The following is a 108741-nucleotide window of genomic DNA, read 5'->3' on the forward strand; positions in this document are numbered from 1 at the left end:
TCCTGCAGGGCACGGCGGATGCGGATGTGCCGGTGGACTGGGCGCTGCGCCTGATCGATCACGCCGAAGGGCCCGATCTGCACCTGACCCTGGTCAAGGATGCAGACCACCGATTTTCCAGCCCCGACTGTCTGGAACTTATCGGCGCCGCCGTAGATCAGGTTCTGGCCCGGATGTGACCGGGCCAGAGGGGTTTCAGCCTAGATCGCGATCTTGCCGTCGTCCTCGGCCGGGTTGATGCGGCCCTGATCCACGGGTTTGGGATAGGTGCGGCGGCGACGACCAGTGGTGCCGGGGCGCAGTTGTTCGTCGATGAAGTCCAGCACCAGCGGCCGGATGTTCAGCCGCCAGCTGCGACCGGCAAAGATGCCGTAATGGCCCGCACCCGGTTCCAGATGCTGGGTCTTGCGATGTGCCGGCACGCCGGTGCACAGCCGCAGCGCCGCTACGCATTGGCCGGGCGCGGAAATATCGTCGTTCGCGCCCTCGACGGTCATGATGGCAACATCGGATATCTTGCCCAGATCTACCGGCTTGCCATTCACGCTGAAGCGGTTCTGGGCGATTTCCAGCCCCTTGAAGATGCGTTCGACGGTCGAAAGGTAGAATTCGGCCGTCATGTCCATGACCGCCAGGTATTCGTCGTAGAACACGTTGTGCTTGTCCCCCTCGGAGCCCTCGCCGCGCGCCTCGGCAAAGATCTTGTCGAGGAATGCCTTGGCATGGGTTTCGGCGTTCATGGCGATGAAGGAGGTCAGCTGCGCCAGCCCGGGGTAAACCATGCGGCCGGCGCCGCGATACTTGAAGCCGACCTGCTGGATCATCAGGTAATCCAGCTCGCCCATGGTGATGCGGTTGCCGAAATCGGTGACTTCGGTGGGCGCCGCATCGGGGTCGATCGGGCCGCCGATCAGGATCAGCGACTTGGGCTGCGACTTTGGATCCTCTTCGGCCAGGATGGCGGTCGCGGCCAGTGAAAGCGGTGCGGGCTGGCAGACGGCGATCACGTTCACATCCGGACCCAGGTGGCGGATGAAATCGACCAGATACTGGGTGTAATCCTCGATGTCGAACTTGCCGCAGCTGACGGGGATGTCGCGGGCGTTGTGCCAGTCGGTGACATAAACCTCGCAATCGGGCAAAAGCGAGGTGACGGTGGTGCGCAGCAGCGTGGCGTAATGGCCCGACATCGGCGCGACCAGCAACACCTTGCGTTCCATGGGTGCGCGTCGCGCCACGCGGAAATGCACCAGATCGCCGAAGGGGCGTTCGATCACCGGCTCGATATAGACAACATGATCCTGGCCATCCTCGGACACGATCGGGGGGATTTCCCAGTCGGGCTTGATGACCATGCGGGCAAAGCTGCGTTCGGTGACGCGGCCCCAGGCCGACATCAGCTTGAACATCGGATTGGGAATCAGCGCGAAGGCCGGATACGAGGCCAGCGCCCGCGCACTGGCGCCCATCCATTCATTGGTATTCCGGATCGTCTCCATCGCGTCGTAGGAGATGATGCCCTTCAAGCCCTTGTAAGTCGCCATGGTAACCTGTCTTGCTTTTCGGCTGGCCGGGGAAGGACACGGCTTTACCTGCGGTGGATACTGGACATAATGATTTTACGGTTAGGGAGGATTGTCAATTATGGCGGCCAAGGACGACAAACCGGAATCGGCGGGGGATGGGGAAGTATCGGCCGACAAGGCCGCCACGCCGCCCAAGACCAGACAAGGGACTGCCCGAAAGCGTGCATCTGAGCCAGAGACGGCGGCAACCGGCGCTGCTGACGCAGCCGAAGCAGGAAGCGGCAGGGAATCGGGCAAGACCGCAAGGGCTGCATCTTCGGCGGCGATTCCGGCGGGGGCCAAGAAAGCCTCGGGTAGGGCCGGGGCTACCCGCGCACGTGCTGCCGCGCGCAGCGATACCCGCACCACGACCCGGCGCAAGCCGGCCAAACCCAAGCCGGCGACGCGAATAGAAGATGTGGATGACGTCCTGCGTCCGGCCGGGGCGGTGGGGCCAGCGGAATCGGGTCATGCTGGCGCAGCCTCTGGCGCCGAGGCGGCGCAGCAGCCTGCCCCGGCCTTGCAAGCGGAAGCGGCGAGCGCGCTGGGCGGAACCGCCGCCTTTGTCGAGGCGGCCTTTGGCACCAACAGCCGTCTGCCCGAGCAGCTTGCCCAGAACATCGAGCGGATCGAATCGCTGACCCAGCGCCTGATCGCCGCCCTTGCGCAGCGCAAGTTGCACGCTCCGGGCGTGGAAATGCCGGGCCCCGACCTGTTCGCGACCGCCACCACCGCGTGGATGCGCACCTTGGCGGCGCAACCCGAACGCATCCTGGGACAGCAGGTCAGCTATTGGGGCGAGACGCTGCGCCATTTCGCCGAGGCGCAGGCTGCGCTTGCCCGCGGCAGCCTTACGGCACCCGCCGCCGAGGAGGGGCGCGACCGGCGCTTTTCAAACCCGTTGTGGGACAGCCATCCGTTCTTCAGCTTCATCAAGCGGCAGTATCAGATCAACGCCCGCGCCATTTCCGAGGCTGCAAGCGCGCTTGACCTGCCCGATATGACCGACAGACGCCGAATCGAATGGTTCACGCGCCAGATGATCGACATGATGGCGCCCACCAATTTCCTGGCCACGAACCCCGATGCGCTGGAAAAGGCCCTGGCGACCGAAGGTGAAAGCCTGGTGAAGGGGCTGGAAAACCTGGTGCGCGATGTCGAACAGCACGGGGGCGAGCTGATCGTGTCGCTGGCGGATCGCGATGCCTTCCGTGTGGGCGAGAACATCGGCACCACCGAAGGCACGGTGGTCGCACGCACCCGTCTTTACGAACTGATCCAGTACAAGCCGACGACGCCTTCGGTCCATGAAATTCCACTGGTGATCTTTCCGCCGTGGATCAACAAGTTCTACATTCTGGACCTGAAGCCGCAGAACAGCCTGATCAAGTGGATCGTGGATCAGGGGCATACCCTGTTCGTGGTCGCCTGGAAAAACCCTGATGCCAGCTATGCCGATACCGGCATGGAGGATTACGTCGGCGCCTATCTCGAGGTGATGGACCGTGTTCTTGACCTGACAGAGCAGGAAAAGCTGAATGTCGTGGGCTATTGCATCGCCGGCACGACGCTGGCGCTGACCTTGTCGCTGCTGAAGCAGCGTGGGGACAGGCGCGTGAATTCAGCCACCTTCTTCACAACCCTGACCGATTTTTCGGATCAGGGCGAATTCACGGCCTATCTTCAGGATGATTTCGTCGGCGGTATCGAGGACGAGATTGCCCGCAGCGGCGTGTTGAGTTCCCAGCTGATGACGCGCACCTTCAGCTTCCTGCGCGCCAATGACCTTGTCTGGGGGCCGGCGATTCGCAGCTATATGCTGGGTGAGACCCCGCCCGCCTTCGATCTGCTGTTCTGGAATGGCGACGGCACCAATCTGCCCGGGCGCATGGCCAGCGAATATCTGCGCGGCCTTTGCCAGCAGAACCGTTTCGTCGGCGATGGGTATCCGCTGATGGGGCACCGGCTGCATGTCAGCGAAGTGGACGTGCCGCTGTGCGCAGTGGCCTGCGAAACCGATCACATCGCGCCCTGGAAGGACAGCTGGAAAGGGGTTGCGCAGATGGGAGCGCGCGACAAGACCTTCATCCTTTCGGAATCGGGCCATATCGCAGGCATCGTGAATCCCCCCAGCAAGAAGAAATACGGCCACTACGTATCGGATGCCGGCTTCGGCGACGGCCACCAGACCTGGCGTGACAAGGCAAGCTATCATCCCGGCAGCTGGTGGCCGCGCTGGGGGGAATGGCTGGCGCGCTTTTCCGGGCGTCAGACAGAAGCCCGCGATCCCGGCGAGGGCTTCGGTCCGGCGCCGGGGCAGTATGTGCACGAACGCTCCTAAAAATTTCTGCGCCGCAGCAGAAAAGGGTTGAAATGCTGCGGCGCAGAAAGTATATGGGGGTCATACGGATCACACGGCGCTGCGCCTTGCGCCGACCAAGGAGAAAGCACATGGCCAAGACCCCCGACTTCACCAAGACCATGCAGGAAATCATGGCGAAATTCCCGGTCGACACCTCGTCGTTCCAGGACGCCTTCAAATCGCAGACCGCCCTGGGCGAAAAGCTGGCCAAGATCACCCTGGCCGCTGCCGAACGTTCGACCGAAATTTCCTCGCAGTGGGCGAAAGACACCATCGCTCGCCTGGGCGAACTGACCGCCTCGAAGGAAGAGCCGGCCGAATACGCCAAGGCGATGAGCGACTTCGCTTCGGCTGCTGCCGAAATGGCCGCCGAGCACATGGCTGCCTTTGCCGAAGTGGCCAAGAAAGTGCAGATGGACACCGTCGATCTGATGCTGACCGCTGGCAAGGATCTGGCTGCCGACGCGCAGAAAGCGGCGGAAAAAGCCACCCGCGACACCCAAGCCGCGGTGAAGAAAGCTGCTGCCGCCGCCACCACGGCTACCAGCACCGTGACCAAGGCCTGATTTCGGCCTCTGTCGGAACGCACCGGTTCTTGACACAGGGCGCGTCGCATCTGCGGCGCGCCCTTTCGCTGTTGCCTCGAGGCGGTTTTCCTTTGCAATTTCGCAGGCCATTTCCCATCATGCTGCAAATGCATCGCCGGAGGAGCCATGGCCGAGGCCCAGAATACGACCCCGCTTCTGATCAAGCGCTATGCCAGCCGACGCCTTTATAATACCGAGACCAGCGATTACGTGACGCTGGAAGACATCGCCGGCTTCATTCGGGCAGGCAGACAGGTCCGGATCGTCGATCTCAAGACCGGCGATGATCTGACGCGACAATATCTGTTGCAGATCATTGCCGAGCATGAGGGCAGGGGGGAAAACGTCCTGCCCATCGATGTGCTGATCGATCTGGTGCGCAGCTATACCACGCAGGCGCAATCGGTCGTTCCGGATTTTCTTGCCGCCAGCTTTGAGCTGCTGCGCGAGGGGCAGTCCAAGATGATGGAAAACCTGGCGACCTTTCCCAACCCGATGTCGTCGATGCCGGGGTTCGAGGCGCTGCAACGTCAGCAGCGGCTGTTTCTCAAGGCCATGGGCTGGGGCCACTCGGGCAGCAGCGGCCCGGCCCCGGAAGAGGGCGAGCCAGCGCCCAAGCATGCCTCGAAGAAAGCCGAGCCCGAATCCGAAGACATGGCCGAGATCCGCCGTCAGCTGGCCGAATTGCAAAAGCGCATCTCGAAACTCTGAGCCGCAGCGCCTTGCGCTGTCCGTCCGCTTTCGCTAGATGAACCGGACGGACAGTTGGCCGAGTGGTCGAAGGCGCACGCCTGGAAAGTGTGTAGGCGGGGAACCGTCTCGAGGGTTCGAATCCCTCACTGTCCGCCACTTGCACATTGCAAACCCGAAAACAGGTCCCTCGCGGGGCCTTTTTCTTTATGTGCCAAAGGGGTTTGCAAGGGCCATCCGCCCTTCGGAGACGGTCCAATCGCGCGAGATCGGTCTCCGAACGCCCGGCGTCTCTTTCCACCCGCCCCTCGCTCCCGGCGAGACGGACTCAAAATCCCCATATAATTCAGTGAGCTGACGGGATCGCACTGCGCCCGTGTTTCGCTGGTTCCGGCTTGTCTCAAAGCAGATGGCGACGCGACACGGGCGGCGTGGTGGATGGTATGTCTTGGGAGTCTTGCGCGAAGTCTCTGATGACAAACGCAGTTTCCGCCCTTAGCCTGGCGCGATGTCAAACGGGGCCTGGACAGATGAAGAGAACGACCTGATCGTCGCGGATTACTTCGCGATGCTGGCCGACGACGTCTCTGGTCGCCCCTACAACAAGGCCGAGCATCGGCGCGGGCTTCTGCCGCTGTTGAATAATCGGTCCGAGGGATCGGTCGAGTTCAAGCACCAGAACATCAGCGCCGTGCTGAAGGGGCTAGGTGAGGATTGGATCCCGGGATACAAGCCCGCCTTCAATTTCCAGATGACGCTGGTGGATGCCGTGGCGCGCTGGCTGGCGCTAAACCCGGCATGGCTCGGCCGCCATTCAGATACCAGAGTGACGACCGGCCTCGCGGAGGCGCGGCCGATCTGGATCGGGCCGCCGCCCACGTTGTCGAACCAGCCGCCGCCGCAGGAGCTGGAGCAGATGCTGCACATCGCCCGCAAATTCGATGTCGCGGCGAGAGACGAGCGAAACCGCGCCCTCGGCCGCGCCGGTGAGGAGCGCGTCTTGGCGCATGAGCGTGCAGCCCTGAAATCAGCGGGCCGCGACGATCTTGCGCGCAAGGTCCGGTGGGTTTCGGAGGAGGACGGCGATGGCGCCGGCTACGATATCGCCAGCTTTGCACCCGACGGCCGTCCGCGCCTGATCGAAGTGAAGACGACGAATGGCTGGGAACGCACCCCTTTCCACATCAGCCGCAACGAACTAGCCGTGGCCGAGGAACGGCGTTCGGAATGGTCCCTGTTCCGGCTCTGGAACTTCGCGCGCGAACCTAAGGCGTTCGAGCTGCACCCGCCGCTGGACGCGCATGTCTCGCTGACCGCGACGTCCTTTCAGGCGAGTTTTCATTGACGGCCGAAGCAGCTCCTTTGCGCCGCTTGATCGCCTTCACAAGATTACAACGCCTTACGGCTCTATAGATGCCTATTCTTGCCGGAAATCTCGGGTAAGCATCTGAGATGCAGTAGAAGCAACGTTGACGTTGGCGCCGGCGATCTGAGCGGCTGCAACTCGTCCTTGCGCCGCAAACTGTTGGAGACGTTCCCGCAATGCACTTAAATTGGCTGTGTCGATTACTAGCCTGATTGCAGTCCCTCGGAAATCCGAATCGAATGTATGCTTCCCTTCGTTGCTTAGCTCAATTCCGGTTCCGCCCGAACATAACAGGAAACTTCCACCGTTCCGGCAGATGCGGCTGGTCATATAGAGGCCGTAGCCAGAATTGTTCCATTGGTCGTTACCCCGCCCGGCGTGAGGATTCCCGGAGATTCCGGGCATCAAGGCCATCTGAAGGGCTTCCGGTTCCGTCAAGCCATCGAAGGCTGGGTTCCCGGTGAGAGCCCTATGGATGCCGATGCCGTCATCGACAATTCCAACTTCCACTTCATGGCGTTGGGGCCAATATTGAGCGCAAATGTAAATCTTTTCAGAGCCGCTATGCTCGACGACATTTCGCATGATCTCGCGGATGGAATATGTAAGGGTATCCTGCAATTCTCCCTGCTGATGGCGCGTAAGTAGCCCAGCAAGCTCGGCGGCTTTCCCCTCAATTACGTCTCCTACTTCCTGAAAGGCGTCGAATGCCTCTTGGCGAATCTCTGCAACATCAAGCTCGCTGATCGGAACGTACCTAGAACTTCCAGGTGCCTCACCGGGAGCATTCCCATGTTGGAGACCAAAAGATCGGAAGAAGCCGAAATGCGCTGCGTATGAGTGATTTTCACGATCCCGTGCTCGTCGACGAGCTTCTGGTCGATTGCCTCGGAACTGGCGAAGCAGAGCAGAAAGGAGCAGCATCGAAAACGGAGGGAACCAACGCTCGCAGCCAAAGTGGAACTCGTATTCGGCTGCGTCTGGAAGATCTCGGAGCATGCAGGCGAACCCCGCGAGGCTAACCGGCGACAAATCGTAGGGGACGTCCACGCGCATTCGAAATCAGCTTTCCAATAGCCTAGAAAATATCAGAATTTGGGCATGCCCACGGTCAGGCGCTACCTTTCTCATGAAATACATGCTTGGACAGCCATGTTCCAGCGCCACTGAGTGCGGGACGGCGTCAAATTCCAGGTCACGTTTCTAAGCGCGCCCGAACACCCGACCGGCCTGCTCCTGCCATGTCTCCCCCGCCAGAAAGCACAGGTCGTAGAGGCTGACCGCCGACGCCTCGCGGCTGCAGGTCAGGCGCTTCAGCACCTCCGGCGCCAGATAGGCGAGGCGTAGCTGGCGGCTGACATGGCGTTCGGCCAGACCGACGGCCTCGGCCAGTTCCTGGATCGTGGCGAACTCGCCTGCCTCCATGCGCCGCCGCCAGCCCCATGCCCGGCCGATGGCGCGCAGGATGTGCGGGTCCTGCGTCTGATCCTCGCTCGGGCTGTAGTCAGCGGGCGGCATGATCTTGGGTCGCCCGTTCTTCTTGCGCAGCTTTAGGGGGATCAGCACGCGGATCGTGTCATTGCCTCGGGTCATTCGGCGGCCTCCATATCGCGTGGGGCGATCATCTCGCGGATGACGCCCGCGACGCCTTCGCGCCGGATGTCGACCTCGAGCCCGGCGGCGGTGACGGTGACGCGCCGGACCAGAAGCTGGATGATCCGCGCCTGCTCGAGCGGGAACAGCTGCGCCCAGAGCGTGTCGAAATCATGCAGCGCCGCGATTGCCTCGGCCTCGGACACCTGATCGCGCTTCAGCGCCGCCAGCACCTGCGTGACCACCTCGGGCGTCTGCAGAATGCGCCGGACTTCGGTGACGATGGCGTCCTCGACCATGCCCGCAGGCAGGCGGACCGGTGCTTGATCGCCGCCGCTGTCGTCCTCCGTGGTGCGGTTCTTGATCACGTCCATCGAGACGTAATAGCGGTAGAGCTTGCCGCGCTTCTTTGTCGCGGTCGGGGTCATGGCCGCGCCGGTATCGGTGAAGATCAGCCCCTTCAGCGGCGCGGGCGTCTGCATGCGGCTGTTGCTGGACCGGGCGTGGCGGTTGCCCTGCAGGATGGCGTCGACCTGATCCCAGACCTTGTCGGTGACGACGGCCTCGTGCTCGCCCGGATAGGCCTTGCCCTTGTGGACGGCCTCGCCGCGATAGACGCGATTGCGGAGCACCCGATAAAGGTAGCCCTTGTCGATCAGCGTGCCCTGCTTGCTGCGAAACCCTTCGCGCCGCAGTTCCTTCGCCAGCATCGTGGCCGAGCCGAGTTCGACGAACCGCTCGAAGATCCGGCGCACCGAGGCGGCCTCGTCCTCGTTGATCACCAGCTTGCGGTCCTGCACATCGTAGCCGAGCGGCACATAGCCCCCCATCCAGATCCCTCGCTTGCGCGAGGCGGCAACCTTGTCACGGATGCGTTCGCCGATGACCTCGCGTTCGAACTGGGCGAAGCTGAGAAGGATGTTCAACGTCAGCCGCCCCATCGACGTGGTCGTGTTGAAGGACTGCGTGACCGAAACGAAGGTGACCCCGTTGCGGTCGAAGACCTCGACCAGCTTCGAGAAATCCATCAGGGCGCGGCTGAGCCGGTCGATCTTGTAGACCACGACCACGTCGATCAGCCCGTCGTCGATGTCGGCCAGCAGCTGCTTCAGCCCCGGCCGGTCCAGATTGCCGCCCGAGAAGCCGCCGTCGTCGTAGCGGTCGCGAGTGGCGACCCATCCTTCGGATTTCTGGCTGGCGATATAGGCCTCGCAGGCTTCCCGCTGGGCGTCGAGGCTGTTGAATTCCATGTCGAGCCCTTCCTCGCTCGACTTGCGGGTGTAGATGGCGCAGCGCAGGCGGCGGCCGGGGCGTGTGTTCATGTCCATGGTCAAACCTCCCGCGGTCGGACCTGCAGCCCGAAGAAGCGATAGCCGTTCCAGCGCACGCCGGTGATTTCCCGCGCGATGCCGGAGAGCGATTTGTATTTGCGGCCCTGCCACTCAAAACCGTCCTTCAGCACGGTGATGGTGTGCTCGACCCCGTTCCATTCCCGGATCAGCCGCGTGCCAGCCACCGGATTGCGGGGATCCGCGATCTGGTTCTTGCGGCGGGAGACGCCCTCGACCTCGTCGGCAAGCAGGTCCAGCATGCGGCGGGTCTCGTGGTCGGGCCCGCCATAGGTCAGTTCCTGCAGGCGATAGGCGATGCGGGCCTCAAGAAAGGCGCGGCTGTTGTTCGGTGCGGCGCTGCCGAGGAGCCGTTCCCATTCAGCCTTCAGCCCTTTCACCGACATGGCCTTGAGCGCGGCGATGCGCGACAGGACGCTTTGGTCCAGGCGCGCGTCCTGCCCGGGCTTGGGCGGCGATATCTTACTGTGATGCTTCATCAATTCCTCCGATGCGGATGCGTTTCCTGCGACGACCACCGCTCTTTCGGGGCGGGTAGTCCACGGAACTGTCTCCGTCGGCGGGCGATAAAGAACTGGACTTCCCGGCAGTCAGGCGAACGACGCCTGCGGCGAGGATGCGACCCAACTCGGCAAGCCGGGCATCAGGGGACATCCGTTCAGGGCATAGAGGATTGGGCCCGGAAACCGGGTCTTCGGAGGGAATGGACATGGCGGGTTTTCGCGACTGTTGTGATAGGCGAAATGTGTCGCGAAATCAGGAAAATATCAAGTAAATCAGCTTATTACGGACTTATGCGGTCGCTGCGCGCCGTGGCGAAAATCTGCGTAGCTGATATGTCCCTGCGCTCTCCTCTCGGTCGGACGGCCGTGGCGAATCAACTCGTCCACCCGTCCATGAACTTGTCGTAGCTGTCGAGGATCGGCTCCTCCTCGAAGTCCCGACCATAGACGGCGTCGTCGAACTGCAAGATGGTCAGGGACAAGTCCAGAAACTCGGACACCAATGCCAGTTCCCGCACTGGCTCGGACCCGCGACTGAAGTTCCAGACGCCAGCCGGTCGCTGGACCGGCCGGTCCGAGACAAATCCCCTCTCGTCGGCGCCGAGGGCAGCCAGCGCATCGTCAGGGATCTGCATGCCCGATCGCACGAAGATCCCGCTCTTGAGAGCAGACTTGCTGGCACGCCCCCACCTTGCGAAACCGTCACGCGCGACGATCATGACGGCCCGCCGGTCCGTGAAATCGATCCACTTCCGGCAGGCGGCCACCAGCGAAACGCCATAGCGATCAGTGATGTGGTTCAGAAGGTCGACGGTCATTTCTTCGCCGTTCACCTGCTCACGGTAGTCATCGAGCGGCATCAGCAGGTAGGAGGCGAAAGTGTCCGCCTCTTCCTCGCGTTGTCGTTCTGCCTCCTGCCAGGCATTCGGCAGCAGCGGTTTGCATTGAAAATCGCAATCGCGCTGGAGGGTTCCGCTCTTGTAATCCCGATCGGACAGGATGGGGCGATGAAGTTGGTAGTGACCGAACTCATGCGCGATGGTGAAGCGAACGCGGCCGCGATACCGGGGGTCGTCGTTATAGACGATGTGCCATTCCGGGCGCTTTCGGTGCGGCCGGAGCATTCCCTCGAAACCCGGGAGCTCGCCACCCACGATTTTCCCGATCGGGTCCGCGTTGTTGCGGGAGACTTCTCGCGCCAGGGCTTCGACGTCGACCGGAAAGCGGTCTTCGCCCAGAACATGCCGGAGCATGATCGAGAGCCGGTTTGCCTCTTGCTGGGGAGATTTCTGCTTTCCGCTCGTCATCAATCGTCGTCCAAAGCATCCAGGATGCGTCGCAGGCGTTCTTTCTCCGGCGCCGCCATCTTCTTGTATTTTCTGAAGAAAGCTATGTCCTCGGCGTTTTCCTCTTCTTTTTCACCGTCACCGGCCAATAAGTACTCGACTGTGGTGTCGAGCGCGGTGGCGATCATGGCCAGCTTCTCGGCCGAGGGACGAACGACTTCCTTGTTCTCTATTTCCCACATGTAGCTCTTGCTGGAGCCGACCCGCTCGGCGAGTCCCTCCAGGGTCAATCCGCGCTTTCGCCTCTGCTCGCGAACGCGCTCCCCTAGTGGTGTTGGCACGGCAATACCCTTTTCGTTGGTGGTTCGTTTTTACGAACTTCTAGTCCTTGACACGCCATACGCGCAATCCCTATCTTCTGCGCAGGTTCGCTACAACGAACTTTGATTCCCGTTGAAACAAGACCTGGAGGCCAGAATGGCTGTTGGAAAGAACCCGGGCACGCATCACGTCGTGCCGAATGCAGAAGGCGGCTGGGATGTCCGCCGCGGTGGTGCGGCGCGCTCGAGCGGGCACTTTGATACCAAGCAGGACGCCGTCCAGCGTGCGCGCGAAATCAGCCGCAATGCGGATACCGAACTGAAGATCCACAATCGTGACGGACGGATTGCGCAGTCGGATTCGCACGGCAACGACCCCCGCAACATCAAGGGCTGAGGAGATGTAAGACATGGCGTCGGTGACCAACTTCATCCGCAATACCCCGCTCGCGTCGCTGCGCGACTATTTCACTGCGACCGGGATCGAGTTTCCGACGCCCGTCAACTGGGATGCGCCTGAGCCGGAGGTCGTTCGGCCGCTGCTTCAGGCGGTCGATCAGATGGACGACGAAGCGCGCGGCCGCGTCATCAACGATGGTGAGCGCGTAGGCGCCATGGCAGATGTCGCGGGTCAGACGGCGCTCTACAGTGTTGTCGATGACCGGGAGGTCCTCGACGAGCTCGAAAATGGCCATGCCCGCGCCATGTGGCTGTTCATCAACGATCTGAACCGGTTTCGCCATGCGGAAGAGGTCCGTTTCACCGATGAGCGCCGCCGCGGGCGGAGCTGGGACGGCTTCATCTGCGAAGCGAACCTGAACCTCCGCCGCGACGAGCTCGCGCTCAACGCGTTCAAGGCGGCCCTGTGCCAGAGGTTTGCATCGCGGAATGTTCATGTCGACATTTTCGAGCGCGTCCGTCCGACCTTCGAAGGTGAGGACTGCGATCTGATCCAGATCACGGTTTACCGCGAGGGCCTGCCAGACGATCAGTTCGCTTTCGACGAGGGCGAATTGGTGCGCCGCGCTTATCGGCCCGTCTTCGAGGCCGCGATGACCTATGAGCCCGCCTCCGGGGTCATCGAAGTCGTTGCCAATGATCGGGAGAGCCGCGCGGAGATGGCGCAGTATCTGGCCCGCGACCTGCTCGGCGTGGAATTCCGGGACGAGAAGGTGCCCATGCGGCGCTATGATCTCGCGGTGCTGCTTGCGCCCCATGTGTTCCCGACTGACATCGAGGACGGGATCGAGCGGGTGGAAGTCCGGCAGCTCAGGCTCATGCCGATCGATGCCGTGGGTGAGCGCGTGACCTTGGAGGCGATGAGCAAGGCGGAACGCGACATCTGGGCAATGGCGGAGGCTCGTCTTGGCCCCGACAACCCCCTCACCGGCGGCTGGGTGGCGACGCAGGCGAAGCTCGTGATCAAGTTCCAGCCCAAGCCCGGGGCTCGGCGTGGTCGCACGCTGCCACTCACCATCACCATGCCGCATGGCTGCAATCTCAAGGATCAGACGGAAGAGGAGCAGCTGATCGGCGAGAAGTATCTGCGCCGGTGGGGAGTTGTGGTCGATGACCCGATCCTCATCGACGATTGACGAACGGTCTGCCCGGCTTTTCGTCAGCATCGTAGAGACGAAAAGCGCGCGCATCGCCGGGGCTGTCCTTCACGACTATCACGCGGCCAGCGCCACTCCTTTGATCGGCGCTGGTCTCTTGGTGCCGGACGCTCCGGTTCCAGTTGCCACCTCTTTGGTTGACCATGAGGACGAGCCAGTAAATCTGGAATGGTCGCCAGAGCAGCGCGCCTACGGGTATTTCAGCCCGGCAGCGGGATGGGTAACCGTCGACAGCGAACGCCTTCAGGTATTCCGCTTCGATGCCAACGCGTTCATTGGTCGGCTGACATCTCGCCTTGACTTGCCGCGCTCCGCCCGTCCGGCAGAACGCATTCCGGGCCATCTATGGGAGTTGGGCGACGTCAGACTGCCCGGGCGCGGTGCCCGTGTCCCAATCTGGTATGCGAGACGGCTGACGGATCGCGAGACCTGGCAGCAGGTCGTCAACTACCTCGGGGGGCGTCCGCCCGCAGATTTCAGGGTGGTGGTGACCAGCTCGGCGACCCGTGATCTCGCAGAGGCGGACTTGTCCCGGCATCAGTTCATTGCATTGGGGGATCTGGAATCTGGCAGTGCGGCGCTGGTCATCGAGCCAACATATCTGGCCGCCCAGCTGAAGGCCGGCGCGGCGACCCATGCAGGCGATCCCGTGCGCCACGCCGCTGGGTTCCGTCATCTGTGGGTGGGCGAACGGGAGTTCAAGTTTGGCGGCGACAAGAGGCGGCAAATTGTCGAGTACCTCTTCAACGCATGGGACGGTGGCGAGGAGAGCGTCAGCACAGAAGTCATGTTTGCCGATCTCGAATACGATGTCTCAAGCCGCATGCGGGATATCTTCAAGGGCCACCCCGATTGGCGCGATCTGATCGAGACGACGGGGGGATCCTGTCGGCTGCGCATCAGGGAGCTTCTGGAGGCCGATAGTCCTAACGCCGATTGATTGCGTCCTCGGCGACCCGAAGTTGTTCCATGATCCAGTCGAAAGGCGGCACCTCGCCGAGCATCATGCCCTGCATCGCGGCATAGTCCTCCTCGATCGCCGCGCGCAACTCGGCGGTCGGTACGACGCAGATCGAGCCTGGCGTGGCGTCTTCGAATTTCTTCCATGCCTGCCTGAAAGCGATGAGGTTGTGTTCGCGCACGGCCGCAAGCAGCCCGTCGTCGGCCAGGGCAGCGCGCCCAATCTGCGTGCCGGTGATCATGGCGACGTCATAGTAGTGGCGGGAAATCCTGTCGCTGTCGGCAGGCACACGTCCTTCGTCACGATGACCGCAGAACGCGCCGTGCAAAATCAGAAGTTTCTCCAGGTAGGTGCGCTGCGGAGCAATAACATGGACGTTGTCGACTGCGAATGACCATCCGTCGGTCAGTTCCTCTGCGATATAGGGGGTCACGCTGGCGGTCTCGTTGGGATCGAGCGCCGAGCGTGCGCCTGCTTCGAGCTTCACGCGTGGCAGGACGTAGGAGATCTCGGTGCTTGGATAGAGCGTCGGGTACTCGATCAGCAGAGTTTGCTGATCGCTGTCCTCATCGTCGGGCGCGATGCTGCAACGCGCATCGAGCAGCGGCTTCAGCGCTTCTGCCAGATCACCGCGAATATAGGAGCTGCAGGCGTCCTTCAGGTCATCGAACAGCGCCTTGCGCTTCTTGTTCGAAATACCCTCGGGGTTCGTCGGGTCGCGTTCGGCCGCGAAGCCGAGACCATCCCGGTAAACGACAAGATCGATGTCCTCCGAGAAGCGGCGGATGAGCCCATAGGCCTTGGATAACGCCGTCCCGCCCTTGAACAGGAGTTGCGGGTGGCCGTCAGGCAAGCGTTTGTAGAGCGCGTCCAGCACGAAGCAGACCCAGAAATCCTTCTCGACATAGCTCGGAAGCGTGTCGAGGCGGTCAGCAGCCGCCTCGAATACGTCCTTCTGGTCGCGAGCTGAAAGCGCGAGAAACCGCGTATAGCTCTCGCTCATGGTGTGGCGATCTGCGGGTCGACAAGGCTATGCGCGATGGGCGCTGCCCAGCTCGGCAGGCTACCGCTGTTACGAACGAGATCCTTTTTCACGGCATCTGGCAGCTTGCGCTTGAGCGTGGTCGCAACCCGTGTGTCCAACGCGGCTTGCGGTCCGAGCCAGCGTAGCGCCTGCGCGACTGGCGCGGAGGTTTTTCCCGCCCATGCCATCACACTCGGACCTGCATGCCGCAGCCGCACGGTCCGATTGCCGATTTTCACGTCTCGTGTCGCCCCATCCGTCACATAGCTCGTCTTCGCGGGGACAGCATTGGTCAGGCCCAGCTGGTTTGCTGCGGCGATGCCATCGGGCATGATTCGAACACTGTCGCGCCGCGCGAGGGCTGCAACCGCCTTGTCCATATCGACCGGTGCGGGCCGTTTCAGGACGCCGCTGGTGCGGGGAAGATCGTAAAGCCCACGGCCGACACGACGCAGATCACCACTCTTTGCCAGGCGCGACAACGCCTGATCGATAGCCGCACGGCTACCGAGGTCGAGGAAGTCCCTGGGGGTGCAAACCCACTTCCCGCGCCCCTTCGAACGAAGGCGCTTCATGATTCTATCTGAAATACCAGTCATCTGAGCGGTCCTCGTAGGCCTTTTCTTGTCAGAAACATAGAGGATTTTTCTGACGAATTCAATTCCTCCCCGAACGTACCCCTTTCGCCTCCCCGGCGCCTCCCACCCCCTCCGCCATGTTGAACCCGCAAGTGTTCGCAGAAATCCCAAGGAGGTTCACATGGCGACCAGGCACCTTTCCCAGATCGAGCTGGCGGCTCGCTGGAACATTTCGCACCGCACGCTGGAGCGCTGGCGGTGGACGGGCGAAGGCCCGAAATTCATCAAGCTCGGCGGCCGGGTGATCTACCGGCTCGAGGATGTCGAGGCCTTCGAGGCCGAACAGATCCGCGGCGTGGATCACGAACCCCATCGTCCGATGTCGGCGTGAGGGGGCGGAACATGACGATCTCCAACCACATCACCCTAGCCGATATCCACCGCATGCCGGTGGGCCAGATCGCGGCGCTGCCCGCCGATCATCTCGCGCTGCTGAAAGGCGCGGCGGACGAGCAGCTGACGCAGGCGAAGTCGGTCGCGGACTGGCTCGACGGCGCCATCTCTCTCAAATACGCCGACCGCGCCCAGGACACCCGCCAGGAGGCGGGCAAGGACACCGGCACGATCCGGTTCGAGGATGACGGCGTCACCGTGATCGCCGAACTGCCCAAGCGCATCGACTGGGATCAGGCGTTGCTGGCGCAGATCGCCGAGAACATCGCCTCGGCGGGCGAGGACCCCGCGGAATTCATCGAAACCAAGCTGTCGGTCTCCGAGCGCAAATACGGCGCATTGCCGGAAAGCTGGCGCAAGGGCTTCGAGCCCGCGCGCACGGTCCGCGCCGGCAAGCCGAAGTTCCGCCTCGTGCTGAACGAGGAGGTGCGCTGATGGCCATTTCGCTCGCGTCCCTGCGCACGACCTCGGTGCTGACCCCGCCGCGCATCCTGATCCACGGCGTGGCCGGGGTGGGCAAATCCACCTTCGCGGCCGATGCCGACCGGCCCGTCTTCCTCATGACCGAGGATGGCCTGGGCAAGCTGCAGGTGCCGCATTTCCCGCTCGCGACCAGTTATGCGGAGGTGGCCGAGGCGCTTGATGCGCTCTCGAACGAGGACCACGATTTCGGCACGGTCGTCGTCGACAGCGTCGACTGGCTGGAGCCGCTGATCTGGGCCGAGGCCTGCAAGCGCAACGGCTGGGCCTCGATCGAGGCGCCGGGGTTTGGCAAGGGCTATGCCGAGGCGCTGACCATCTGGCGCGAATATCTCGACCGGCTCAACGCGCTTCGCGACCGCAAAGGCATGGTGGTCATCCAGATCGCCCATACCGACATCAAGCGTTTCGACAGCCCCGAACACGAGCCCTACGACCGCTATGTGATCAAGCTGCAGACCCGCGCCTCGGCGCTGCTGCAGGAGCATTCGGACGTGGTGCTCTTCGCCAACTATCAAATCTCGGTCGCGAAATCCGATGTCGGCTTCAACAAGAAGGTGACCCGGGCGCTCGGGTCCGGTGCGCGCGTCATGCACACCGAAGAGCGTCCCGCCTTCCTCGCCAAGAACCGTTACGGCCTGCCGGACACCCTGCCGCTGATGTGGTCGGAGTTCCTCGCGGCCATGCCCCAATCCCAATGAACTGAACAAGGACAAGACCATGGCACGTTTCGACACGTCCTTCGACGCCACCAGCGTCGAGCCCACCACCGCCTACGAGCTGCTGCCCGCAGGCAAATACCGCGCCCAGATCGTAGAGAGCGAGATGCGCGTCACGAAGAACGGCATGGGTCAGTTCCTCTGGCTGATGCTCGACATCCTCGAGGGCGAGCACAAGGGCCGGAAGATCTTCGACCAGCTGAACCTGGTGAACCCGAACCCGACGACGGTGGAGATCGCGCAGCGCACGCTCTCGGCGATCTGCCATGCCACGGGCCGGATGCATGTCAGCGACAGCGAGGAGCTGCACCTGATCCCGATGACGATCCAGGTGAAGATCCGGCCGCCGAAGAACGGCTACGGCGAGAGCAACGCGATTGCCTATCTGCCGCCCGAGCGGGGTTCGGCCCCGGCCGCCCGTCCGGCGAAGCCCGAGCCCGATCCGGCCAGCTCTTCGGTGCCGCCGAAAATGGCCTCCGCGCCCTGGAACAAGAAGGGCTGAGTACCCGCGCTGGCCTGCGCCCTGACTGACGGGGCAGCGCGAAACCCCATCTGAGGATACTCCCATGACTGACATGACCAACGCGGCCCCTGCGGCTGCGACCAGCCCCGGCTTGCCTGATGATCAGCGCCGATTGATCGAGCTCGACGATGCCATCGCCAAGATCCGCACGCAGATCGCGACGGCAGATCTGGCCCGCCAGCGCGGCCAGAAGCCGATCGATCCGGACTGGTTCCACCGGGCCCGCACGGCGCTCCGCCACCTGTGCCGCGAACGCGCGGAACTGCTCGCCCAAGGCACCGGCCGCCGTCGCCGCGAAAAGCTCAAGGACGCTCTGATCGGCATCCTGCGCGAACGCCATGACCCCGAGACCTGGGATGGCATTTTGGCAGAGGCGCAGGCCCGCAGTGAACGGGAGGGCCTGTGATGGCAGAACTTCCCGAAGCCCCCACGCCGACGCTGACGGCGATCTATGCCGATTATGAATCCCGCCAGGGCGATGGTTTCCGCGATCACCTCGGCGCATCGATCATCGGCAAATCCTGCGCACGGGCGCTCTGGTATGATTTCCGCTGGGTGACGCCCGCGCGCCATTCCGGCCGCCTGCTGCGCCTTTTCGAGACGGGCCAGCTGGAGGAGGACCGGCTCGTGCGCAACCTGCGTGCCACCGGGGCGACCGTGCTTGAGGTCGATCCCGAGACCGGCCGCCAGTTCCGGGTCGAGGCCCATGGCGGGCATTTCGGTGGATCGCTCGATGGCGTGGCCCTCGGGCTCCTGGAGGCGCCCAAAACCTGGCATGTGCTGGAGTTCAAGACCCATGGGGTCAAGAGCTTCACCGAACTGACCTCCAAGGGCGTCGTTCTGGCCAAGCCCCAGCATGCCGCGCAGATGCAGATCTACATGCACCTGACAGGCATCACGCGCGCCCTCTACGTCGCGGTCTGCAAGGACACCGACGCGCTGCATGTCGAGCGCATCGAGGCGGACCGCGCCATGGCCGAGCGCCTCTTGGAAAAGGCCGGGCGCATCATCTTCGCCCAGCATCCGCCCCCGCGGATCAGCGAGGATCCGGCCTGGTTCGAATGCCGGTTCTGCGATCACCATGCGGCCTGCCATGACGGCGGTGGCGCTGCGGTGACCTGCCGGTCCTGCCTGCATGCGACGCCCGTCGGAGCGCTTCCAGAAGAAGTGGATACCGGTTCTTCGTCCGGAAGCGCGACCAGCAAGAACTTCGGTGGTTGGCATTGCGCCCGCCACGACCGGATGCTGGCGCCTTCCGAGCAACGCGCCGCCTGCGGCCGCCATCTCTTCATCCCCGATCTCATCCCGGGCGAGGTCATCGATGCGGGCGACGATGTCGTCACCTACCGCATGGCCGATGGCACGACCTGGACCAACGACGCCCGTTCCCCGGAGGTCGCGCCATGCTGACCCTGCGCCCCTATCAACAGGCCGCGATCACCGCGATCTACGGCTATTTCCAGACCCACACCGGCAATCCGCTGGTGGTCATTCCGACCGCGGGCGGCAAGTCGCTGGTCATGGCGTCCTTCATCGAGGGTGTGCTGAAGGCCTGGCCCGATCAGCGCATCCTGATCGTGACCCATGTCCGCGAGCTGATCGCGCAGAACCACGCCGAGATGATCGGCCTCTGGCCCGAAGCGCCCTCGGGCATCTATTCGGCGGGCCTCGGCAAGCGCGAGGCGCAGGCGCGGATCCTCTTCGCCGGTATCCAGTCGATCCACCGCCGCGCGGGTGAGATCGGCCACACCGATCTGGTGCTGATCGACGAGGCGCATCTGATCCCCGGCAAGTCGAGCACGATGTATCGGCGCTTCCTCGACGCGCTGAAGGCGATCAACCCGGCGCTCAAGGTGATCGGGCTGACCGCCACGCCGTTCCGGCTCGATTGCGGGATGCTGCACGAGGGGCAGAACGCGCTCTTCACGAACATCGCCTACGAGGCCCCGGTCCGCGAGCTGATCGACGCGGGGTATCTGAGCCCTCTGGTCTCGAAACAGCCTGCAACCCGGCTCGACGTCTCGAAGGTGGGCACCCGCGCAGGCGATTTCATTGCCCGCGATCTGGCGGCGGCGGTCGATCAGAACGCCATCACCCGCGCGGCCGTCGCCGAAATCATCGCGCATGGCCGTGACCGGAAATCCTGGCTGGCCTTCTGCTCGGGCGTCGAGCATGCGCGCCATGTGGCCGAGGAGTTCGACCGCCAGGGCATCAGTTGCCGCACGATCTTTGGCGACACGCCGAAGGACGAGCGCGATGCGATCCTTGCCGCCTTCAAGCGCGGAGAAATCCGGGCGCTCGCCTCGATGGGCGTGCTGACCACCGGCTTCAACGCGCCCGGTGTCGACCTGATCGCGCTCCTGCGTCCCACCCAATCGGCCGGGCTCTATGTGCAGATGGTCGGGCGCGGCACCCGTCTCGCGCCGGGCAAGGAGAACTGCCTGGTGCTGGACTTCGCCGGCAATGTCCGTCGCCATGGGCCGATCGATCTGGTGCGGCCCAAGCGCCCCGGTGACGGCGGCGGGGGTGAGGCGCCGACCAAGGTCTGCCCGGAGTGCGACAGCATCATCGCGCTCTCGGCGACGGAATGCCCCGATTGCGGCTATGTCTTCCCGGCGCGCGAGGTGAAGATCGCCCCCACGGCCGCCACGCTGCCGGTGCTTTCGCCAAAGCAGCAATGGCTCCCGGTCACGGGCGTTTTCTACAGCCGCCACGACAAGGCTGGCGGCCGTCCGTCGCTCAAGGTGACCTATAGCTGCGGCCTTGCCACCTACAGCGAATGGGTCTGCCTCGAGCATCAGGGCTATGCCCGCCAAAAGGCGGCCGAGTGGTGGCGCAAGCGCGCGCCCGGCTGCCCCGTGCCGCTGAGCGTGGCCGAGGCCCTCGCGCAGACGAGCCGCCTTGCGTGTCCCACCGACATCTCGGTCCGCCCCTCGGGCCGCTATCTTGAGATCTCCGGTTACAGGTTCGCCCCATGCGCCTATCCGACCCCGGCCTCTGCGCCGTCTGCCACCGGGAACCTCGCGGCTTTGGCTGGTTCGAGCCGGGGTTCCGCCGCACCGACCCGCGGCGCGACGCCAGCCGCAAGCGGCTCTGCAGCCGCGCCTGTCAGGACCTCTGCCATGGGAGGAAGGGCATGATCGATCCGACCCCGAATGAGACCGAGGCCATGGCCAAAGGCGGCCAGATGGGCGGCGAATATCTTGAGAGCATCGGCAAGTCCGACCTCGCGACCCTGTCCGAGGAGGAATGGGCCCGGTTTCTCGATGCCGTCGTCACCGGCTATTGCGACCACCTGCGTGCGCTGGCGGCGAAGGATCGCAGCCGGCTCGACGCGATGGCGCCGGAGGTGCCGTTCTGATGGCCGACACGTCCTGGATGGCGCGCTTCGGCGCGCGGCTCGTCACCAATGGCTATGCCATCCTGCCGATCGGCCCGGGCACCAAGAAGCCCGGCCGGTTCCAGCGCGGCGGCTGGGCCGATTACCCGGAATGGAACCGCCATGCCGAACGCCCGACCACGGAGGTCGAGGTCGCGACCTGGGCTGCGTGGCCCGATTGCGGCATCGGCATCGTCGGTGGAGCGGTAGCGGCGGTCGATATCGACATCGCGGCGGACGCCGAACTGGCGTTGCAGATCGAGGCGCTGGCCCGGGCGCGCCTCGGCGACACGCCGGCACTGCGCATCGGCCGCGCTCCGAAGCGCATGCTGGTCTATCGCACGGCAGCGCCGTTTCGGGGCATCAAGCGCCATCCGCTCGAGGTGCTCTGCCTCGGGCAGCAGTTTCTGGCCTATGCCGACCACCCCGATACCGGCGCGCCCTATGTCTGGCCCGACGAGGGTCTGGCCGATCTCGATATCAGCGACCTTCCGGAAATCACGGCGGAAGCAGCGGAGGCCTTTCTCGACCAGGCCTATGCGACCCTGCCCGAGGCCCTGCGCCAGCGCGGGCTGCGATCGGCAACACCGGCCACACTGCTGCGCAACCACGGGCAGATCGGCACCTTGCCCGCCATCCGGTCGGCGCTCGACTGGCTGCCGAATGACGAGCTCGATTACGACAGCTGGATGCGCATCGGCATGGCGCTGAAGGGCGCGCTTGGCGATGAGGGCGGCGAGGTCTTTGCCACCTGGTCGGCACAGGCGGCCAAGGATGTGCCCGCGACCACGGCCCGCGCCTGGGCGAGCTTCAAGCCCGACCGGATCGGCGCGGGCACGATCTACCACCTCGCCATGGAGCGTGGCTGGCAGCCCGACGCCGCCTTGCGCCTCGATGGCAGCCTCGATCCGGACGGCCCGCATCCGGCCGCCGATCTGCTGGCCCGGCTGGAGGGGAGCGCGCCGACCGTCGCCGATCCGGAAAAGCCCGCCTTCAGCCTGACCATCCCCGATGGTCTCGTCGGGGATCTGACCGGCTACATGCTGGCCACAGCGCGCCGCCCACAGCCGCTTCTGTCGCTCGGGGCCAGCCTCTGCGCCATCGGCGCGCTGATGGGGCGGCGGTATCGCACCACCAGCAATCTTCGCTCGAACCTCTATGTCGTGGGGATTGCTGACAGCGGCTCGGGCAAGAACCACGCCCGCGAGATCATCAACGAGGTCTTCTTCGAGGCGGGTCTCGCCCACCATCTCGGCGGCAACAAGATCGCCTCCGGCGCCGGGCTCCTGACCGCGCTCCACCGCCAGCCGGCGATCCTGTTCCAGATCGACGAATTCGGGATGTTCCTGTCGGCCGCCGCTGACCGCAAGCGCAGCCCGCGCCACATCACCGAGATCCTCGACAACATGACCGAACTCTTCACGGCCGCGGGCGGGATCTTCCTCGGGGCGGAATATGCGAACCGAGACGGCACCAATGAGCGGCGCGACATCAACCAGCCCTGCCTTTGCGTCTATGGCACCACGACGCCGCTGCATTTCTGGGGCGCGCTGCAGGGGGCAAACGTGGTCGATGGCTCGCTCGCGCGCTTTCTGATCCTGCCGAGTGATGAGGACTATCCGGACGAGAACCTCGCCGTCGGCATCCGGCGAGCCCCGCCCGCGCTGATCCAGGCGCTCCAGCTGGTCGCCAAAGGCGGCGGGGCCGTGAAGGGCAACCTGACCGGCAAGACCGCCGATCAGAACACCGCCGTGAACCCGATGACCGTGCCGATGTCGGACGCAGCAAGGGCCCGGTTTGCCGAACTCAGCGACGCCCTGACCGAGGAGCTGCGGGCAGCGGCCGGCACCGCCTTCACTGCCATTCTCGCCCGCATCGGAGAGAACGCGCTGAAGCTGGCGCTGATCGTCGCTGTCGGGCGCGATCCCGTGCGCCCCGAGATCGACATTACCGCGGCGGATTGGGCCATCGGCTTCGTGCGCCATTACGCGCGGCGCACCATGGAGGCGGTCGAGCGCCATGTGGCGGATACCGAAACCGAGGCGCATCTGAAGCGGCTGAAGGAGATCGTCCGCGCGGCCGGGCCCAAGGGGATCACCAAATCCGACATCACCCGCGCCTCCCAATGGTTGAAATCGCGCGACCGCGACGAAATCCTGCTGACGCTGATCGAGAGCGGCGACATTACCACCGGCATGCGCGGCTCCTCGACCAAGCAGGCCATGGTCTACCGGATGGCGCGGTGGGGCGGGTGACCGGAGATCCTTCAATCCGCCTGAAGCGGCCCTTGAAGCCGAAATTCCGCCAAGCAGCAGAAACGAAAGGGAAAAACCGAATCCTTCAAATCCTTCAATCTTTCAAGAGGACCCCTTATCCCTATACGTGTACGCGCGTTCTAACAGAGAGAGACAGGTACCTATTGAAATATTGAATAATTGAAAGATTATATATTACACATATAGGACAACCACTTAGGGGCGGAAATCCTTCAAGACGCCCCTCTGAAGGTTCTGAAGGATTTGACGGGCGGTCCAGCTGCCCAGCCCATGAACTGACCAGACCACCCTTCGGGGCCTGGCGAGACCGCAGCCTTCACCGGCCAGCCCGCTCGCCTCGCTCGCAAACGCGAAGAGGAGGTCTCTCATGACCCAATCCAACGAATACCCGCGCGTGACGCAGACTTACGCGGCCCCACAGGGGCCACGGTTCTGCGCCACCCTCGCGCTCGATCTCGGCACCACCACCGGCTGGGCGCTGCGCAGCCACGAAGGGCTCATCACCAGCGGCACCGCCAGCTTCCGGCCCGGGCGCTATGACGGTGGCGGCATGCGCTATCTGCGCTTCACCAACTGGCTGACCGAGCTAGACCGGCTGTCCGGTCCGATCGCCGCGATCTGGTTCGAGGAGGTCCGCCGCCACGCTGGAACCGACGCGGCCCATGTCTATGGCGGGCTGATGGCCTCGCTCACTAGCTGGGGCGAGCTGCGGGGGGTGCCCTACGAGGGCGTGCCGGTGGGCACGATCAAGCGCCATGCCACCGGCAAAGGCAACGCGCCCAAGCAGGCCATGATCGATGCGGCCCGCGCGAAGGGCTTCAGCCCCGAAGACGACAACGAGGCCGATGCCATCGCCATCCTGCTCTGGGCCCTCGACGCCCGGGGAGGTGCGGCATGAGGTTCCATCCCAAGGGCTATGGCGGCCAGCGCCGGTCGCCTGATGAGGTGAAGCGCGACGGCTGGCGCGAACAGGGCCTGCTGGCCGTCAGCGTGGATGACCAGCGCCTGACCTGGCCCGAGCGTGAACTCGTCGAGCAGCTGGGCACGCGGCTCTATGGTCCGCGACCGGTCGAGGATCTGCGCCATGGCTGAGCACATCTGGACCGCCGAGGACGTCGCCGATCATTTAGAAGAGGCGTTCCGCACCCTGCGCAAGCTACCGCCCGTGAAGGTGCAGGGCTATTTCAACGCCTGGCCGCAGGTCATCCGCACCGAGCGCGAGATCCTCGCCATGGAGCCTGAACCGATGCGGGTCTGGCCCTCGGCCGCCGCGATCTCGCGGCTCGAGCAGACCTTCGACTGGGTGCTCTGGCTCGGCGAGAGTGAACGCCGCCTGATCTGGTGGCGCGCTGCCCGGCGGCCGTGGAAGCAGATCACCCATGAGCTGGGCGTCGACCGCAGCACCGCATGGCGCCAGCACAAGCTCGCGCTCACCAAGATCTCCGCGCGGCTGAATGCTGCGGCTGCATGAAATGTTGCAACACTTTGATCTTCGACAGCTGCAACAGATCCGTGCTATCTGAAGGATATGATGGGGAGAGTGCGTCGGAAGACGGCTCTCCCCGTTTCCGTTCGCGCGGACCCGCGACAGCAGGGCCGCAGCGGAGCGCATTTCCCTGAAATCGGCGGGTCCTTCCCGGCGTCCATCCTATGCGGGCGGGCGAAGCGCGAGGGTTTCCCAGTGACGCCCCTGAAAATAGCCGTTTCGTTTCGCTTGGGGCCTCGCGGCAACGAGCGAAGGGCCTGACAGCCCGACACCCCATGCCTGAACCGAAACGGTCCCGCGGGGGCATTTCGGTTCACGCTCCCCATTTCGCCGCCCGGCACCCCAAGGACATTCCCATGGACGTCGTCGACCTGCCGCTCGAGCAGATCATTCCCTATGCGCGCAATCCCCGGCGCAACGAGCAGGCCATCGCCACGGTCGCGGCCTCGATCCAGGAGTTCGGCTGGCGTCAGCCCATCGTCGTGGACGAGGCAATGGTCGTGCTGGCCGGGCACACCCGGCTGGAGGCCGCACGCAAGCTCGGCTTCAAGACCGCGCCGGTGCATGTCGCCAAGGGCCTGACCGCGTCCCAGGCCCGCGCTTTCCGGATCATGGACAACCGTTCCGGCGAGAATGCCGAATGGGATAAGGACCTCTTGAACCTCGAACTGGCGGACCTGCTGGAGGCGGATTACGACCTCGATCTGACCGGCTTCACCGAGGACGAGGTGAAAGCGCTGATGTCGAGCCTCGATGCGGGCACCGGTCCGCAGGAGGGCGAAGACGAGATCCCGGAAACCCCGGAGGATCCGATCAGCCGTCCCGGCGATCTCTGGCTGCTCGGGCACCACCGGCTTCTCTGTGGTGACAGCACGGTTGCCACCGATGTCGAGCGGCTGCTCGGTCCGGTGAAGCCGCTGCTGATGGTCACCGATCCGCCCTACGGCGTGGAATACGACCCGGGCTGGCGCAACCAGGCGGGGGCGGCCAAGACCAAGCGCACTGGCAAGGTGTTGAACGATGATCGGGCCGACTGGCGCGAGGCCTGGGCGCTGTTCCCCGGCGATGTCGCCTATGTCTGGCACGGTGCGCTGCACGCGGCGACCGTGGCGGAAAGCCTCGAGGTCGCGGGCTTCACCATCCGATCCCAGATCATCTGGGCCAAGGAGCGGCTGGTCCTGAGCCGCGGCGATTATCACTGGCAGCACGAGCCCGCCTGGTACGCCGTGCGCAAGTCCGGCAAGGGCCATTGGGCGGGCGACCGCAAGCAGACGACGCTCTGGCACATCTCGGGCAAGGATCAGGACGAAAAGACCGTCCACGGCACCCAGAAGCCTGTGGAATGCATGCGCCGGCCGATCCTCAACAATTCGAGCCCGGGTCAGGCAATCTACGAGCCCTTCATGGGATCGGGCACCACGCTGATCGCGGCCGAGACCACGGGTCGCGTCTGCCACGGTATCGAGCTGAACCCGGCCTATGTCGATGTGGCCATCCAGCGCTGGCAGAAATTCACCGGGAAGCAGGCCGTCCTCGACGGGGATGGAACGCCCTACGACGACCTCAAGACCAAAGACCGCTGAGGGATGGATGACCTGGCTTTACCTTCCGCAGGCCTGCCTGACGGAACAGGCGGCGCATGCCTCTTCGGCCTGTCGCTCTGCTCCGGCGCCGGTGGCATCGACCTCGGGCTCACCATCGCCTTGCCCGGATATCGAACTGTGGGCCATGTCGAACGGGAAACCTACGCTGCAGCCACTCTCGTGGCGCGGATGGAAGACGCGTCCCTGGATCAGGCTGTTGTCTGGGACGATGTTGCCAGTTTCGACGGCCGCCCATGGCGCGGCGCGGTGGACATCGTCACTGCGGGCTATCCGTGCCAGCCGTTCTCTGTCGCTGGCAAGCGTCGGGGCGCGGACGACCCGCGCCACCTCTGGCCGCATGTCGCGCGGATTATTGGAGAGGTCGAGCCACCCTTCGTCTTCCTCGAGAATGTCGCCCATCATCTCCGCCTCGGCTTCCCCGAAGTCGCCGCAGGACTGGTCGGCATGGGCTACCGCCTTGCGGCAGACCTCTTCACGGCGGCGGAAGTCGGCGCGCCCCACAAGCGCGAGCGCCTCTTCATCCTCGCCATCCGCGCGGGCGACGAGCTGGCCGACCCCACGCGCCTGCTCTGGAACCCGGTCGAGTGGCGGGAACCGGACGGAACTGCTGCGGCTCTGGCCAACACCCCGCGCCAGCGCCAACGAGAACCGGCAGACGAAACCGACGCCCTCGCAGGCAGCGGGTCAGCACGGGATGAATCTGGCGACGACGGCTGCAATGTGGCCGACACCGCAGACCGACAGCTTTCGAAGCCGGGGCGGCGAGCGGAAGGACGAAAAGGGTCTGGACCGAATGGCGCGGGATTGGCCGACCCCGATGGCAACCGACGGAAACAAGCCGAGCGCGGGCAATCGCCGGACGGCAAATCTTACCCATGCCAGTCAGATGTGGATGACGCCAACGGCACGGGATCACAAGGATGGCGCAACGACGCTGGCAAACACGCCGGTGAACGGCCTGCTTGGCCGCCAGGTCCTGGTGACGCCGACGGCTGGGCCGAATTCCTCCGATGTGCGCCGGACCTTGAACCCGCTGTTCGTCGAGGCGCTGATGGGCTGGCCCACCGGGTGGACCGGCTTCGCCTCTGTGGCAACGGCGTGGTCCCCCTGGTTGCGGCGCATGCGCTGCGAACTCTGGCGGCTGAATTGCTGGCCGATAGATGAGGTGGAGGCATGAGCCAGACCCGCCTCATGTCGCTGGTCGAGTCCGTTGCCAACGTGATGATCGGCTACGGCGTTGCCGTGGTCACGCAGATCCTGATCTTCCCGGTCTTCGGGCTGCATACGACGCTGGCGCAGAACCTGAAGATGGGTGCGGTATTCACCGTGGTGAGCATCGCGCGGTCCTATGTCCTGCGGCGCCTCTTCGAAAGGTTCCGTTGACGCGATGCGGGACGATCCTTTATTGTCGCGCTGCTGCGAATTCGGCTTCGGCCGACTTGAGTAAGCCAGCGGCTACTCTGACCTTGGGGCATTATCCTGCAGGTTTCGCGGTCCGGCATGCGGAGCCACGGATCACCGGGCCTCGCGCGAGCAGGAGCTTCCAGCCGGGGAGCGTCCGTTACGGACGTCGCGCATTCGCTTCTCACGAAGTCGAATGAAAGGACCCTTGCAATGGGATCACTGAAACGTATCCGCCGACGGAAGATGATGGCCCAAGGTGGCCGCTGCTACTACTGCGGCCTGCAGATGTGGGACGATGCCGCTGAAACCGCGTCTTTCCAACGAAACAACCACACGAAGCGGACGCCAAGGGCGCTTCGCTGCACCGCCGAGCATCTGCACGCCCGTTCCGACGGTGGTCGCGACACGGATGAGAACATCGTTGCGGCCTGCTGGTACTGCAATAACCAGCGCCATAGGCGGAAGTGCCCGCACTCGCCTGAAGAGCATCGCGTTTACGTCCAGAAGCGCATGGCAGCCGGAAGGTGGCTGCTGGCGCAGGTGTCATCGGTCGGTCTCACGGCGATACTGTCGAGGCCATCATAGCTAGAGGCCGCCGCCCGTTTTGGGCGGCGGCGTAACGCTTCTGGCGTGGGTCAGGCGGCGGGAAGCCGGTAGACCCGCCCCCGATCCTCGACCTTCTCGGAAGTCACCTCGAGACCGAGTTTCTTCTTCAGCGCCCCGGCCATCGCGCCGCGCACCGTGTGCGACTGCCAGCCCGTCGCGGCCATGATCTCCTCGATGGTCGCGCCGTTCGGCGCGCGCAGCATGGCGATCAGAGTGGCCTGCTTGGTGCCCTCGCGCGGCGTGCGCGTCTTGGGCGCGGGTTCGGGGGCGGCGGAGGTGTTCGGCTCGATGCCGATGGCGGCAAGGCCTGCGTCGGTGGCAACCAGCGTGACGCCGTGCCCGTCGCCGGTCTCGCGCCAGACGGGTTCGCCCTTGCGCATGTCCGCCTCGGCCTCTTCGAGCAAGCCCTTCGCGAGCATCGTGCCAACCACCTTGGCGGCGGCGCCACCCCGCAGGCTCTCGGGCAGCGGCAGGGCGATGTGCTCGGGCCGCTGGGCGGCGGCGCTGAGGATGATGGCTTGGGTGTCGGAAAGCTGGGTCATGGGGGCGTCTCCGTATTCGGGTCGCGTCCGTCGCGATCCCTTCTACGACCCCGAGCCGCGCCCGCGCGCGGCAGAGGTCCGGAGATTCCGGAGGTCAGTCTGCAAATTCGCCTTCGCCGAACGCGCTGTCGGTGATGCGCTTCAACAGGCTCGCGTAGTGTTCGAGGGTACCGACGTGGCCCCAGTTGATCTCGTCGGGATGGGCGTCGAAGTGGTCATCACTCAGCCTCTGCAGGCGGACGAGCATCGTGTCGATCTCGGCCTTCTTTTCAATGAAAGCCGCCAGCGCGGCTTCTTGGTTCCTGCGGGCCTTTTCGGCGCGGAGTTGGTGGCGGTCGGTCATCATCCTGCCCCCTCAGTTCTTCTGCTCGATCATCGCGAGGATCGCGCAGGCCATGCCGCCCAGAAACTCGCCGCGCCGGAAGACGATCTCGTCGATCTCGGTCGCGCGGGTGATGGCGGGATCGACCTGAAGGTCGGCGGCCATGTGCGGAAGCAGGCGGGCGGCTTCAAGGTTGTAGCGTTCGGCGAGGGTCATGGCAGGCTCCGTGGGGTGCATCGTTTTCGCAGGATCAGCTTCGCTCTGCCGGGGCTCACCATCCAGTATAATCGCAGCAATTACATGGCTTTAATCGGAGCGCGCGGATCATCTCATGTCGTCAGCCACGCAACCCATCGGCGTGATCGCGCGGCTCCTCGATCTATCCGAGCGCCGGGTCCAGCAGCTGAGCCGCGAGGGTGTGATTCCGAAGGCCGAGCGCGGCCAGTACGATCTGATCGGCTCGGTGCGCGGCTATGTCCGCTACCTGCGCGATCAGGCCACGAAGGCGCAGGCCGGTGCGCCGGATTATGCGGCCGAGCGGGCGCGCTTCATTCGGGCGCGGGCTGATCTCGCCGAGATGGAGGCCGAAGAAAAGCGCGGCGCGCTGATCGCGGCCGAGCAGATCGAGGCCGCCTGGATCGCCGTTCTGGCGCTTTTGCGGACCCGTCTGCTCGCGCTGCCGGACCGGCTGGCGCCGCAGGTTTTTGAACAATCAACCGTCGGAGACACCCGGAACCTGATCCGAATGACCATCCGCGAGGTGCTCGATGATCTCGCGCAGCCAGATGTCCAACTCGAAGCCAGCGCTGACATTGACGGGCTCCCCGATCCTGAAGCGGACGGTGGAGACGGCGCTGAAGGTGCTGCGCCCGCCGCCGGAACTGACGATCAGTGATTGGGCGGACGAGAACCGACGGCTGAGCTCTGAGGCCAGCGCCGAACCCGGGCAATGGCGCACGAGCCGGGCCGAATATCAGCGCGGGATCATGGAGGCGATCTCGGACGCCTCGACCGAGACGGTGGTCATCATGTCCTCCGCCCAGGTCGGCAAGACCGAGGTGCTGAACAACGCCTGCGGCTATCACATCGATCAGGATCCCGCGCCGATCATGGTGGTGATGCCGACCGAGCGCGACGCGGAAACCTGGTCGAAGGACCGCTTCTCGCCGATGGCCCGCGACACGCCGTGTCTGTTGGGCAAGATTGCCGATCCGCGCTCGCGCGACGGCAACAACAAGATCCTGCACAAGCGGTTTCCGGGCGGGCACCTGACCATCGTGGGCGCGAACGCACCCTCGGGTCTGGCCAGCCGCCCGATCCGCCTGCTGCTGTGCGACGAGGTGGACCGCTATCCGTTCAGCGCGGGCGCCGAGGGTGATCCGATCAATCTCGCCAGGAAACGCACGGTGACCTTCTGGAACCGCAAGATCGTGCTGGTCTCGACACCCACGAACAAGGGCACCAGCCGGATCGAGGCAGCCTTCGAGGAAAGCGATCAGCGCCGGTTCTGGGTGCCATGCCCGGATTGCGGGGCGGAACAGGTGCTGACCTGGACACAGGTGCGCTGGAGCAAGGGGCCCGAGGGCGACCACCGGCCCGAAACCGCGCGCTACCACTGCGCGGAATGCGATGCGGCTTGGCGGGACGAGACCCGTTGGGCGGCGGTCTCAAAAGGGCATTGGGTGGCGGAGCAGCCCTTCGCGGGCGTGGCGGGGTTTCACCTGAACGAGATCTACTCGCCATGGGTCAGGCTGGAGGCGATGGTGCGGGCCTTTCTCTCGGCTCGCTCCGGCGGGGACGAGACGATGAAGACCTTCGTCAATACGTCGCTCGGTGAGACTTGGGTCGAGACCGGGGAAGCCCCCGATTGGCAACGGCTCTACGACCGCCGCGAGGCTTGGAAGCCGGGCATCGTGCCCGCGGGCGGGTTGTTCCTGACCGCTGGGGCTGACGTGCAGAAGGACCGGATCGAGGTCGATGTCTGGGCCTGGGGCCGCGGGCTGGAAAGCTGGCTCGTCGATCACGTCGTGATCGAGGGCGGGCCGGACCGGCATGACGCATGGTCGGAGCTGACCGCGCTGCTCGACCGAAGCTGGCCGCATGAGCGCGGCGCGCATCTCAGGATCGCGCGGCTCGCCATCGACACTGGCTACGAGGCCCCGGCGGTCTATTCCTGGTCGCGGGCGCAAGGCGCTGCGCAGGTTTCGCCGGTGAAGGGTGTCGAGGGGTTCAACCGCTCGAGCCCGGTGTCGGGTCCGACCTTCGTCGATGCGACCGAGGGCGGCAAGCGCCTGCGGCGCGGGGCGAGGCTCTGGACCGTGGCGGTCTCGACCTTCAAGGCCGAAACCTACCGCTTCCTGCGGCTGGCGCGGCCGACCGAGGAGGGTGAGGCCGGACCGTCGCGCCAGTGGCGCGGCGTAAGCCGGCCGAACGCCGACGGGGCGGCGTTCCCGCCCGGGTCGGTGCACCTGCCGCATTGGGTCGAGAATGAGTGGCTGAAGCAGTTCGTGGCCGAGCAGCTGGTGACGGTGCGCACGAAGCGCGGCTTCGCCCGGCTGGAATGGCAGAAGCTGCGCGAGCGCAACGAGGCGCTGGACTGCCGGGTCTATGCCCGCGCCGCCGCCTGGATCGCCGGCGCGGACCGCTGGCCCGACGAGAAATGGCGCGACCTCGAGGATCAGCTCGGGGCCGCCCCCACCGACACCGATCCCGCGGGGCAAATCAACCGGCAGGGACAGGCCCCGCAGGGCAAGCGCCGCTCCGACTGGCTCGGGCGGCGGGGAGGATGGTTTTGATGACGGACTGGACCGAAACCGAGCTTTCGGCGCTGCGCCGGGCCTATGCCAGCGGCACGACCCGGGTCAGCTACGACGGCAAGTCGGTGGACTACGGTTCGGCCGAAGATCTGCTCGCCCGCATCCGCACCATCGAGCGCGCCATCGCTGGCGTCAGCCGACCGCTGCCGGTGGCCGGGCTCGCAGGCTTCTCGCGCGGGGACCGCTGATGTCGGCGAGCTGGTTCGACCATGCCATCGCCACGGTGGCGCCGCGCATGGCGGCCCGCCGCGTCATGGCGCGTCAGGCCTTCGAGACCCTGACGCGGGGCTATGACGGCGCGGCTCGCGGGCGGCGAACCGAGGGCTGGCGCGCGCCGGGATCCTCGGCCGACACCGAGATCGGCGTAGCCGGGGCGCTGCTGCGCGACCGGATGCGGGATCTCGTGCGCAACAACCCGCATGCGGCCAAAGCCGTGGCGGTGCTGGTCAACAACATCATCGGCGCGGGCATCATGCCGCGCGCCGCCAGCGGCGACGACACGCTGGACCGGAAGGTCGACGCGCTGTTCGAACGCTGGACGGCGGAGTGCGACGCCGACGGCCAGCTCGACTTCTACGGGCTGCAGACGCTGATCTGCCGCGAGATGGTCGAGGCGGGCGAGGTCCTGGTGCGCCGCCGTTTGCGGCGGGCAAGTGACGGCCTCGTCGTGCCGCTGCAGCTGCAGGTGCTGGAGGCGGACTTCCTCGACGCCACGAAATCCGGGGCCATCGGCGCGGGGTGGCTGGTGCAGGGGATCGAGTTCGACCCGGTCGGCAAGCGCCGGGCCTATTGGCTGCATGCCGAGCACCCGGGTGACGCCTACGGGGCCCTGCAGAACGGGTTGCAGAGCCGCCCGGTCCCGGCGACCGAGATCGCCCATGTCTACGAGAAGCAGCGCACGCAGGCGCGCGGCGTTCCCTGGGGCGCGCCGGTGATCCGCAGCTTGCGCGATCTCGACGACTACGAGGTGGCGGAGCTGGTCCGCAAGAAGACCGAAGCCTGCGTCACGGCCATCGTGTTCGGCGATGACGAGGCGCAGCAGGGCATCGCGCCCTCCGTGGTCGATGCCGACGGCAACCGGGTCGAGCAGTTCGAGCCGGGGCTGATCGCCTATGCCCGCGGCGGCAAGGACATCCGGTTTAACCAGCCCTCCGCCACCGGCGGCTACGGCGAATACAAGCGCGCCAGCCTGCACACCATCTCCGCCGGGTTCCGCGTGCCCTACGAGCTGCTGACGGGCGATCTCAGCCAGGTGAACTATTCCTCGATCCGGGCGGGGCTCGTCGAGTTCCGCCGCCAGATCGACGCCGTGCAGTGGCAGCTCTTCATCCCGATGTTCTGCGCGCCCGTGTGGCGCTGGTTCACCGAGGCCGCGTGGGCGGCGGGTCAGATCCCGTCGCCGACCGTGCCGGTCGAATGGTCGCCGCCGAAGTTCGAGGCGGTCGATCCGCAGAAGGACGCGATGGCCAACCTGCTGTCGATCCGCTCCGGCACCATGACGCTGGCCGAAGTGATCGCCCGGCAGGGACGCAACCCCGACGCGGTGCTGGCGGAGATCGCCGCGACCAACGCCAAGCTCGATGCGCTCGGGCTGGTGCTCGACAGCGATCCGCGGCGCGTCACCAAGACCGGCAGTGCGCAGACCGGCGATCCGGCGACCGATACCGCCGCCGACGACCTCTCCGCCGAAGCGGATGAAACCGACTCGGCGCAGGCCGACCAACAGGACTGACCCTTATGGACACGATGATCGAACTGCCGGCCATGCGCCGGTCGGCGGAGCTTGCGCCGAACACGGCGGATGCCGACACCCGCACCGTCGAGGTGGTCTGGTCGGCCGGGGCCCGCGTCCGCCGCGCGACCTTCTTCGGCGAGCCCTACGACGAGGAGCTCAGCCTCGACCCGGCCCATGTCCGGCTCGACCGGCTGAACGCGGGCGCGCCGTTCCTGAAGGTGCACGAGCTCGACACGCTCGACGCGGTGATCGGCTCGGTCGTGCCGGGCTCGGCCCGGATCGAGAACGGCCGCGGCATCGCGCTGGTGCGGATCTCCGAGCGCGCCGATGTCGAGCCGATCTGGCGCGACATCCAGGCGGGGCACATCCGAGCGGTCTCCATCGGCTACCAGGTCCACCGTTTCGAGGTCTCGAAGCCCGAGGCCGCGCGCGAACTCTGGCGCGCGGTGGACTGGACGCCCTTCGAGATCTCCGCCGTCGCGGTCGGCGCCGACCCCGCAGCGGGCTTCCGCGCCCAGCATCCCCTTCACGACTGCGTCCTTCACCGCCGGGACGCCCCTTCCACCACGAAAGGACCGATCCCGATGACGGACAAGAACCAGACCCCGGCGAGCGACGCCGCAACCCCCGCCACCCAGCCGACCGCGCCGGTCGCAACCGAGGACACCACCATGACCGAGCCGAATGCGGCTGTGACCGAGCCTAAGGTCGCCGCCAGCGAGACCCGCAGCCAGCCGAAGACGCAGGCCACGCCCGCGCCCGACACCGAGGCGGTTGCGACCCGCGCCCGCGAGGCCGAGCGCGACCGCGTCTCCACCATCTACGATCTGGCCGGACGGCTGAACCTCGAGCGCGGCTTCGCCGAGGATCTGGTCAAGCGCGGTGTCAGCGTCGACGAGTCCCGCCGCCTGATCCTCGACCAGGTCGCCGCGAAGTCGGACGAAACCCGGACCTTCCCGCATGTCTCCGCCCCCCTCGGCGGCCGGGACGAGCGCATCACCCGCCGCGACGCGGTGGCCAACGCGCTCCTGCACCGCTACAGCCCGACGCTGTTCCAGCTGGAGGACGCCGCGCGCCAGTATCGCGGCATGACACTGCTGGAACTCGCCCGCGAAAGCCTCGGCAATGCCGGGGTCAACACGCGCGGCCTGTCCCGTGACGAGGTGGCGACACGCGCGCTGCATTCGACCTCGGACTTCCCCGAGATCCTGTCGGCGGTCACCAACAAGACCCTGCGGCAGGCCTACGAGGCCTATCCCCGCACGTTCATGCTGTTCTGCCGTCAGGTGCTCGCCACCGACTTCAAGGCGATGCACCGGGTCCAGCTCGGGGAAGCGCCGCAGCTGCTGGAGGTCGGCGAGAGCGGCGAGTTCAAGCGCGGGACGCTCGGCGAGAGCAAGGAGAGCTACAAGGTCAAGACCTATGGCCGGGTGGTCGCCATCACCCGCCAGACGCTGATCAACGACGATCTCGACGCCTTCACCCGGATCCCGGCGATGTACGGTAACTCCATCGCCCAGCTGGAGTCGGACGTGGTCTGGGGCATCATCACCGCCAACCCGGCGATGGCCGACGGCAACGCGCTCTTCCACACCGCGCACAAAAACCTCGCGGGCACCGGCGCGGCGCTCGATGTCGGCGGCGTTGGTGCGGCCCGCGCCGCCATGGCCAAGCAGACCGGCCTCGACAAGAAGACGGTGCTGAATGTCCGCCCCGCCTTCCTGATCGTGCCCGCCTCGCTGGAACTGAAGGCCGAGCAGCTGGTGGCCCAGAACCTGTTGCCCGCCGCGACCTCCAGCGTCGTGCCGCAGTCGATCCGCACGCTCGCGCCGATCAGCGAGCCGCGCCTCGACGCCGCCAGCGAGACCGCCTGGTATCTGGCGGCGAGTCCGAACCAGATCGACACCATCGAATACGCCTATCTCGAGGGTCAGCAGGGTGCCTACATCGAGACGCGCAACGGTTTCGACGTCGACGGCGTCGAGATCAAGTGCCGCCTCGACTTCGGCGCCAAGGCCATCGACTGGCGCGGCCTTTACAAGAACCCGGGCGCGTAGGGCCCCCCATCCTGAACCCTGACATGCGGGCGGCCCAATCGGACCGCCCGTCGTCTTTCCACGAGGATCATCCACATGAAAAACTTCGTTCACCCCGGCAACACCATCACCCTGACCGCGCCCTATGCCGTCGCTTCCGGCGATGGCCTGCTCGTCGGTTCCATTTTCGGCGTGGCCTCGGGCACCGCCGCCCTCGGCGAATCCGTCGAGACCGCGCTCACCGGCGTGTTCGACATCACCAAGGTCGGCTCCCAGGCATGGACCGTCGGCGCCAAGGTCTATTGGGACGACACGAACAAGCGCTGCACGACGGTCGCGACCGACAACACCCTCATCGGCGTGGCCGTCGAGGCGGTGGCGAGCGGCGCGGGCGACACCATCGGCCGGGTGCGCCTGAACGCAACGTTCTGATGAGCGCCTTTGCTGCCGCCGTGGGCGCGCTCTTCGCCGATCCGAACATCGGCCGGGACGCGGTCTACATCGCCGACGGCGGCGCGCCCGTGCTGGTGCGGGCCGTCGCCCGGCGCGCGGATGCCATCACCGACTTCGGCGATGCGCGGCTCTGGTCGGAGGCCACCCGGATCGACCTGCGCGTCGCCGACGTGGCGAACCCGCGCCCCGGCGACCGCATCGAGATCGACGGCGACGCCTTCCTCATTCAGGGCGAGCCGGTCCGCGACCGCGAGCGGCTCGTGTGGACCGTGGATCTGAGGCCCGCATGAAGCTCGACGTCAACATCGTCGGTGATCTTGCCCGGATCATGGAGGCCGAAGCCCGGGCGGGCGAGAAAGCCGTCACCACAGCGATGCGCGACGCCGGAACCGGCCTGAAATCCGCCTGGCGCGCGCAGATCACCGGTGCCGGTCTCGGGGCGCGGCTTGCCCGCACCATCCGGTCGGAGCAGTTCCCGAAAGGCAGGCCGAGCCTCAATGCCGCTGCGCTGGTCTGGTCGAACGCCCCGGTCATCGTCGGCGCCCACGACACCGGCCCGCTGATCCGCTCGAAGGACGGGTTCTGGCTGACGATCCCCACGGCCGCGGCGGGCAAATCCCCCCGCGGTGGTCGGATCACCCCCGGAGAATGGGAACGCCGCACCGGCCTGCGCCTGCGCTTCGTCTATCGCCGGACGGGGCCGAGCCTGCTGGTGGCCGAGGGACGGCTGAACACGAAGGGCCGCGCTGTGGCGTCGCGCTCGAAGACCGGCCGGGGCCTCACCACTGTGCCGATCTTCCTGCTCGTCCCTCAGGTCAGGCTGCCGAAGCGGCTGAACCTCGCGCGGGACGCGGAACGGGCGGTGGACAGCGTGCCGGGGTTGATCGTGGCAAACTGGGTGGAAAGCCGCTGATCGTCAGGGGCGCGCTGCAACAGGGGGAGCGCCCTGTCCGCGACGACGGCGGCGCGGTTCATCAATTTCGCCCAGCCCTTCGAGCGCGACAGGCTCCTTGCCGGGGAATTCCACCATCAGCTTGAGCGATCCGCCCATCGCGCGCACGTAACTGGTGAGGGTCGAGAGCAGCAGATCGCTCTGGCGCTCATACTTGGCGACCGTCGCCTGCTGGATGCCAAGGGTCTCGGCGAGCTGCACCTGCGTCAGTTCGCGCGCCTTCCGCAGTTCCTGCAGCGTCAGGTATTCGGTATGCAGGCGTTCGGCCTCGGCCTCGATCCGCGCACGGCGGGCGGGGTCGAGCGTGGCCAGCTTGTCCTGAAGGCTCCGTGCCATGGTCGTCATCCTTTCCGTGCCGCAAGGTGGCGATCGAACCGTTCGTCGGCCCGGGCGATCAACTGCTTGTAGAAGCGCTTCTCGCTGCCGCCCGACTTGTCCCCGCCGACGAGCAGGATCGCCTGCCGGTCGGGATCGAATGCGAAGGCGATGCGCCAGACGCCCCCGGCGGCGCTGCAGCGCAACTCCTTCATGTTCGCGTGCTTCGACCCGGTCAGGGTGTCGGCATGCGGTCGTCCGAGCGAAGGCCCCTCGCGTTCGAGAAGCAGCACCCGCGCGAGGATCGCGTCCTGAACCTCGTCATCGAGTTCGTCGAATTCCGGCTCGAACTCGTCGGCAAAGGAAACGGTCCAGGGCATTCGGTCCTCATGTCTTGGAAGCTATATAGCTTGCAGGCACTAATTTTGCAAGAACGGCGCGAGCATCCCGATGCCCACCACCCGCGAAACCATCCTCGCCGCGCTGCACATACGGCTCTCGGCGCTGCCCGCCACCGCCCTGCGCGGTGAGGTTCTGCCCGAGCGCGTCCCGGCTGCCGGGTTGCTGATCCTGCGTGACGGTGAGCCCGGCGAACCCGAGGTGACGCTGTCGCCGCTACGTTATCACTACCAGCACCGCGCCGAGATCGAGGCGGTCGTTCAGGGCGCGGCGCGGGATATTGCCTTCGACACGCTTTGCACGAGCATCGGCGCGGCGATTGGCGCTGACCGGACGCTGGGCGGCCTCTGCGACTGGGTGGAGGCGGAAGTCCCGCAGCCGGTCGATCTGCCGGTGGACGGCGCGGCCAGCCTGAAGGCGGCCGTCATCCCGGTCGTCCTGCACTATTCCACGGCCGATCCACTGGCCTGACCCCACCGACAACAGGAGAACGACATGGCACGCGCGCAAGGGGCGCGGGCGCGGATGGCGCTCGCGTTCGAGACGACCTATGGCAGCGCACCGGCGAGCGGCTACACGCGGATGCCCTTCGCCAGCACCTCGCTGGGGGCGGAGCAGCCGCTGCTCGGATCGGAGCTGCTCGGCTATGGCCGCGATCCGCTGGCGCCGGTCAAGGATGCGGTGACGGCGGATGGCGATGTGGTGGTGCCGATCGACGCCGAGGCGTTCGGCTTCTGGCTGAAGGCGGGTTTCGGAGCGCCGACCACCACCGGCAGTTCGCCCGGCCCCTGGACCCATACCTTCCAGTCCGGGTCCTGGACATTGCCCAGCATGGCGATCGAGACCGCCATGCCCGAGGTGCCGCGCTACGCGATGTATTCCGGCGTGGTGCTGGACCAGCTCAGCTGGCAGATGCAGCGCTCGGGGTTGCTGACCGCCACCGCGCGGCTGGTGGCGCAGGGCGAGACGGTCGCCACGACCAGTGCTGCGGGGACCCCAGCGGAGCTGGACCTGATCCGCTTCGGCCATTTCAACGGCGCGATCAAACGGAACGGCACCGCGCTCGGCAACGTGATCTCGACCGAGATCACCTACGCCAACAATCTCGACCGGATCGAGACCATCCGTGCCGACGGCATGATCGACGGCGCCGATCCCTCGATTGCCGCGCTGACCGGCCGCACCGAGGTGCGCTTCGCCGACAGCACGCTGGTGAGTCAGGCGATGAACGGCACACCTTGCGAGCTGGAGTTTTCCTACATGCTCATCTCGGGCGAAAGCCTGACCGTCACCGTCCATGCTGTCTATCTGCCGCGCCCGCGCATCGAGATCGGCGGACCGCAGGGCATTCAGGCCAGCTTCGACTGGCAGGCCGCGCGCGATGCCACGCTCGGGCGGATGTGCACCGTCACCCTCATCAACGACATCGAGGAATATTGACCATGATCCGTCTCGATCTGTCCGCCACGCCGAAATGGCTCGATCTCGCCCCCGGCCTGCGCCTGCATGTCCTGCCCGTCACCACCGCGATCATGGTCGCGGCGCGCAACGACCCAGCGGTCGAGTCGCTGCCCCAGGGGGCGAGCAAGGAGGTGCAGGCGCTGGTCATGGCGAAAGCCGTCGCCCGCCGCGTGCTCACCGGCTGGGAGGGCGTCGGCGATGCCGATGGCAATCCCGTCCCCGTCAGTCCGGAAGGGATCGATGCGCTTCTGGACATCTGGCCGGTGTTCGAGGCGTTCCAGACCCGCTGCCTCGCGCCGCATCTGATGCTGGACGCGGAAAAAAACGCCTCATCGCCCTTGCCGAGTGGCACTTCGGCGGGGGCGACGCCTACTGCGCGGCCTGCCAAGGCCCGTGCCCGGACTGCCCGGCGCGGCTGAACCGGCCGGAAACGCTGGAAGGTTGGCAGGTCTGGGATCTGGCACAGCGCCTGACCGGGCAGCTTCGCCTCGCCACCGGCATGGGCGGGACCATGGTGCTCGGCTGGGACATGACGGCCGCGCTCGCCATGGCACGGGCGCTCGGGGTCGATCCGCTGATCGCCGCCGAATGCCTGCCCGAGATCGAGGCGGTGATGGTCCGCAAGCTCAACGAACAGATGGATCACGCCCATGGCTGAAAAGAGGGTCAGCGTCCGCCTCGCGGCCGTGGGCGGACGGCAGGTGCGCGCCGAGCTGGAAGGTGTCGGCGAGGCCGGGTCGCGCGGCTTCGGACGGCTCAGCCGGGAGATGGAGGCGGCGAACGCCCGGCTCGCGGCCTTCTCGCGGCGGGTTCGGGTCGCCGCCGCTGCCGCCGTGGCAGCCGCCGCCGCCGCTGGCGTGGCCATGATCCGCTCCGGCCTCCAGACGGTCGATGCGCAGGCCAAGCTCGCGGCCTCCCTCGATACCACTGTTGCCAGCATCCAGGTGCTCGAGCGCGCGGGCGATCTGGCGGGCGTGTCGATGGGTCAGGTCGAGCAGGCCACTGTCCAGCTGACCCGACGGCTGTCGCAGGCTGCGGCAGGGGCAGGACCTGCGACGGAAGCCCTGCGCCGGTTGCGGCTGTCCGCCGGGGAACTGCAGGCGCTACCGCTCGACGCGCGCATCGCCGCGATCCAGCAGGCGATGGGGCAGTACGTACCGGAGGCCGAACGCGCGGCGGTCGCCTCGCAGCTCTTCGGCGACCGGGCGGCGCTGGTCTTCACCCGCATCGACACCGCGACGCTGCGGCAGGCGACAGCGGATGTGCGGGATTTCGGGGTGGTGGTCTCCGACCAGGACGCGGCCCAGATCGAGCGCACCAATGACGCCATCTCGCGGCTGGGGCTGATCTGGCGCGGGCTCTCGAACCAGCTGGCGGTCGCCGCCGCCCCCGCGCTGGAAGCGGTCGCGAACGCCATGGCGTCGGTCGCGCGGACGACCGGTCCCCTCGGCGTCGCCATCCGCACGCTTTTCGAGAACATCGGTCGCCTGACCACCTATGCCGCCACATTCGCCGCCCTGATGGCCGGGCGCTGGGTTGCTGGACTGGTCGTCGCGGCCGTCTCCGTGCGCGGCCTCGCCACCGCGCTGGTCCTTCTGCGCGGGGCACTGATCCGGACCGGCATCGGCGCGCTGATCGTCGGTGCGGGTGAGCTGGTCTATCAGTTCTCGCGCCTCGTTGCGGGGGCTGGTGGCTTCGGGAATGCGCTGGAGCTGATGGGCAATGTCGCGCGTGCGGTCTGGGACGGCATCAGGACCACGATGTCCTCCTTCATCGACGACTTCCACGCGCTGCGCGCCGACGTCGAGAGCATCTGGACGCGGCTCATGGCGTTCCTGTCCGGCAAATGGGCCGAGTTTCTGGGCATGATCGGTCCGACCTTCAACGCGATCGCCGACCGGATCGGGGCGGATTTCCAGATCGACTGGTTCGGCGCGCAATCCTACGCGTCGATGCTGGATCATGCCGCCAGCAACATGGGCGCGACCGCCGAGCGCTTCCGCCAACGCGCGGCCGACACCCGCGCCACGGCCTTCGACGGCGTGCGCGACGCCGTTGCCGCACTCCTCGACGCGATGCGCGGCGCCAATGAGGACACCGAAGGCGCGATGGATGCGGCCGCGGCAGGCGCGCAGCGCGTGACCGACGCGCTCGATCAGGCCGAAGCCGCTGCGGGCCGCGCAGGCGCGGCCGGGCGGCAGGCGGGCGCGGACACCACGGCAGGAGCGGAACAAGCCCTGACCGGATGGCAGGCAGTCACCGCCGCGGTCAGCGACTACGCGAGCAAGGCGCGCGAGATCGGTGCGGACATCGGCCAGGCCCTGGTCGGCGCGTTCAACAGCGCGGAGAACGCGGTCGGCCAGTTCGTGAAGACCGGCAAGCTGAACTTCCGCGACCTCGTCACCTCGCTGCTGGCCGATCTCGCCCAGCTGGCGGCGCGGCGCTTCATCCTCGGACCCATCGCCAATGCGCTCTCCGGCGTGTTCTCCGGGGCGGGCGGCATCTTCGCCAACGTCCTGCACGCGGGCGGGATGGTCGGATCGGCCGGACCGTCGCGGATGGTACCGGCGATGGCCTTCGCCGCCGCGCCCCGGATGCATGGCGGCGGCATGGCCGGCCTCCGCCATGACGAGGTGCCCGCGATCCTGCAGCGCGGCGAGCGGGTTCTGTCGCGACGCGAGGCGCAAAACTACGGCACCGGCGGCGTGGTCAACGTCACCATCATGGCGCGCGACGCCGAAAGCTTCCGGCAGTCGCGCACGCAGGTCGCGGCCGACATCGCCCGCGCGGTGTCGCTCGGGCGGAGGGGCATGTGATGGCGTTCCACGAGGTTCGGTTTCCCGACAACATCAGCCGGGGCGCGCGCGGCGGGCCGGAACGGCGCACGCAGATCGTCGAGCTCGCCTCGGGCGACGAGGAGAGGAACGCCAGCTGGGCCAATTCGCGTCGGCGCTACGACGTCGCCTATGGCATCCGCCGCGCCGACGATCTCGCGGCGGTCGTCGCCTTCTTCGAGGCGCGCAACGGCCGCCTGCATGGATTCCGGTTCAAGGACTGGGGCGATCACAAGTCCTGCCTGCCCTCGGGCGCGCCATCGCCGACCGATCAGGCGATCGGCACCGGCGACGGCACGACGACCGCCTTCCAGCTGGTCAAGCGCTACGCATCCGGCGCGCAATCGTGGTCGCGCGCAATCGCCAAGCCGGTGGCGGGAACCGTGCGCATCGCACTCGGCGGAGTCGAGCAGCTCTCCGGCTGGACCGTCGACACCACGACGGGGGTCGTCAGCTTTGGCGCGGCGCCGGGCTCCGGCGTCGCGATCACTGCGGCCTTTGAGTTCGACGTCCCGGTTCGTTTCGACACCGATGCGCTCGACGTGACGCTCGACCTCGAGCGGCTCGGCTCGATAACCTCCATTCCGCTGCTGGAACTGCGCCGATGAAATCCCTCGATCCAGCACTGCAGGCCCATCTCGACGAGGGCGCGACGACGCTCGCGTGGTGCTGGCGGATCGCCCGCGCGGACGGCGCGAGTTTCGGCTTCACCGACCACGACCGGACGCTCGCCTTCGATGGCACCGACTTCGAGCCGGAGAGCGGGCTGACCGCCTCGGAGGTCCGTTCCGGTTCGGACCTGTCGGTCGATGCGCAGGATGCCGAGGGCGTGCTGACCTCGGACCGGATCACCGAGGCCGACATTCTCGACGGACGCTGGGACAACGCTGAGGTCGATGTCTGGCGGGTGAACTGGGCCGATACCGGGCAGCGCGTCCTGCTGCGCCGGGGCGCCATCGGCCAGATCCGGCGTGGGCGGCTGGCCTTTGTCGCCGAGGTTCGCTCGCTCGCCCATGTGCTCGGCCAGACGGTCGGGCGGACCTTCCAGGCAACTTGCGACGCCGCGCTCGGTGACGTGCGCTGCGGCGTCGATCTGGAGGACCCGGCCGTGAAGGGAACGGGTGCCGTGATCGACCTTTTGCGCGACCGGGCCTTCACCGCCTCGGGCCTCGGCGGCTTCACCTCCGGCTGGTTCACCTTCGGCACGCTGGACTGGACGAGCGGCGCGAACGCGGGACGGCGCACCGAGGTGCTGGGCCATGACGTGACGGACGGCATCGCCGTGCTGACGCTGCTCGAAGCGCCGGTGCGCGCTATCGTCGAAGGCGACGGCTTCACTATCCGCGCGGGCTGCGACAAGCGGATGGAGACCTGCGGGGCGAAGTTCGCCAACATCGCCAACTTCCGCGGCTTCCCGCACATTCCCGGCCAGGACGCCGTGCTGCGCTATGCCACGAAGGATGGCGGGCACGAGGGGTCCGTGCTGTGAACGCCGACCCCATGCGTGTCATCGCCATCGCGCGGGCCTGGCTGGGCACGCCCTACCACGACCAGGCCAGCCTTCGGGGCGTCGGCTGTGACTGCCTCGGGCTGGCCCGTGGCGTCTGGCGCGAGGTGGTGGGGCCAGAGCCGTTCCCGATCCCGCCCTACAGCCGCGACTGGGGCGAGATGGGCCCGCGCGAGGTTCTGGCCGAGGGCGCGAGCGCCATGATGATCGAGGTGTCGCCCGCCGAGCCCGGGCCCGGCGCGCTGGTGCTCTTCCGCATGAGGCCGCGCGCAATCGCCAAGCATGTCGGGATCCTGACGGAGCCCGACAGCTTCCTCCATGCCTACGAGCGGCTCGGCGTGATCGAGGAACCGCTCACCATCGCCTGGCGGCGGCGCATCGCCTTCGCCTTCCTGTTTCCGCAACGCTGAGACCCCGACATGGCCACCCTCGTTCTCGGTGCCGCTGGCGCTGCCATCGGCGGTTCGATCGGCGGCGCGATCCTCGGCGTCAGCGCCGCGACCATCGGCGGCTTCATCGGCTCGACCATCGGCTCGGTCGTCGACAGCTGGATCATCTCGTCGCTGGCGCCGATGCAACGCATCGAGGGCGCGCGGCTCGACACGCTCCGCATCACCTCGGCCAGCGAAGGCGCGGTGATCCCCCGGCTCTACGGTCGCATGCGGATGGGCGGCAACATCATCTGGGCGACCGATTTCCGCGAGGAGACCAAGACCACCACGCAAGGCGGCGGCAAGGGCGGCGGGGGCGGCAAGGTCAAGACGACCGAGTATCTCTACTACGCGAGCTTCGCCGTCGCCTTGTGCGAGGGCCCGATCACCGGCATCGGACGCATCTGGGCCGACGGCAAGCCGATGGACCTCTCCGGCGTTACCTGGCGCTGGTATCCCGGCAGTGAGGCTCAAGGTCCCGATCCGTTCATCGCGGCCAGGATGGGCGCGGCCAACACGCCCGCCTATCGCGGCACGGCCTATGTGGTCTTCGAGGAACTCGCGCTCTCGACCTTCGGCAACCGCCTGCCGCAGCTGTCCTTCGAGGTGTTCCGGCCGCTGGCCGATCCGGACACCGCCGAGGGGCTGACCCGCGCCGTCACCATGATCCCGGCCTCCGGGGAGTTCACCTATGCGACGCAGGCCATCTGCAAGACCGATGGCGGCGCGACGGTGCCGGAGAACCTGAACGCGCTCGCAGACTCCACGAACATGGTGGAAGCGCTGGACCGGCTGCAGGCGATGGCTCCGGCGGTCGAGAGCGTATCGCTGGTGGTCGCCTGGTTCGGCGACGATCTGCGCGCGGGATCGTGCAAGGTGCGGCCGGGCGTCGAGGTGACGGCCAAGTCGACCACGCCCGCCACATGGTCGGTGAATGGCGTCAGCCGCGCCAGCGCCTTCCTCGTCAGCCGCGACGACCAGGATCGCCCGGTCTATGGCGGCACGCCGTCCGACTTCGCCGTGGTGCAGGCGATCCAGGAGATGAAGGCCCGCGGGCTGCGGGTCACCTTCTATCCGTTCATCCTGATGGACGTGCCGCCCGGCAACAGCCTGCCAAACCCGTATTCCGATAACGCCGCCGAGACCGGCCAGCCCGTTTTTCCCTGGCGAGGACGGATCACCTGTTCTCCCGCGGCGGGGTTCGCAGGGACCGTGGACAAGACCGCCACGGCCGCCGCGCAGGTGGCGGCGCTGTTCGGCGCGGCCACGCCCGCCAGCTTCAGCGTCTCGGGTCAGTCGGTTTCGTGGACCGGCACGCCCGGCGACTGGGGCCTGCGGCGCATGGTGCTGCACTACGCCCATCTCTGCGCGGCGGCGGGCGGGGTCGACGCCTTCCTGATCGGCACCGAGATGCCGGGGCTGACGACGATCCGCTCGGGCGCCAGCACCTACCCGGCGGTGCAGGCCTATCGGGACCTGCTCGCGGATGTCCGCTCGATCCTCGGGTCCGGGACAAAGATCGGCTATGCCGCGGACTGGTCGGAGTATTTCGGGCACCAGCCGGGCGACGGTTCGGGCGATGTGTTCTTTCACCTCGATCCGCTCTGGGCCGATCCGGAGATCGATTTCGTCGGGATCGACAATTACATGCCACTGTCGGACTGGCGGGACGGGTTCGAGCATCTCGATGCAGCCGAGGGCTGGCCCGCGATCTACGACCGGGCCTACCTGCAGGGGAACATCGCGGGCGGCGAAGGCTTCGACTGGTTCTACGCCAGCGCGGCCGATCGATCCGCGCAGGTCCGCACCCCCATCACGGATGGCGGCGCGGCCAAGCCGTGGGTGTTCCGCTACAAGGATCTGTGCGCCTGGTGGTCGAACGCGCATTACGACCGCCCGGGCGGGGTGGAGAGCGGGACTCCGACGGCGTGGGCGCCGCAATCCAAGCCGATCTGGTTCACCGAGCTCGGCTGCCCGGCCATCGACCGGGGCACGAACCAGCCGAACGTCTTCTTCGACCCGAAGTCGTCGGAGAGCTTCACGCCGCATTTCTCGCGGGGCTGGCGCGATGACGCGATCCAGCGCGCCTATCTCGAGGCGACGTATCTCTGGTGGGGCGATGCCGCGAACAACCCGCTGTCCTCCGTCTATGGCGGTCGGATGGTGCATGTGCCCGAATGCGCCGCCTGGACATGGGACGCGCGGCCGTACCCGTTCTTTCCGGCGCTGACCGACGTCTGGACGGACGGGGCGAACTGGCGGCTGGGGCACTGGCTGACCGGGCGGCTCGGCGCGGTGTCGCTCGCTGCTCTGGTCCGGCACCTCTGCCTGCGGGCGGGGCTACCGGAAGACCGTATCGATGTCACGGGGCTCTGGGGCGCGGTGGAGGGTTACGCCATCACGGCGCTCGAAAGCCCGCGCGCCTCCATCACGACGCTGTCGCGCCACTTCGGCTTCGACGCCGTCGAGACCGAGGGTGTGATCCGCTTCGTCATGCGCGGCCGGGCCTCCGTCGCGACCCTTGCTCCGGACGATCTGGTCGCCGGACGTGAAGGAGACATTCTCGAGTTGACCCGCGGCCAGGAGACCGAACTGCCGCAGGCGCTGAAGTGGCAGGTGGCGCGGGCGGACGAGGATTACGACGCCGCCCTCGTCGAGGCGCGGCGCATCACGGTGGAGACGACCCGGATCGCCTCCGAGTCTTTCCCGATGGCGGTGCCGCCCGAGGAGGCCGAGCGCCGCTGCCGCCGCGCGCTGATGGAGGCGTGGGTGGGCCGCGAGACGGCGGCGTTCCGTCTGCCGCCGTCTCGCTTGGCGCTCGATCCGGCCGATGCGATCCGGCTCGCCCACGATGGTCGGCTGGTCGACCTGCGGCTCGTCTCCATCGCCGACGCCGAGGCGCGCGGCATCGAGGCGGTGTGCCAGGACCGGGCGACCTACGATCTGCCGCCCGGCGATCCCCGCGCGGCGTCGCTGACGCGCGCCGTGGTGTTCGGCGCGCCGGATGCGGTGCTGATGGACCTGCCGCAGCTGACCGAGGACCAGCCCGCGCATCGGCCGTTGGTCGCCGCGCATGCGGTACCTTGGCCGGGCGAGATGGCGGTGTTCCGCAGCCCCTCGACCGATGGCTTCGAGTTGCTGACCGCGTTCGGCAGCCGCGCCCGGATCGGGGCTCTGGTCTCCGACTTCTTCGCGGGGCCGACGTCGCGCTTCGACCTCGGCAATACGCTGGTGGTCGATATGCTGACCGGCACGCTGGAAAGCGTCACCGACCTGACGCTGTTCGGCGGCGCCAATGCGCTGGCCATCGAAAGCACGTCCGGCGTCTGGGAGATCGTGCAGGCGGGCGCGGCGGAGCTGCTCGCGCCCGGCCGGTATCGGCTGACACGTCTCCTGCGCGGTCAGCGCGGCACCGAGGGCGCGATGGGTAATCCGGCGCCTGCGGGGGCGCGGGTCGTGGTGCTGGACACCGCGCTGGCGTCCCTGCCGATCGCCGAGGCCGATCTCGGTATCCCGTGGAACTGGCGCATCGGCCCCGCAAGCCGTCCGGTCAGCGACGAGACCTATGTCGCACAGGCCTTCACGCCTGCGGGCATCGGGCTCCGTCCGTTCTCTGTTGTCCATGTGGGGCAGCCGTGGCGCAGGCCGCGGGCGCCGGGCGATCTGACGATCCGCTGGACACGCCGGTCCCGAGCCCTCGCGGCCGACAGCTGGGGCGGGCTTGAGGTGCCACTGACCGAGGAACTGGACGCCTACGAGGTGGAGATCCTCGACGGTGCCACCGTGAGGCGGGTGCTGAGCGCGACCACGACCAGCGCGATCTACACCGCCGCCCAGCAGACCGACGATTGGGGCGGGCCGCTCGGCCCCGGCGACGCGCTCGACATCCGCATTTTTCAGCTCTCCGCCCTCGTCGGGCGGGGCGCGCCCAAGACCGTCACGCTGATACTCTGAAGGCCATCCCATGTCCGACGCCACGACCCATCTCCTGCTGCCCTACATCCTCGCGGCGCAGGCCCAGAAGCACGTCACCCATAACGAGGCGCTGCGGATCCTCGACGGGCTCGTCCAGCTCTCGGTTCTGGATCGCGATCTGGCAGCGCCCCCGGCGAGCCCCGCGGACGGCGACCGCTACATCATAGGCTCCGGCGCGACGGGCGACTGGGCGGGCTGGGACCTGAACGTCGCGCTCTGGACCGATGGCGCCTGGCTGCGCCTGCCGCCACGCACAGGCTGGAGGGCATGGGTCGAGGACGAGCGTCTGCTGCTGGTTTTCGATGGCGCGGGCTGGGTCGGCACCACGCCGAGCGAGTTGCAGAATATGGCGCTGCTCGGGGTCGGCACGACGGCGGATGCATCGAACCCGTTCTCGGCCAAGCTGAACGCCGCGCTCTGGACGGCGAAGACCGTGGCCGAAGGCGGGACCGGCGATCTGTTCTACACCATGAACAAGGAGGCGGCGGGCGACGATCTCGGCCTGACGCTCCAGACAGGCTTCGTCACCAAGGCGCTGGTGGGGCTCTTCGGCTCCGACAGGTTCAGGCTCGCAGTCTCCGCCGACGGCAGCACCTTCTTCGACGGGCTCAGCGTGGACAACGCCACCGGCATCGTCGACCAGCCCCGGCTGCCGCGCTTCAAGGCGTATACCAACTACGACAACTATGTCGGCGTCGGGACCTGGACGAAGATCGGCCTCAACAACACCGACTACAACGATCAGGGCGCCTTCGATGCCACGAACAACCACTTCGTGGCGCCCGTCGACGGCACCTACCTCTTCGGCGCGACGCTCATGTACAAGGTCAACGCCAGCACGACCGCGCGCATGCGGGGGCGGCTGGTGCTGAACGGAACCACGGAAATCCGCGGCTCCGTCGGCGAGATCTCCGCCACCCATGTCTCGCTCGCCACCGCGATCTGGCTGCAGACCATGGTGCCGCTCACCGCGGGCGATACCGTCGAGCTGCAGGGGTATTTCCGGGTCGCGGACGGCTACTTCGCGGCCGATCACACGTCCTTCTGGGGCTGCAAGATCGGATGAGCGGCGGAAGGAGGATCCGATGACACCACCCCGATCCGACGGCTTCGTGCGCATGCCCGACGCCGAGTTCGAGGCGATCCTGACGCGGGCCGCCGAGGAAGGCGCCAAGCGCGCGCTCGCCGATGTCGGTCTCGACGGCGACGAGGCCGCGCTCGACATCCGCGATCTCCGCTCGCTCGTCGATTGCATCCGACTGGTCCGCCGCACCGCGATGCAGACCGCCGTCCGCATGATCACCACCGGCGTCATGCTGGCGCTGCTGGCCGGCATCGCCATCAAGCTCAAGATCTTCGGTGGCAGCCCGTAGCCGCGCCCCATCCCCATTCATCAGCCCGCAATCACCCGCCCTCGAGGCGGGTTTCTTCGTTTCGGAGGACCCCATGACCACGACATTCCATCGCCATTGGCGCGACGTTCCGGAGAGCGCATGGCGCTGGCGGAATTTCAGCCCAGCCGAGATCGCCTGCCGGGGCACCGGCAAGCTGCTGGTCAACGAACCCGCCCTCGACAGGCTGCAGGCGTTGCGTGACCGGCTGGGCAAGCCGCTGATCGTCCGCTCGGCCTATCGCAGCCCCGAGCACAATCGCGCCGTGGGCGGCGCGACCCGCTCCAAGCACCTCGACGGCGCCGCCTTCGACATCGCCATGGCGAACCACGACCCGGTGGCCTTCGAGGCGGCAGCGCGCGCGGTCGGGTTCCTCGGCTTCGGGTTCTACCCGCGATCAGGGTTCATCCATGTCGACCTTGGCCCCGCGCGTCAGTGGGGAGAGCGGTTCCCGGTCCGGGCGACGGCATTTGCAGCTGAAACGCCGCCCGCGCGCGAGGTGCTGGCTGACAGCCGCACCATGAAGGGTGGAGGCGCGGCCGGAGTGGCGACGCTGGGTGCTGCTGGTGTCGAGGTGGCGCAGAGCGTCCTCGCCGAGACCCAATCCGCCATCCTGCCGCTTGTGCCGTATCTCGACACGCTGCGCTGGGTGTTCATCGCCGTCGCTCTCGGGGGGATCGCGGTCACAATCTACGCCCGGCTCGATGACTGGCGCCAGGGGCGGCGGTGATCCCCGTCTTGCTCGGCAGGATTGCCGCCAGCCCGTGGGTGCGGGCGGCGCTGCGCTACGGCGCCATCACCCTCGCCGTGCTCCTGTTTCTGCTTTCGCTTCGGCGGTCCGGCGAGCGAGCGGGACGCCTCGCCGAACGCCTTGAGACCACGGAGAAGGCCAATGATGTCCAACGCCAGATGCTGGAGGCTGCGGCTCGCCGCCCTCGCGATCGTGACCAGCTTGCTGAGCGGCTGCGCGACGGTGAGTTCTGACGGGCGCGCCGTTGGGACATGTCCGCCCGTGGTCGATTACAGCCGGGAGTTCCAGGCACGCGCAGCTGAGGAGCTGTCCCGGCTGCCGCACGGATCAGCCGTTGTCGAGATGCTGAGTGACTACGCTGTGATGCGGGATCAAGCACGGGTGTGCAGCTAAGAGCGGGTGCTCCGCAGCAAACCCGCAGTTGCCTACGGGTTTTCCACGAGAGGTATCAGCTGCGACGGTGCTCCAACGGCAATGAGATCCAGCCGGTGCATGGCGCGGGTGCAGGCGACGTAGAGCAGGTTGCGATCCATCTTGGTGGAGAAGACAGCCTCGCTGGCGTCGGGGATGATCACCCGGTCGAACTCTAGCCCTTTGGCCAGATGCGGGGTGCATATGAGGACACCGGTGGAAAACCCTGTGCTGCCCTCCTCGAGTAGCCGTGCCTCGATACCCGCCTCCGCCAGCGCCTTGTGCAGGCGCTTCGCCTGGCCTTGCGTCTTGGCCAGCAGGGCGAGGCTGGTATGATCCGAGGTGCGGAACTCCTCGACGGCAGCCCTGATGCGCGCCACGGCCTCTTTCTGGGTATTGACGACCAACAGGGAGGGCGCAGGCCCGTGCCGCTCCATCGCGACGAGGTCCGGGTTGGGCGCGATCCTCAGTGCAAACTGCATGATCTCCCAGGTCGAGCGATAGCTCTTGTTCAGCGTGACGCGCCAGGCGCCGTCGAGCACCTGTTCGATCCGTTCGGGCGTCGAGGCGCTGTACGGGTTCACCGATTGGGTCGCGTCGCCAAGGATGGTCTTGCGGCATTTGAACAGTCGCGCCAGCACCGCATAGTGCACGGGCGTATAATCCTGCATCTCATCCACCAAGAGATGCTTGACCCCGGCATAGGGATTCTCGACGCCCTCGGTCAGAATCTTCAGGTAGATCAACGGAAAAACGTCGGCGTATTCGAGCTTGCCGCCTGTCGGCCTGAACAGGTCCGGTCGATCGATCCAGTCGAAGAACTCCTTGTAGGCCTTGCGTAACGTCGTGCGGTTGACCATTCCGCGCACCGCCGTGCGGATCACCGCGCGTTCCTCCTTGCGCAGGTCGACGCGGTACTGCGCCTCGAACTGTTCGATGACCGCGTTTCCGGTGGCGACGATGCGTTCGGCGATATCGAGATGCTTGAGCCGCCCCCACGTGGTCTCGAACACGAATCCCGGAAGCGGACGCTTACGCACCACGACATCCTCGGGCTGAAATGCGGATTTTTCCAGATGCCGGGCATAAGCCTCGATCTGGCGCAGGAACTCGGGCGCAGCCTTGGCCCGAATTCGCTCCTTTGTCGCGTCGTCGTCGCTTTCCAGCAGCAGGGCGGTCTGCTCGAAGAAGGTCTGAAACCGAACCTTGTTGCCCAGGATCTGCGCGGCCAGCGTTTCCATCCCGATCTCGGGGACGGTTTCTTCGCCCAGCTCCGGCAGCACGTTGCCAATGTAGTCGGCAAAGACCCGGTTGGGCGAGATGATCAGGATGTCGCTCGAGCTGAGCGTGTCCTTGAAGCGGTAGAGCAGGAACGCGATCCGGTGCAGCGCGATCGAGGTCTTGCCCGATCCGGCGACGCCCTGGATGATCAGCGTGTGCGCCTCGGCGTCGCGGATGATCGCGTTCTGGTCGCGCTGGATCGTGGCGACGATGTTCTTCATGCCATCGTCGCTGGCCTGCGCCAGAGTGTCCTGCAGCACGTCGTCGACGATGTTCACACTGACGTCGAGCATGAACTCCATCGCGCTGTCGCGGATACGGAACTGCCGTTTCAGGTCAATCTCGCCGGGAATCGTGCCTGAGGGTGCCTCATAGCGGGCCGGGCCGGTCTCGAAGTCGTAGAACAGCGACGAGACTGGCGCGCGCCAGTCATAGACCCAGGGCTCCTGCGTTTCCTCGTCACGAAAGTCGTGGATGCCGACATAGTAGGCGGCTGTTTCGTTGCGATCCGCGCGGCGGAAATCGAAGCGCCCGAAATAGGGTGACTTGCGCAGCTTCTCCAACTTTTTCGCCTGCGCGCGCAGCACGTCCGAGGACCGCATCATCTGGTCGATCGACTGGCGCATGCCTATCTTGTCGATATGGTCCATGTCGCGCCGCGCTTCCCACATGTGGTCATGGGCGGCTTGGATATCGCGCTGATAGTCGAACAGGCGCGAACCGATCACCCTCAGGTTGGCGTCGATCCTGTCCAGGCAATCGGTCAGGCGAGACTGTTCTTGCTGTTTGGTGTCGGTCATGGGCGTTTATCTGGTCTTGGTGGGGGTCATGCAGCGACCTGGTCACTGTTGTCAGCTTGCTGGCGGAAGACTGCCATCTGGCTAGCTCCGCCAAGGTCGGGATGGGCGCCGGCTATATCGCGAAATCGCACGTCGTAGCGCCAAGCCGCGGCCACGCGCCGTCCCCAACCGCAAAACCGGGCGCGCGACCATTCGAAACGGTGATCGGGATGGCGAAAGCGGTGTGGCGGCACGCCGAGAAGCGGGTTGAACTCGGCGTTCGGGGTGGTGATGACAATTGTGCGGGGCCTCATCTGGCCGAAGATCGCTCGCTCCAGCTGCGAGAGATGCGAGGGGTCGATATGCTCAATCGTTTCGATCAGAACCGCGCAGTCGAACCCTGTCAGCGCGGGGTGGCCTTCGGTCATCGATGCCCGTTGCAATTCTATGTTGCCTACCCTCACGAGATGCTCGTCGAGCCTGCCCTGCAGCCGCTCCAGCGACGCAGCGCAGATGTCGATCCCTACAAGACGGCGCAACCCCGGTTCTGTAGCGAGGCAGACGAAAAGATCGCCATCGCCACAGCCCAGATCCAGCACGCTTTCCGCGCCAGCGTTCAGAACCTCGGCCCGCGCGGCTTCAAGCCTCTGTTCGTGCAGCCAGGTCGTCATGCGCCCCCCAGTGCGGCTGGCCGCTGCATCAGGACGACATCCTTGACCGCAACCTCGCAGCGCCAGCCCCAGCCATGCGCCAGATGCCGGAAGGTGGCCTCACGGTAGAACACCACATGGGTGGGGTCCTTGCGATAATGCCAGTCCCCGAAGCGGGCGTCGTCGGTCTGGAAACAGGTCATCACCGCCAGCCAACCGCCGGGGCGGACCAGCGCGCTCAGCCGGGAGAATTCGGTGCGTGGATCGTGAAAATGCTCGGCCACCTCGGTGCATGTGACGAAGTCGTAGGTTTCGGACAAAGGCGAGGGATCAGGGGCAAAGAAAGGGTCGTAAAGCGCGACCTCGTGCCCCGCCTCGTGCAGCATCGCCGCCAGCGCAGGGCCGGGTCCGCAGCCATAATCTAGCCCGCGCGAACGGGGCGCGAGCCGCGCAAGCAGGGGTTCCGACAGCTTCGAAAGGAAACGGCGATAGCGCGGATCGTCGGGGTCGTTCTCGTGGTGAAGGTAGTGGGTGTATTCCTCGTCGCGCAGCGGGCGCTGAACGGGCGCTAGATAGCGTGCCTCGCAGTCAGCGCAGCGCCAGTAGTCCCGATCTTGTACCCGTAGAAAATGCGCGGTCGCCGCTGCGCCACAGACCGGGCAGCTGCCCCCGGAATGGGCATCGGGCCGGCTCGCCGCGATCAGCGTCATGCCCGGGCCTCGCTGCCATTGCGCGCCAGATAGACCGTCTGGGTGAAGGGCCGGTCAGTCAGCGGATTGTGGAAGGTCACCGGCTCGGCCCAAGCCTCGGGAAACGCCTGTGCGAGACGATCCAGGAACCGCTGATCCGTCGGGTCGTTCGACCAGAGCCCGAAGATGCCATCGGGCTTAAGGTGCCGGCGCACAGCCGTCAGGCCAGCCGGTTGGTAGAAGCTGTCGCTGCGCGCATTCAGAAGCAACTCGGGCGTGTGGTCGATATCCACCAGCACCGCATCGAACAGACGGCCCGGCCGGCCTGCATCGAAACCGCCCTCGCTCGCGGCCGTGGCGAAGAAATCACCCTGCACCAGCCGGCAGCGCGGGTCGTTGGGCAGCGCGCGGCCCATGGGCAGGATGCCGGTTTCATGCCACTCGATCACCGGCGCAAGGAACTCGATGACCAGAAGTTCGCTGACGTCTGTGTGTTCCAGCACCGCTTGCGCCGTATAGCCCAGCCCCAGCCCGCCGACCACGACATCGAGCGCCGCACGCTGACAGGCCGCTACCCCCAGCCGCCCGAGGGCAACCTCGGAGGCGGTGAAATGGCTGGTCATCAGGAATTCCTCGCCGAGCATGATCTCGAAGACATCCACGCCAAGCCGCAGATCGCGCCGCCGCCGAAGGCTCAGCGCGCCGATCGGCGTTATGCTGTAATCGAGTTCTTCAAACAAATGGCTCATGGGAACGGGCCACGAAGGGCCCTGCCGCCTTTCTCTGGATCCTGTCGGGATGCGGTCTTATCCATGGTTTGAGTGGAAGATTCAACTATGGCCTCCCGCCGCGCATCTTCGACCGGGCCCGCCTGAGGAGGGCATCGGGGATGTCGGCTGATCGCCATGCGCCCGGCTGGAGCGCCCTGAGTGTCCATGGCCCGACGCACCAGCGCACAAGCCGCAGCGTCGGATGGCCAATCGCCGCTGTCATGCGACGAACCTGCCGGTTCCGCCCCTCCTCTATGATCAGTTCCAGCCATCGGTCCGGCACGCTTTTGCGAAAGCGGACAGGGGGATCGCGCGGCCAGAGCGCAGGTGCATCAATCCGCCGAACCCGCGCAGGCAGCGTCTGCCCGTCCTTCAACATGAGGCCCTTGCGCAAGCGGTCGAGCGCGTCGTCGTCGGGCACGCCTTCGACCTGAACGAGGTAAGTCTTGGGCAGCTTGTGCCGAGGGTCCGCGATAACCGACTGCAGTCGCCCGTCATCGGTCAGAACCATCAATCCCTCGCTGTCACGATCCAGACGCCCCGCAGGATATACTCCGGGCAAGTCGATGAACGCCGACAGCGTCGGCCGCGGCGATACCGTTCCACGGTCGCCGAACTGCGGCAGCACCCCGAAAGGCTTGTTGAAGATAATCAGCGTGCGCTGCTGGCCGAGGCTGGCTTCGTTTGCGGCAGCCGGAGCTTTTCCTTTGTTAGTGGGTCTCCGCAAGGCATCGCTCAGGTTTTTCTGGTCGCAGCGAGACGGTTTCGAATAGGCGTGACCAATTTCTCGAGAGCTTCATCGCCGAGGTCACGCAAATCAGGTGCAAGATTGCGAATGGTCTCATTCGATGCGTCTGGCCGGGCGATTGAAATGCGTTCGAGCAGGTTATCCAGATGTTTCTTCTTTTTCAATGCGTCCTCCTTGATTGGAAACTTCAGGCGATCCTTTTCGGTCTCTTCGCCGCTCTCAAGCTTCGCACCGCCGACAGAGTTCGCGCAGCGGATCCCTGTCGAGCAGGCCAAGCCCTATGAATTTGTCACACTGGCGGCACCATCCGAAATCTCCGGTCTCGATGCGGTTGATTGCCGCCGAAACGCGTGCGCGAGGCGCTCGGGCGTTAGCTGGGTGGCATACCGAGCACAGGAATTCATCAAGCCAAACCTCCAGCAGGGGGTGCAAACACACTGCCTCTGGTAGCGCCTGCACACCTTGCTTCGAGTTCGTCGCCCGCGCATCGAGGGCTTCCAGCGCCGTCAACAGGATCGGCAGATACCGCTCATGCCGGGTCTCGGGTTCGGAATCTTGCATGGTATCAAAAGAGACAGAATACAGCTGGAGGTGCAAGCCATCTGCGGGAGGGCGCGGCAGTGTCCCACGGCGTGGTGTAGGAGCGCCGACCCTCGGAGAGGTCAGGGCATGATCAGGTGGCCACGGCGGGCAGCCTGACGGTGGGATTGTCGGTCACGCGGGCGAGCGTTTCAAGCGACATGTAGCGTCGGGCGACTGCCCATTCGTCGTTGGTCTCCAGCATCAGCGCGCCGACGAGGCGGATGATGGCTTCGTCGTTTGGGAAGATGCCGATGACGTCCGAGCGGCGCTTGACCTCGCGGTTCACCCTTTCCAGCGGGTTCGTGCTTGCGATCTGGGTCCAGTGCTCGCGTGGGAAGGACATGCAGGCCAGCACGTCGTCGCGGGAGCTGTCCATCAGGGCGCCAAGCTTGGGCTGCCTTTCGCGCAGGGCGTCGGCCACGATCTCCCACTGGGCCTCGGCGTCGGTCTTGGTTTCCTGCGCGAAGATCGTCTTCAGCATCGCCGCCACCGCGGTGCGCTGCTTGGCCGGGGCGTAGGTCAAGGCGTTGCGCATCCAGTGAATGCGGCACCTCTGGTGGGTTGCGTTGAAGACGCGGCGCGCGGCAGCCCGCAGGCCCTTGTGATCGTCTGCGATCACCAGCTTCACGCCGCGCAGGCCGCGGTCCGCAAGGCTGCGCAGGAACTCGGTCCAGAACGTCTCGGCTTCGGACGGGCCGGTGGCGACGCCCAGGACCTCGCGCTTGCCGTCCTCGTTGACCGCCACCGCAATTATCACGGCCTTGCTGATGATGCGCCCGCCTTCCCGGACCTTGAGGTATGTCGCATCCAGCCAGAGATAGGGCCACGCGCCCTCGAGCGGCCGGGTCAGGAACGCGTTCACCCGCTCGTCGATCTCGGCGCAGAGGCGGCTGACCTGGCTCTTCGACATGCCGCCTGCGCCCATGGCCTTGACCAGATCATCGACCGACCGCGTCGACACGCCATGAACGTAGGCTTCCTGGATCACGGCCATCAGCGCCTTCTCGGCGGTGCGGCGAGGCTCGAGGAAGCTGGGGAAATAGCTGCCCTTCCGTAGTTTGGGGATCTCCAGCGCGATCCGGCCAGCGCGGGTATCCCAATCGCGGTCGCGGTATCCGTTGCGCTGCGCTTCCCGCATCGGTGAACGCGCACCCTTGGCCGCACCGGTCCGCGCCTCCACCTCGGCTTCCATGATCCGCTCGGCCGCGAAGGCCAGCATCTCGCGAACAAGATCGCCGTCAGCCTGCTTCTCAACCAGCTCGATCAGCGCCATTCTCTCTTCGGTCATCGTCGTCTCCGTTGTCGGTTCAAGGTCTCGCAACCCAAAACTCCTCCGAAGATCGGCGATGACCGACAGCGTCACCGCCGGCCGCGCGCTGCGCTACGCCGGGGGCTCCGCGCGCGGCCTCCTACACCACCACCCGGGACACTGCCAAGGGCGCCAAGTGCTCCCACGACGACCCGGACGCCTATAGACACTTGTGCGTCGGCGATGAGTTTGGCATCAGGCCTGCAAAAGCAATAACATGGAGAGCATGTCGCGGCGCTGGTTTGTGCCCAATCTCGTGCGCTGCCGCTACGCTCATATGCTCCGCAAAAACGGAGATATGTCGATGACAGCCATCATTGAGAGAGAACACGGTCGCTTCCGCATCAAGGCCGGTCGGCTTGGCGGCGACTTCAAGGCACGAGCATTTCGCAAGCCTCCGACAAAGAAGATGCGCCTGATCGCCGAGACAGCAGCCGACTCGCCCGAAGAGGCTATCGATGCGCTGATCCGAAAGCTCGACGAAGCCGATCAGGCATCTCTTGCTGCACGGCGCGTGGATCCAGTCTGTGACGTGAAGGTGCCATTGCGAGCCGAATTCGACGAAGCTTTGGAGCACCTGGATTTTTCCGACAGCGAAGCCTGGATGCTGATCCGGCACGCACATGCGGCAGATGTCGGCTGCACCCGGTCCGAGCTTGCAGGGCTTCTCGGCGAGGTGGAGGTCGGCGCGGTCGAGAAGTTCTATACGCGCCTGTGCCGCAGCATCCTGCATTTCATCGCCCCCGTGACAGCCATCGTGAATGGCAAGGAAATACCGGTTGATACGCCTGTGTTTCTCTGCCGAGTCGGGCTCGATCCCGAAGTCAGGGACGAACGGCTTTGCCTGCACCCGGAGTTTCGCGAGACGCTCATGGATCACGTTGCCTGGGAGCGGCGAGCCGGCGCGCAAGGGGCGCTTGCCTGACCACCCCTGAATCGGTCGGTTTGACATTCGTCGACGGAATCCTTAGTCCACGAGTATTGGCACTCGTTGGTCGCGAGTGCCAGCACGGCTGGAGCATCCGCATCGGCCCTGTGTCTTTGGCTCAGGCTTGGACGATCATCCCCGCACGAGCCGCGACGTCCAGGTTGGATTGCCAGGACATCCGGCCACAAAGAAAACTGGAGAGCGATATCCTCGGACGGAGTGATCGCGCGATCCTGAAGGGAGCTGGCAACAGCTCGAACATTGTTCAGGAGAGAGATCATGGCTGCGAAAGACGTGAGATTTGATACCGATGCCCGCGACCGCATGCTGCGTGGCGTCAACATGCTTGCCGATGCGGTGAAGGTCACGATGGGCCCCAGAGGGCGCAACGTGGTGCTCGAGAAAAGCTTCGGCGCACCGCGCATCACCAAGGATGGCGTGACCGTCGCGCGGGAAATCGAGCTTGAGGACAAGTTCGAGAACATGGGCGCGCAGATGGTGAAGGAAGCGGCTTCGCGCACCAATGACGAGGCCGGCGACGGCACGACGACGGCGACCGTCCTCGCGCAGGCCATCATTCGTGAAGGTATCAAGGCTGTGACGGCGGGCATGAACCCGATGGATCTGAAACGCGGCATCGATCTGGCTGCAAAGACGGCCGCTGAAGCGATCAAGTCCGCCGCCCGCCCGGTAAGCGGCAGCGCCGAGATTGCGCAGATCGGCACCATCTCGGCCAACGGCGAGGCCGAAATCGGCCGCCAGATCGCCGACGCGATGGAAAAGGTCGGCAATGAGGGCGTCATCACCGTCGAGGAGAACAAGGGCCTGACGACCGAGACCGAAGTGGTTGAGGGGATGCAGTTCGACCGCGGTTACCTCAGCCCCTACTTCGTAACCAACTCGGACAAGATGATCACCGAGCTCGATGACTGCCTCATCCTGCTGCACGAGAAGAAGCTGTCATCGCTGCAGCCGATGGTGCCGCTGCTCGAGCAGGTGATCCAGAGCCAGAAACCACTGCTGATCATCGCCGAAGATGTCGAGGGCGAGGCGCTGGCCACCCTCGTGGTCAACAAGCTTCGCGGTGGCTTGAAGGTAGCCGCCGTCAAGGCGCCGGGCTTCGGTGATCGCCGCAAGGCCATGCTGCAGGACATCGCCATCCTGGCTGGCGGTCAGGTGATCTCCGAGGATCTCGGCATGAAGCTGGAGAATGTCGGCATGGACATGCTTGGCAAGGCCAGGAAGGTCGCCATTACCAAGGACGAGACCACAATCGTGGACGGGCTTGGTGAAAAGGCCGGGATCGAAGCGCGCGTGGCGCAAATCCGCCAGGATATCGAGGAAACCACCTCCGACTATGACAAGGAGAAGCTGCAGGAGCGTTTGGCCAAGCTGGCCGGTGGCGTTGCGGTGATCCGCGTCGGCGGCATGACCGAAACTGAAGTGAAGGAACGCAAGGACCGCGTTGATGACGCGCTGAACGCAACCCGAGCGGCCGTTCAGGAAGGCATCGTCGTGGGCGGAGGTGTCAGCCTGGCGCACGCGGCGCGAATCCTCGACGACTTGAGCGGTGAGAACAGCGATCAGAACGCCGGCATCGCGATCGTGAGACGTGCGCTGGAGGCTCCGCTCAGACAAATTGTCGACAATGCGGGGCAGGACGGCGCTTTCGTAGCCGGCAAGATCCGTGAAGTGGCCGACAGCAGTTTCGGTTTCGATGCGCAGTCAGGCACGTATGGCGACATGTTCAGCTTTGGCATCATCGATCCGGCCAAAGTCGTTCGAACGGCCCTGCAGAACGCAGCATCCGTTGCCGGACTACTGATCACCACGCAAACGATGATTGCCGATCACGTCGAGGAAAGCGATCCCGAAAACAGGTCCCAAATCTCGTAGTTCGGGATGATGTAAATTCGGATTCCGGTGGGCGCACTGCGCGCCTCCGGTAAACAGAGGCTTTAAGAACGATCTAATAACCGGCTGCTGTCTCTTCGACGGCCAGGTGCTGCGCGGCACCGTCCCACCCGCAATCGGTGCATTGGACCGGCGAATGTGCCTCGACAGGGGGCAATGAGTCGAGCGCCACGCCTGTCGGCGTCAAAGTGACCCAGAAATTTGTGAGCATCCGCAGCTTGTCGCTGTCGCAGCCCGGGCAACGAAGTCCAGCATAGTTCGACATCTCAGGCGCTTTCAATTGCCGGGCTATTCGGATTTCATTCTAACAAAAAGTGCCCGCAGTTCATCGCTGGTCGGAGCTTCCTGCTCAAGGTAGCTGATCGCCAGTTGCTCCCGGCTATCATATCCGTCCTTGGAAATTACGACAACGGACCGGCCGCTCGGCAATCTGATTTCCACCGGTGAGTGGGGATCGTGGTGCGTCAGATCATCCAGCCACTCCAGGGCGATGAGACGCTCGTTCATGTTCACTCCTTCGTACAAAATCGCTTACCGTGAAGCCCGAGATGTCGGCGCGGAGCGACCTCACCAGGGAAATCCGGTCTGCCTGTCTTCATTCTCATGAGAAACAATGTTGGGAAATTCGGAACGAAGAAGCTGCACGTCGTCCGCATGCTCCACTTCAATAACTGCACCGTCGTCTCGCCAGAAGATCCGGTGTGGCCCGGCTCCGAAATCGGCAAGGTAACCCCGAAGTTGCGCCGCCGTTTTCCGGCTCACATCGCGATGCAGTTTCAGCTGGATGAACAAAGGGGCCACCTCACTTCACAGGGTTCTCAGTCCTCTCCCGCGCTTCCAGCAAGCTTACGCTTGCGGACCATGCATCAGCAGTGGTTGCGGGGGTGCGGAGGAGCGGTGACGAGCGAGCGAGGCACAGCACATCAAGCACCATGTTGATTTAGCATCGCCGTGGCCAGCTGTCCAGCGAGCCCGGCAGGTCACATCGGGCTATAGCCTTTCGCAGAAAACCGCCCTATCTCCCACGCACTCCGCAGATCGAGCGTGCTCTGCGGCCGCCACCAGAAGTGATGCTGGTTCGGGTGACAAAGGATATGGACGCAATGAGACTGATCACAAGACTCGTCCACCCGGACGTGAAGGCCACGACAGGGACGGTCCTGACCCGCCGCGCAGCGCGCGGGATCGTCTTGCGCGAGCGCTCGATCCTGCTTTTGTTCACCGAACGCTACAACGATTTCAGTTTTCCCGGCGGCGGCGTGGCCGAGGGCGAAGAACTAGTCGACGGGCTCAAGCGCGAACTCGAAGAGGAAACCGGCGCAAGCAATGTCCGGGTGCAGCGCGATTACGGCTATATCGAAGAGCTACGGCCGCATTGGCAGCCCGGTTTCGATCTGATGGCCATGACCTCGCATTTCTATTTCTGCGATGTCGATCCTGATCTGAGCGCCCCACAGATGGAAGATTATGAGAAGGCCAACGGGATGCGCCCGCTCTGGGTCGATCTGGACGAGGCCATCGCGCATAACCGCGGTGTCATGCAGCGCCGCGAGGTCAGCATGGGCCTCTCGATCCAGCGCGAAACCTATTTGCTGGAAGAATTGGCGAGCGATCTGGCGAAAACGGCATGACGGGGGCTGCCTTGCACGATGCCGTCCAGGGCACGGTCGATCACGCCTTGCGCGGATAGGGCCGCAGACCCAGCAGGATCTCGGCCTGTTCGCTCAATGGACGCTCCAGATAATCGCTGTCGGTCTGATCTGCCAGTTGTGCGCGCAGCAGGTCATACACCAATTCGCGCGGCTGGCTGGTGTCGATCTCGACGCATTTGCCGCGACCCTTGAAATGCTCGACAATCGGCAAGGTCTCTGCCTTGAATGTCTCGAACCGTTGTTTCATGCTTTCGACACTGTCATCGCTGCGGTTTGAGTACTGTGCGCGACCCAGAATGCGCTGCGTCAGTACCTCGAGCGGGCATTCGAAATAGATCATCTTGGGTAAATCGCCGGTATCGCCAAAAACTGCATACCAGGCATCCATATTGCTGAAGGAGCGCGGAAACCCGTCGATCAGGAAGTTGCGATTGCCGGTGTGGCGGATCGTGCGTTCGATGGCATCCTTTAGCAAACTGACCACGATTTCATCGGGCACCAGCGTGCCGGCATCGACATAGCCCTTGATCAACTCGGTTTTCGGACCGCCCGCCTTCAGCTCGGCCCGCAGGAGATCGCCGGTGGAAAGGTGGGTCCAGCCAAGCTGGATATCGGCCAGTTCACACATCGTGCCCTTGCCCGCACCCGGACCGCCAAGGATGAACACGATGTTCGGCTCGGGGTGTGGCAGACGTGGATCGCAGTGGTGAAGCGTTACCTTTGGCGCGGGTTCGGCCCCCATCTTGTAGACGTTCCAGGTCCGGTCAGCAGGAGGCAGCGCGTCGTCGCAAGTGATCTCGTAGGCCAGATGCCCATCCAGCCGCGAGATGCGCCAGGATTTGTAGGTGTTGGAATAGGAAATCGCGGGGCTGCGTTCACCTTTGCCATCTGCCCGGTCCCAGGCGTGTTTGCCGTTCCAGTAGCCAATGCTCGACATCGTGCCGGACTCGGATTTGGCGGGCGGTGCGGTGGAGGGAACGTAGAGGCCGTCGACCTCGGGCAGGCCCGCACCTGACACCTCGATGAACAGGGTGTGCGGTGCGGATGTGTCGGTTTTCGTCATGAGTTACCTTTCCTAGTGATCGCGCCCGTGTGCGAACCAATGGCTTCGACATGCCGGCCTACCGTATTGCTGGCCGTGAGGTTACATGCGCAGAGATCGGGTCTGCTTGCGGAAAGTGCGGACAATCTGACCGCAGCCCGAGCGAGCCTATGCCACAAGATTAGCGACATTTACAAACCTTTGAGCAGAAATAGTACCTTCGGCCGCCCGCTCGGCAAACCACCGTGTTGAGAAGGGGATGGCTTGTTCAGACGCGGCGATGACCGTCGATGAAATATTTTATTTATTTATATCAATGTCTTATGATGGAGAGGGTTGGACGTCAGGCCCATCCCCTCCGCCACACTCAAATGCTGAATCCGTCCAAGGGCCCCGATTGGGGCGTTTTTCTTTTTGTTTCAAAGGGCGTTGGCAGGGCCATCCGCCCTTCGGAGACCGGGCGTTTGACGTAGAAAGGGTCTCCGAATGGCCTGCGTCTCTCTTCGAGCGCCCTCGACGGCCACAGGACGGCGCAAAACATCCTCGCATTTCCAATGGGTTGCCGGGTTCATGGGGTCGCCCCGTTCGCGAGATAATCCGGTGACGGAGACCGACACGAAGGCGCAGGGCCGTCAGAAGGACGGCTCCGTGGCGGCCGATCAACCGGGCCGGTGCGCTGGTGCATGGGCCGGCGACAGCAGCAAGATCCCTGCCGGAAGTCTCTGATGACAAACAGACTTCGCGCCCATAGCCTGGCGCAATGTCGAACGGGCCCTGGACAGATGAAGAGAATGACCTCATCGTCGCGGATTACTTCGCGGTGCTGGCCAATGACATCTCCGGGCGCCGCTACAGCAAGGCTGAACACCGCCGCGCACTCCTCCCGCTCCTGAACGACCGGTCCGAGGGGTCCGTCGAGTTCAAGCACCAGAATATCAGCGCGGTGCTGAAGGGGCTCGGCGAGGACTGGATCCCCGGTTACAAGCCCGCGTTTAACTTCCAGATGACCTTGGTGGATGCCGTGGCGCGGTGGCTGGCGCTGAACCCGGCCTGGCTCGGGCGCCAACCTGGCCTGCAACCCGCAGGCGGTTTGCGCGAGGCGGCGCAGATCTGGGTGGGTCCGCCGCCGACGCTGTCGAACCAGCCGCCGCCGCAAGAACTTGAGCAGATGCTGCACATCGCCCGCAAGTTCGACGTGGCGGGCCGGGACGAGCGCAACCGGGCCCTCGGGCGCGCGGGCGAGGAGCGTGTGTTGGCGCATGAGCGCGCGGCATTGCGGACGGCAGGACGTGACGATCTGGCGCGCAAGGTACGCTGGGTGTCGGAGGAGGATGGCGACGGCGCGGGCTACGACATTGCGAGTTTCGCTCCGGACGGGTTTCCGCGGCTGATCGAGGTCAAGACGACGAACGGATGGGAGCGCACGCCCTTCCACATCACCCGCAACGAGCTGGCCGTGGCCGAGGAGCGCCGGTCGGAATGGCGCCTGTTCCGGCTGTGGAATTTCTCACGCGAGCCGAAGGCATTCGAACTGCACCCGCCGCTGGACGCGCATGTCTCGCTGACCGCGACGACGTTTCAGGCGAGCTTTCACTGAGGCTCAGTCGAACACCTGCCCCGGCTGTTCGTGCCATGGCAGGGCCGCGACGTCGGTCAGTTTCAACAGTGTCACCGCGGGCACCTCGCGCTTGTAGACCAGTCGCTTGAGGACACCCGGCGCGAGATAGGCGAGCCGCAGCTGTCGGCTGACATGGCGTTCGGCAAGCCCCACGGCTTTCGCCAGATCGGTGACCGTGGTGAATTCGCCAGCCTCCATCCGCCGCCGCCAGCCCCACGCCCGGCCGATGGCGCGCAGGATATGCGGATCCTGCGTCCGGTCTTCGCTGGGCAGATATGTGGCGGGCGGCATGATCTTCGGCCGCCCGTTCTGCTTGCGGACCTTGAGCGGCACGAAGATCTGGATGGACTCGTCGGGTTTCATCATTCCGCCGCCACCTTCTTTCGTGGCGCCATCATGTCGTGCATGACGCCCGAGACGCCGTCGGTCCGGACATCGATCACCAGCCCCTCGGACGTCACGGTGACCCGGCGCACCAGCAACTGCACGATCCGGGTCTGCTCCGCAGGGAACAGCTGGCCCCAGACGTCCTCGAACGTCTGCAGCGCGGAGATCACGTCGGCCTCGGCGAAGGCGTGACCCTCGCGCGCCAAATGGGCAATAACCTGTGCCGTGATCGAGGGTGCGCGCATCACCCGCCGCAACTCGGTCACCACGGCCGCTTCCACGAGGTCGGCAGGAAGACGGCGCGGGATGCCCTCATCTCTGGGTTCGCGATTCTTGATGACGTCCATTGAGACGTAATACCGGTATCGCCGCGCGCCCTTTTTCGTGCTGCTCGGGGTCATGGCCGCGCCCGTGGCCGTAAAGATCAGCCCCTTGAGCAACGCAGGCGCCTGCGCGCGGGTGTTGTTGGCGCGCTTTCGCGGACTCTCGCGTAAGATGGCATGGACCTGATCCCACAGCTTCTGGTCGATGATGGCCTGATGCTCGCCGGGATAGGCCTTGCCCTTGTGGACGTCGTCGCCGCGATAGACGCGATTCGCCAGCACCCTGTAGAGATATCCCTTGTCCACCAAGGTGCCCTGCTTGTTGCGAAGCCCCTTGCGGCGCAGTTCGCGGGCCAGCACGGTCGCTGATCCGACCTCGACGAACCGTTCGAAGATGCCGCGCACCGTGGCGGCCTCTTCCTCGTTCACCACGAGTTTGCGGTCCTTCACATCGTACCCGAGCGGGACATAGCCGCCCATCCACATCCCCTTCATGCGGGAGGGGCGGACCTTGTCCCGGATGCGCTCGGCCGTGACCTCGCGCTCGAACTGCGCGAAGCTGAGCAGGATGTTCAGCGTCAGCCGCCCCATAGATGTCGTCGTGTTGAAGGACTGCGTGACCGAGACGAAGGTCACGCCGTTGCGGTCGAAGACCTCGACCAGCTTCGAGAAGTCCATCAGCGACCGCGACAGGCGGTCGATCTTGTAGACGACCACCACATCGATCAAGCCATCTTCGATGTCGGCCAGAAGCTGCTTGAGGCCGGGCCGCTCCAGCGTCCCGCCGGAGAAGCCGCCGTCGTCGTAGCGCTCGCGCAGCGCCACCCAGCCCTCGGCGCGCTGCGAAGCGATGTAGGCCTCGCAGGCCTCCCGCTGGGCGTCGAGGCTGTTGAACTCCATGTCGAGCCCTTCCTCGCTCGACTTGCGGGTGTAGATGGCGCAGCGCAGGCGGCGGACGGGCTCGGGCTTCGCGCGGCTCATGGGCGGGCATCCGCGCCATGGGCCAGCCCGAAGAACTTCCACCCGTTCCAGTGGCTGCCGGTGATCGCCCGCACGGCGGCCGAAAGCGACTTGAAACGCCGCCCCCGCCATTCGAAGCCATCGGTCAGAACGGTAACGACCTTCTCCTCCCCCTCCCATTCGCGCACCAGCTTGGTGCCGGGGATCGGGCGGCGGGGATCCGCGATCAGGGGGCCAGGCGCGCCGGTGGCGACCTCGGCCGCCAGCGCGTCCAGCGTGCGCCGCGTCGCGGGCCTGATCCCGCCATGGGCCAGTTCCTGGATCCGGTAACCGATCCGAAGCTCCAGGTTCCCCCGGCTGGCGTTGGGCGCGGGCTCGCCGAACATCACCCGCCACTTGCCCTGCAACTCGGGCACCGTCATCGCCTTCAACGCCGCCAGTTCCGCCAGGACGTCGATCTCCTCTGCCTGGCGCGCGAGCGCAGCCTTTGCATCTGAATTCCTATTGTTTTTCCTCACGTTGTGTCGCGAATGTGGTGGAATTTGCCAAGCAGCGCGCTCCGGGCATGTAACGTTGGCTCCGGTCAGGCCGCGAGGTCAAGAGGCATCGGCACGAGAGGCTGAGAGAGGGTTTCCCAGCCATCGACTTTTCGCATCTGGATCTGCCCTGACGCCAGGAGCGCCCATAGCAGCATCGGCACGGTTTCAGCGCAGGGCAGCACGGTCTGGGTCTTGATCCGGCGCCGGAATTCCTCGTTCAGGCGCTCGATGGCATTGGTGGTCCGTGCGGATTTCCATTGTGAAGGATCGAGGCGCGTGAAGCTGAAGAGCCGGTCACCTGCTTCCTCCAGGCTATCGGCCACGGCCCGGCACTTCAGCTTCCACTTCCGCAGGAAAGCCTTGCGACGCTTCTCGATCTCGGCGGCGGTGTCGGCGTAGATCATGTCGCGGTAGTCTTCGCTCAACTCGTCGTGCAGGCGCTTGGGGGCGTGGCCGAGCAGGTTACGGTGCTTGTGAACCGTGCAGCGCTGGATCGGCAGGTCCTCGCCCCAGAGCGCCACAAGCGCGGCCTCAAGGCCGGGGGCACCATCAACGATCACGAACTCGGGCCGTCTGAGGCCCCGCGCATCCAGGTCGGCGAGGAAGCTGCCCCAGGCAGCCGTGCTTTCGCCGCCCATGTTCCTGATCGAGAGGAGCACCTTTTGCCCGTCGCGCCGCACGCCGATCGCCGCCAGCACCGAAATGTTGGTGGCCTTGCGGTCCAGCCGGGTCTTGATGACGGTGCCGTCGAGAATGAGCCGCACGATCTCTTCGCCGGTCAGGTCGCGGGCGGACCAGGCGTCCCAGTCGACCTTCACCTTGCGCCAGGCCCGGCTGACGACATCCTTGCTCACGGCGCCTTCGAATAAGCCGAACAGCGCCCGCTTGACCCGGCGCGTGTTGGTGCCAGCCAGGTAGACCGCTGCGATCAGTGCCTCGGCCCTCTTCGTCAGCCGCTTGTAGCGTGGCAGGGCCTTCGAGCGCCATTCGCTGATCTTGCCGGCCTCGTCCTCGATCCGGGCACGAGGAACCCGCACCGTCTCAGTGCCGAATGTGCCGGTCAGCTGTCGGTCGCGATGCCCGTGGCGGTAGCCCCTGGACCGCTCGTTGCCGCGGCCGTAACGAAGCCGACCAAGAAAGTCGGCAAGTTCCTCTTCGAACATGGCCTCAATGGTGGCCCGGACATTCGCCCGCAGGCGATCCTCGATCGGATCATACCCGCCTGCCTCGGGCAGTAGCGAAAAGGACGAGTTGTCGATATTCTGCTTCATGGCGTGATCTCCCTGGCGGTTGCAGCCGCCGGTTGGGTGGGTGTTGGTTCACCCGGAGATTACGCCACCAGCCAATTTCTACCACTTCCGAGACACGACCTTTCCTCATGCGTCGTCTCCAACTCGGTTTTGCACCTGTCTCCGACGACGGCGTCTGAGGGCGAGAATGTCCAGCGAACTGTCTCCGTCGAGCGAAGAATTCTCGTTCGTTTCCCGTGGGTTGGTGCGCGCGATGGCGCTGGCGAGGATGACGGCCAGCTCCGCCAGCCGCTCATCTGTGGAAAGGTTCTCGGCGGGCGGCGCGAAGGCGATGTCGTATTGCATGGTGAGCGAACCTCCTGAGGCGGTTTGCTCCGTGTTCGCCGGTCGTGGCGAGGTGATTCAAGTCAAAACAATGGGTTGTCGTGTGCCCGCGTTCTCACGCGTAGCTTATGGTATCCAACGCTGACATGATGTCAGACGCCAATCTGGGCAACATTCAGGTTCGCGATTGCCGTTTCTACTTCGGTGTAGAGGTCAGCCTCAACGTCACCGGCATCCAGTTCAACGACAAGTGCAAAGCGCGCCACCTTCTGGTCGACGTTCTGAACGGACTTGGATTTCCACCATCCCGCCACTGGGTGGACGGCGAGGAGATTTCGCCATGCAAGATCTGAGGCGGGACAACGAAGCTCATCGATTTGCAGGGAACCTACGTCACGCCGGTTGCGACCGAAGATCCAGCCGTCATTGTCGGCGACCGGATCGGTATCCGGGTCATCGGCCAGCTTGTTTATCCGTGCCTGGAATTGTGCCTGGTTCTCGTTGGCTCGGTTCAGCTTGAACCGCAGATTATGGGAGGCATAGCGGAATTTCGAGCCGCGAGCCGCTTCCGAAGGATTGGGTTCGACAAAGGTGCTGAGTGCCACGCGAAGAGTGACTTCCGTCGCGCCCAGCTGCCGGAGCGCCTCTCTTGGCCAAGGCAGCTGAAAGAATTTCATCTGGTTGTGGACGGGCTCGGCTCCAGCGGTAGCGCTTGGCCGGTACGGGATAATCGTGTCTTGAACGATGAGGGACAGAGCATTGGCGGCGCTACGCCTTGCGCGCGTCTGATCGGGCACGCCGTAGCCGTATCTCTGAAACAGTCGTACGAAGTCGCCCTTTGAAGGATTTGCCGGAAGGTGCGCCTCCATCTGCCGCGTCCATCGCGCAGACGAGACGAAAATCGCCCGGATCGTTTCCGGCCATAATTGTGGGTAGTCTTCCCAGAGTTCGGTGATCGCTTTGGCTGCGAGCGCCGTCGCCGCACTTGTGTCAGCAGTCGTCGTAAGCGACCGCAGTGGGTATTGGTGGTCCGTGGTAAGAAGCGAGAGCGCCGGGTGACTCAATGGCGGAGGAAGGTGATCTTGAACCCAGTTTCCGCCCTCCATCACGATGTCGGGCTTGATCGGCCAGTGTTTCGACCAGCTTGCGGTGCGCGACGACGGTGCCAGATCGCCCATGGGGGCGACGGCGTGTCCGGGCAGGCCAGCAGGCAGTCTTACCTTTTCGGTGTAGGCACCCACACAGATCGCGTTCCAGGCTTGGGCAGGAGACTCGACCTCATGATCGGGATCATCACAGATCGAGAGGTAATCACCACCTTGGAAGCGGTTCTGGTCAGTATTCCCCGCAGAGATCACGAATAGCCGCTTCTGACGCTGGTTACCGGAGACCCCCGCCGTCAATTGATCAATTTCGCTCGACCATGAAGTCGGTGCGCCGTCATGAGGCGTGTCTTCGTCGGTCGTGCTGGCCATCGAGAAGGTTCTGCCTCGCGCCGCGTTAGCTTCGACCGCGTTTACTGCCTTCAGAACGACGGCACCAAGCAGGTGGTGAGGATTCTGACCAGCATCAGGGATGATCTTGGCAGACTCAAGTCGATGTCTGACACGAACCGGCATGTTGCTTTGAATCACCGGCAGGAGATCTCCGTAGAGCGATAGGCCCGCCAACTGCGTGCCGTGCCCTCGGGTGTCGTCTAGACCCCATCCCGGTTCCGCTGCGTGCCGGTCGGCCGGGTAGAGGAAAGGCCGAACCAAGGGATGATTCAGCCCGATGCCGCTATCAAGGAGCGTGATGTATCGTGGGTCCGCAACGTCGGGGGGCTGCAATAGATCCTCCATCGCTCGCGCCCACTCAGCCTGTTCCTCAGGCGGCATTCCTTCGAAGAAATCGGACAGGACGGTGGGCGCGGCGATAGCTTTCACTGCTCCATAGAAGCGGACAGCCTCGGCTATTTGGGCATGCGTTCCGTGACCAACGACCACAACGTCTTCCGGAAATTCTAGGCGCCCGCCTTCCGCTTGTCCTTCGCCCCCTTCAAAGCGGATCCCAAGACCGTGCGCGTGCGCAATGAAATGGTCAGCTTCGTTTCGATCTAGCCAGATTTCCCAAGGATGTGTTGCTCCGTCGTCTTCGGGGAACTTTACAGATGGGCTCCGCCAGAGGGCGCGCAGCCCTGCTTCGACGATGGCCGAAATGCTTTGCACGAGATCCGCGTTTCTTGGCCTACCCGTCCTCGTGTTCTCGTCTTGGAAGGCCTGGACCTTCTTCCGGAGATTGCTCACGCCGGCTGGCGACGCGAAAACGGTGGCACGGGCCGGAGCTGCTTCATTCTCTGGGTCGGCAGAAACCTTCAGAAGACGGAGGCCGCTGGCGTCGAGGCTCTTCGTCACGAAGGGTTCGTTCAGCCTCGCTTGGATCTCGAGGTATACACCGGGGCGATCCTGCCCCGCCGGATCTCCGATTTGGTCAATCGCTCGCAGGAGCGCCTGCGCATGTGCGCGGCGGTTCGGGACGTCACTTGGTCGTCTTGGCTGACCGCCGACCTTGGCCTGAAACGCGACCGCTTGTCCGAGGTTGTTTACGATCAGATGAGGGCGATTTCGTTCCATTCGGCGATGTTCCAAGTCCCTGCAACGAACGTCTGCGCTCCATCGAAGCGATCAGCGTGTCCGTCAGAATTCGGTCTGTCGAGGACAAGACAGCGCGTCTTCCCGCGTCTTCGCCCGCAGCAACAACATCTGCCGTCGATAGGCCTTCCGCAACCCTAGATACAGCGTCCCAATCCACATCATCGACGTTGAAACCGATCAGGCGCCGCTGCATCGCCTTCTGGACGGCTTGCCTTGAGGGCAGCTCATAGGGCAGCACCAGTTCGAAACGCCGAAGGATTGCCCTATCGAGAATTTCAGGAATATTGGTGGTGGCGACAACAATCGAAGGGCCAGTATCTTCATCGAGGAACTGCAGAAACGAGTTCAGAATTCGTCTAGCTTCGCCAACGTCGTTTTCGTTTCCACGCGAAGCAGCCAGCGCATCTATCTCATCGAACAGATAGACACCGCGCGTTGTGCGGATCGCATCAAAGATCAGGCGCAGTTTCTGCGCAGTCTCACCCATGAATTTGGTTATCAGTCCGTGCAGAAGCACCGTGAACAGCGGGAATTTCAGCTCTCCGGCCAATGCCTCGGCGCTCAAGGTTTTTCCTGTCCCAGGCGGACCGGAAAAAAGAAGACGTCGGCGTGGATGCAGACCCTTTTCCTCCAGAAGGTCACGTTTCCGAGTCTCGACAACGATCTGGCGCAATTCGTCAGCGAGGTGGTCTGGTAGGATCAGATCGCTGAGAGTGGTTGTCGGATAGCGTGCACCCAGGATGCCGGCGAGATCGCCGCGCGGCGCGGCCAGCGGTGTCAGCTTTGCAGTAGCACTGGTCTTTGGAACGCGCGATGCCTCCGCCCACTGGCGCAGCTGTTCCGCCAGTCGAGTGTGGCCACGCTGCTCTTCCGCGGCGGCAAGCTGCATTGCGAGATCGAAGAAGCGCTCTTCGTCCCCCTCCGCGTGGCTCTTTACGAGCCCGATAAGTTGCTGTGCCGACGCCATTTTCGAGCCTTTACGACTTTCTCGGCGCAGCCTAGACTACTACGCCTTTCTCCATTGTTTAGCAATGTCGCTGGCTGATGCGCCAGCGAAACCGGTCCTGCGACCTGAGTTTTTCGGTCACGTTGCCGAGGAGACTCAACGCCGCCTCGGGCGATCAATGCCGTGTTGCGCCTTTCACCTTCCCATCTGTCTCCAGCCGCAGCGCCGCCCGCCACAGCGGCGTCTTCACGAACATCGCCTCCTCGGACCGATAGCCGGCCTCCGCTCGCTCCTGCTGCAGCAACCCGGCCCAGCAGAGCGGGCGGAGCACCTGGATGTAGAGCTGGCCCATCACCTCGTCGTAGCGCGGAAGCGGACCCGTCTCGGGAGCGCCGAAGAGAACGCGGCGGAGGTGGCCGCCGGTGGCGCCGTCCTCGGTCTCGGCGTTCAGCACATTCAGGAACACGTCCCAGTTGGCGAGGATCGGCGCATCCTCGAAGCGCGACATGCTGGCGTGGTTGATCCGGAACAGGAAGAACGGGACGACCGTGCCGAAGATCCGGCCGGGATGGCCCGTCAGCGCCTGGCCAGCCTTGGTTGGCCGGAATTCGCCCTTGTAGTGCCGCCCGAGCTTCATCGCGATCATCAGGTCGTGAAGCACCATCAGCGGGGCGAAGTCGGGCTCGTTCAGCACCTTGTTGACGGCGAAGAGGTCCGCCTCGGTGTGGCCGGGCCAGTCGAACTCGGCCGCGGCCCAGTGCACGAAGACCCGCTTGAAGGCCCTGGACGGCGTCAGGGAAATGCCGCCATGCTCGTCTACCCAGGCGAAGGTCTTCTCCATCCCGCGCACCAGCGGCGAGAACACCAGCGCCGGATCGGCATCATCGACCTCGCGGAACGCAATCACCTCAGATCTCCCGCGCGAACCAACGGATGCGGCCGACGATGTGGATCTCGTCGGCCGTTCTTTCGTATTCGGGGTAGTGCTTGTTGTCGGAGATGACGCGCACCGCGGGCGGGTCGCTGTTGGGGATGTGCTCGAGCCGCTTGGCGACCAGCCCCATCCCGTCATCCAGCACGAAGATGCCGGGCGGGTTGGGCGCACGCCGGGTCATGTCGACCAGCACCGCGTCACCGCTCAAGAGCGTCGGCGCCATGCTGTCGCCCTCGACGTGCATGATGCGCAGCTGCGACGGGCTGGCCTTCAGCTTGTGGCGGATCCAGGCCTGACGGAAGTGATAGACGCGGCCGGGGGTGTCGCCGTCCTCGGTCACGACCGCGCCGCCGCCCATCGCGGGGCGCGGGGTGGCATGGGCGATGGCCACGAAGGCGTCGTCGGGATTGTCCACGAAGGGGGGCTTGCCCTCGACCTCGCCCATGCCGTGGATCAGCCAGTCGCGGTCCACCTTCAGCACGCGGGCGACCTCGGCCAGCCGGTCGATACCGGGGCGGGCGGAACGGCCGCGCAGGATGTCGTAGATGAAGGAGCGGTTGACGCCGGCCATCTCGGCGACATGGGCGGGCGTCAGGCCGAGCTGGTGGGCGCGGGCCCGCAGGCGGTCGGCCAGTGTGTGCTGCTCGGTCATGTTTTCCCCAAGGGATTGTGGATGGATTAGGATAAAACAGGATTAATGCGGACCCGTCAAGCGATTAGAACAAAACCTAAACACTCGCTGCGCGGAATCGGGGGCCCGGATGGAGATCGAGAAGTCGTATTTCACCCTGCCGGAGATCCTCGCGCGCTGGTCGATGGCCGAGGCAGACCTCGTCTACCTTGCCGAGAACGACCAGCTGCGGCTGTCGATCCGGGTGTTCAACCTCGGCGTCGAGTTCGGCGACTACGAGGAGACGCCGGAGGGGGAACGGTTCCCCGTCCCCTTCGAGCGGGGGCCCTTCAACGGCCTCCTCGATCTCCACGCCCATGACGTCTTCCAGCTCTTCCGGCATGGCGAGGTGAAGCTCGCCCGCTTCCGTTCGCCGAAGGGCGACTATGCCTGCCTGACGGGAAAGCCCGAGCATATCACCATACGGCAGCGCGATCTTTTCCTCAGGCGAGAGGAGCGCGACCGGTTCGAGATCGAGACCGGATTCGCGGGACCGGCGGCGGGTCCACGCCCGGGCGCCTTCCATGCCTCGGCCGACTATCAGGATGCCCGCTGCAACGGCCAGCATTTCCGGCTGGGCGCGATCCAGGCGCAGGTCGTCCGCGCGCTGCACGAGGCGGGCGGGCGCGGCGAGCCCTGGCAGAGCGGCAAGGCGATCCTCGCCGCGGCGGGCTCGCGCTGTCTCAAGATGGCGGATGTCTTCAAGTCGAAGAAGAACTGGCGGCTGCTGATCGAGTCGGACGGCCGCGGCGCCTATCGCCTGCGCGGGCTCTGACCTTCCCCAATTCCTCCCTTCCGCGCGCCTTCCCGGTCCCGCTGTGGGATGCGTCGGGGGATGAGAGGGGGATGGCGATCCCCCGCAGGGCCGTTCACCCTTGGATTGAAAGGTTCCGGATAATCCCCCTCCGTATCCCCCGCCAGTCCTGACGACATCCCATCGCGGGATTTCGCATCGTGCTCCCAGGAACCGACACCGGGAGAGAACGATGCAGCAGAAGACCTGCCTCACTCAGAAGGAGCTCGCGCGGCGCTGGACGATCTCGCACCGCGCGCTCGAGCGCTGGCGATGGGCCCAGGAAGGCCCCGCCTACATGAAGCTCGGCGGCCGGGTGGTCTACCGGCTCGAGGACATCGTCGCCTTCGAGAAGGACCAGCTCACGCACACCGCCGACAGCGCGCGGGGGGCGGCATGATGGAGCGCCGGTCCGCCATCCGGCCCGGCCGGGTCGTGTCGATCTTCGGCGCCGCCGGGCCCGCCCTCGACGAGGTGGGGCTGTCTGCCTGGATCGCGCAGGCCGCCCCGGGCGAGGCGCTGGTCTATCACCGCGGCTTCCTCGCGGTGGACGCCACCGGCGCCGTCTCGAACCTTACGCCCGAGCGCCAGCGCACGCTGCGGGGTGTCGCCGCCGCCACCCTGCGCGCGGCCGAGCGGGAGCTCGTCCACCTCGTGCAGGTCCGGCTCGGCCCCGACCACTTCGCCTACATCGCCGTCGCCCGTCCAAAGCCCGGACCCGCCGGCGCCGCCCTTTCCGTGCGCCTCCTCGAGGCCGCCTGACGCCATCCCCCATCACGGAGACCCCCATGCCATTCCCCGAGAACACTCCTTCGATCGACGAGCTGATCAACCTGCCCGCGGGCGAGATCGCCCAGCTTCCGGTCGAGCTTCTGGCCGCCCTGCAGCGCGAGATCGACGCCGCTGCGAAGCAGATGAAGGCCGTTACCGCGCGGTTTTCCACCGCGCTCGAGGTCCGCTACGCCGCCCGCGCCGCCGAGGCCCGCCGCGCCTGTGGCAAGGACACCGGCACCGTCCGCCTTGTCGATGGCGATTTCACCGTGGTCGCCGACCTGCCCAAGCGCGTCGAATGGGACCAGGCCAAGCTCGCTGCGATGGTCGAGCGCATCCGCGCCGCGGGCGAGGATCCGGCCGAATACGTCGAGATCAGCTTCAAGGTGCCCGAGCGCGCCTATGCCGCCTGGCCCGAGGCCATCCGCCAGGGCTTCGAGCCCGCCCGCACCGTCAAGACCGGCATGTTGAGGGTCGAGATCCTGCCGCAGGAGGATCGCACGTGAGCCTGCCCATCATCACCGCCGACCAGCGGCTGGCCGAGACGCGGGGCGTCAAGGGCGTGATCTTCGGTCCCTCCGGGATCGGCAAGACCAGCCTGCTCTGGACGCTCGAAGCCTCGACCACGCTGTTCTTCGACCTCGAGGCGGGCGACCTCGCCATCGAGGGGCTCCATATCGACGTGGTCCGGCCGCGCACCTGGAGGGAGTGTCGCGATTTCGCGGTCTTCATCGGCGGCCCGAACCCGGCGCTGCGGCCGGAACAGCCCTACAGCCAGGCGCATTTCGACGAGGTGTGCGGCCGGTTCGGAGATCCGCGCGTCCTCGCCAAATACGACACCGTCTTCATCGACTCGATCACCGTGGCCGGGCGGCTCTGCTTCCAGTGGTGCCGCGGCCAGCCCGAGGCGCATTCGGAGAAGACCGGCAAGCCCGACGTGCGCGGCGCCTACGGGCTTCACGGGCGCGAGATGATCGGCTGGCTGACCCACCTCCAGCACACGCGCGGCAAGAATGTCTGGTTCGTCGGGATCCTCGACGAGAAGCTCGACGACTTCAATCGCAAGGTCTTCGTCCCGCAGATCGACGGCGCGAAGACCGGTCTCGAGCTGCCCGGCATCGTCGATCAGGTCATCACCATGGCCAGCCTGCCGGACGAGCGGAACCGGCCCCAGCGCGCCTTCGTCTGCCAGACGTTGAACCCGTGGGGCTACCCGGCCAAGGACCGCTCCGGCCGCCTCGACCTCGTCGAAGAGCCCCATCTCGGCCGGCTGATGGAGAAGATCCGCGGCCCGCTGATCCCTGCGGAACGGCGGCTGACCTATGCGCCGCCGCAGCTGCCCCCGCCGCCCGGTCCGACGGCGACCGAAACCCATTCCCATCCCACAAACTGAAAGGACCCGAGCCATGTCCGGTCTCTGGAACGACTTCAACGACGCCCAGTCCAACACCAACCTCATCCCCAAGGGCACGCTGGCAAAGGTGCGCCTGACGATCCGCCCTGGCAGTTTCGACGATGCGTCGCAGGGCTGGACCGGGGGCTACGCGACCCGCGGCTCGACCGGCACCGTGTATCTGAACGGCGAGTTCACGGTCACCGAGGGGCAATATGCCCGGCGCAAGATCTTCACCCGGATCGGGCTCTACAGCCCGAAGGGACCGGATTGGGCGAACATGGGCCGCAGCCTGATCCGCGGCATGCTGAACTCGGCGCGCGGGATCTCCGACAAGGATCAGTCCCCGGAGGCGCAGGCGGCGCGACGGATCGGCGGCTTCGCCGATCTGGACGGGATCGAGTTCCTCGCCCGGATCGACGTCGGAAGCGACGCCATGGGCGAGGAGAAGAACGAGATCCGCGCGGCGGTGACGCCCGATCATCGCGACTATGCGCAGGTCATGGGGCTCGCGGCACAGCACGGCTACCAGCCGCCCGTGCAGACGGCGCCCCGGCATGCGCCGGTCCAACAGCCTGCGGCATCGCCGGTGCCGGGCCGTCCCGCCTGGGCGCAGTGAGGGCGCGATGCTCCTCCGTCCCCGCCAGAAACTCTTCGTGGAGCGCAGCCTCGCTGCGCTCTCCGCCCGCGACAACACGCTGGGCGTGGCGCCCACCGGCGCGGGCAAGACGATCATGCTCTCGGCCGTCACCGGCCGGATGACCGGGGACGGCGCCAAGGCCTGCGTGCTCGCGCATCGTGACGAGCTGACCAGCCAGAACCGGGCGAAGTTCGTCCGGGTCAATCCAGACACGGAGACCTCCATCGTCGATTCCGCGACCAAGTCCTGGGAGGGCCAGGTCGCCTTCGCCATGGCGCCGACACTGTCACGCGCCGCCAATCTGCAGGCCATGCCGAATCTCGATCTGCTGGTGATCGACGAAGCGCATCACGCTGTCGCCGACAGCTACCGCCGCATCATCGCCCGGGTGCGGGATGCCAATCCGGACGCCCGCGTCTTCGGCGTCACGGCGACGCCGAACCGGGGCGACAGGAAGGGGTTGCGCGAGGTCTTCGACAACGTCGCCGACCAGGTCCGTCTGGGCGAGCTCATCGCCTCGGGCCATCTCGTGCCGCCGCGCACCTTCGTCATCGACCTCGGCGTGCAGGAGCAGTTGCGCGCCGTCCGCAAGACTGCCGACGACTACGACATGGCCGCGGTCGCGGCGATCATGAACCGCGCGACCATCACCGAGGAGGTCATCCGGCACTGGGAGGAGAAGGCAGGGAACCGCCAGACGGTCGTCTTCTGCTCGACCGTCGCGCACGCCATGGACGTGGCGACCGCCTTCAACGAGGCCGGAAACCCGGCCGCCGTCGTCCTTGGCGACATGGGCTCCACTGAGCGGAAGATGGTGCTCGAAGCCTATGCGACCGGCGAGGTGCAGGTCATCGTCAACGTCGCGGTCCTGACCGAAGGCTGGGACCACCCGCCCACCTCCTGTGTGGTGCTGCTGCGGCCCAGCTCCTGCAAGTCCACGATGATCCAGATGGTCGGGCGCGGTCTGCGCACTGTCGATCCGGCCGAACATCCCGGCGTGATCAAGACCGACTGCATCGTGCTGGACTTCGGGATCTCGAGCCTGACCCACGGCACGCTGGAGCAGGATGTCGATCTGGACGGTCGCGATCCTGAGCCGGGTGCGGCCCCGACCAAGACCTGTCCGGAATGCGAGGCGGAGATCCCGCTCGCCTCGCGCCAGTGCCCGATCTGCGGCCACGCGTTCCTGCGCGACGGGGCGCCGCCGCTCGAAAGCGTCGTCCTGTCAGAGATCGATCTGCTGAAGCGGTCGAGTTTCGTGTGGGAGGATCTGTTCGGCGACGACGCGGCGCTTATGGCGAGCGGCTTCAACGCCTGGGGCGGCGTGTTCTTCCTCGAGGGCCGCTGGCATGCCGTGGGCGGCGCCAGGGGACAGCCGACGCGCCTTCTCGGCGTGGGGGATCGGACGGTCTGCCTCGCGCAGGCCGACGACTGGCTGAACAGATACGAGAGCGATGAGAGCGCCTTCAAGTCCAAGCGCTGGCTGACACAGACGCCGACCGAGAAGCAGCTGCAATACCTCTCGCCCGCGCAGCGGCAGGATTACGGGCTCACCCGCTATCGGGCGTCCGCGCTGATCACCTTCCAGTTCAACCGCCGCGACATTCGCCGGCTTGTCATGACGGCCGCGCCCGAGCGGAGGGCGGCGTGAACCATGTCGCGCAAGTCCCGTCCCCGCCCGCAGAGGCTCCGGATCGACCGGGCCGTGATCGCCTCTGGCATCCCGGGCGGTCATTTGCGCGGTCTGCACCGCACGTGCCCGCGGCTTCGGCTGGTTCGATCCCCACCGGCCGCGGCCCCACCGCACCCGCCGCTGGTTCTGCTCCATGGGCTGCCAGGCGGCCTTCACCCGCAAAGGGAAAGGAGGACTGAGCATGGTCGATTTCACCGAAGAGGAAACCCGGGCGCTGCCCGCCGTCATGCGCGCGCTCGCGCCCGAGATGGAGCGGATCGGCTGGGACTGGCCGCTGGGCCAGCTGACGCAGAACAACATGCACCGGCTGATCGTTGCCACCATCGAGGCCTTCCGCGCCGAGATGGCCGAGATCGCCAGCCAGTCGGAGATCCCGTTCTGATGCTGGATTTCAACAAGCGCCCATCCATGGGCGAGAGGATCAATGCAGCCATAGATGCCGCCCTGGAGGCCGAGTGTGCTGCCACGCCGCCGCGCGACTATCTCGGGGCGTCGCGGCTGGGCCACGCCTGCGAGCGGGCGTTGCAGTTCGAATTCGCGGGCGCGCCGAAGGACGAGGGCCAGGACTTCTCCGGCCGGTCGCTGCGGATCTTCGCGATCGGCCGCACGCTCGAGGATCTCGCCATCCGCTGGCTGCGGACGGCGGGGCTGGACCTCTACACCCGCAAGGGCACCGCCCGGACGGCGAGCAGTTCGGCTTCTCTGTCGCGGGCGGGCGCATCCGCGGTCATGTCGACGGGATCGTCGCCGAGGCTCCTGCGGCGCTGGGGCTGCGCACCCCGGCGCTCTGGGAATGCAAGACCATGAACGCGAAGAACTGGCGCGAGACGGTGGCCAAGGGCGTGACCGTCGCGAAGCCCGTCTACGCCGCTCAGATCGCGCTCTACCAGGCCTACATGGAAGGGACGGTGCCGGGCATCTCGGCCGCGCCCGCGCTCTTCACCGCGATCAACAAGGACACGGCCGAGCTGCACCATGAGCTCGTGCCCTTCGACGCGGATCTGGCGCAGCGCATGTCCGACCGGGGCGTGCGGATCCTGCGGGCGACGGATGCCGGCGAGCTGCTCCCGCGCATCGCCGCCAATCGCGACTTCTTCGAATGCCGGTTCTGCCCCTGGGCCGGGCGCTGCTGGGGGCTGCCGGCATGAGCGACGACAACATCGTCCATTTCAATCCCTGGCGGGATTTCAACGACGCGGCGCCGTTGCCCGATCCCTTCGCCATCGAACCCGACGCGGACCAGATCGCCCGCTTCGTCGATGTCGTCTTCGGCTACTCCGAGGGGCTGATCCCGGTTCGCGGGTTCGTCGACAAGGGCCAGGGCAAGGACGGCCGGCCGCACAACATCTGGATTGACGCGAACGCCACCGCGCCCGAGAAGCTCGCCACCTTCGCGGGCTGGGCCGCGCGCGAGGGCGCAGCGGTCTACGTCATCCCCGGCACGGTGGCGGAAACGGGCCAGGCCCGCGCCGCCGACGTGCTGCAGATGCAGAGCCTCGTGGTCGATCTCGACTCGGGCAACATCCCAACCAAGCTCGATCATCTCGTCCACCACCTTGGCCGGCCGACCCTGATCGTCGAGAGCGGCGGGCGCACACCCGAGGGCGCGACCAAGCTGCATGTCTGGTGGAAGCTGACCGAGTCCGCGGAGGGGGCGGACCTCGCCCGGCTCTGCCAGCTTCGGGGCGAGATCGCGCTGAAGGTGGGTGGCGACACGCATTTCCGCTCGGCCCACCAGCCGATCCGCGTGCCTGGCACGGTCTATCACAAGGGCGGGCTCACCCGGCTCGTCCAGATCCGCGCGGCAGCCGATCTCGAGGTCGACCTCGCCAAGTTGGCCGAGCGCGTCGCCGACATGCCGCCGATGCCCGGCGTCGGCATGGCCACGGCCGAACCCCGTGAGAAACCCGCCATCGACGACGTGCTGGTGACGCCGGTGCATGAGGGCGGCGCGGACGAATGGTCCCGCTTCGAGGGGGCGTCGGCCGCCATCGGCTATTTCCTGCGGCTGGTCCACGAGGGCCGGATCTCGATGGACGAGGGCTGGACGGCGATCTGCGGCTACAACGCCGCGATGCTGCGCCCCGCCTGGCCGCTCGACCGGCCTGTTCCCCGCACACGCGGGGATGAACCGGCATATAAGCAGCGCCTGCGCGATGAGGCGGACTGTTCCCCGCACACGCGGGGATGAATCGGTCCGGCAGGCGTTCGAGGAATCCGACATATCCTGTTCCCCGCGCACGCGGAGATGAAGCGCGATCCTGAACTCGCGCATGTCGCGGCGCATCCTGTTCCCCGCGCACGCGGAGATGAACCGATGGTTAAATCCCTATGATCTTCTCGGCTATCCTGTTCCCCGCGCACGCGGGGATGAAACGTGCGGCGGCCAGCGTCGGACAGGCGCGCGACTCTGTTCCCCGCACACGCGGGGATGAACCGCTGTCGGCAGTCGGGCCGTCTGCTCTGGCTGTCTGTTCCCCCCGCACATGCGGGGATGAAACGGTGGGGGTTATCGATAGTGTCCCACTGCCAAGCGGCAAGCACGCCCAGGCGGCTAGCACGCCCAGGCGGCTAGCGCTCCAGTTCCGAGCAACCTGGAGCCGGATCCAAGCCGACGTTTCACGCGCTTCCTTCAAGGAGAGCGTCGGGAAGTCACCCAAGGTGATCCACAAGCGGCGTTAGTCGCCCCGCTCACGCGGGACTTGAACCTGAAATCGCTTGGCGCCAGAAGGATACAGGCGGACATAAAGGCCGTTCCTATCGCTGAGGCGCTCCTTGTCGACGCCGAACCTAGCGGCCGCGAGTTTATTTACGGTGACGGGTATATGTTTTCCTTTTGGGTGTTACTCAGGTAGGAAAAGGGTATCGAACGGCATCGAGTTTGACTAAGCGCGCATGAGGGGATAAGAGGACTACTGAGGAATAAAATTATTCACAAACAATAACTTGCGATCATTTCGCGACGCCCCCTGAGGCATCGTGCATGGCTCGCTTGAACTTCCTTTGCCTCCGCCATCACATCAATAAAATCAATCACTTGCAGTAGATTGTCCGCGATACCCGCCATTAGACCCGCCATCCTGAAAACGCTTGTATGCTGCTGATTGCGACAGAACAGGCCAGGGGCATGGGGTGCCGCGGGCTTGTCTGCGGGTGGCGTTGATTTGATTTCCCCTGATTTCCCGACCACCCACAGAAAACCCCACAGGGCGTTGCGGAATGTTCTGCGCCTTGGCAGAAGCTGGCGGACGTGCGGCAGGGACACTTGCGCGGCATAGACCACTATCACGGCAAGTCTTGCAAAAAAAAAGACGCTGATCAGGCCAGGAAGCACCGCGTTCCCCTCGGTCCAGAGCTGATCGAGCTTGTGGATCGCAGGTAATATGAGCCACAGGAGATGTCCAGCGAATATTGCTTCAAGGGGAAGCTTGTGCGGACCATCACATAGCTGTCTGAAGCCATGGGCAGTAAGGGGAAATCCAATTAATTTATAGATAATTAATTGAATAATCTCCAGGGATTGAAATGATCCGGTTCTTTATTGCCGCGCGCAGGTGTGCCCCGGTTTACAGCCAGCAATCCTTGAGGGCCAGATTGTGGTCCAGCAGCACCAGATCGGCCTTGCGGCCTGGATGCAACCACCCGTAACGGCGGTCTTGTCCGATGACGCGTGCCGGCTCGGCGCTGGCCATGGCGAGCGCACGTTCAAGGTCAATCCCCACCACCTGCACCATGGTGGCGATGGCCTGGGGTAGGGTCAGGTCTGCCCCGGCCAGGGTGCCATCGGCCAAGGTCAGGCGTCCGTCGCGGCGCAGGATACGGCGGCCGCCCAGGGTCATTTCGGTCATGTCGGTGCCGGCAAAGGCCATGCAGTCAGACACAAGGAACAGCCCCTGGTGGCGGGCCTGCACGGCCAGGCGCACCACCGCCGGGTGCACATGGATGCCGTCGACGATCAGCCCCGCCGCCGCATCCCCCGACAGCACCGCACCGGCAAGGCCCGGGGCGCGGTGGCCGATCTGGCTCATGGCGTTGAACAGATGCGTTGCGCAGCGCGCGCCGGCGGCAAAGGCGGCCTGTGCCTGTTCGTAGCTGCAATCGGTGTGGCCCAGGCTGACAATCACGCCAGCCTGCGACAACTGGGCGATCTGGTCCGGGCTGACCGATTCAGGCGCCACGGTCAGCATCAATGCGGGCAGGCGCCCGGCGGCGTCGCACAGCCGGTTCAGGTCGTCATCCTGCATCGGCCGGATCAGGGCGGGATCATGTGCACCCTTGCGGCGCGGGTCCAGATGCGGCCCTTCGAGATGCAGACCCAGGAATCCCGGCACCTCGGCCGCTGCGGCGGCGATGCCCGCCGCCAGCACGGCAGCCGTCGCCTGGGGGGTGTCGGTAATCAGCGTCGGCAGGATGCCCGCCGATCCCAGCCGTCGATGGGCGGCGCAGATATGGCGCAACGCGGCGACATCGGTGCGGCCATCGACCATGAGCCCACCGCCGCCGTTCACCTGCAGATCCAGAAAGCCGGGGGCAAGGATGCCGGACAGTCGGCGAACCGTCCCTTGCGGCGCCTCGGCGGCAGGCAGCAGGGCCGAAATCGCGCCATCCTCGATCACCAGCGCATGATCGTCCAGCAGTCGCGCGCCGTCAAAGATGCGGGCGCCGGTCAGAATCTCGGGCGCCATCAGACCGTCTCCGTGACCTTGCGCAGGTGAGGAGGGGTGTCCGGGTCAAAGCCGCGCCGGCGCGCCAGCCCCTCGATAAAGGCATAGAAACCGGCGATGGTGACCAGTGGCGCGACCAGCGGATGCAGATCCCCGACTGAGGGCAGGGTGACGGCGCCGCCGACCTCGGTGCCGGTGACGAACACATCAGCCCCCTGCGCCGCCAGCCGCTCGGCCGTGGCCTTCAGCTGCGGCAGTGCCGCATCCTCGATCCCCAGGGCCAGCACCGGAAAGCTGGCCTGCACGATGGCGGCCGGACCATGCAGCACCTCGGCCGCGGAATAGGCCTCGGCGTGCAGGCCGCAGGTTTCCTTGAACTTCAGCGCCGCCTCGCAGGCGATGGCAAAGCCGGGGCCGCGGCCCAGCACAAAGGCGGAATTGGCCCGCGCCAGCCGCGCCGACAGCGCCGACCAGTCCAGGTTGATCGCCTGGGCGAAGGCGTCGGGCAGGCCGGCCACCGCATCCTGCAGGGCGTGATCCTCGCGCCATTCGGCCAGCAGGGACAGACCCGCCAGCACCGAGGTGACGAAGGTCTTGGTGGCGGCGACGCTTTTTTCCTCGCCCGCCTGCAGCGGCAGGCAATGCGCCGAGGCCGTGGCCATGGGGCTGTGTTCGAAATTGGTGATGGCAATGGACAGCGCGCCGCCATCGCCGGACGCGCGCATCATCTCGACGATGTCGGGGCTGCGGCCCGATTGCGAAATGCCCAGGCAGGCCGCCTTGCCCAGCCGCAGCGGCCGGCGATAAATCGAGGCGATGGACGGCCCGACCGAGGCGACCGGCACCCCGGCCTCAAGCTCGATGGCGTATTTCAGGTAGGTGGCGGCATGATCGGACGACCCGCGCGCGACCGTGACCACCAGATCGGGATCCTTGCGGCGCAGGGCTGCGGCGGCGTCCAGCACCATCTGGCGCGACTGATCCAGAAAGCGCGCGGCTGCCTGGGGGATTTCGGCCACTTCGCGGGCCATGTGGGTCTGGGTCATTGCGATGTCCTTTCGCCTTGGGGCGCAAGTTTCAATTCGACGGCAAAGTCATAGGCATCCCCGCGGTAAAGCGAGCGGGTGAACTCGACGACCTTGCCCGAGGGCAGATAGGAAATCCGTTCGATCCGCAGCCCGGCGACACCGGGCATCACCCCCAGCAGCTCGGCATCCTTGCTGGTCAGGTTGGCGGCGGAAATGCGTTGCACGGCGCGCACCGGGCGCAGGCCCCGCGCCTCGAGCACGGCATAAAGCGAGCCTTCGACGGCCTGCGGATCGGGCAGGATCTGCTGGGCCAGCGAGGCGCGTTCGATCGCCAGCGGCACGCCGTCGGAACTGCGCACACGCTCAAGCCGGGCGACCTTGTCGCCTACACCCAGACCCAGCGCCATGACCTCTTCGGGGGCGGGGGCGTGCAGGCCGCGTGCGATCCAGCGGCTTTCGACTGAGCGCCCGCGCCGGGCCATGTCCTCGGTGAACGAGGTCAGCAGCGACAGCGCCTGTTCCAGCTTTTCGACGCGGGGCGCGACGAATGTGCCCGAGCCGCGCTTTTGCACCAGCTGGCCCGAGGCGACCAGTTCCGCCACCCCCTTGCGGATGGTGACGCGCGACAGCCCGGTCATCGCGGCCAGTTCCCGTTCCGGCGGCAGGCTGTCACCGGGTTTCAGATCGCCCGCAGCGATGGCCTCGGCGATCAGGCGCTGCAATTGCAGATACAGCGGTCCGCCGCCGCTGTCCTCGAATGCTTCGGGGCGAAAGATATGGCTCATCATGCCTCCTGCCGCGCCAGCAGCAGCGCGCCGTCCAGCCCGGAACCCATGGCGGGGCGGATGTCCCAAAGCCCGGCCATGCGCGCGGCGTAATGCGCGCCCAGCCCGCCCAGGAACACCACCGGCAGGTTGCGACCGGCCTGCAAGGTGTCGATCATCTGCCGCACCTCGGCCACGGCATCGTCAAATATCTGCCTGGCGGCAGGATCGGTGCCCGTCACGATGGCGGGGGCAAAACGGCCGAACTCCACCGGCTTGGCGCGCAGGCCAAAGGAAATGACGCCCTCGATCCCGCCCAGTTCATCCAGAACCTGTTGCAACAGCGGCGTCATGGGCACGAACCCGTCCTCGGCGCGCAGGGCGCGCGCCAGCAGCGAACGGCCCAGCACCGCGCCGCTGCCCTCATCGCCCAGCAGAAAGCCGCGGCCGCCGTATTGGCGCATCCTGCCCCCCGCCTGAACGGCAAAGACCGAGCCCGTTCCCATGGCCGCCACGATGCCGTCGCCGCCCTGCAAGGCGCCGGTGGCGGCAGTCACCGCATCAGTCACGATTCGGCAGCGATCAAAAGGCAGCATTGCGCGCAATCTTTCGGCTGCCGCGGTAACGTTGGCCCCGGCCAGCCCCAGAACTGCGGTTATCGGTTGCGCGCGGGCGATTCCCGCAGCCCTGATCGCGTCCTCGGTCGCGGCCAGGATATTGGCGCAGGCGGCTTCGGTTTCGATCGAGATATTGGCGGGGCCTGCTGCGGCCTGGCCCAGAACACGGCCGCGGGCATCCGCCAGCGCCGCCCGGCAACCCGTCCCTCCACCATCGATGCCCAGATAGAATGTCATGGCGCCTCCTTGAACGGCAAGATACCAAAGCAATACCAAAATGGAAGGGTAATCTTTTCAAAGGCGCAAAAAAGGCAGAATACGACATAACTCACAAACAGGGTTTACAATTGGTATTGTTTTGGCATTATCAGGGCAGAGGGAAGGGGAATCACATGACCACCACCACCGAATCCCGGCACCCCGGGTCCGACGGCCTGCATGCGTTGCCTGATGCCGAGTGTCTGGCACGGCTTCTGGATGCACAGGTCGCCGCACTGCAGGCGGTGCGTCCCTCGTTTCCTGCCCTGGTGCGGGCCGCGGATGCGGCGGCTGCGTCGCTGCGGGCCGGCGGTCGGCTGGGTTATGCCGGGGCCGGATCGTCGGGGCTGATGGCCCTGGCCGATTGCCTGGAACTGGCAGGCACATTCGGCATCCCGCCCGAACGCACGCCCATGCTGTTCGCCGGTGGCGCGGCGGCGCTACTGCATCTGCAAGGCAGTGTCGAGGATGATCCCGACCTGGCGCTGGCCGATCTGGATCGCAGCGGTCTGGAGCGCGGCGATACGCTGCTGTGCCTGTCCGCCTCGGGGCGCACGCCATATGCACTGGCCGCTGCCGGCGCGGCCCGGGCGCGCGGTGTCGTTGTCGTGGGTATCGCCAATGTCGCGAACTCACCTTTGTTGTCCGAGTGCGACGTGCCTGTGCTGCTGGATACCGGCCCCGAGGTGGTGACCGGATCGACGCGCATGGGGGCCGCAACCGCGCAAAAGGCCGCGCTGAACATGCTGTCCACGCTGGTGGCGGTCCGCCTTGGGCATGTGCTGGACGGTTACATGATCAATGTGGTGGCCGACAACGCCAAGCTGGTCGATCGCGCGGCGCGCATCGTTTCCGCGCTGGCTGGCGTCGATCGCGTTGCGGCCGAACACGCGCTTGAGAGCACGGGCGGGGCGGTAAAACCCGCCATTCTGGTCGCCCGGGGCACGGCGCCGGACATCGCGCATGAACAGTTGGCGGCCAGTGATGGGAAACTGGCCGACCTGCTTCAGATTTCACACCAGGGTCCGCAAGAATGACCCGCCATCCAAGGGAGAAGACCATGATCAAGACCATGCGCCTGGCGCTGCTGGGCTCGACGCTGCTGAGCGGCGCGGCCTGGGCACAGGATGTCACCCTGACCATCGAAAGCTGGCGCAACGACGATCTTGCGATCTGGCAGGAAAAGATCATCCCCGCCTTCGAGGCGGCAAACCCCGGCATCAAGATCAACTTCGCCCCTTCGGCGCCCCCTGAATATAACGCGGTGCTGAATTCCAAGCTGGATGCCGGGTCGGCGGGCGATCTGATCACTTGCCGCCCATTCGATGCCTCGCTGGAGCTGTTCAACAAGGGCAAGCTGGCCGATCTGAGCGATCTGCCCGCAATGGCGAACTTCTCGGACGTGGCGAAATCGGCCTGGCAGACCGATGACGGCAGCAAGACCTTCTGCGTGCCGATGGCCTCGGTCATTCATGGCTTCATCTACAACAAGGCCGCCTTCGAGCAGCTGGGCCTGACCCCGCCCAGGACCGAGGCCGAGTTCTTTGCCCTGCTGGACAAGATCAAGGCCGACGGCACCTATATCCCCATGGCGATGGGCACCAACGACCAGTGGGAAGCCGCCACCATGGGCTATCAGAACATCGGTCCCAACTACTGGAAGGGCGAAGAGGGGCGCAAGGCGCTGCTGGCCGGCGAACAGAAGCTGACCGACGAGCCCTGGGTCGCCCCCTTCCGCCAGCTGGCCAAATGGAAGGATTACCTGGGCGACGGGTTCGAGGCGCAGACCTATCCTGACAGCCAGAACCTGTTCACCCTGGGCCGCGCCGCCATCTATCCGGCGGGTTCCTGGGAAATCGGCGTGTTCGGCCCGCAGATCGGCGGCGCGTTCGAGATGGGCGCCTTTCCGCCTCCGGTCCCGGCCGAGGGCGACAAGTGCTATATCAGCGATCACACCGACATCGGCATCGGCATGAACGCCGCCACCAAGCACCCGGACGAGGCGCGCAAGTTCCTGGAATGGGTCGGGTCGTCCGAATTCGCCACGCTTTACGCCAATGCTCTGCCGGGCTTCTTCTCGCTCAATTCGGCCCCGGTCGAGATGCAGGATCCCCTGGCGCAGGAATTCGTCAGCTGGCGCGAGAATTGCGAACCCACCATCCGTTCGACCTATCAGATCCTGTCGCGCGGCACCCCGAACCTTGAAAACGAAACCTGGAATGCCAGCGCCAACGTGATCAAGGGCACCGAGACGCCCGAGGCCGCCGCCCAGCGGCTGCAGGATGGCCTGGCTTCGTGGTACGAGCCGCAGAAGAAATGACCAGGGCCGACCGCTGACGGCGGCCATCGGGGAACGGCAGTGTCCGTTCCCCGCATCCCGGGCGGGCAGCGCCCTTTCACAACCTGAACGGAAAGGATACGCCATGGCGCAGCGAAAACCGTTTCGCTGGCATATCGCGGTGTTTCTGGCGCCCGCGGTGCTGGTCTATACCGCCATCATGATCGTGCCGCTGGTGGCAACGCTGAACCTGTCGCTGTTCAACCTTCGGGATGGAGAGCGCATCTTTGTCGGCTTGCAGAATTTTGCTACCCTGTTCGGCGACCCGCGGTGGAGCCAGGCTTTCTGGAATGCCTTCGGCAACAACGCCTGGTTCTTCCTGGTCCACATGTTGGTGCAGAACCCCATCGGCATCCTGCTGGCGGCGCTGCTGAGTTCGCCGCGCTTGCGCTTCGCGGCCTTTTACCGCACCGCCATATTCGTGCCGACCATCCTCAGCTTCGTGATCGTCGGCTTTGTCTGGAAGCTGATCCTGTCGCCCATCTGGGGAATCGCCCCGGGGATGCTGGATGCCATCGGGCTGAAAAGCCTGTTCGCCCCCTGGCTGGGGCGCGAGGGCTCGGCGCTGACCACGCTGGCGCTGATCTCGGTCTGGCAGTTCGTCGGCATCCCGATGATGCTGATCTATGCCGCGCTGCTGTCGATCCCCGACGAGGTGATCGAGGCCGCCGAGATGGACGGTGTCACCGGCTGGTCGCAGTTCTGGAAGATCAAGCTGCCGCTGATCCTGCCGTCGATCGGCATCATCTCGATCCTGACCTTTGTCGGCAACTTCAACGCCTTCGACCTGATCTATGTGACCCAAGGGTCGCTGGCCGGGCCGAACTTTGCCACCGACATCCTGGGCACGTTCCTTTACCGCACCTTCTTCGGCTTTCAGTTGCAGATCGGCGACCCGCATATGGGGGCGACAATCGCCACCGCCATGTTCGGCATCATCCTGCTGGGCGTCTGCCTTTACCTTTACACCATCCAGCGCCGCTTGCGCCGCTATCAGTTCTGAGGCGACACGATGAGCCAGGCCCGACATTCCCTGTCCCGCAGCATTGCCGCCCATACGGTCCTGCTGGGATATACGCTGATCGCGCTGTTCCCGATTTTCGTGATCGTGGTCAACAGCTTCAAGAACCGCCGCGCCATCTTTGCCGATCCGCTGGCGCTGCCCGATGCCTCGACCTTCGATCTGGTCGGCTACCAGACCGTGCTGGCCCAGGGCGATTTCCTGCAATATTTCACCAATTCGATGATCGTCACCGTCGCCAGCCTGTTCTTCGTGCTGCTGTTCGGGGCGATGGCGGCCTTTGCGCTGTCGGAATACCGTTTTCGCGGCAACGCGCTGTGGGGGCTTTATCTGGCGCTGGGCATCATGATCCCGATCCGCCTGGGCACGGTTGCCATCCTGCAGATGATGGTGGCGGCCGGGCTGGTCAATACGCTGACGGCGCTGATCCTGGTCTATACGGCGCAGGGCCTGCCGCTGGCGGTGTTCATCCTGACCGAATTCATGCGCGGCGTGTCCGACGACCTGAAGAACGCCGGCCGCATCGACGGGCTGTCGGAATATGTCATCTTCTTCCGGCTGGTGTTGCCGCTGGTGCGGCCGGCCATGGCCACAGTTGCGGTATTCACCATGATCCCGATCTGGAACGACCTGTGGTTTCCGCTGATCCTTGCGCCCTCCGAGGCGACCAAGACCATCACCCTGGGCAGCCAGGTGTTCATCGGCCAGTTCGTGACCAACTGGAACGCGGTTCTGGCGGCGCTTGGCCTGGCGATCGTGCCGGTGCTGGTCCTTTACCTGATCTTCTCGCGTCAGCTCATCCGCGGCATCACCGCCGGCGCCGTGAAATGACCATGACAGCCCCGAACAAGGAGTGATCCGATGGGTGCCCTGACCCTGAGCCAAGTGACCAAATCCTTTGGTGCGACCGATGTCATCAAGGGTGTCGACCTGCAGGTCGATGACGGAGAGTTCTGCGTCTTTGTCGGCCCTTCGGGCTGCGGCAAGTCGACCCTGCTGCGCATGATTGCCGGGCTTGAGGATGTGACCTCGGGCGATGTGCGGATCGATGGCGCGCGCATCAACGACCTGGCCCCGGCAAAGCGTGAAATCGCCATGGTGTTTCAAAGCTATGCGCTTTATCCGCATCTGACGGTGCGCGAGAACATGGGCCTGGCGCTGCGCCAGGCGGGCGTCAGCCGTGACCGCATCACCCAGGCCACCGACAAGGCGGCGGCGATGCTGTCGCTGGGCCATCTGATGGACCGGCGTCCCAGCGAGATGTCGGGCGGCCAGCGTCAGCGCGTGGCCATCGGCCGCGCAATCGTGCGCACGCCGAAACTGTTCCTGTTCGACGAGCCGCTGTCGAACCTGGACGCGGCGCTGCGCGTGCAGACCCGGATCGAGATTGCGCGCCTGCACCGCGAACTGGGCGCGACGATGATCTATGTGACCCACGACCAGGTCGAGGCGATGACCCTGGCCGACAAGATCGTGGTCTTGCGGGGCGGCGTGGTCGAACAGGTCGGCCGGCCGATGGATCTGTATAACGACCCCGACAACACCTTTGTCGCCGGCTTCATCGGCAGCCCGCAGATGAACTTCCTCAAGGCGGGGGTGCTGGGGCTGCGTTCGGATACGCTGGGGATCCGTCCCGAACACCTGACCATCGACGCGGGCGGGCAGGGCCAGATTGCCGGCCGCATCAGCCATGTCGAAAAGCTGGGCGGTGAAACGCTGGTCTATGTCAATGCGCCCGATCACGGGTTGCTGACGGTGCGGCTGTTCGGCGAACAGGATTATGCGGTGGACGAACAGGTGACGCTGGGCTTTCAGCCGGCGCGAGCCTATCACTTCGACGCCGAGGGCCGGCGCCTGCGCTGAACCGGCACGGTCAGCGGCGCCAATTTCGCTTGACGCGGTTTTGCCCCCATGGCTACCCCCGCAAGGATGGATGCAAGCGGGGGTGGAACCTTGGATGACCAGGCAAGACGGCTGCGGGTGCTGATCATCGCCGAGGCGGCCAACCCCGAATGGGTCTCGGTGCCGCTGGTGGGCTGGTCGCTGGCCGCGGCGCTGCGCGAGCGCGCCGATGTCCATATCGTCACCCAGGTCCGCAACCGCGAGGCGATCCTGCGCGCGGGCCTGGTCGAGGGGCGGGATTTCACCGCCATCGACAGCGAGCGGCTGGCCGCGCCGATGTGGCGGCTTGCCGAGCGGCTCAGCTTTGGCAAGGGCGTCGGCTGGACGATGAAGACCGCCGTGACCACGCTGGGCTACGGCTACTTTGAACGCCTGGTCTGGCGCCAGTTCGGTGACCGCATCCGCGCCGGCGCCTATGACCTGGTGCATCGCATCACCCCGCTGACGCCCACCGCCAACAGCCTGCTGGCGCCGCGCTGCCGCCGGGCGGGGGTGCCCTTCGTGCTGGGGCCGCTGAATGGCGGCGTTCCGTGGCCGCGCGGATTTGACAGCGAACGGCGGCGGGAACGGGAATGGCTGTCCTATGTCCGCGGCGCCTACAAGGCATTGCCGGGGCGGGGGGCGATGCTGCGCGATGCCGCGGCGATCCTGTGCGGGTCGCTGCACACGCGCAGCGAAATTCCGGCGCGTTTTCAGCACAAGACCATCTGGCTGCCCGAAAATGCCATCGATCCGGCGCGCTTTGCGCTGCGCGCGCCGCAACCGGGCCGCCTGCCGCTGCGCGGCTGCTTCATCGGCCGTCTGGTCCCCTACAAGGGCGCCGACATGGCGATCGAGGCGGCGGCGCCGCTGTTGCGGGCCGGGCTGCTGACGCTGGACGTGATCGGCGATGGCCCGCAGGCGGATGACCTGCGCGATCTGGTGGCGCGCGAGGGCTTGGGTCAGGCGGTGCAGCTGCGCGGCTGGGTCGAACATGGCCAGGTGCAGACCATCGCCGCGCAGTCGCAGTTGCTGATCTTTCCTTCGGTGCGCGAGTTCGGCGGCGGCGTCGTGCTCGAGGCGATGGCGCTGGGCGTGGTGCCGGTGGTGGCCGATTACGCCGGGCCGGGCGAGCTGGTCGATGACGCCACCGGCTATCGCATTGCCATGGGCAGCCGCGAACAGATCGTGGCCGGGCTGCGCGCGCGGCTGCAGGCGATCGCCGAAGATCCCTCGGGGCTGCCGGTGATGGCCGAGGCGGCGCGCGACCGGGCGCTGCGCGATTTCACCTGGCCCGCCAAGGCGGCGCAGGTCGAACGCATCTGGCGGGCTGTGCTGGCGGGTGCGCCGCTGCCGCAGGAACTGCCGTTGCCGCGCCGGGCTGGCGCATAGGCGGATGTCGTGCCATGCTTGGGCCAATCAACCCGGGGAAGGCGATGCGCGCACGACAGATCCTGACGGCAATGCTGACCGCGCTTGCGCTGCTGGCGGCGCTGCCGGCGGCGGCGCGGGAATGCGTGGGCTCGGACCTTTTCGCGCGCCTGCCCGCCACCGAACTGGCCGAACTGGATCGCCGGGTGGCGGCGGTGCCCTATCACCAGGGCCTGTTCTGGCAGGCGCGCAAGGGCGATCAGCGCGTCACCCTGATCGGCACCTATCATTTCGCCGACCCCCGCCACGACCTGACCATGCGCCGCTTTGGCCCCGACATCGATGCCGCCGATGTGCTGCTGGTCGAGGCCGGCCCCGAGGAAGAGGCGCGGCTGACCGCAGCCATGACCAGGGATCCCGCCTTGCTGGTCGATGCCGATGGCCCGACCCTTCCCGAAAGGCTGAGCAAGCCCGAATGGCAGGCGCTTTCGGCCGCGCTCGAGGCGCGGGGCCTGCCGGCGGTGGTCAGCAGCCGGCTGCGGCCATGGTATGTGGCGGTGATGCTGGGGGTTTCGCCCTGCATGATGCGGTCGGTCAAGGATCAGGCCCGGGCAGGGGGGCTGGATCACCTGCTGATCGACCGCGCGCACGAAGCCGGCGTGCCCGTGCGCGCGCTTGAACCCTGGGACACGGTGCTGACCCTGTTTCAGGGCATGACCCCGCAGCAGGAAATCGACATGATCCGCGCGGCCATGCCGGCCGCCCAATATGCCGACGACTACGCCGCCACCCTGGCCGACAGCTATTTTGCCGGCCAGAGCTGGCGCATCTGGGAATTCGGCCGCCATGACGCCTATCGCCATTCGGGCCTGAGCCGCGAACAGGTGGACGCACAGATGCGCTTTGCCCGGGAACGGCTGATGGACGGGCGCAACGCCCGCTGGATCGGCCCGATCGAACAGGCGGCGCAGGCGGCCGCCGCGCGCGGCAAGGGCGTGGTGGTGGGATTTGGCGCGCTGCACTTGCCGGGCGAAGGCGGGGTGCTGCGCTTGCTGGAACGGGCGGGCTGGACAATCAGCCCCCTTGATCTGAAAGGGACCGGGCATGGCGGATGATCTGTGGCGCGAGGAACGCGATTTCTGGCTGGCCGGGGTGGCCGAGGCCGCCCGCAAGCTGGACGAGGCCTGCCTGATGGCCTTTGCCGGCACCGGCATCCTGACGCGCCGGCGGGTCGTCGAAAGCCTGTCCGCGGTGCCGCGCTGGCAGGAAATCACCATGACCGACCGCGCCAGCATCGAAACCGACGATCTTTGCGTTCTGGCCTATCGCGCCACCGCGCGGCGACCGGGGGCCGACACCTATCGCGCGATCTGCACCACCACCTGGATCCGCCGCGACGGCGACTGGCGCATCGTCCAGCACCAGCAGACGGCCGTCTGAAGGCTTGCTGATCGCCTGGCTTGCGGTCCGGTCGCCGGGTCATCTTTGCCGGTTGATAGACATTCCCGGGGGCGCGGCCTATAACCCGGCCGGATTTTCCGCCTAGCCCAAGGGATCAACCATGATCAAGGTTTTCGGCCACAAGGCCCCCGATACCGATTCGACCGGCTCGCCCATCATCTGGGCCTGGTATCTGTCCGAGGTGCGCAAGCAGCCTGCCGAGGCGGTCCTGCAGGGCGAACCGAACACCGAAGCCGCCTGGATGCTGACCAAATGGGGTCTGGCCAAGCCGCAGATCATCGCGGATGTGGCGGCGGGCGATCAATGCGTGGTGGTCGACACCAACAACCCCGCCGAACTGCCCGCCTCGATCAACGAGGCGGATGTGATCGAGATCATCGACCACCACTTGCTGGCCGGCGGCATCCGCACCCGCCTGCCCATCAACATCACCATTCGTCCGCTGGCCTGCACCGCCACCATCATGCATGACCTGATGGGTGACGAGGCGCTGGCCCGCGCACCCCGCGCGATCAAGGGCGCGATGCTGACCTGCATCCTGTCCGACACGCTTGAGTTCCGCAGCCCGACCACCACCGCGCATGACCGCTTCGTGGCCGAGAAGCTTGCCGCCGATCTGGGCATTTCCATTCCGGCCTATGCGGCGGAAATGTTTGCCGCGAAATCCGACGTTTCCGCCTTTACCGAAGAGGCGCTGCTGCGGATGGACAGCAAGGAATATGAACTGGGCGGCAAGCAGCTGCGCATCTCGGTCCTGGAAACCACCGCGCCGCAGGTGGTTCTGGACCGCAAGGGCGCGCTGATGGCTGCGATGCCCGGCGTTGCCGCCGCCGATGGCGCCGACGAAGTGCTGCTGTTCATCGTCGATATCCTGAAGGAACAGGCAACGCTGCTGGTCCCCAATGATTTCGTCAAGGCCGTTGCCGAGAAAAGCTTCAACGCGACCGTTACCGGCGACACCGTGGTGCTGCCCGGCATCATGTCCCGGAAAAAGCAGATCATTCCGGCCCTGACCGTCTGAACCTCAAGAAAGGCTTCTCATGACACAGATCATCCACGCACTTGACGATATTGCACGCAATTACGACGCGATTTTCTGTGACCTCTGGGGATGCCTGCACAATGGGGTGGCGGCCTATCCGGCCGCCGTCTCGGCCCTGCGCGACTTTCGCGCGGGTGGCGGCAAGGTGGTCCTGCTGACGAACGCCCCGCGCCCGCAGCGCTACGTTGCCGAACAACTGGACCGCATGAACGTGCCGCAGGATGCCTATGACGCCATCGTCACCTCGGGCGACGCGGCGCAGGATGCGATGTTCGCGGGCGCGGTCGGCCGGCGGGTCTGGGCAATCGCTCAGCCCAAGGACGAAGGTTTCTTTACCGATGTGCCGCCAGAGTGGCAGGACGCCGACCCGATCATCCGGGTGCCGATGACCGAGGCCGAGGGCATCGTCTGCACGGGGCTGTTCGACGACGAAACCGAAACCCCCGACGATTACCGCACCCGCTTGATCCTGTGCCGCGAACGCGGGTTGCCGATGCTGTGCGCCAATCCGGATGTGGTGGTGGATCTGGGCGCCAAGCGGCTTTACTGCGCCGGGGCGCTGGCCGAACTGTATGAAGACCTTGGCGGCAAGGCGCTTTATTTCGGCAAGCCGCATCCGCCGATCTATGATCTGGCCCGCCGCCGGCTGGGCCTGGCCGAGGATGCGCGGGTGCTTGCGATCGGTGACGGTATCGCCACCGACATCCAGGGTGCCCATGGCGAGGGGATGGATGCGCTTTTCGTGACCGGCGGTCTGGCGCACGATCAGTTCGGCCGCGACGTGGAAAACCCCGATCCCGAACGCTTGCGCGAGTGGCTGGCGCTGCGCAGCGAGAATCCGCGTTACAGCATCGGCCGCTTGCGCTGATCGCCAGGAAACATTCTAACATCCTCTGTCGCAAAAGCGTTATTTTATTGCCTTGAGACTGCGATGCTGCTATGCAGCATCGCATATCGGGGAGGATGGAATGATGCTCGACAATCTTCCGCGCGGCACCATCGTCATCGAGGACATGGAAGTCGGCATGATGCGCTACCTGCAAAAGGTGGTGACGGACGAGGACATTGCGATGTTTGCGCAGGTCTCGACCGACCGTAATCCGGTGCATCTTGACGACGCCTATGCCCGAGACACGATCTTTCAGGGGCGCATCGCCCACGGCATGCTGACGGCCGGGCTGATTTCGGCGGTGATCGGCGAACAATTGCCAGGCCATGGCACCGTCTATCTGGGGCAGACGCTGAAATTCCTGGCGCCGGTGCGGCCGGGCGACATGGTCCGCGCCGAAGTGCAGGTCGAGGCCATCGATCATTCGCGGCGGCGGGTGACACTTGCAACGCGTTGTCTTGTCGGTGATACGGTCGTGCTGAAGGGTGAGGCCGTCGTTCTGGCGCCAAGCCGCAAATTCGACTGACGGGCCGGGACCGGCCCAGCGGGGGCCATTTTGCGCATCCATAAGGACTGGAAGGCACTGCCGATCGACGCCCGTGGCGCCACGGTGGCCATGGGAAACTTTGACGGGGTGCATCTGGGGCATCGTTCGGTAATCGATACCGCGCGGGCTGCGGTTGCCGCGCCGCTGGGCGTCGTCACCTTCGAGCCGCATCCGAGGGAATATTTCGCACCTGCAGCGCCGCCGTTCCGTCTGATGAATGTCGAATCGCGGGCCAACAGGCTTGCGCGGCTGGGGGTCGAACATCTCTACCAGCTGCCGTTCGACGCAGTTCTGGCTGGTCTGACGCCCGAGGAATTTGCCAGACAGGTGCTGGTGCAGGGATTGGGCGTGCGACATGTCAGTGTCGGCGCCGATTTCTGTTTCGGCCGCCAACGCTCGGGCACGGCCGAGACCCTGTGCGATCTGGGGCGGCAGCTTGGCTTTGGCGTAACCGTTGCGCCGCTGATCGGCGATGGCGGGGTGGAATACAGTTCGACCGCAATCCGTCAGGCGCTGGCGCAGGGGCGGCCGCGCGATGCGGAACGGATGCTGGGTCACTGGCATCGCATCGATGGCGAGGTGCTGCACGGCGACAAGCGCGGCCGCGACCTGGGCTATCCCACCGCCAACATGTCGATGGACGGCCTGCATCTGCCGCGGCTGGGGGTCTATGCGGTGCTGGTCGATGTGCTGACCGGGCCCGAACGGGGCAGTTACAAGGGCGTGGCCAGCCTGGGCGTGCGGCCGATGTTCGGCGAGAACCGCCCCAATCTCGAGGTGCATATCTTCGACTTTTCGGCCGATCTTTATGGCCAGCACCTGTCGGTGGCGCTGATCGACTATCTGCGTCCCGAGGAAAAATTCGACAGCCTGACGGCGCTGATTCGCCAGATGGACCAGGACAGCGCCCGCGCGCGCGAGATTCTGGCGACCCGCTGATGCGTCCGCGATTCTGGGAACTGCCCCTGAAAAGCCTGGACCCCGAGGAGTGGGAGGCATTGTGCGACGGCTGCGGCAAATGCTGCCTGAACAAGATCGAATACGAGGATACCGGCGAGGTTGCATTTACCCGAGTCGCCTGCAAGTTGCTCGACGGTCAAACCTGCCGGTGTTCCAGCTATGCCAACCGCCATGAATTCGTTCCCGATTGTGTGGTGCTGACGCCGCACAAACTGAAACAGATTGCGTGGTGGCTACCTGCGACATGCGCCTATAGGTTGCGCGCCGAGGGCAAGCCGCTTTACGACTGGCACTACCTGATTTCGGGGGATCGCGAATCGGTGCATCGTGCCGGCGCTTCGGTGCGGGGCTGGACCGTCAGCGAGCTTTCCGTGACCGAGGACGACTGGGACGAGCATATCATCGAGGATCTTTCATGAACTTCTGCTCGGACAATGCGGGGGCGGTGCATCCTCGCATCATGGAGGCGCTGGCGGCGGCCAATGACGGGCATGTGCCCGCCTATGGCCAGGATCGCCTGACGGCCGCCGCCGCCGACCGCCTGCGCGAGGTGTTCGACGCGCCGCAGGCGGCGGTGCATTTCCTGGCCTCGGGGACGGCGGCCAATGCGCTGGCGCTGGCACTGGTCGCACCGGGCTGGGGCAAGGTCATCTGCCATGCCGACGCCCATATCCAGACCAGCGAAACCGGCGCGCCCGAGTTCATGACCGGCGGTGCCAAGCTGATCCCGGTGTCGGGCGCCTGCGGCCGCATCGGCGCCGATGCCCTGGCCGAAACCCTCGCCGCTCACGCCCGCGACGGCGTTCATGGCGGGCAGGTGGCGGCGCTGTCGCTGACCAATGCCACCGAATGGGGCACCATCTATCGTCCTGACGAAGTGGCGGCCTTGGCCGAGATTGCCCATGCCAATCGGCTTGCGGTGCATATGGACGGCGCACGTCTTGCCAATGCCCTGGCCAGCCTGGACGTGGCGCCGGCCGATGTAACCTGGCGGGCAGGGGTCGACATCCTGTCGCTGGGCGCGACCAAGAACGGCTGCATGGCGGCCGAGGCGGTGATGATCTTTGATCCGGCGCGCTCGGAGGAGTTCGAGTTCCGCCGCAAGCGCGCCGGGGCGCTGCTGTCCAAGCACCGCTATCTGGCGGCGCAGATACTGGCCTGGCTGGATGGCGACCTGTGGCTGCAACTGGCCCGACACGCCAATGCCATGGCGCGTGAACTTGGGTTGGGGCTGGCACGACTGCCGGGGGTGCGCATCGATCAGCGTGTCGAAGCGAACGCGGTCTTTGCGACGCTGCCCAGGGCACTGCATCACCGCGCCCTGCAGGCGGGACTTTGTTACCACCTGTGGCCGCACAGCCAGCCTGAAAGCGGCGACGACCCGGTTTCGGTGCGCCTGGTCTGCGGCTGGGACACCCGGCTGGAGGATGTGACCGCAGCGCTGTCCGCGCTTAGCTGAGCGCGCGTGCCAGCAGCGCCAGCGCGTGGTCCACCGTGGCCGCGCGCACGGCGGCGCGGCCCAGCGGGCCGAATTCGACGGTTTCGGTCTCGACGCCAGCGGCATGGGCGACGGCGAAACAGACGCGCCCCTCGGGCTTGTGCTCGGATCCGCCGGGACCGGCAATGCCGGTGACGGCGACGGTCACGCCAGCCTGCGAACGGGCCAGCGCCCCGGCAGCCATTTCGGCGGCGATTTCCTCGCTGACGGCGCCGTGGCGCTCCAGCGTCGTGGGATGGATGCCCAGCATCTCGATCTTGGCGGCGTTGGAATAGGTGACGAAACCGCGGTCGAAGGCGTCGGACGACCCCGGCACATCGGTCAGCCGGCCAGCGATCAGCCCGCCGGTGCAGCTTTCGGCGGTGGCGATCATCAGACCGCGGCGGCGCGCGAGGTCCAGGACATGCGCCGCATCGGTCACAGCATCGGCTCCAGCACGGCGTGATATAGCCCCGCCAGCAGGACCGAGCCGATCCCCGCGAACAGCCCCGCCCACAGGTCGTCCAGCATCAGCCCGGTCGCGTCGCCGCGCCGGTCGGCGCGTCCGACCAGCCAGGGCTTCCAGATGTCGAACAGCCGGAACAGCAGGAACGGCACCACATAGCCCGGCCAGGCGTCCAGGATCGACACCCCGTGCCGGGCCAGCGGCACGACGGTAAAGCACAGCGCCAGCCACTGGCCGGCCACCTCGTCGATGACAACCCATGACGGATCCTTGTCGGCGCTGTGGGCCAGAACCCGCGGCACCGCCCAGAAACCCCCCAGCGTGGCCAGCACGAAACCCGCCGGCACCAGCCAGGGCGACAGGTATTCATAAGCCAGCACCGCCAGCAGCACGGCAGCGGCCGAGCCCCAGGTGCCCGGCGCGGGGCGCAGGCGGCCAATCCCGAAGAAACTGGCGATCATCCGTTCCATTCAGGCCCTCATCAAGGTGGCGGTGGCGATGGCGGCGATACCTTCTTCGCGCCCGGTAAAGCCCAGCCGCTCGGACGTGGTGGCCTTGACGCTGATGCGGTCCGGGGTAACGCCGATGATTTCGGCCAGCCGCTGCGCCATGGCGCCGGCATGGGGGCCGATCTTGGGGCGTTCGCAGATCAGCGTGACATCTGCATTCGACAGCCCGTAACCCATCTGCCGCGCCAGTTCGGCGGCGTGGCGCAGAAAGACATGGCTTTCGGCGCCCTTCCATTGCGGGTCCGAGGGCGGGAAATGCCGGCCGATATCGCCCTGGGCCAGCGCGCCATAGATGGCGTCGGTCAGCGCATGCATGCCCACATCGGCGTCGGAATGGCCCAGCAACGCCCGGTCGTGGTCGATGCGCAGGCCGCACAGCCAGACATGATCGCCCTGGGTAAAGGCGTGAACATCGAAACCATTGCCCAGACGAATGTCCATGGCGCCCTCCACGATGCGGCGCGCGCGGACGAAATCGGCGCCATAGGTGATCTTCAGATTGTCCTCGTCGCCCGGGGTGACGGCGACCTGCATCCCGGTCCGCAACGCCAGTTCCACGTCATCGGCCGCACCCTGCGGATGGGCACGGTGGGCGGCCAGGATCGGGGCCAGGGCAAAGCCCTGCGGGGTCTGGGCGCGAAACAGGCCGTCGCGGCTGGCGCTGGCGGTGACGCGGCCCCCCTCGGCCCGCCACAGCGCATCGGTCACCGGCAGCGCCGGGGCTGCCGCCTCGGCGCCGTCCTTCAGGGCGGCAACGACGCCCGCGATCACCCGAGGCGAGACCAGGGGACGGGCGCCGTCATGGATCAGCACATGGGTGATATCGCTGCCCTCAAGCGTTTCCAGGGCGCGGCGGACGCTGTCGCTGCGGGTCTCGCCCCCGGCGACCAGGGTGACGGGGCCGGCAAGCTCGGCCGCGCCGCGCGCCATGTCCTGCGGCGACAGGGTGACGATGACCCGGCCAAAGCCGGCAAAGGCGCGGATGCTGCGTGCCAGCACGCTGTCGCCGGCAAGGTCGCGCCATTGTTTTGGCGGCCCCTCTCCGGCGCGGGTGCCGCGCCCGGCGGCGGTGATGATGACGGCATATGTCGCGGGAATATCCATGATCGCCAGCTTTAGGTCAGCCGCGCGCCCGAGGCAATCACCCCGAAATCGACCGCCAGCAGGGCGGCAGATGGTGGCCCCGCCCGCGCGCTGCCGCTATAAGCGGCTGAAAGCTGCCATCTGCAAGGAATGCCTGCCATGACCGACCCCTCGATCGCCGATCTGTCCAAGGATGCCGCCGCCCGCGCCGCGGTGGCGCTGGTTGCGCCGGGAATGCGGTTGGGGCTGGGCACCGGGTCGACCGCGGCCATTTTCGTTCGCCGCCTGGCGCAGCGCGTCAAGGCCGAAGGCTTTGCCCTGCGCTGTGCCGCGACGTCGCGCGCAACGGCGGAGCTGGCCTCATCGCTGGGGTTGCAGGTCGAGGAACTGGACGACATCGGCTGGCTGGACCTGACCATCGACGGTGCCGACGAGGTCGATCCCGACCTGAACCTGATCAAGGGCGGCGGCGCGGCGCATCTGCGCGAAAAGATCGTCGCCACCGCCTCGGACCGCATGGTGGTGATCGCCGACCAGGGCAAGGTGGTCGAGCGTCTGGGCGCCTTTCACCTGCCGGTCGAGGTGATCCCCTTTGGCTGGCAGGCGACGCGCAAGCTGATCCAGCGCGCGCTGGACGACCTGGACCTGTCGCAACGCCCGATCCTGCTGCGCAAGCGCGATGACAAGCCGCTGCTGACCGACGAGGGCAATTACATCCTGGATCTGGCGCTTGAGGAAATCTGCGATCCGCAGGCGCTGGCACGGCGGCTGTCCGACATCGCCGGGGTGGTTGAACACGGGCTGTTCCTGAATATCTGCGAAATGGCGATCATCGGCTGCCCGGATGGCTCGGTGGTCGAATTGCGGCGCGAGGACATGGAATGAAATTGGACTATGATCTGTTCGTGATCGGCGGCGGCTCGGGCGGGGTGCGCGCGGCGCGCATCGCGGCCAGCGAATACGGCGCCCATGTCGGCCTGGCCGAGGAAAGCCGCATGGGCGGCACCTGCGTCATTCGCGGCTGCGTGCCCAAGAAGCTGATGATCTTTGCCTCGCAGGCGGGCGCGCAGGCGGCCGAGGCGCGCGGCTATGGCTGGCAGGGGGCCGATGCCGGGCGTTTCGACTGGAAACTGTTCCGCCAGAAGCTGGACAGCGAACTGACGCGGCTTGAAGGCGCCTATACCGGCGGGCTGACCGCCGCGGGGGTCGAAATCCACAAGCTGCGGGCGCGGGTTGCCGATGCCCATACGGTCGAGTTGGCCGATGGCCAGCGCCTGACGGCCAAGCATATCCTGATCGCGGTGGGTGGCCGGCCGCAGCGGCCCGGCATCCCCGGCGAAGAACTGGGCCTGATCTCGGACGACCTGTTCCTGCTGGATCAGTTGCCCGGGCGCGTGCTGGTGGTGGGGGGCGGCTTCATCGCCTGCGAATTCGCTACCATTCTTCAAGGGCTTGGCAGTCGCACGGTGCTGTCCTATCGCGGCGATGCGGTGCTGCGTGGCTTTGATCAGGAAATGCGCCGCCATGCCACCGAGCAGTTGCGGATGATCGGCGTCGACCTGCGGCTGGGCTCGTCGCCGGCGCGGCTCGAGGCCGAAGGGGCTTCGCGGCGCGTCACTTTCAAGGATGGCAGCAGCGAACTGTTCGATGCGGTGATCTTTGCCACCGGGCGCGCGCCCTATACCCGCGGCCTGGGGCTGGAAGAGGCGGGCGTGCAGCTGGGCGACAAGGGCGAGATCGTGGTCGATGGCTGGTCGCAAAGTTCGGTGCCGTCCATCTATGCGGTGGGCGATGTGACCGATCGGGTGAACCTGACCCCGGTGGCGATCCGCGAAGGTCACAGCTTTGCCGACACCGTCTTTGGTGCCCGGCCGCGCCAGGTCGATCACGACCTGGTCGCCAGTGCCGTCTATCTGCGCCCGCATGAACTTGCCACCATCGGCCTGACCGAGGAACAGGCCGAGGCGCGCGGGCCGGCCGATGTCTATGTCGCCAGCTTCCGGCCGATGCGGTCGCTGTTTGCGGGCTCGGACGCGCGGGCGGTGATGAAGCTGATCGTCGACGCCGAAACCGACAAGGTGCTGGGCTGCCACATCTTTGGTCCCGAAGCCGGCGAGATGATCCAGCTTGTGGCCGTGCCCATGGGAATGGGCGCGACCAAGGCGCAGTTCGACGCCGCGATGGCCGTGCATCCGACCCTGGCCGAGGAGCTGGTCACCATGCGCAAGCCCGCGCGTCGCATCGGCGCGGCAAAATGACCGAAAACCGACGCATCGGGTTGATTTTCCGGCGCAAGTCACCAGTTTCAGCGAAACAGACCGAATAGCGAGGCACGAAGGCATGGCGGGACAAGGCCCCTGGGGCGGCGGTGGAAACAACGGCAACAATGGCAAGGAGCCGCCCCAGGGCGGCCAGCGCCCATGGGGCAGCCCGGGCGGAAATCAGGGCGATCGCGACAATCGCGGCCAACCCCAGGGTCCGCGGCGGGGCGATCACGTCCCCGAGATCGAGGAACTGGTCCGCAAGGGTCAGGATCGGCTGCGGGTATTGATGGGCGGCAAGGGCGGCGGCGGCCGTACCGGCGGCCCCCGCCAGCAGGGACCGCAGTTCCACATGAGCCGGGGAAGCTGGGGCCTGGCGGTGCTGGCCGTGGCGGCGGTCTGGGCCTTCTCGTCCTTTTATACCGTCAAGCCCGAGGAACGATCTGTGGAATTGCTGTTCGGCAAGCCCATCGGCACTGGCGAGCCGGGCCTGAACTTTGCGCCTTGGCCCTTCGTCACCGCCGAGGTGGTGCAGGTTTCGGGCGAACGCACCACCGAGATCGGCACCGGGCGGGCCGGACCCATGGACAGCGGGCTGATGCTGACCCGCGACCAGAACATCGTGGACATGGCCTATCAGGTGGTCTGGAATATCTCGGACCCGGAAAAATTCCTGTTCAATCTGGCCGACCCCGATGACACCATCCGCGCCGTGGCGGAATCTGCGATGCGCGACATCGTGGCGCGATCGGAACTGGCACCGATCCTGAACCGTGACCGTGGCGCCATCGCCGATGATCTGAAGCTGCAGGTACAGCAGACGCTGGACGGTTATGAGGCAGGCATCAACATCCTGCGGGTAAACCTGGACCGTGCGGATCCGCCCCGCGAGGTGATCGACAGCTTCCGCGACGTGCAGGCGGCGCAACAGGAACGTGACCGGCTTGAGAAGGAAGCCGACGCCTATGCCAACCGCGTGCTGGCCAGCGCCCGGGGTGAGGCCGCGGCTCTGATCGAACGCGCCGAAGCCTATCGCGCCGAAGCCGTCAACACCGCCGAGGGCGAGGCCGCGCGCTTCAACTCGGTCTACAACGAATATATCAAGGCGCCCGAGGTGACGCGCCGACGCATGTATATGGAGACGATGGAAAAAGTTCTGGGCGGAGCCAACAAGGTCATCCTCGAGGGGCAGGCGGCGCAGGGTGTCGTGCCCTATCTGCCGCTGGATCAGCTGCGCAGCGGGGCACCTGCCGCCGGAAGCGCCGCCAAGAGTGGGGAGAACCAGTGATGAATCGTGCAATTTCACTGCTGGTGCTGCCGTTTCTGGTCGTGGTCGTGGTTCTTGCGCTGGCATCGCTCTACATCGTCGATGTCAGGGAAAAGGCGCTTGTGCTGCGCTTTGGCGAGGTGGTCGAAGTGCGCGAAGAGCCGGGTATCGGCGTCAAGGTGCCTTTCCTCGACAATGTCGTGAAATATGACGCCCGCATCCTGGGCTTGCCGACCCCGCCGATGGAGGTGACGCCCCTTGACGATCGTCGTCTGGTGGTGGACGCATTCGCGCGCTGGCAGATCACCGATGTCGTGCAGTTCCGTCGCGCGGTGGGCGCCGGCGGGATCGAGTTTGCCCAGCGCCGGCTTGAACCGATCGTGACCAACGCCATCCGGCAGGTGCTTGGCTCGGTGCCATCCACCACCGTGCTGTCGGATGATCGCACGCCGCTGATGAACCGCATCCGTGACCTGTCGCGCGAGGATGCGAAGGATCTGGGGATCCGGGTCATCGACGTGCGTCTGACCCGCACCGACCTGCCCGAGCAGAACCTGAATGCAACCTATGCGCGGATGCGTGCCGAACGCGAACGCGAGGCAGCGGATGAAATCGCCCGCGGCGGCGAGGCTGCCCAGCGCGTGCGGGCAGCCGCCGACCGCACCGTGGTCGAACTGACGTCCGAGGCGCGCAAGCGGGCCGAGGTGGTGCGCGGCGAGGCCGATGCCCGGCGCAACGCCATCTATGCCGAGGCATTCGGTCGCGATCCCGAGTTCTTTGCCTTTACCCGGTCGATGACCGCCTATGAGCGGGCGCTGCGGGGCGAGAACAGTTCGCTGCTGATCCAGCCGCAGGGCGAATTTTTCGACTATCTGCGCAGCGATGGTGCCGACCGTGCAAATCCGCCGCCACCGGAAGCCGCCGCCGACGAGGCTGCATCGGCAAGCGAGCAATCGGATCAGTCGGTCGTGGTGCCCGAAGTGACCGATCGCGAGGGGCAGCCGCTTGGCAGCAGCGCCGGCGTCAAGCTGTCGCCGATGCCCGAGGCCCTGACCCCGCCGCCGCAGCAAGAAACGGTTGTCCCTGCGCCTGCCGCCCCCGGAAACTGAATCGGGCCGTATCGCGGTCGCAACCGACCTGCCATGTTCAACAAAATCGCGCGATCTGCCCGCAGACCGCGCGATTTTCCTTGTCGCGTCCGTGCAGCTGCGTTTCAGGCTACGCTGCGCGAGCGGTCTGGCGCGGGCTCGGGCGGAGGTGCAAGCGGATCCAGCCCGGCCTCTTCGGCGGCGATTTCGCGCTGCCATTCGCGCCAGATGGACACCAGCAGCGCCATCAGCACCGGGCCCACGAACAGCCCGACGATGCCCATGGTCTTGACCCCGCCGATCAGACCGAAAAATGTCGGCAGGAACGGCATCTTGACAGGGCCGCCCACCAGAACGGGGCGGATGGTCTTGTCGACAACGAAAAGTTCGCAGCTGCCCCAGATGAACAGCGCGGCGCCCTGCACCGGCGAGCCGCTGGCGATCAGATATGCGGAAACCAGAGTGAATGACAGCGGCGCCCCGCCGGGGATCAACGCCATGAATCCGGTGATCACCCCGAAGGTCACCGGCGAGGGCACGCCTGCCAGCCAGTAGGCTATACCCAGAACCACGCCTTCGCCAATGGCGATCAGTGTCATCCCCGTCACGGTGGAACTGATCGTGGCAGGCACCACCCGCGACAATCGCCCCCATCGGTCGGGCAGGATGCGCATGCCCACCCGATCAAGCTGCGCCACGAACTTGTCGCCATCCCGATACAGCACGAACAGCGTGATCAGCATGAACAGCAGCGACAGCGTCAGGTGAAAGGCAAGCGAACCTGCGGTTATTGCGCCGCGATAGATGGCACCGATGTTCGAGCCGCTGACAAGCTGCACGATTTCGCTGATACCGCCAGGGCGGCCGATGTATTTTTGCCAGTTCTCGTCCAGCCAATCGCCGATCTGCGGCAGATCGATCATCCATGCCGGGGTGGGGGCGCCGGTGGTGTTCACCGAAATGGCCCACTGGATCCAGTCGCGCAGCTCGTGGAAGGCATAGACCAGCGCCATGGCGATGGGCACGACAAGGAAACACACCAGCAGCAGCACCAGCGCAGCTGCGGTGCCTGTGCGCCCCAACCCTGCGCGCCACGCCAGGTGTTCGCGGATGGGCCAGCTGGCCAGTGCTATCACCGATGCCGCCAGCACCGGGACCAGAAAGCCGTGGAAGAAATAGATCGACGCGACCACGATCGCCAGCAGCAGCCAGCGCGCGGCCGAGATATTGGTCAGCAGCGGGGGGCGATGCAGACGCAGCCCCACCTGACGCGGAACAGGCCGCGGCGCAACGGTCTGGGGCATAACGGTGGGATCCTGATCCGTTCTGTCGCCTTTGGTCATGTCATGGTCCTGCTTGCCGAACGGGCATGTCCGGCTTTCAGCGCAACGGAATAACATCTGGTCCGGTGCTGCAAGTCAGAATGGCGTGCAAACCCCGTGCTGGGGCGGCTTTCTACCCTGACGCGTAACAGGGGGTGACAACATCCTTCGCTGCCGCTAGCTTCTGTCGCGACCAAGGGGAGCCCCGGCAAGGGGCTGAGAAATCGCTGGCCACAAGTTGCGCGATGACCCTTTGCACCTGATCCGGATCATGCCGGCGAAGGGATGGTGTGCAGCTCCGATCCCGCCCTGGCATGCTCTGGCCCCATTGCCCGGCCCGGGCCTGTAAAAGGAGAATGCCTTGAGCTCGCTGCCCATTGAAGACGGCCTTTTTGCCGAAATGAAGCACGCTTTTTCTGCCGATTGGCAGGCAGCTTCCGGACATCGTTTCGTCGAGGAACTGGCTAACGGCACCATCCCGGATTCGGTGATGGCCTATTACCTTGTGCAGGATCACCGTTTTCTGGATGCGTTTCTGACCCTGCTGGGGGCAGCCATTGCGACTGCCGACAGTTTTGATTCGCGCCTGCGATTCGGTCGCTTTGCCGGCATGGTCTCGGCCGAGGAGAACGACTATTTCCTGCGCGCTTTCATGGCATTGGGGATGGACGAGGCACGCCGGAGCGCGATTCCCGACAGCGCCCCCACCCGCAGCTTTCAGGCATTGATGCGCGAGGCGGCGCAGACGCGATCCTATGCCGCCATCCTGACCGTCCTGGTCGTGGCCGAGGCGCTGTATCTGGACTGGGCATCGCGCAGCCCGCGCCCCTTGCCGGCGAATTTCGTTCATGCCGAATGGATCATGCTGCACGACAACCCGTTCTTTCGCGATTTCGTGCAATTTCTGTGCGCCGAACTTGACCGGGTGGGGGCGCAGCAGCCGCGGGTGGTGCGCGAGTTCTTTGCCCGCGCCATCAGGGCCGAACGCGCCTTTTTCGACGACGCCTATGCGGGGGCGGCCTCAGTCCTCGGCTAGGTCGATGTCCAGCGGGCCTTGCGGTGCGCCCTGGCTGCGGAAATCGCGCACGATCCGGCACAGGGCCGGGGGCACGATCCGTTCGCCGGTGTGGCGCAGCTCGGCCAGGGTC

The 108741-nt window shown here is 65.6% G+C and carries 122 protein-coding genes, 1 tRNA gene and 1 riboswitch (2 of these 124 running past the window's edge); of the genes, 80 read left to right on the forward strand and 43 right to left on the reverse strand.

Annotated elements, in window-relative coordinates; genetic code table 11:
- Positions 1–179, forward strand: partial view of an alpha/beta hydrolase gene (locus tag GB880_RS09340; RefSeq protein WP_154491199.1) — the end only. The gene continues 568 nt to the left of window position 1, outside the view; the window shows 179 of its 747 coding nt (coding positions 569–747); its start codon lies off the left edge, out of view; its stop codon occupies positions 177–179.
- 21 nt (positions 180–200) lie between these two features.
- Here the strand turns inward: GB880_RS09340 and phaZ are convergent, their stop codons facing one another.
- Complete coding sequence (phaZ, locus tag GB880_RS09345) at positions 201–1544, reverse strand: polyhydroxyalkanoate depolymerase (RefSeq protein WP_229774290.1); 1344 nt, start codon at positions 1542–1544, stop codon at positions 201–203.
- 565 nt (positions 1545–2109) lie between these two features.
- Between phaZ and phaC the strand changes: the two genes are divergently transcribed.
- The 5 genes from phaC (at position 2110) to GB880_RS09370 (ending at position 6549) form a co-directional block, all read left to right on the forward strand.
- A complete protein-coding gene (phaC, locus tag GB880_RS09350; protein ID WP_195840746.1) occupies positions 2110–3906 on the forward strand; it encodes a class I poly(R)-hydroxyalkanoic acid synthase in 1797 nt (598 codons plus the stop codon).
- A gap of 110 nt (positions 3907–4016) precedes the next feature.
- Positions 4017–4493 carry a phasin family protein gene (locus GB880_RS09355; RefSeq protein WP_154491202.1) on the forward strand — a complete coding sequence of 159 codons (477 nt, stop codon included), beginning with the start codon at positions 4017–4019 and terminating at the stop codon, positions 4491–4493.
- A gap of 147 nt (positions 4494–4640) precedes the next feature.
- Entirely contained in the window at positions 4641–5225 is a 585-nt protein-coding gene (phaR, locus tag GB880_RS09360) for a polyhydroxyalkanoate synthesis repressor PhaR (protein WP_154491205.1), read from the forward strand.
- Positions 5226–5273: 48 nt separating this feature from the next.
- Positions 5274–5363, forward strand: a tRNA-Ser gene (locus tag GB880_RS09365).
- A gap of 349 nt (positions 5364–5712) precedes the next feature.
- On the forward strand, positions 5713–6549 hold the full coding sequence (locus GB880_RS09370; protein WP_154491208.1) for a DUF3883 domain-containing protein: 837 nt from the start codon (positions 5713–5715) through the stop codon (positions 6547–6549).
- A 72-nt stretch (positions 6550–6621) separates the two neighbouring features.
- Here the strand turns inward: GB880_RS09370 and GB880_RS09375 are convergent, their stop codons facing one another.
- The 6 genes from GB880_RS09375 to GB880_RS09400 all read right to left on the reverse strand — a co-directional run bounded on the left by GB880_RS09375 (position 6622) and on the right by GB880_RS09400 (position 11591).
- Positions 6622–7626, reverse strand: coding sequence for an ATP-binding protein (locus GB880_RS09375; protein WP_154491211.1), 1005 nt, complete (start codon positions 7624–7626; stop codon positions 6622–6624).
- A gap of 147 nt (positions 7627–7773) precedes the next feature.
- On the reverse strand, positions 7774–8163 hold the full coding sequence (locus tag GB880_RS09380; protein WP_154491214.1) for a hypothetical protein: 390 nt from the start codon (positions 8161–8163) through the stop codon (positions 7774–7776).
- Positions 8160–9491 carry a recombinase family protein gene (locus GB880_RS09385; protein ID WP_154491217.1) on the reverse strand — a complete coding sequence of 444 codons (1332 nt, stop codon included), beginning with the start codon at positions 9489–9491 and terminating at the stop codon, positions 8160–8162. Before GB880_RS09385 ends, GB880_RS09380 begins: the two co-directional genes overlap by 4 nt.
- Before the next feature lie 2 nt (positions 9492–9493).
- Complete coding sequence (locus tag GB880_RS09390; RefSeq protein ID WP_229774293.1) at positions 9494–9898, reverse strand: DUF2924 domain-containing protein; 405 nt, start codon at positions 9896–9898, stop codon at positions 9494–9496.
- Positions 9899–10389: 491 nt separating this feature from the next.
- Positions 10390–11322, reverse strand: coding sequence for an ImmA/IrrE family metallo-endopeptidase (locus tag GB880_RS09395; RefSeq protein ID WP_154491223.1), 933 nt, complete (start codon positions 11320–11322; stop codon positions 10390–10392).
- A complete protein-coding gene (locus GB880_RS09400; RefSeq protein WP_052453132.1) occupies positions 11322–11591 on the reverse strand; it encodes a helix-turn-helix domain-containing protein in 270 nt (89 codons plus the stop codon). The genes GB880_RS09395 and GB880_RS09400 overlap by 1 nt, the downstream gene beginning before the upstream one ends.
- Before the next feature lie 187 nt (positions 11592–11778).
- Here GB880_RS09400 and GB880_RS09405 point away from each other — a divergent pair, with 187 nt between their 5' ends.
- From GB880_RS09405 to GB880_RS09415, 3 genes are read left to right on the forward strand one after another with little or no spacing between them, the layout of a single operon-like run.
- Positions 11779–12018 (forward strand): DUF2188 domain-containing protein, encoded by a 240-nt coding sequence (locus GB880_RS09405; RefSeq protein WP_043869383.1) that lies wholly within the window; start codon positions 11779–11781, stop codon positions 12016–12018.
- A gap of 13 nt (positions 12019–12031) precedes the next feature.
- The gene (locus GB880_RS09410; RefSeq protein ID WP_154491226.1) at positions 12032–13216 is read left to right on the forward strand and encodes a hypothetical protein; all 1185 of its coding nucleotides are present in this window, start codon (positions 12032–12034) and stop codon (positions 13214–13216) included.
- Positions 13191–14177: a hypothetical protein gene (locus tag GB880_RS09415; RefSeq protein WP_154491229.1), complete on the forward strand. Its 987-nt coding sequence runs from the start codon at positions 13191–13193 to the stop codon at positions 14175–14177. The genes GB880_RS09410 and GB880_RS09415 overlap by 26 nt, the downstream gene beginning before the upstream one ends.
- Here GB880_RS09415 and GB880_RS09420 read toward each other — a convergent pair.
- On the reverse strand, positions 14164–15201 hold the full coding sequence (locus GB880_RS09420; RefSeq protein ID WP_154491232.1) for a nucleotidyl transferase AbiEii/AbiGii toxin family protein: 1038 nt from the start codon (positions 15199–15201) through the stop codon (positions 14164–14166). The two genes, GB880_RS09415 and GB880_RS09420, sit on opposite strands and share 14 nt — an antisense overlap.
- The gene (locus GB880_RS09425) at positions 15198–15821 is read right to left on the reverse strand and encodes a DUF6088 family protein (RefSeq protein ID WP_154491235.1); all 624 of its coding nucleotides are present in this window, start codon (positions 15819–15821) and stop codon (positions 15198–15200) included. The genes GB880_RS09420 and GB880_RS09425 overlap by 4 nt, the downstream gene beginning before the upstream one ends.
- A gap of 160 nt (positions 15822–15981) precedes the next feature.
- Here GB880_RS09425 and GB880_RS09430 point away from each other — a divergent pair, with 160 nt between their 5' ends.
- The 16 genes from GB880_RS09430 (at position 15982) to GB880_RS15880 (ending at position 28709) form a co-directional block, all read left to right on the forward strand.
- Positions 15982–16191 (forward strand): helix-turn-helix transcriptional regulator, encoded by a 210-nt coding sequence (locus GB880_RS09430; RefSeq protein WP_043869387.1) that lies wholly within the window; start codon positions 15982–15984, stop codon positions 16189–16191.
- Between the two features lie 11 nt (positions 16192–16202).
- Positions 16203–16688 carry a hypothetical protein gene (locus GB880_RS09435; RefSeq protein ID WP_154491238.1) on the forward strand — a complete coding sequence of 162 codons (486 nt, stop codon included), beginning with the start codon at positions 16203–16205 and terminating at the stop codon, positions 16686–16688.
- On the forward strand, positions 16688–17434 hold the full coding sequence (locus GB880_RS09440) for an ATP-binding protein (RefSeq protein WP_154491241.1): 747 nt from the start codon (positions 16688–16690) through the stop codon (positions 17432–17434). Before GB880_RS09435 ends, GB880_RS09440 begins: the two co-directional genes overlap by 1 nt.
- 19 nt (positions 17435–17453) lie before the next feature.
- The gene (locus GB880_RS09445) at positions 17454–17954 is read left to right on the forward strand and encodes a DUF669 domain-containing protein (RefSeq protein ID WP_154491244.1); all 501 of its coding nucleotides are present in this window, start codon (positions 17454–17456) and stop codon (positions 17952–17954) included.
- Positions 17955–18018: 64 nt separating this feature from the next.
- Positions 18019–18381: a hypothetical protein gene (locus GB880_RS09450; protein ID WP_229774291.1), complete on the forward strand. Its 363-nt coding sequence runs from the start codon at positions 18019–18021 to the stop codon at positions 18379–18381.
- A complete protein-coding gene (locus GB880_RS09455) occupies positions 18381–19385 on the forward strand; it encodes an oxidoreductase (RefSeq protein ID WP_154491247.1) in 1005 nt (334 codons plus the stop codon). The genes GB880_RS09450 and GB880_RS09455 overlap by 1 nt, the downstream gene beginning before the upstream one ends.
- Positions 19379–21115, forward strand: a complete 1737-nt coding sequence (locus GB880_RS09460; protein WP_154491250.1) for a DEAD/DEAH box helicase — start codon at positions 19379–19381, stop codon at positions 21113–21115. Before GB880_RS09455 ends, GB880_RS09460 begins: the two co-directional genes overlap by 7 nt.
- Positions 21112–21336: a DUF6511 domain-containing protein gene (locus GB880_RS09465; protein ID WP_154491253.1), complete on the forward strand. Its 225-nt coding sequence runs from the start codon at positions 21112–21114 to the stop codon at positions 21334–21336. The genes GB880_RS09460 and GB880_RS09465 overlap by 4 nt, the downstream gene beginning before the upstream one ends.
- Positions 21336–23609 (forward strand): PriCT-2 domain-containing protein, encoded by a 2274-nt coding sequence (locus GB880_RS09470; protein WP_195840745.1) that lies wholly within the window; start codon positions 21336–21338, stop codon positions 23607–23609. The genes GB880_RS09465 and GB880_RS09470 overlap by 1 nt, the downstream gene beginning before the upstream one ends.
- 388 nt (positions 23610–23997) lie before the next feature.
- Positions 23998–24528: a crossover junction endodeoxyribonuclease RuvC gene (locus GB880_RS09475; protein WP_154491259.1), complete on the forward strand. Its 531-nt coding sequence runs from the start codon at positions 23998–24000 to the stop codon at positions 24526–24528.
- On the forward strand, positions 24525–24722 hold the full coding sequence (locus GB880_RS09480; protein WP_154491262.1) for a hypothetical protein: 198 nt from the start codon (positions 24525–24527) through the stop codon (positions 24720–24722). The genes GB880_RS09475 and GB880_RS09480 overlap by 4 nt, the downstream gene beginning before the upstream one ends.
- Positions 24715–25101 (forward strand): DUF6362 family protein, encoded by a 387-nt coding sequence (locus tag GB880_RS09485; protein ID WP_154491265.1) that lies wholly within the window; start codon positions 24715–24717, stop codon positions 25099–25101. Before GB880_RS09480 ends, GB880_RS09485 begins: the two co-directional genes overlap by 8 nt.
- Before the next feature lie 371 nt (positions 25102–25472).
- Entirely contained in the window at positions 25473–26699 is a 1227-nt protein-coding gene (locus GB880_RS09490) for a DNA modification methylase (protein WP_154491268.1), read from the forward strand.
- Positions 26700–26702: 3 nt separating this feature from the next.
- Entirely contained in the window at positions 26703–27884 is a 1182-nt protein-coding gene (locus GB880_RS09495; RefSeq protein WP_154491271.1) for a DNA cytosine methyltransferase, read from the forward strand.
- A gap of 9 nt (positions 27885–27893) precedes the next feature.
- A complete protein-coding gene (locus tag GB880_RS09500) occupies positions 27894–28103 on the forward strand; it encodes a DUF7220 family protein (protein WP_154491274.1) in 210 nt (69 codons plus the stop codon).
- A gap of 306 nt (positions 28104–28409) precedes the next feature.
- Positions 28410–28709, forward strand: a complete 300-nt coding sequence (locus tag GB880_RS15880; protein WP_425274254.1) for an HNH endonuclease signature motif containing protein — start codon at positions 28410–28412, stop codon at positions 28707–28709.
- A gap of 50 nt (positions 28710–28759) precedes the next feature.
- On the opposite strand, the gene GB880_RS09505 is transcribed toward GB880_RS15880, so the two are convergent.
- The 3 genes from GB880_RS09505 to GB880_RS09515 form a co-directional block, all read right to left on the reverse strand.
- Entirely contained in the window at positions 28760–29272 is a 513-nt protein-coding gene (locus tag GB880_RS09505) for a DUF3489 domain-containing protein (protein ID WP_154491280.1), read from the reverse strand.
- Positions 29273–29366: 94 nt separating this feature from the next.
- Complete coding sequence (locus GB880_RS09510) at positions 29367–29618, reverse strand: hypothetical protein (RefSeq protein WP_113900014.1); 252 nt, start codon at positions 29616–29618, stop codon at positions 29367–29369.
- Positions 29619–29627: 9 nt separating this feature from the next.
- Positions 29628–29810 (reverse strand): hypothetical protein, encoded by a 183-nt coding sequence (locus GB880_RS09515; protein WP_043869402.1) that lies wholly within the window; start codon positions 29808–29810, stop codon positions 29628–29630.
- 115 nt (positions 29811–29925) lie between these two features.
- Between GB880_RS09515 and GB880_RS09520 the strand changes: the two genes are divergently transcribed.
- From GB880_RS09520 to GB880_RS09555, 8 genes are all read left to right on the forward strand, one after another.
- Positions 29926–30489: a terminase small subunit, Nu1 gene (locus GB880_RS09520; RefSeq protein WP_113900013.1), complete on the forward strand. Its 564-nt coding sequence runs from the start codon at positions 29926–29928 to the stop codon at positions 30487–30489.
- Positions 30380–32389, forward strand: a complete 2010-nt coding sequence (locus GB880_RS09525) for a phage terminase large subunit family protein (RefSeq protein ID WP_154491333.1) — start codon at positions 30380–30382, stop codon at positions 32387–32389. Before GB880_RS09520 ends, GB880_RS09525 begins: the two co-directional genes overlap by 110 nt.
- Positions 32389–32598 (forward strand): phage head-tail joining protein, encoded by a 210-nt coding sequence (locus GB880_RS09530; RefSeq protein ID WP_023851464.1) that lies wholly within the window; start codon positions 32389–32391, stop codon positions 32596–32598. The genes GB880_RS09525 and GB880_RS09530 overlap by 1 nt, the downstream gene beginning before the upstream one ends.
- Positions 32598–34142: a phage portal protein gene (locus GB880_RS09535; RefSeq protein ID WP_263467090.1), complete on the forward strand. Its 1545-nt coding sequence runs from the start codon at positions 32598–32600 to the stop codon at positions 34140–34142. Before GB880_RS09530 ends, GB880_RS09535 begins: the two co-directional genes overlap by 1 nt.
- Positions 34143–34147: 5 nt before the next feature.
- Positions 34148–36202 (forward strand): prohead protease/major capsid protein fusion protein, encoded by a 2055-nt coding sequence (locus GB880_RS09540; protein ID WP_154491283.1) that lies wholly within the window; start codon positions 34148–34150, stop codon positions 36200–36202.
- A gap of 75 nt (positions 36203–36277) precedes the next feature.
- Positions 36278–36613, forward strand: coding sequence for a DUF2190 family protein (locus tag GB880_RS09545; RefSeq protein WP_154491286.1), 336 nt, complete (start codon positions 36278–36280; stop codon positions 36611–36613).
- The gene (locus GB880_RS09550) at positions 36613–36924 is read left to right on the forward strand and encodes a head-tail joining protein (protein ID WP_154491289.1); all 312 of its coding nucleotides are present in this window, start codon (positions 36613–36615) and stop codon (positions 36922–36924) included. Before GB880_RS09545 ends, GB880_RS09550 begins: the two co-directional genes overlap by 1 nt.
- On the forward strand, positions 36921–37547 hold the full coding sequence (locus GB880_RS09555; RefSeq protein WP_154491292.1) for a DUF6441 family protein: 627 nt from the start codon (positions 36921–36923) through the stop codon (positions 37545–37547). The genes GB880_RS09550 and GB880_RS09555 overlap by 4 nt, the downstream gene beginning before the upstream one ends.
- Positions 37548–37550: 3 nt before the next feature.
- Here the strand turns inward: GB880_RS09555 and GB880_RS09560 are convergent, their stop codons facing one another.
- Positions 37551–37922: a helix-turn-helix domain-containing protein gene (locus GB880_RS09560; RefSeq protein ID WP_229774292.1), complete on the reverse strand. Its 372-nt coding sequence runs from the start codon at positions 37920–37922 to the stop codon at positions 37551–37553.
- 5 nt (positions 37923–37927) lie between these two features.
- Positions 37928–38281 (reverse strand): type II toxin-antitoxin system RelE/ParE family toxin, encoded by a 354-nt coding sequence (locus GB880_RS09565; protein WP_154491298.1) that lies wholly within the window; start codon positions 38279–38281, stop codon positions 37928–37930.
- A gap of 70 nt (positions 38282–38351) precedes the next feature.
- Here GB880_RS09565 and GB880_RS09570 point away from each other — a divergent pair, with 70 nt between their 5' ends.
- From GB880_RS09570 to GB880_RS09630, 13 genes are all read left to right on the forward strand, one after another.
- Positions 38352–38771 (forward strand): acyl-CoA transferase, encoded by a 420-nt coding sequence (locus GB880_RS09570; RefSeq protein ID WP_154491301.1) that lies wholly within the window; start codon positions 38352–38354, stop codon positions 38769–38771.
- 24 nt (positions 38772–38795) lie between these two features.
- Complete coding sequence (locus tag GB880_RS09575) at positions 38796–39740, forward strand: phage tail tube protein (RefSeq protein WP_154491304.1); 945 nt, start codon at positions 38796–38798, stop codon at positions 39738–39740.
- A 2-nt stretch (positions 39741–39742) separates the two neighbouring features.
- On the forward strand, positions 39743–40180 hold the full coding sequence (locus GB880_RS09580; RefSeq protein ID WP_154491307.1) for a hypothetical protein: 438 nt from the start codon (positions 39743–39745) through the stop codon (positions 40178–40180).
- A 92-nt stretch (positions 40181–40272) separates the two neighbouring features.
- On the forward strand, positions 40273–40419 hold the full coding sequence (locus tag GB880_RS09585; RefSeq protein WP_263467092.1) for a DUF7697 family protein: 147 nt from the start codon (positions 40273–40275) through the stop codon (positions 40417–40419).
- A complete protein-coding gene (locus GB880_RS09590; RefSeq protein WP_263467094.1) occupies positions 40412–42577 on the forward strand; it encodes a phage tail tape measure C-terminal domain-containing protein in 2166 nt (721 codons plus the stop codon). The genes GB880_RS09585 and GB880_RS09590 overlap by 8 nt, the downstream gene beginning before the upstream one ends.
- The gene (locus tag GB880_RS09595; protein ID WP_263467096.1) at positions 42577–43203 is read left to right on the forward strand and encodes a DUF2460 domain-containing protein; all 627 of its coding nucleotides are present in this window, start codon (positions 42577–42579) and stop codon (positions 43201–43203) included. The genes GB880_RS09590 and GB880_RS09595 overlap by 1 nt, the downstream gene beginning before the upstream one ends.
- Positions 43200–44084: a DUF2163 domain-containing protein gene (locus GB880_RS09600; RefSeq protein WP_154494520.1), complete on the forward strand. Its 885-nt coding sequence runs from the start codon at positions 43200–43202 to the stop codon at positions 44082–44084. The genes GB880_RS09595 and GB880_RS09600 overlap by 4 nt, the downstream gene beginning before the upstream one ends.
- Positions 44085–44095: 11 nt before the next feature.
- Entirely contained in the window at positions 44096–44512 is a 417-nt protein-coding gene (locus GB880_RS09605; protein ID WP_263467378.1) for an NlpC/P60 family protein, read from the forward strand.
- 9 nt (positions 44513–44521) lie between these two features.
- On the forward strand, positions 44522–48487 hold the full coding sequence (locus GB880_RS09610; RefSeq protein WP_263467097.1) for a baseplate multidomain protein megatron: 3966 nt from the start codon (positions 44522–44524) through the stop codon (positions 48485–48487).
- Positions 48488–48497: 10 nt separating this feature from the next.
- Entirely contained in the window at positions 48498–49574 is a 1077-nt protein-coding gene (locus GB880_RS09615; RefSeq protein ID WP_154550629.1) for a DUF2793 domain-containing protein, read from the forward strand.
- 19 nt (positions 49575–49593) lie between these two features.
- Complete coding sequence (locus GB880_RS09620) at positions 49594–49881, forward strand: DUF6127 family protein (RefSeq protein ID WP_068282935.1); 288 nt, start codon at positions 49594–49596, stop codon at positions 49879–49881.
- Between the two features lie 73 nt (positions 49882–49954).
- Entirely contained in the window at positions 49955–50629 is a 675-nt protein-coding gene (locus GB880_RS09625) for a YcbK family protein (RefSeq protein WP_154493664.1), read from the forward strand.
- Positions 50626–50883 carry a hypothetical protein gene (locus GB880_RS09630; protein ID WP_263467098.1) on the forward strand — a complete coding sequence of 86 codons (258 nt, stop codon included), beginning with the start codon at positions 50626–50628 and terminating at the stop codon, positions 50881–50883. The genes GB880_RS09625 and GB880_RS09630 overlap by 4 nt, the downstream gene beginning before the upstream one ends.
- 192 nt (positions 50884–51075) lie before the next feature.
- On the opposite strand, the gene GB880_RS09640 is transcribed toward GB880_RS09630, so the two are convergent.
- The 7 genes from GB880_RS09640 to GB880_RS09670 all read right to left on the reverse strand — a co-directional run bounded on the left by GB880_RS09640 (position 51076) and on the right by GB880_RS09670 (position 57848).
- Positions 51076–53142: a HelD family protein gene (locus GB880_RS09640; RefSeq protein ID WP_154493666.1), complete on the reverse strand. Its 2067-nt coding sequence runs from the start codon at positions 53140–53142 to the stop codon at positions 51076–51078.
- 26 nt (positions 53143–53168) lie between these two features.
- Entirely contained in the window at positions 53169–53792 is a 624-nt protein-coding gene (locus tag GB880_RS09645) for a methyltransferase domain-containing protein (RefSeq protein WP_154493667.1), read from the reverse strand.
- Positions 53789–54481 carry a class I SAM-dependent methyltransferase gene (locus GB880_RS09650; RefSeq protein ID WP_154493668.1) on the reverse strand — a complete coding sequence of 231 codons (693 nt, stop codon included), beginning with the start codon at positions 54479–54481 and terminating at the stop codon, positions 53789–53791. Before GB880_RS09650 ends, GB880_RS09645 begins: the two co-directional genes overlap by 4 nt.
- Positions 54478–55209, reverse strand: a complete 732-nt coding sequence (locus GB880_RS09655; protein WP_154493669.1) for a spermidine synthase — start codon at positions 55207–55209, stop codon at positions 54478–54480. The genes GB880_RS09650 and GB880_RS09655 overlap by 4 nt, the downstream gene beginning before the upstream one ends.
- A gap of 85 nt (positions 55210–55294) precedes the next feature.
- Positions 55295–55885 carry a pseudouridine synthase gene (locus tag GB880_RS09660; RefSeq protein ID WP_154493681.1) on the reverse strand — a complete coding sequence of 197 codons (591 nt, stop codon included), beginning with the start codon at positions 55883–55885 and terminating at the stop codon, positions 55295–55297.
- An 80-nt stretch (positions 55886–55965) separates the two neighbouring features.
- Positions 55966–56142: a hypothetical protein gene (locus GB880_RS09665; protein WP_154493670.1), complete on the reverse strand. Its 177-nt coding sequence runs from the start codon at positions 56140–56142 to the stop codon at positions 55966–55968.
- A gap of 509 nt (positions 56143–56651) precedes the next feature.
- Positions 56652–57848, reverse strand: coding sequence for an IS256 family transposase (locus GB880_RS09670; protein ID WP_154493671.1), 1197 nt, complete (start codon positions 57846–57848; stop codon positions 56652–56654).
- Between the two features lie 247 nt (positions 57849–58095).
- Here GB880_RS09670 and GB880_RS09675 point away from each other — a divergent pair, with 247 nt between their 5' ends.
- Both GB880_RS09675 and groL read left to right on the forward strand, forming a co-directional pair.
- Entirely contained in the window at positions 58096–58794 is a 699-nt protein-coding gene (locus GB880_RS09675; RefSeq protein WP_154550628.1) for a hypothetical protein, read from the forward strand.
- Positions 58795–59076: 282 nt separating this feature from the next.
- The gene (gene groL / locus GB880_RS09680; RefSeq protein WP_154493673.1) at positions 59077–60693 is read left to right on the forward strand and encodes a chaperonin GroEL; all 1617 of its coding nucleotides are present in this window, start codon (positions 59077–59079) and stop codon (positions 60691–60693) included.
- A 306-nt stretch (positions 60694–60999) separates the two neighbouring features.
- Here groL and GB880_RS09685 read toward each other — a convergent pair whose 3' ends face one another.
- Together GB880_RS09685 and GB880_RS09690 are read right to left on the reverse strand one after the other, a co-directional pair.
- Positions 61000–61218, reverse strand: coding sequence for a hypothetical protein (locus GB880_RS09685; RefSeq protein ID WP_154493674.1), 219 nt, complete (start codon positions 61216–61218; stop codon positions 61000–61002).
- A gap of 60 nt (positions 61219–61278) precedes the next feature.
- On the reverse strand, positions 61279–61503 hold the full coding sequence (locus GB880_RS09690) for a hypothetical protein (protein ID WP_154493675.1): 225 nt from the start codon (positions 61501–61503) through the stop codon (positions 61279–61281).
- Positions 61504–61781: 278 nt separating this feature from the next.
- Between GB880_RS09690 and GB880_RS09695 the strand changes: the two genes are divergently transcribed.
- On the forward strand, positions 61782–62342 hold the full coding sequence (locus tag GB880_RS09695) for an NUDIX hydrolase (protein ID WP_229774394.1): 561 nt from the start codon (positions 61782–61784) through the stop codon (positions 62340–62342).
- 40 nt (positions 62343–62382) lie between these two features.
- On the opposite strand, the gene GB880_RS09700 is transcribed toward GB880_RS09695, so the two are convergent.
- A complete protein-coding gene (locus GB880_RS09700) occupies positions 62383–63426 on the reverse strand; it encodes a nucleoside monophosphate kinase (RefSeq protein WP_154493676.1) in 1044 nt (347 codons plus the stop codon).
- 739 nt (positions 63427–64165) lie between these two features.
- Between GB880_RS09700 and GB880_RS09705 the strand changes: the two genes are divergently transcribed.
- On the forward strand, positions 64166–65002 hold the full coding sequence (locus GB880_RS09705) for a DUF3883 domain-containing protein (protein WP_154493677.1): 837 nt from the start codon (positions 64166–64168) through the stop codon (positions 65000–65002).
- 3 nt (positions 65003–65005) lie between these two features.
- Here GB880_RS09705 and GB880_RS09710 read toward each other — a convergent pair whose 3' ends face one another.
- The 9 genes from GB880_RS09710 to GB880_RS09750 form a co-directional block, all read right to left on the reverse strand.
- A complete protein-coding gene (locus GB880_RS09710) occupies positions 65006–65389 on the reverse strand; it encodes a hypothetical protein (protein ID WP_154493678.1) in 384 nt (127 codons plus the stop codon).
- Entirely contained in the window at positions 65386–66714 is a 1329-nt protein-coding gene (locus GB880_RS09715; RefSeq protein ID WP_154493679.1) for a recombinase family protein, read from the reverse strand. The genes GB880_RS09710 and GB880_RS09715 overlap by 4 nt, the downstream gene beginning before the upstream one ends.
- Positions 66711–67211 (reverse strand): DUF2924 domain-containing protein, encoded by a 501-nt coding sequence (locus tag GB880_RS09720; RefSeq protein ID WP_263467099.1) that lies wholly within the window; start codon positions 67209–67211, stop codon positions 66711–66713. The genes GB880_RS09715 and GB880_RS09720 overlap by 4 nt, the downstream gene beginning before the upstream one ends.
- Before the next feature lie 65 nt (positions 67212–67276).
- A complete protein-coding gene (locus GB880_RS09725; RefSeq protein ID WP_154494635.1) occupies positions 67277–68503 on the reverse strand; it encodes an IS256 family transposase in 1227 nt (408 codons plus the stop codon).
- Positions 68504–68608: 105 nt separating this feature from the next.
- On the reverse strand, positions 68609–68827 hold the full coding sequence (locus GB880_RS09730) for a hypothetical protein (protein ID WP_154493487.1): 219 nt from the start codon (positions 68825–68827) through the stop codon (positions 68609–68611).
- A 131-nt stretch (positions 68828–68958) separates the two neighbouring features.
- Positions 68959–71418, reverse strand: a complete 2460-nt coding sequence (locus GB880_RS09735) for a S8 family peptidase (protein ID WP_229774374.1) — start codon at positions 71416–71418, stop codon at positions 68959–68961.
- Positions 71324–72406, reverse strand: coding sequence for an AAA family ATPase (locus GB880_RS09740; RefSeq protein ID WP_154493486.1), 1083 nt, complete (start codon positions 72404–72406; stop codon positions 71324–71326). Before GB880_RS09740 ends, GB880_RS09735 begins: the two co-directional genes overlap by 95 nt.
- A 154-nt stretch (positions 72407–72560) precedes the next feature.
- A complete protein-coding gene (locus GB880_RS09745; RefSeq protein ID WP_263467100.1) occupies positions 72561–73292 on the reverse strand; it encodes a hypothetical protein in 732 nt (243 codons plus the stop codon).
- Position 73293: 1 nt separating this feature from the next.
- Entirely contained in the window at positions 73294–73971 is a 678-nt protein-coding gene (locus GB880_RS09750; RefSeq protein WP_154493485.1) for an XRE family transcriptional regulator, read from the reverse strand.
- A 109-nt stretch (positions 73972–74080) separates the two neighbouring features.
- Between GB880_RS09750 and GB880_RS09755 the strand changes: the two genes are divergently transcribed.
- The 11 genes from GB880_RS09755 (at position 74081) to GB880_RS09805 (ending at position 81470) form a co-directional block, all read left to right on the forward strand.
- Complete coding sequence (locus GB880_RS09755; RefSeq protein ID WP_154493484.1) at positions 74081–74764, forward strand: hypothetical protein; 684 nt, start codon at positions 74081–74083, stop codon at positions 74762–74764.
- 211 nt (positions 74765–74975) lie between these two features.
- Complete coding sequence (locus GB880_RS09760) at positions 74976–75182, forward strand: helix-turn-helix transcriptional regulator (RefSeq protein ID WP_154493483.1); 207 nt, start codon at positions 74976–74978, stop codon at positions 75180–75182.
- A complete protein-coding gene (locus GB880_RS09765; RefSeq protein ID WP_229774373.1) occupies positions 75179–75544 on the forward strand; it encodes a hypothetical protein in 366 nt (121 codons plus the stop codon). Before GB880_RS09760 ends, GB880_RS09765 begins: the two co-directional genes overlap by 4 nt.
- Positions 75545–75570: 26 nt before the next feature.
- A complete protein-coding gene (locus tag GB880_RS09770) occupies positions 75571–76059 on the forward strand; it encodes a hypothetical protein (protein ID WP_154493482.1) in 489 nt (162 codons plus the stop codon).
- Positions 76056–76946, forward strand: coding sequence for an ATP-binding protein (locus tag GB880_RS09775; RefSeq protein ID WP_263467101.1), 891 nt, complete (start codon positions 76056–76058; stop codon positions 76944–76946). The genes GB880_RS09770 and GB880_RS09775 overlap by 4 nt, the downstream gene beginning before the upstream one ends.
- Positions 76947–76959: 13 nt before the next feature.
- Positions 76960–77565 (forward strand): hypothetical protein, encoded by a 606-nt coding sequence (locus tag GB880_RS09780; RefSeq protein ID WP_154493481.1) that lies wholly within the window; start codon positions 76960–76962, stop codon positions 77563–77565.
- 7 nt (positions 77566–77572) lie between these two features.
- On the forward strand, positions 77573–79237 hold the full coding sequence (locus GB880_RS09785) for a DEAD/DEAH box helicase (RefSeq protein WP_154493480.1): 1665 nt from the start codon (positions 77573–77575) through the stop codon (positions 79235–79237).
- Between the two features lie 223 nt (positions 79238–79460).
- Positions 79461–79661, forward strand: coding sequence for a DUF6511 domain-containing protein (locus GB880_RS09790; protein ID WP_154493479.1), 201 nt, complete (start codon positions 79461–79463; stop codon positions 79659–79661).
- A complete protein-coding gene (locus GB880_RS09795) occupies positions 79661–80086 on the forward strand; it encodes a hypothetical protein (RefSeq protein ID WP_229774372.1) in 426 nt (141 codons plus the stop codon). The genes GB880_RS09790 and GB880_RS09795 overlap by 1 nt, the downstream gene beginning before the upstream one ends.
- Complete coding sequence (locus tag GB880_RS09800) at positions 80083–80427, forward strand: hypothetical protein (RefSeq protein WP_229774371.1); 345 nt, start codon at positions 80083–80085, stop codon at positions 80425–80427. Before GB880_RS09795 ends, GB880_RS09800 begins: the two co-directional genes overlap by 4 nt.
- Positions 80424–81470, forward strand: a complete 1047-nt coding sequence (locus tag GB880_RS09805; RefSeq protein WP_229774370.1) for a hypothetical protein — start codon at positions 80424–80426, stop codon at positions 81468–81470. Before GB880_RS09800 ends, GB880_RS09805 begins: the two co-directional genes overlap by 4 nt.
- 741 nt (positions 81471–82211) lie before the next feature.
- Here the strand turns inward: GB880_RS09805 and GB880_RS09810 are convergent.
- The 5 genes from GB880_RS09810 to GB880_RS09830 form a co-directional block, all read right to left on the reverse strand.
- Positions 82212–82613 carry a hypothetical protein gene (locus GB880_RS09810; protein ID WP_154493478.1) on the reverse strand — a complete coding sequence of 134 codons (402 nt, stop codon included), beginning with the start codon at positions 82611–82613 and terminating at the stop codon, positions 82212–82214.
- Between the two features lie 232 nt (positions 82614–82845).
- On the reverse strand, positions 82846–83964 hold the full coding sequence (gene nagA, locus GB880_RS09815) for an N-acetylglucosamine-6-phosphate deacetylase (RefSeq protein WP_154493477.1): 1119 nt from the start codon (positions 83962–83964) through the stop codon (positions 82846–82848).
- A complete protein-coding gene (locus tag GB880_RS09820) occupies positions 83964–84989 on the reverse strand; it encodes an SIS domain-containing protein (protein WP_154493476.1) in 1026 nt (341 codons plus the stop codon). The genes nagA and GB880_RS09820 overlap by 1 nt, the downstream gene beginning before the upstream one ends.
- The gene (locus tag GB880_RS09825; RefSeq protein ID WP_154493475.1) at positions 84986–85756 is read right to left on the reverse strand and encodes a GntR family transcriptional regulator; all 771 of its coding nucleotides are present in this window, start codon (positions 85754–85756) and stop codon (positions 84986–84988) included. Before GB880_RS09825 ends, GB880_RS09820 begins: the two co-directional genes overlap by 4 nt.
- On the reverse strand, positions 85756–86589 hold the full coding sequence (locus GB880_RS09830; protein WP_154493474.1) for a BadF/BadG/BcrA/BcrD ATPase family protein: 834 nt from the start codon (positions 86587–86589) through the stop codon (positions 85756–85758). The genes GB880_RS09825 and GB880_RS09830 overlap by 1 nt, the downstream gene beginning before the upstream one ends.
- Positions 86590–86744: 155 nt before the next feature.
- Here GB880_RS09830 and GB880_RS09835 point away from each other — a divergent pair, with 155 nt between their 5' ends.
- The 14 genes from GB880_RS09835 (at position 86745) to GB880_RS09900 (ending at position 99579) form a co-directional block, all read left to right on the forward strand.
- On the forward strand, positions 86745–87647 hold the full coding sequence (locus GB880_RS09835) for an N-acetylmuramic acid 6-phosphate etherase (RefSeq protein ID WP_154493473.1): 903 nt from the start codon (positions 86745–86747) through the stop codon (positions 87645–87647).
- 23 nt (positions 87648–87670) lie between these two features.
- Positions 87671–88930, forward strand: a complete 1260-nt coding sequence (locus GB880_RS09840; protein ID WP_154493472.1) for an ABC transporter substrate-binding protein — start codon at positions 87671–87673, stop codon at positions 88928–88930.
- 103 nt (positions 88931–89033) lie between these two features.
- Positions 89034–89951 (forward strand): carbohydrate ABC transporter permease, encoded by a 918-nt coding sequence (locus GB880_RS09845; RefSeq protein ID WP_154493471.1) that lies wholly within the window; start codon positions 89034–89036, stop codon positions 89949–89951.
- Positions 89952–89960: 9 nt separating this feature from the next.
- Complete coding sequence (locus GB880_RS09850; protein ID WP_154493470.1) at positions 89961–90800, forward strand: carbohydrate ABC transporter permease; 840 nt, start codon at positions 89961–89963, stop codon at positions 90798–90800.
- Between the two features lie 30 nt (positions 90801–90830).
- Positions 90831–91832, forward strand: coding sequence for an ABC transporter ATP-binding protein (locus GB880_RS09855; RefSeq protein WP_154493469.1), 1002 nt, complete (start codon positions 90831–90833; stop codon positions 91830–91832).
- A gap of 90 nt (positions 91833–91922) precedes the next feature.
- Complete coding sequence (locus GB880_RS09860) at positions 91923–93242, forward strand: glycosyltransferase family 4 protein (protein WP_263467103.1); 1320 nt, start codon at positions 91923–91925, stop codon at positions 93240–93242.
- 44 nt (positions 93243–93286) lie between these two features.
- Entirely contained in the window at positions 93287–94336 is a 1050-nt protein-coding gene (locus GB880_RS09865; protein WP_154493879.1) for a TraB/GumN family protein, read from the forward strand.
- Positions 94326–94661 (forward strand): nuclear transport factor 2 family protein, encoded by a 336-nt coding sequence (locus GB880_RS09870; protein ID WP_154493878.1) that lies wholly within the window; start codon positions 94326–94328, stop codon positions 94659–94661. Before GB880_RS09865 ends, GB880_RS09870 begins: the two co-directional genes overlap by 11 nt.
- 121 nt (positions 94662–94782) lie before the next feature.
- The gene (locus tag GB880_RS09875; RefSeq protein WP_154493877.1) at positions 94783–95703 is read left to right on the forward strand and encodes a manganese-dependent inorganic pyrophosphatase; all 921 of its coding nucleotides are present in this window, start codon (positions 94783–94785) and stop codon (positions 95701–95703) included.
- A gap of 19 nt (positions 95704–95722) precedes the next feature.
- Complete coding sequence (locus tag GB880_RS09880; RefSeq protein ID WP_154493876.1) at positions 95723–96592, forward strand: TIGR01459 family HAD-type hydrolase; 870 nt, start codon at positions 95723–95725, stop codon at positions 96590–96592.
- A gap of 103 nt (positions 96593–96695) precedes the next feature.
- Positions 96696–97139 carry a MaoC family dehydratase gene (locus GB880_RS09885; protein ID WP_154493875.1) on the forward strand — a complete coding sequence of 148 codons (444 nt, stop codon included), beginning with the start codon at positions 96696–96698 and terminating at the stop codon, positions 97137–97139.
- Positions 97140–97229: 90 nt separating this feature from the next.
- Positions 97230–98099 carry a bifunctional riboflavin kinase/FAD synthetase gene (locus GB880_RS09890; protein ID WP_442793777.1) on the forward strand — a complete coding sequence of 290 codons (870 nt, stop codon included), beginning with the start codon at positions 97230–97232 and terminating at the stop codon, positions 98097–98099.
- Positions 98099–98539, forward strand: a complete 441-nt coding sequence (locus tag GB880_RS09895; protein ID WP_154493873.1) for a YcgN family cysteine cluster protein — start codon at positions 98099–98101, stop codon at positions 98537–98539. Before GB880_RS09890 ends, GB880_RS09895 begins: the two co-directional genes overlap by 1 nt.
- The gene (locus tag GB880_RS09900) at positions 98536–99579 is read left to right on the forward strand and encodes a threonine aldolase family protein (RefSeq protein WP_154493872.1); all 1044 of its coding nucleotides are present in this window, start codon (positions 98536–98538) and stop codon (positions 99577–99579) included. The genes GB880_RS09895 and GB880_RS09900 overlap by 4 nt, the downstream gene beginning before the upstream one ends.
- On the opposite strand, the gene GB880_RS09905 is transcribed toward GB880_RS09900, so the two are convergent.
- Genes GB880_RS09905 through GB880_RS09915 form a run of 3 tightly spaced genes read right to left on the reverse strand, consistent with a single transcriptional unit; the run spans position 99572 to position 101676 of the window.
- Positions 99572–99991, reverse strand: a complete 420-nt coding sequence (locus tag GB880_RS09905; protein WP_154493883.1) for a CinA family protein — start codon at positions 99989–99991, stop codon at positions 99572–99574. The two genes, GB880_RS09900 and GB880_RS09905, sit on opposite strands and share 8 nt — an antisense overlap.
- A 44-nt stretch (positions 99992–100035) precedes the next feature.
- A complete protein-coding gene (locus GB880_RS09910; RefSeq protein ID WP_154493871.1) occupies positions 100036–100533 on the reverse strand; it encodes a phosphatidylglycerophosphatase A family protein in 498 nt (165 codons plus the stop codon).
- Entirely contained in the window at positions 100534–101676 is a 1143-nt protein-coding gene (locus GB880_RS09915) for a bifunctional 2-C-methyl-D-erythritol 4-phosphate cytidylyltransferase/2-C-methyl-D-erythritol 2,4-cyclodiphosphate synthase (RefSeq protein ID WP_154550647.1), read from the reverse strand.
- Between the two features lie 129 nt (positions 101677–101805).
- On the opposite strand from GB880_RS09915, the gene rpiA reads away from it, so the two are divergent.
- From rpiA to hflC, 4 genes are all read left to right on the forward strand, one after another.
- Positions 101806–102540 carry a ribose-5-phosphate isomerase RpiA gene (gene rpiA / locus GB880_RS09920; RefSeq protein WP_195840820.1) on the forward strand — a complete coding sequence of 245 codons (735 nt, stop codon included), beginning with the start codon at positions 101806–101808 and terminating at the stop codon, positions 102538–102540.
- Positions 102537–103913, forward strand: a complete 1377-nt coding sequence (gene gorA, locus GB880_RS09925) for a glutathione-disulfide reductase (protein WP_154493868.1) — start codon at positions 102537–102539, stop codon at positions 103911–103913. The genes rpiA and gorA overlap by 4 nt, the downstream gene beginning before the upstream one ends.
- An 82-nt stretch (positions 103914–103995) precedes the next feature.
- Entirely contained in the window at positions 103996–105204 is a 1209-nt protein-coding gene (gene hflK / locus GB880_RS09930; RefSeq protein ID WP_154493867.1) for an FtsH protease activity modulator HflK, read from the forward strand.
- Positions 105204–106292, forward strand: coding sequence for a protease modulator HflC (gene hflC, locus GB880_RS09935; RefSeq protein WP_154493881.1), 1089 nt, complete (start codon positions 105204–105206; stop codon positions 106290–106292). The genes hflK and hflC overlap by 1 nt, the downstream gene beginning before the upstream one ends.
- A gap of 104 nt (positions 106293–106396) precedes the next feature.
- Here the strand turns inward: hflC and GB880_RS09940 are convergent, their stop codons facing one another.
- Positions 106397–107614, reverse strand: coding sequence for an AI-2E family transporter (locus GB880_RS09940; RefSeq protein WP_154493866.1), 1218 nt, complete (start codon positions 107612–107614; stop codon positions 106397–106399).
- 165 nt (positions 107615–107779) lie between these two features.
- Positions 107780–107896: riboswitch (TPP riboswitch) on the forward strand.
- 58 nt (positions 107897–107954) lie between these two features.
- Between GB880_RS09940 and GB880_RS09945 the strand changes: the two genes are divergently transcribed.
- Positions 107955–108629, forward strand: coding sequence for a TenA family protein (locus GB880_RS09945; protein ID WP_229774416.1), 675 nt, complete (start codon positions 107955–107957; stop codon positions 108627–108629).
- Here the strand turns inward: GB880_RS09945 and GB880_RS09950 are convergent.
- Positions 108615–108741: the end of an NUDIX hydrolase gene (locus GB880_RS09950; RefSeq protein WP_154493865.1), read on the reverse strand. 347 nt of this gene lie beyond the right edge of the window; only the last 127 of its 474 coding nucleotides appear in the window; its start codon lies beyond the right edge, outside the window; its stop codon occupies positions 108615–108617. The two genes, GB880_RS09945 and GB880_RS09950, sit on opposite strands and share 15 nt — an antisense overlap.

This window comes from Paracoccus sp. SMMA_5_TC, assembly GCF_009696685.2.
Taxonomy (GTDB): Bacteria; Pseudomonadota; Alphaproteobacteria; order Rhodobacterales; family Rhodobacteraceae; genus Paracoccus.

Coding starts and splice junctions, on each gene's coding strand:
- GB880_RS09605 (WP_263467378.1), top strand. CDS start 44,096: ATGCGTGTCATCGCCATCGCGCGGGCCTGGCTGGGCACGCCCTACCAC.
- GB880_RS09845 (WP_154493471.1), top strand. CDS start 89,034: ATGGCGCAGCGAAAACCGTTTCGCTGGCATATCGCGGTGTTTCTGGCG.
- GB880_RS09870 (WP_154493878.1), top strand. CDS start 94,326: ATGGCGGATGATCTGTGGCGCGAGGAACGCGATTTCTGGCTGGCCGGG.
- GB880_RS09585 (WP_263467092.1), top strand. CDS start 40,273: ATGGTGCTCGGCTGGGACATGACGGCCGCGCTCGCCATGGCACGGGCG.
- GB880_RS09700 (WP_154493676.1), bottom strand. CDS start 63,426: ATGACGAAAACCGACACATCCGCACCGCACACCCTGTTCATCGAGGTG.
- GB880_RS09915 (WP_154550647.1), bottom strand. CDS start 101,676: ATGGATATTCCCGCGACATATGCCGTCATCATCACCGCCGCCGGGCGC.
- GB880_RS09685 (WP_154493674.1), bottom strand. CDS start 61,218: ATGAACGAGCGTCTCATCGCCCTGGAGTGGCTGGATGATCTGACGCAC.
- GB880_RS09820 (WP_154493476.1), bottom strand. CDS start 84,989: ATGACCCAGACCCACATGGCCCGCGAAGTGGCCGAAATCCCCCAGGCA.
- GB880_RS09885 (WP_154493875.1), top strand. CDS start 96,696: ATGCTCGACAATCTTCCGCGCGGCACCATCGTCATCGAGGACATGGAA.
- GB880_RS09520 (WP_113900013.1), top strand. CDS start 29,926: ATGTCGTCAGCCACGCAACCCATCGGCGTGATCGCGCGGCTCCTCGAT.
- GB880_RS09410 (WP_154491226.1), top strand. CDS start 12,032: ATGGCGTCGGTGACCAACTTCATCCGCAATACCCCGCTCGCGTCGCTG.
- GB880_RS09475 (WP_154491259.1), top strand. CDS start 23,998: ATGACCCAATCCAACGAATACCCGCGCGTGACGCAGACTTACGCGGCC.
- GB880_RS09795 (WP_229774372.1), top strand. CDS start 79,661: ATGCTGGATTTCAACAAGCGCCCATCCATGGGCGAGAGGATCAATGCA.
- GB880_RS09825 (WP_154493475.1), bottom strand. CDS start 85,756: ATGAGCCATATCTTTCGCCCCGAAGCATTCGAGGACAGCGGCGGCGGA.
- GB880_RS09435 (WP_154491238.1), top strand. CDS start 16,203: ATGACGATCTCCAACCACATCACCCTAGCCGATATCCACCGCATGCCG.
- GB880_RS09785 (WP_154493480.1), top strand. CDS start 77,573: ATGCTCCTCCGTCCCCGCCAGAAACTCTTCGTGGAGCGCAGCCTCGCT.
- GB880_RS09445 (WP_154491244.1), top strand. CDS start 17,454: ATGGCACGTTTCGACACGTCCTTCGACGCCACCAGCGTCGAGCCCACC.
- GB880_RS09875 (WP_154493877.1), top strand. CDS start 94,783: ATGATCAAGGTTTTCGGCCACAAGGCCCCCGATACCGATTCGACCGGC.
- hflK (WP_154493867.1), top strand. CDS start 103,996: ATGGCGGGACAAGGCCCCTGGGGCGGCGGTGGAAACAACGGCAACAAT.
- GB880_RS09425 (WP_154491235.1), bottom strand. CDS start 15,821: ATGACTGGTATTTCAGATAGAATCATGAAGCGCCTTCGTTCGAAGGGG.
- hflC (WP_154493881.1), top strand. CDS start 105,204: ATGAATCGTGCAATTTCACTGCTGGTGCTGCCGTTTCTGGTCGTGGTC.
- GB880_RS09460 (WP_154491250.1), top strand. CDS start 19,379: ATGCTGACCCTGCGCCCCTATCAACAGGCCGCGATCACCGCGATCTAC.
- GB880_RS09905 (WP_154493883.1), bottom strand. CDS start 99,991: ATGATCGCCACCGCCGAAAGCTGCACCGGCGGGCTGATCGCTGGCCGG.
- GB880_RS09695 (WP_229774394.1), top strand. CDS start 61,782: ATGCTGGTTCGGGTGACAAAGGATATGGACGCAATGAGACTGATCACA.
- GB880_RS09830 (WP_154493474.1), bottom strand. CDS start 86,589: ATGACATTCTATCTGGGCATCGATGGTGGAGGGACGGGTTGCCGGGCG.
- rpiA (WP_195840820.1), top strand. CDS start 101,806: ATGCCTGCCATGACCGACCCCTCGATCGCCGATCTGTCCAAGGATGCC.
- GB880_RS09495 (WP_154491271.1), top strand. CDS start 26,703: ATGGATGACCTGGCTTTACCTTCCGCAGGCCTGCCTGACGGAACAGGC.
- GB880_RS09910 (WP_154493871.1), bottom strand. CDS start 100,533: ATGGAACGGATGATCGCCAGTTTCTTCGGGATTGGCCGCCTGCGCCCC.
- GB880_RS09715 (WP_154493679.1), bottom strand. CDS start 66,714: ATGAGCCGCGCGAAGCCCGAGCCCGTCCGCCGCCTGCGCTGCGCCATC.
- phaZ (WP_229774290.1), bottom strand. CDS start 1,544: ATGGCGACTTACAAGGGCTTGAAGGGCATCATCTCCTACGACGCGATG.
- GB880_RS09550 (WP_154491289.1), top strand. CDS start 36,613: ATGAGCGCCTTTGCTGCCGCCGTGGGCGCGCTCTTCGCCGATCCGAAC.
- GB880_RS09835 (WP_154493473.1), top strand. CDS start 86,745: ATGACCACCACCACCGAATCCCGGCACCCCGGGTCCGACGGCCTGCAT.
- GB880_RS09675 (WP_154550628.1), top strand. CDS start 58,096: ATGTCGCGGCGCTGGTTTGTGCCCAATCTCGTGCGCTGCCGCTACGCT.
- GB880_RS09545 (WP_154491286.1), top strand. CDS start 36,278: ATGAAAAACTTCGTTCACCCCGGCAACACCATCACCCTGACCGCGCCC.
- GB880_RS09355 (WP_154491202.1), top strand. CDS start 4,017: ATGGCCAAGACCCCCGACTTCACCAAGACCATGCAGGAAATCATGGCG.
- GB880_RS09505 (WP_154491280.1), bottom strand. CDS start 29,272: ATGACCCAGCTTTCCGACACCCAAGCCATCATCCTCAGCGCCGCCGCC.
- GB880_RS09790 (WP_154493479.1), top strand. CDS start 79,461: ATGGTCGATTTCACCGAAGAGGAAACCCGGGCGCTGCCCGCCGTCATG.
- GB880_RS09645 (WP_154493667.1), bottom strand. CDS start 53,792: ATGACGACCTGGCTGCACGAACAGAGGCTTGAAGCCGCGCGGGCCGAG.
- GB880_RS09440 (WP_154491241.1), top strand. CDS start 16,688: ATGGCCATTTCGCTCGCGTCCCTGCGCACGACCTCGGTGCTGACCCCG.
- GB880_RS09900 (WP_154493872.1), top strand. CDS start 98,536: ATGAACTTCTGCTCGGACAATGCGGGGGCGGTGCATCCTCGCATCATG.
- nagA (WP_154493477.1), bottom strand. CDS start 83,964: ATGGCGCCCGAGATTCTGACCGGCGCCCGCATCTTTGACGGCGCGCGA.
- GB880_RS09655 (WP_154493669.1), bottom strand. CDS start 55,209: ATGAGCCATTTGTTTGAAGAACTCGATTACAGCATAACGCCGATCGGC.
- GB880_RS09780 (WP_154493481.1), top strand. CDS start 76,960: ATGTCCGGTCTCTGGAACGACTTCAACGACGCCCAGTCCAACACCAAC.
- GB880_RS09430 (WP_043869387.1), top strand. CDS start 15,982: ATGGCGACCAGGCACCTTTCCCAGATCGAGCTGGCGGCTCGCTGGAAC.
- GB880_RS09530 (WP_023851464.1), top strand. CDS start 32,389: ATGACGGACTGGACCGAAACCGAGCTTTCGGCGCTGCGCCGGGCCTAT.
- GB880_RS09540 (WP_154491283.1), top strand. CDS start 34,148: ATGGACACGATGATCGAACTGCCGGCCATGCGCCGGTCGGCGGAGCTT.
- GB880_RS09465 (WP_154491253.1), top strand. CDS start 21,112: ATGATCGATCCGACCCCGAATGAGACCGAGGCCATGGCCAAAGGCGGC.
- GB880_RS09405 (WP_043869383.1), top strand. CDS start 11,779: ATGGCTGTTGGAAAGAACCCGGGCACGCATCACGTCGTGCCGAATGCA.
- GB880_RS09525 (WP_154491333.1), top strand. CDS start 30,380: ATGTCCAACTCGAAGCCAGCGCTGACATTGACGGGCTCCCCGATCCTG.
- GB880_RS09570 (WP_154491301.1), top strand. CDS start 38,352: ATGCCCACCACCCGCGAAACCATCCTCGCCGCGCTGCACATACGGCTC.
- GB880_RS09770 (WP_154493482.1), top strand. CDS start 75,571: ATGCCATTCCCCGAGAACACTCCTTCGATCGACGAGCTGATCAACCTG.
- GB880_RS09865 (WP_154493879.1), top strand. CDS start 93,287: ATGCGCGCACGACAGATCCTGACGGCAATGCTGACCGCGCTTGCGCTG.
- GB880_RS09565 (WP_154491298.1), bottom strand. CDS start 38,281: ATGCCCTGGACCGTTTCCTTTGCCGACGAGTTCGAGCCGGAATTCGAC.
- GB880_RS09670 (WP_154493671.1), bottom strand. CDS start 57,848: ATGACCGAAGAGAGAATGGCGCTGATCGAGCTGGTTGAGAAGCAGGCT.
- GB880_RS09850 (WP_154493470.1), top strand. CDS start 89,961: ATGAGCCAGGCCCGACATTCCCTGTCCCGCAGCATTGCCGCCCATACG.
- GB880_RS09840 (WP_154493472.1), top strand. CDS start 87,671: ATGATCAAGACCATGCGCCTGGCGCTGCTGGGCTCGACGCTGCTGAGC.
- GB880_RS09510 (WP_113900014.1), bottom strand. CDS start 29,618: ATGATGACCGACCGCCACCAACTCCGCGCCGAAAAGGCCCGCAGGAAC.
- groL (WP_154493673.1), top strand. CDS start 59,077: ATGGCTGCGAAAGACGTGAGATTTGATACCGATGCCCGCGACCGCATG.
- GB880_RS09855 (WP_154493469.1), top strand. CDS start 90,831: ATGGGTGCCCTGACCCTGAGCCAAGTGACCAAATCCTTTGGTGCGACC.
- GB880_RS09705 (WP_154493677.1), top strand. CDS start 64,166: ATGTCGAACGGGCCCTGGACAGATGAAGAGAATGACCTCATCGTCGCG.
- GB880_RS09390 (WP_229774293.1), bottom strand. CDS start 9,898: ATGTCGGTGAAAGGGCTGAAGGCTGAATGGGAACGGCTCCTCGGCAGC.
- GB880_RS09735 (WP_229774374.1), bottom strand. CDS start 71,418: ATGGAACGAAATCGCCCTCATCTGATCGTAAACAACCTCGGACAAGCG.
- GB880_RS09385 (WP_154491217.1), bottom strand. CDS start 9,491: ATGGACATGAACACACGCCCCGGCCGCCGCCTGCGCTGCGCCATCTAC.
- GB880_RS09760 (WP_154493483.1), top strand. CDS start 74,976: ATGCAGCAGAAGACCTGCCTCACTCAGAAGGAGCTCGCGCGGCGCTGG.
- GB880_RS09415 (WP_154491229.1), top strand. CDS start 13,191: ATGACCCGATCCTCATCGACGATTGACGAACGGTCTGCCCGGCTTTTC.
- GB880_RS09710 (WP_154493678.1), bottom strand. CDS start 65,389: ATGATGAAACCCGACGAGTCCATCCAGATCTTCGTGCCGCTCAAGGTC.
- GB880_RS09380 (WP_154491214.1), bottom strand. CDS start 8,163: ATGACCCGAGGCAATGACACGATCCGCGTGCTGATCCCCCTAAAGCTG.
- GB880_RS09940 (WP_154493866.1), bottom strand. CDS start 107,614: ATGACCAAAGGCGACAGAACGGATCAGGATCCCACCGTTATGCCCCAG.
- GB880_RS09895 (WP_154493873.1), top strand. CDS start 98,099: ATGCGTCCGCGATTCTGGGAACTGCCCCTGAAAAGCCTGGACCCCGAG.
- gorA (WP_154493868.1), top strand. CDS start 102,537: ATGAAATTGGACTATGATCTGTTCGTGATCGGCGGCGGCTCGGGCGGG.
- GB880_RS09620 (WP_068282935.1), top strand. CDS start 49,594: ATGACACCACCCCGATCCGACGGCTTCGTGCGCATGCCCGACGCCGAG.
- GB880_RS09420 (WP_154491232.1), bottom strand. CDS start 15,201: ATGAGCGAGAGCTATACGCGGTTTCTCGCGCTTTCAGCTCGCGACCAG.
- GB880_RS09590 (WP_263467094.1), top strand. CDS start 40,412: ATGGCTGAAAAGAGGGTCAGCGTCCGCCTCGCGGCCGTGGGCGGACGG.
- GB880_RS09740 (WP_154493486.1), bottom strand. CDS start 72,406: ATGGCGTCGGCACAGCAACTTATCGGGCTCGTAAAGAGCCACGCGGAG.
- GB880_RS09725 (WP_154494635.1), bottom strand. CDS start 68,503: ATGAAGCAGAATATCGACAACTCGTCCTTTTCGCTACTGCCCGAGGCA.
- GB880_RS09485 (WP_154491265.1), top strand. CDS start 24,715: ATGGCTGAGCACATCTGGACCGCCGAGGACGTCGCCGATCATTTAGAA.
- GB880_RS09575 (WP_154491304.1), top strand. CDS start 38,796: ATGGCACGCGCGCAAGGGGCGCGGGCGCGGATGGCGCTCGCGTTCGAG.
- GB880_RS09555 (WP_154491292.1), top strand. CDS start 36,921: ATGAAGCTCGACGTCAACATCGTCGGTGATCTTGCCCGGATCATGGAG.
- GB880_RS09375 (WP_154491211.1), bottom strand. CDS start 7,626: ATGCGCGTGGACGTCCCCTACGATTTGTCGCCGGTTAGCCTCGCGGGG.
- GB880_RS09800 (WP_229774371.1), top strand. CDS start 80,083: ATGAACGCGAAGAACTGGCGCGAGACGGTGGCCAAGGGCGTGACCGTC.
- GB880_RS09535 (WP_263467090.1), top strand. CDS start 32,598: ATGTCGGCGAGCTGGTTCGACCATGCCATCGCCACGGTGGCGCCGCGC.
- GB880_RS09560 (WP_229774292.1), bottom strand. CDS start 37,922: ATGGCACGGAGCCTTCAGGACAAGCTGGCCACGCTCGACCCCGCCCGC.
- GB880_RS09805 (WP_229774370.1), top strand. CDS start 80,424: ATGAGCGACGACAACATCGTCCATTTCAATCCCTGGCGGGATTTCAAC.
- GB880_RS09600 (WP_154494520.1), top strand. CDS start 43,200: ATGAAATCCCTCGATCCAGCACTGCAGGCCCATCTCGACGAGGGCGCG.
- GB880_RS09640 (WP_154493666.1), bottom strand. CDS start 53,142: ATGACCGACACCAAACAGCAAGAACAGTCTCGCCTGACCGATTGCCTG.
- GB880_RS09730 (WP_154493487.1), bottom strand. CDS start 68,827: ATGCAATACGACATCGCCTTCGCGCCGCCCGCCGAGAACCTTTCCACA.
- GB880_RS09610 (WP_263467097.1), top strand. CDS start 44,522: ATGGCCACCCTCGTTCTCGGTGCCGCTGGCGCTGCCATCGGCGGTTCG.
- GB880_RS09450 (WP_229774291.1), top strand. CDS start 18,019: ATGACTGACATGACCAACGCGGCCCCTGCGGCTGCGACCAGCCCCGGC.
- GB880_RS09480 (WP_154491262.1), top strand. CDS start 24,525: ATGAGGTTCCATCCCAAGGGCTATGGCGGCCAGCGCCGGTCGCCTGAT.
- GB880_RS09750 (WP_154493485.1), bottom strand. CDS start 73,971: ATGACCGAGCAGCACACACTGGCCGACCGCCTGCGGGCCCGCGCCCAC.
- GB880_RS15880 (WP_425274254.1), top strand. CDS start 28,410: ATGTGGGACGATGCCGCTGAAACCGCGTCTTTCCAACGAAACAACCAC.
- GB880_RS09650 (WP_154493668.1), bottom strand. CDS start 54,481: ATGACGCTGATCGCGGCGAGCCGGCCCGATGCCCATTCCGGGGGCAGC.
- GB880_RS09880 (WP_154493876.1), top strand. CDS start 95,723: ATGACACAGATCATCCACGCACTTGACGATATTGCACGCAATTACGAC.
- GB880_RS09890 (WP_442793777.1), top strand. CDS start 97,230: ATGGGAAACTTTGACGGGGTGCATCTGGGGCATCGTTCGGTAATCGAT.
- phaR (WP_154491205.1), top strand. CDS start 4,641: ATGGCCGAGGCCCAGAATACGACCCCGCTTCTGATCAAGCGCTATGCC.
- GB880_RS09370 (WP_154491208.1), top strand. CDS start 5,713: ATGTCAAACGGGGCCTGGACAGATGAAGAGAACGACCTGATCGTCGCG.
- GB880_RS09580 (WP_154491307.1), top strand. CDS start 39,743: ATGATCCGTCTCGATCTGTCCGCCACGCCGAAATGGCTCGATCTCGCC.
- GB880_RS09755 (WP_154493484.1), top strand. CDS start 74,081: ATGGAGATCGAGAAGTCGTATTTCACCCTGCCGGAGATCCTCGCGCGC.
- GB880_RS09500 (WP_154491274.1), top strand. CDS start 27,894: ATGAGCCAGACCCGCCTCATGTCGCTGGTCGAGTCCGTTGCCAACGTG.
- GB880_RS09470 (WP_195840745.1), top strand. CDS start 21,336: ATGGCCGACACGTCCTGGATGGCGCGCTTCGGCGCGCGGCTCGTCACC.
- GB880_RS09625 (WP_154493664.1), top strand. CDS start 49,955: ATGACCACGACATTCCATCGCCATTGGCGCGACGTTCCGGAGAGCGCA.
- GB880_RS09490 (WP_154491268.1), top strand. CDS start 25,473: ATGGACGTCGTCGACCTGCCGCTCGAGCAGATCATTCCCTATGCGCGC.
- GB880_RS09765 (WP_229774373.1), top strand. CDS start 75,179: ATGATGGAGCGCCGGTCCGCCATCCGGCCCGGCCGGGTCGTGTCGATC.
- GB880_RS09595 (WP_263467096.1), top strand. CDS start 42,577: ATGGCGTTCCACGAGGTTCGGTTTCCCGACAACATCAGCCGGGGCGCG.
- GB880_RS09615 (WP_154550629.1), top strand. CDS start 48,498: ATGTCCGACGCCACGACCCATCTCCTGCTGCCCTACATCCTCGCGGCG.
- GB880_RS09395 (WP_154491223.1), bottom strand. CDS start 11,322: ATGACGAGCGGAAAGCAGAAATCTCCCCAGCAAGAGGCAAACCGGCTC.
- GB880_RS09515 (WP_043869402.1), bottom strand. CDS start 29,810: ATGACCCTCGCCGAACGCTACAACCTTGAAGCCGCCCGCCTGCTTCCG.
- GB880_RS09455 (WP_154491247.1), top strand. CDS start 18,381: ATGGCAGAACTTCCCGAAGCCCCCACGCCGACGCTGACGGCGATCTAT.